Raw genomic sequence first — 115343 nt, 5'->3', positions numbered from 1 at the left:
ACAGGCAAAGTAATCGTCAAATAACATGCCAGGTCAACTCGACGGAAGCTATTTTGAAATGAACTTTAAATATGAAAAGAATTTATTATCATGTTACAAATTCAACTCAAAACTATTGAAATAAAAAGAAGTTCCAAAAGGGGAACTTCTTTTACTTAATTTCGATATCTGCAGAATGAATATGATGTACTTTCCCCTCATGATCCTCCAGAAGTAATACACCATCCTCTGTGATTCCTTTTGCTAACCCCGTAATTGTCTCTCTCATCGTTCGAGCGGTAATTTCTTTCCCGATGCTCACAGCGTAACTTTCCCAAAGAATTTTAATGACAGAGAAACCATTTTGTAAATATTCTTCATATAATTTTTCTAGTTGTAAATAGATTTGTTGCATAAGTTCTGCACGAACAATCGGCTTACCTGATTCAATCGCTAATGAAGTAGCAATGTGCTGAATTTCTTCATCAAAATGTTCTTGCTTTTGATTCGCATTAATACCGATGCCCATAATGACAGCATTAATTTTATCAGGATCCGCTTGCATTTCTGTTAATATACCTACAGCCTTTTTACCTTGAATTAAAATATCATTTGGCCATTTTATTCCTACGTTTACACCTGTACATTTTTCAATTGCCTGTGCAACACTAACAGCCGCTAACAAAGTAAGTTGCGGTGCATGATGAACTGGGATTGACGGGCGTAAAATAATACTCATCCAAATCCCTGTTCCTTTTGGTGAATGCCATTTTCTGCTTAAACGACCTCTTCCCGCTGTTTGTTCTTCTGCTACAACGACAGTTCCTTCTTCTGCACCTTCATAAGCAAGTTTTGCTGCAATGTGCTGCGTTGATTCAACAGTTTCTTCAAAATACACTGTTCTACCAATCCGCTTCGTTTGTAGCCCTAACTGAATTTCATTAGCAGTCACTTTGTCTGGCTTACTTGCAATTCGGTAACCTAATCGGCGCACAGCTTCAAGTTCATATCCCTCACTCCGCAGATCCTCCATATGTTTCCACACAGCAGTTCTTGAACAACCAAGTTTATCACTAATTGTTTGGCCGGATACAAACTCGCCATCCGCTTCAGAAAAAACTTGCAATAACTGCTTTCTTATAGTAGATTGCATCCTTGCAGCCACTCCCTTATACGCTCTTTCTCATTAACTACGTTTCCTTGTACGATTGCTTCTTCGATTTTCTGAAGCATTTCAGCAACCCACGGACCAGGCTTTTTGTTTGCCCAGTTTAATAAATCATTACCAGTCACATTCATTTCTTGACGTTCCTGGATTGGCAATGCATGAAACATTAATTGTACTCGTTCAACAGATGTAGGGTCATAGCTTTCAATCATCGCTTCATATACTCTCTCTGCCATTTCAGCGATATGAATTCCCGTTTTATAAAGAAGGACTGTATCCCAATCCTTCTCCTTTCTAGTACGAATTGCCAATAAAACTGCAACAATATCTTTTATTTTTTTATTCGAAAACTTCCATTGACGTAAAAAGACAGATGGATGTTCTTCTCCGATACAATATAAGAAAAATGCCCACGCCTCAATATCCGTTTCGAAAGAATCCCATTTATACTGCGTAGCTTTTAACAGTCTCTCTTCTGACATTTGTAAATATGGCAAATGAGAAAATAGCTTCGTCTCTACTAATTCTTTGAGACCTTTCACACAATAGGTACCAGTTAACAGTTTCTCAAACTCTACTGTAATACGCTCAATTGCTATATGTTCTAGCAAATGCCCATGCGTTTCAATCGCTTGCTTCGTTTTCATTTCTAATGAAAAACCTAACGTGCTTACAAACCGAATACCACGCATCATTCGCAGGGCATCTTCTTGAAAACGATCCGCAGCATTTCCAACTGTCACAATTTCTCTCTGTTGAATGGCTTCCTGTCCAGCAAATAAATCAACCATTTTGCCTTCTTCTGTCATAGCAATTGCATTCATCGTGAAATCACGACGTTTTAAATCCTCTTCTAATGAACGAACAAATTGAACACTACTAGGTCTTCGAAAATCTTCATATTCGCTTTCTGTTCGAAAAGTAGTTACCTCATAAGGCTCACCATTTTCTACAACAATTACAGTTCCATGCTCAAGACCAACAGGAACATTTCTTGGAAATATAGCCATCACTTCTTCTGGTAGAGCAGATGTCGCAATATCAATATCTCCAATCGGCCTATCGATAATAAGATCTCGTACGCTCCCACCAACAAAGTAAGCCTCATGTCCTTGTTGCTTTAATGTCTCAATAATAGAACTAGCTTTTTTAAATCTTTCCATTTTTGTCATCCCTTAGTACGTCATAGTAAATCGTTTCATATTGTGAAACAATTTTTTCTGAGCGAAATTGCTCATAAACACTTTCTCTTGCTCGTTCTCCCATATTACGGTGAAGTTCCTCGTCCTTTAATAGCTGAATAGCTTGATTTGCCACTCCTGTTGTATCGCCAACTTCACATAAATATCCTGTTTCCCCGTGTTGAATAACCTCTGGAATACCTCCAACCCGCGTTCCGATACAAGGTACACCACACGCCATTGCTTCTAATAAAACAAGACCAAAACTTTCCTTCTCTGATAGAAGCAACATTAAATCACTCATCGCAAGTAGTTCTGCAACATTATCTTGCTTCCCTAGGAATAAAACGCGATCTTCAATATGTAAATTCTTCACTATCTGTAAAATCGTACAGAATTCTGGTCCGTCTCCAACAAGAAGCAACTTCGCATCTACTTCTTTAACAATTTTAGCAAATGCCTGAACAACATCCTGCACACGTTTCACTTTACGGAAATTCGAAATATGAATAAGTACTTTTTCACTCTCACTTATACCGTATTCTTTCTTTAATTGAGACATATTACGCTTGAAATATACACGTTCGTCTATAAAGTTATATACCGTTTGAATTTCTTTACTTGGTTTTACAAGCTCATGTGTTTCGTTAATTAATGAATGCGAGACAGCAGTGACAACATCCGATTGCTCAATACCAAAACGAATTAAATTATTTAACGAAGGGTCGGAACCTAACACAGTAATATCTGTTCCATGTAAGGTTGTAACAATTTTAATACGCTCTCCGATCATTTGTTTTGCTAAATATGCACAAATTGCATGTGGTATTGCGTAATGCACATGTAAAATGTCTAAGTTTTCTCTTTGTGCAACCTCGGCCATTTTACTTGCTAACGCTAAATCGTATGGTGGATATTGAAATACAGAGTATTGATTTACCGTCACTTCATGAAAATAAATGTTTGGATATACTTTATTTAACCGGAATGGTAAACCCGATGTAATAAAGTGAATTTCATGCCCACGTTCCGCCAATTGCTTTCCTAATTCTGTTCCAACAACTCCAGAACCACCTACAGAAGGATAACATGTAATACCTATTTTTAATTTCATTTACATCCCCCTAATAAATCAGCATGTAATAAAACCGGTTTCTTACTCATAAATCCCTCGGCATACAAGACTCCAACTTCTTTTCCAAACATCTTCTCACGAGCGATTACAGTTTCAACGTAACCTTCTGTTAACGGTGTCTTAACACCATCGCTCCCTGTTGAAAACTGACTTTCATACGCTTCTAATGCTTCCACCTTTATAGAGAGGTACTCACTTATATCTATACAAAAATTCGATTTATGAAAACCATTAATCATATAATTATAAAAAGACTCCACACGATGTGGTGAAAGTTCCGGCATATATTTACGGATTCCTGCTGAAAAAATAGCCTCTTCCACAAGCTTTGCACAATTTGCATGATCTGGATGGCGATCTTCATAGTACGGTGCAAAAACTAGTTTTGGTTTATATGTACGGATCACCTTGACAATTTCACGTATATACTCTTCTTTCATATACAAACCACGGTCTGGCATCGCTAAATTCAGCCTCGTTTTTACTCCCATTATACGAGCTGCAACCTTCGCTTCTTCTTTTCTCAACTCTATCGTTCCATTTGAAGAAAGATCAGCTTCTGTTAAATCACAAATACCTACTTCATACCCTTGCTTTGTATATTTAGCGATGGTACCAGCCATGCCGATTTCAACATCATCGGCATGAGCACCAAACGCTAATATATGTAATCCACTCATAATTGTTCCCCTCATTTTCTTAACTTACGATAATCTAAATCTCCTCGCTCTAATGCGTGCATTAACATTTCAGCACTTGCCATATTCGTTGCAAGTGGAATCGCATATACATCACATAAACGAAGCAATGCATTCACATCCGGTTCATGCGGCTGTGCTGTTAATGGATCGCGGAAGAAAATCACCATATCTAAATCGTTCTTTGCAATCATTGCACCAATTTCTTGATCTCCACCAAGAGGGCCAGATTGATATCTTGTTACAACTAATCCAGTCGCTTCCATAATACGAAGCCCTGTCGTTCCTGTTGCAAATAATTCATGTTGTTCAAAAATTGGTTTATATGCGTATGCAAACGAAACCATATCATTTTTCTTTTTGTCATGTGCGATTAAGGCAATTTTCATCCGTTGTCTCCCCTTTAGTCGATAATATTTTCTAAACCGTACACAAGATGATCAAGGTTCATTACTGTCTCAATTGATAGTTTTACACCTGACATAAATGATGCACGATTGAATGAATCATGACGAACTGTTAACATTTGTCCATCTCCACCGAACATTACTTCTTGGTGTGCAATAAGCCCTGGCAAACGTACACTATGAATGTGAATACCGTCTACATTTGCACCACGTGCACCTGCTAGTTGCTCTACTTCTTTTGGATGACCTTGCTGCTTTGATTCACGATTTTGACGAATTAACTCTACCGTTTTTACAGCTGTACCAGATGGTGCGTCTAATTTTTGATCATGATGTAATTCAATTACCTCAACATCTTGGAAATATTTCGCTGCCATTTGTGAGAATTTCATCATAAGAACTGCACCAATTGCAAAGTTTGGAGCAATAATTGTTCCTACTGCTTTTTCTTTTGCATTCTCTGTTAAACGTGCCAATTCTTCTTCTGTAAATCCAGTTGTACCAATAACCGAACGAAGTCCACGCTCAACTGCAAGTGTAACGTGTTGTTTCCCCACTTCTGGTGTTGTTAAATCTAACAACACATCTGCTTCTACTTCATCTAAACAAGTATGTAAATCAGCGTAAATCGGTGCATGTAATGCTGGCATGCCAGGTAAATCAGAAATCTTCTCACCACCATGCTTATAATCCACTGCTGCTACTAAATTAAAATGTTCCGTTCTTTCCATAAGAAGAACTGCTTCATGTCCCATACGTCCTCTTGGTCCGGCGATAATTACTTTAATTTCTTTCATTATTCTTTCTCTCCCTCATCAATACGTGTCCAGCGATCTTTATCACGTGTATTAAATTTATTCATTACAATGTTATGTGCTGTCTCTAAATCAATATTTAAACTATTTGCCATACAAATCATAACAAATAATACATCTCCAAGCTCTTCTTCAATACTTCTTTCTTTTTCAGTTGTTTTCTTCGGTTTCTCACCATAATAATGATTTACCTCTCTTGCAAGCTCTCCCATTTCTTCCGTTAAACGAGCCATCATTGCAAGCGGACTGAAATAACCTTCTTTAAACTGACCAATATATGCATCTACTTCTTTCTGCATATCTTTCATCGTTTTTGCTTCCATACTATTCACCTCTAATCCTTCCTCTTTCATGTTAGCCAATTCATCGCGATTTGACAAATATTATTCCCCGCCAAACACCTATTTGCGACCCATTTTTGGATAGACTATAATAAAGTGAAACTTCTTTTGCGTTTTTTTGCAAAAGATTAGTTGAACTAATCGGGTTCCTACGGCTGGTTCTCCTTTCTTCAGAGCTTTATCTCCTACCAGCCGTTGGTACGGGGTAAAGTGAAACTTCTTTTGCGCTTTTTGCAAAAGATTAGTTGAACTAATCGGGTTCCTACGGCTGGTTCTTTGCTTCATCTCCTACCAGCCGTTAGAGCGGGATAAAGTGAAACCTTCTTTTGTGCTTTTCGCAAAAGATCAGCCCACACCAATCAAATTCTTACTATTTTCACTAGCAACTAGAAATTACTTATTATTATGTTTTACTGTTTCAGCGGAGCAATGCAATCATTACATAATTAGGGGGATTTCTATATGACATCAAAATTGAAGATGCGAAATATTATTTTTATTTTAATCGGTTCCGCTATATTTTCTTTCGGTATTGTCAATATCAATATTGAAAACCACCTTGCAGAGGGTGGGTTTACTGGTATTACACTATTATTGTATTTTTTATTTAAGTTTGATCCTTCCTACTCAAACTTAATTTTAAATATCCCTATATTTTTTATTGGTTGGAGGTTACTTGGCAGAACGACATTTTTATATACATTAATTGGCACCTTTAGCGTATCTTTATTTCTATGGATTTTCCAGCGTTACGAAGTACTCAACTTACATTTAAACTTGCAAAATGATATGACACTCGCAGCTTTATTCGCCGGGGCATTTATCGGTATCGGCCTTGGAATAATATTTAAATATGGCGGGACTACTGGCGGTGTAGATATTATCGCACGACTAGCTCACAAATATGTTGGCTGGAGTATGGGGAAAACAATGTTTATGTTTGATGCTGTCGTTATCGTAGTCTCTATTCTTACCTATTTATCATACCGCGAGGGCATGTATACGCTAGTTGCTGTTTTTATCGGTGCTAAAGTCATTGATTTTATGCAAGAAGGAGCTTATGCTGCCAAAGGAGCGACTATTATCTCAGAGAAAAACGATGAAATTGCTGCCAAAATTTTATCTGAAATGGAGCGCGGAGCAACCTTTTTAAAAGCTGTTGGATCGTATACAAAAGTGGAACGTAACGTATTGTATTGCGTTGTTGCTAAAAATGAAATCGTGAAATTAAAGAATATCATTACTTCTGTAGATCCTCATGCTTTTGTCGCTGTAAGTGATGTACATGATGTAGTTGGTGAAGGATTTACGTTAGATGAAAATAAAAACCCTTTACATAATTAAATGTAACTAGAAAAGCGCCTTAGCTTTTCTAGTTTTTTATTACAAGTCTTTTAAGCTTCTCAAAATCCTCATGAATAAGCTCCAATAAACTCCGATTATAAAAAATGGAAGCTGGATGAAAAGTCGGAAAAACATGATATTCTTTCTCTGACCATGTAAACTCTGCACTTTGCATATCCTTTAATTTTTGAATGGGCTGTTTTAATAATTGCCCGTGTACATCTGTGATTTTTTTATTTTTTCCTGTTAAACGTTGAAGACCGATATTTCCAAGCGTGACGATAAGCTTCGGATGTATTTTCTCTAATTCATAATCTAACAAAGGCGCATGGGCAACTATTTCTCCCTGATTTGGCGTTCTATTATACTTTTTTTGTATGATTTCACCATTTCTTTCTTTTTTCTCTCGCCATTTATAAGGTCTACTTCGAACAGCGCTCGTAATATATACTTCTTCCCTTGTAACATCAATACGCTCTAAAAAATCCATTAATTGTTTTCCCGCCCTCCCGCTAAACGGAATCCCATTATGAATTTCTGTTTCACCAGGCGCTTCTCCTAACAACATAAATTTGGGATTTTCAGGACCTTGTCCACTTAAAAAACCTTCTAGTTGATAAGGAGCACTGCGCTCTTGCACTTGTTTTACTAAATGGTCTGGATATTTCATTTCCCCCCACCGCCTTTCCGCATTACTTCTATTATTTCTATTTGCAATACATTATATAATTCAATCCATACAACAAAAAAAGACTATCAAAATTGATAGTCTTTAGTCGTCGCTACGCTGCATACCAGTATACATTAATACGAGACGTAATAATTCAAATACCGCTACAGCTGCAGCTGCTACATATGTTAATGCTGCCGCATTTAATACTTTACGAGCTTGCCCATATTCATCTGTTGATACAATACCTAACGCTTCAATTTGTTGCATTGCGCGCTTTGACGCATCAAACTCAACTGGCAATGTAACGAGCTGGAACACAACACCTGCTGCCATTAAAATGATACCTAATAACAACAAACCAGACATTTGTGCAAATATACCGATTAGGACGAAAATCCAAGACATATTCGAACCAAAGTTTGCAACTGGCACTAACGAATGACGAACGCGCATAAATTTATAATCTTTTGCATCTTGAATTGCGTGTCCTACTTCGTGTGCTGCAACTGCTGTACCAGCAACTGAATGTCCATAATAGTTATCTGTTGATAATCGAACCGTCTTAGCGGTTGGATCATAATGGTCTGATAAATGACCTGGTGTTTCTTCTACAGCTACGTTGTATAATCCATTTTCATCTAAAATTTTTCGAGCCACTTCCGCTCCTGTCATACCTGATGTTGAATAAACTTGTGAATACTTGCTATAGGCACTACGTACTCTTGACTGTGCATACAACGGTATGATCATTATGATCGCGAAGTAAATTAAATAAAACATCATGAACCTCCATTGAAGTTTTAATTATAGTACTTCTCATTCTATTTTCTTCTGCCACTATTGTCAATGAATAAACCTTACAATCCATATCTTTATTTATTGCATTATCTATTTTTAGAATGTACATTACTTTTTCTTTTTTCTCTCTCTCCTTTATACTTTCTCCATCCAACATAAGTTAATGTGAAGAAAATAAGTCCCCCAGTAATTGTCATAAACCAAATGAGAGAGGGTGCAATTTCATCTTTTTTTACTGTGTGAAATATCTTTTGCAAATCCCCTTTAATAATCCCTAATTGCATTTGGCCGCCTTTCGTTTTTAACATAACGTTACGAAATTCATCTAAATAAGATAAATGAACATTTACACGCTGAACCTCGTTTTCTGGCAAAGCAATCATTAAGCTTGGATAAATAATATTGAATTCATTTAAAAACGTATTTAACGTTTGTTGAAACTGCCCAGCATCTTCTTTTTCCATCGCTTTTTCCATTTGAGAAAAGGCATCCATTACTTTCCTTTCTCTTTCCATCCAAAGTGGTTGATATTTCGATACTTGTGCATCAACAGCAAGTTGTAATGCCAGCACATTATCAATTTTAGCTTGCTTACCTAAACCTTCTTCAGAGAGCGATTGTTGCGCCTTATCGTAAGCTAAAGAAATAACTCTAACTTGATCTGGTGTTACTTCCTGCTTCTTTTCATTCCCCTTTATTAAAAATTGCTCCGAGAAATGTTGTAATACTTGTACCGCTTTTTCATCTTCATTACGCTTCACTAACTGTAACGAGTCGTCTAACAACCCTGTTAGCTCATTCCACTCTTCAGCATATATACGTAACGGAAACATTATAATTAGAAATGCTATCAATCCAATTAATGTTCTCTTCATCCCGGTCCCCCCTATAACTACTAGTACAAAATATGTTAATTTGGACAAGAATAGAACAGAACTAGACCGAAAAATATATTATCATTTTACAAAGAAAAAAATTCTCTTTAAGCAGAGAATTTTTTCTGTGACATCCTTTTCTTTTTTACGAAATATCGATATAAACTGTAACAAAGTATACTACCACCTAAAATGAATAATAAAATAGCACACGCAGCATGCATAAAGAACTCTTCTGGTAACATTAATATAATTGGATCTTTTTCAGGATCAAAAACCCAATAATCATTACTAAATAAAAGTTTATGGAATAATACAAAACTCTTTTCAAAATTAATAGCAATTGGTAACATAAGCGCTATCGGAAAAATGATTGTTAAAATCGATCCGTGCAGTAAAAACTTTTCATTTTTCTTTTTTAATAAATAAATTCCGCCTATCACTGCAATCATAATTGTCGCATACATCACATATTGAATCTTTACTAAAATATTTTTAACATCTACAAAATGAATACGGCCATTTGTGGACATATCTAATGTTGGCAAATGTAATGCTCCGTCATAAAACGGGGATAAATATGTAATAAGCACATCGTAATTTCTTTTAATTTCATCCTTCGTCATATCCGCTAAATCAGGAATATTTAAAAAATCAATTTCAAAATAATACAGCCATTTTCCATAGACAACTGCCGTTGTTGCGAGTGCAAAAATAGAAAATGCTATGCTATATGAAACAACTAAAGTAATCAATCGATCCAATATTTTTGTACCACTCTTATTTTTCTCCATGTTCTCCCCCTAAATGTTCTAACCATCATAAAGAAAATTGTTTCCTTTGCTCACGTAAGCAACAATAATATGTAATACATAGTACAGCAATACTTAACCAAAACGTAAAATAACCAATTTCCTCTACAAACAAATGCATAATTCCATATCGCGGCATTTGCCAAAATAAATAATCAATTGCATCGTTATGCAACGTCCACACAGCTGCTACTATAAAATGCCATTTTTTTATACGATAGAATGGAGCATATAAAAATCCTTGTACTGCCATCGCAAAGTGCGAAAGCATTAACATGTAGCCCATAAGGCCAATAGGCCCTTTTACGTAAATCATAATCCCGTTTACAACAACAGCCCAAATACCATATTTTATTAAAGTTACAATCGCTAACGCTTCTATTAATCCCCAGTTTCTCTTTGCCAAAAAAGCAATTAAAACAAAGACAAAAAAGAGACTCGCCATAGGACTATCTGGTACAAACGGCCAAAATATAGGTGACGTTTCTTTCAATTGATTTCCGTACCATATAAATCCGTAAATTGTACCTAATATGTTAACAATTAATAAAAATAATAATACCGAGCGTTGTCTTAACATTGCATACAAGTACACCAATCCGTATGTCCAACACCTTTCAAGCAAAGTAATTCATTCATTAAATCCTACTCTATTATAACAAACTTCATCCAACTAAATAGAAAAGCTGACTACAAATTTTGTAGTCAGCTTTTTATTATTTTTTATTATACTTTGCAACGAATTCCGAAAGCTTCTTCAGTTCCTCATCCGTACCTTTAAATACACCTTTAGGCATTGAACCTTTTCCCTCTTTCGCAATTTTAGCAATTTCTTCTGGCTTTAAAGTTAAGTTTTGCAGTGCCGGTGCTGCTGCCCCGCCCTGTAAATTGTCACCATGACATGTTAAACAAGTATTTTTTTGCATTAATTTATAGCCATCATCATTTTTATCAACTGGCGCTGTTTTTACAATTGCTCCTTGTTTTTTTGCAGCTTCCCAGTCGTGGTGTGCTACAGATTCCCAAGTTAAAAAAATAATCGATGCAATTGCTAAAAGCATAAATCCAGTTGCCACAGGACGCTTCAATGGACGTCTTTCTGGACCTCGATCAAGAAATGGAGCTAACAGTAATGCTCCAAACGCAATCCCTGGCATAATAAATGCTCCAATTACAGTAAATGAACCGGAAGCATAAGAATACTTTAATAACTGATACAAGAATAAGAAATACCAATCTGGAAGTGGTATATATCCAGCATCAGTTGGGTCCGCCATTCTCTCAAGCGGCGACGGATGCGCCACTGTTAAACATAAATAACCGATTAAAAAAACTGCACCAACCATCCATTCTTTTAACAAGAAGTTCGGCCAAAATGCTTCTGTTTTCCCTGGGTATTCAGAATAGTCTTTTGGAATATTTGGTTTCCGAGCTACTGGTACCCGAGAATCTCCTACAAACTTCATCCCTTTGCCGCGATGCATAATCTCCCTCCTTTTGTTCTTTCCCCTTTAATTTAGCAATCTCTTATAGTGGACCGGAAATACCTTGTTTGCGAATCATGATGAAGTGGAAGGCCATTAAACCTAGAAGTGCTGCTGGTAAGAAGAAGACGTGAATAGCAAAGAAGCGAGTTAATGTTTGAGCGCCAACAATTTCGGAATGACCAGCGAGTAATGTTTTAATATAAGGACCAATGAGCGGTGTTTGCTCTGCAATTTGAATCCCTACTTTTGTAGCAAATAAAGCTTTCATATCCCACGGCAATAAATATCCGGTAAAACCAAGACCTAACATAACAAAGAAAATAAGAACACCAACAATCCAGTTTAACTCACGGGGCTTTTTATACGCACCTTGGAAGAAAACTCTGAGTGTATGTAAAAACATCATTACAATTACGAGACTAGCACCCCAGTGGTGCATACCACGAACAATTTGCCCATAAGCAACTTCATTTTGTAAATAGTAAACTGATTCCCAAGCATTTTTAATATCAGGCACATAATACATCGTCAAAAACATTCCAGATAAAATTTGAATTACAGTAACGAAAAAGGTAAGTCCTCCAAAGCAATAGACGAATGCAGAGAAGTGATGTGCCGGGTTTACATGTTCAGGTACTTCATGATCAGCGATATCACGCCATATTGGTGTAATATCCAATCTTTCATCCACCCAATCATAAATTTTATTTAACATCTACTTTGCACCCCCTCTTGGCTTCGCTTTTCCTAGATACAGCGTTCCATCTTTCACTTTAGACTCGTACACATCAAGCGGAGCAAGGGGTGGCGTACCTTTAATGTTAATCCCATCTTTTGTATAACGCCCCCCGTGACATGGGCAAAAGAATTGATTCGGATGTGCTTTGTCCGAATTCCAGTTAACTGTACATCCTAAATGTTTACATACTGGAGAGAACGCAACAATGTCTCCGCTTTCATCTTTATGAACCCAAGCCGATTTTGGTTCTTCAGACTTGTACCAACCATCAACCTGCTTCACTTTAAAATCGAAACGCTTCGGCTCTGTTGTAATATCCTTTACTTGCGCAACAGCAACCATATCTGTTCCCGCTTCTTTTCTTAACACCGGATCAAGCGCAAATCGCGTCATCGGCATTAAAATACCGGCAGCCATAAAGCCTCCTACCCCTGTGAGTGTGTAATTTAAAAATTGTCTTCTTGACACGCGATGTTCTTTGTCGCTCACGAAAATTTCCCCCCTCTATCAGAAATTGTCCCCTCGTGATAAATTATATAAAAAATAAAAACTAGGACACTATCATGATATAATACGCTCATGCACAGGTCAATATCATACTACTCATAATAATAAGAACTTTCTGTTTATTGCGAGTTTCCCCATTTCTCTTCCAACATCACCATTATATTTTTTATATGCGCATGAATAACTTCTCTTTTTGCTTGATCACTAAATTGTTCTAACGCTAATGAAGGAAACCAAAATAAATCTCCCTGTAATTCTTGCATATCCTTTTTCCATGAAAAATCACTTGTAACATAAGCAATATGCTTAAAACCTTCACTTCGTAAATGATTTGTCCATTCTTGCAAACGACCTTTTTCATTCTTTTGACTTTCTACCAAATACGTAAACGCAGGCAGTAAAAGCACTCTTCCTTTATACTCTCTTTCCAATTCCGTGCTCAACAATTCGATAAATTCACCTTGTTCTACAACCATTTTCATTTCTTTTGCTGCCGAAATTGATAACAGCGGTATTACTCCTGTATCAACATACTCTCTTGCTTGCTCAAACTGTTCTACATCTTTTACAATCCACTTCAAATCCCTTCCCTCCTTCACTTACAAATGACAGAACTTTCACTTTATATATATTAAACCACACTAAAAGAGGTAAAAAAAGAAAAACTACCCAATATAGGTAGTTTTTCTTTATAAAAGTCTGAAATTTGTAAAAATTAATTAATCCAAATAAATTCTATAAAGTCTTTAACTCTGCCGTTAATCTATGAAACGCTTCCTTATCTTGCTTATCTAACGCTTCATCAATTTGTTTCAAAAGGCGTTCTCTCCTAAACGAAAATACACTTTCTTCCAAAAACCTTTCTGCAAGTAAACGATCTTTTTCATTTACTTCAATATGCTTTGGTAGATATGGGTTTTCTTCTAATACAGCTACATAATTCGCATTTTGAAACGATGATTTAAAGTTGAGTTGAATATAAATATCCTCATCTCGATTTAAACGAATATCATGAAACGATTTTTCAGCATCTGTTGTCATAACATTTTGTTTAAAAAAGTGAAACGGTGTGTCTTTCACACAATTCGCTGACATCACTAAGCCACGCGGACAATATTTTGCATGCTCTACGAAGTGGACTTTATGCATCAATTGGTCGTGACTCATTAAATAATTCAGAATCCATACACATTCACGCTGTTTCAGTTGGTAATTATTCAAAAACCATTTTACAAAATCCTTCTTCTCGTTTACAGAAACAGGGGTATTCATAGCAATTAAGTCCCTCCTCTGTCTTTCTCTTTTCTTTTTAGATTCAAGAAGCGGCATTCAGTTTCCTTCCAACTTATGAAAAATCCTCTAAATTATATAACAATTCTTCAATATGAATTTGTGTCGGGTCTAGTTGTAATAACTGGGTAAATACTTCTTTCGCCTCTTTTCGTTTTCCTTCTTCCAATAAGAAATAACCGTACTCTTCTAAGAAGTCTGGATGATTCTTAAAAGAAGTATATGCACTTTCATAGTGTTTTAATGCATCCGAATACATTTCTAATTGTTTTTTTGCATACGCAAGATCCCAAAGTAGTTGTGTATCTGGTTCTCCACTATCAATAGCACGCTCTACAATTGCAATTAACTCTTCGTACTTTTCTTGTTCTTTTAAGATATATGCATATTTTAATGTTGCACCTAAATGCCCTGGATCTAACTCAAGCGCTTTTTGAAGAACTTCCTCTGCTTCTACTATTTTCCCTAATTTCGCCGCAATGTTCGCTAACTCTACATAAAATGGAACTGAAAGCTCATCTACTTTAATTCCTTCATGAAGCGTTTCATAGCTTTCTTGAAGCATTCCTTCTTTTTCATAGCTTTTCGCTAAATACATGTACAGTGATGCGTACTCAGGGTCTAATTCTTTTAGTTCTTGCCAAGCACCAATTGCTCTCTGATATTCTTCACCTTGGTATAATGTAAAGGCATATCCAAATAATGAGTGAATATCTTTTTGTTCCTCTAGGCCTGCTTCATAATAAGAAATCGCTTCTTCCCAGTTTCCGATCGCGCTTAACGTTTCTGCGAGGCGAAGTGCGATCACAACACCACCCATTACTTTATGTTCCGCTAATAGCGATTCATAATAAGTAATTGCCTTTTGTTCTTCACCTTTACTACTATATAATTCTGCTAACCCAAACGTAATAACAGGTTCATCAGGCATCATTTCTTTCGCCTTTAATAGTTTTTGCTCTGCTACATCATCAAAACCTTGCATTTGGAATAAATCTGCAACAAGTAATAACGATTGAACATATAAATCGTCATTTTCTGGAATATCATGAAGCACTTCAATCGCTTCATCTTCTTTATCTAGATCAATATATAATTCTGCTAAAAATACAGTGAATTCACTTTCTTCTGGATACAGTAAACGTAAGTCTTCAGTAATTGCTAATGCCTCATCTGTAAATCCAAGCGTATGATAGTAACGAGCGATATCATACTTCTCTTCATCATTCGCAATTTTTAATTGTTCTTTTAATAATTGTAATCCTTTTTCCGCTTCACCATTTTCAATATATGAAACAGCTTGTTCAAACTTTTGCATAAACGTCTCCTTTAATTCTAAAAAATATTCTCTTCTGTTCATTTATCATAAGCAACTCACTGTTAGAACGCAACCTTTAGAATGAGCATACTTCTTCTTATACTTCTTCTTACAGAGTAGTTAATTGTTCAAAAGGTTCGGATATGACACCGATACCTTATCATCATCTTCTATTGTACCGCTTTCTTTTATGACCGTGCAAATAACTTCTCTCACTAATTATCAAGCCATACAAACCGTGGTTTACAGAATAACTTAATTAGCAGTCTTCAACCTTTATTTTGAATGCGATAAAAAAGGCTCCTATACTAGGAGCCTTCACAATCTCTTAAGAATATGTTTCTTCTTTCTGTACTTGCTCATTTACAAGCTCTTTCAGCAACTCTATAATTTCATCATTTTCTTCCTTCAAACCGACAGTAATACGAATACCATCATCGATACCAAATGCAGCACCAGAACGAACGATATATCCTTTTTTCATTAATCGTTCGAAAGCTTCATTACCCGGTATACCAAGTTTTAAGAAAATGAAATTTGTTTGAGATGGATAATAGAATACGTTATATTCTTTACAAAATGCATAATACTGATTTAAACCTTCAGCATTCTTTTGCACACAATCTTGTAAAAAGGCTTGATCTTCTAATGCAGCGAGTGCTACAGATTGGGCTACAGTTGATGTATTGAATGGTAACCTAGCTACTTCTAGCTGTCCGATTAACTTCGCATCCCCAATCGCATATCCGATACGAAAAGCAGCTAAACCATATGCTTTTGAAAACGTGCGTAAAACCATAAGATTTTCATACTTTTCAAGAAGTGGTAATGTTTGCGGATAGTCTTCTGCTTCCGCGTATTCATAATATGCTTCGTCCATAATAACGAGAGCCGACTTAGGAACTGATTCTAAAAATGAAAGTAATTTTTGTTTCTCAACATATGTACCTGTTGGATTATTCGGATTACAAATCCAGACAATTTTCGTTTTCTCATCTACTTGCTCTAGCATTGCATCTAAATCGTGAATACCATCTTTAAGTGATACTTCACGAACTTCTGCTCCTTCAATAACAGCATGGTGATGATATTGTGAAAACGTAGGATTCGCCATTACAACGTTTGTTCCTTCATGTAGTAACGCTCGGCTAATCATTTGAATGACTTCATCTAATCCACTACCAAATAGTAGTTGTTCTGCTTTTACACCTAAATGTTCCGCTACTTTTGTCCGAAGTTCAAAGGCATATCCATCTGGATAAAGGGCATATTGGCTCGCTAAAGAAGTTAATGCTTCTGTCACACGTGCTGAACAACCGAATGGATTTTCGTTGGATGCTAATTTCACAATTTTTGATAAACCATATTCTCTTTTTACTTCTTCAATGTTTTTCCCAGGCACATACACTCTCAAAGTTAACAATTGCTCTTTCACTCTCATTTTTCTTCCCCCAGTCATTTCATTCAATTTGATTACAATACGGTTATAGCCCCTTACTGTAATCTTTTGTCATAACCGTCACTATTACGAGAATACCTCTAAATGAGCACTTCACAGCACTTCGCTATCATTTTAAACCATATCTTTTTGAAATGCCTCTAACGCAATATGAACAGTCTCATCTGAAATAGATACGACATTCACTACCCCATATTCCTGCATAAGCACCATATGAACTGCTCCTGCATTTGCTTTCTTATCTTGTTTCATCAATTGAACGAGGCGCTCTACATTCAAATCCCTTGGCATTTTTGGATAGCCGTATTTCAAGAACCACTGCTTCATATCTTCATAAGCAAGATCAACCTTGTACACTTGCTCACTTAAAAATATGGCGAATAACATTCCAACCGCTACACCGTCACCGTGAGTAATATTTCCATACCCTAGCTCTTTTTCAAGAGCATGTCCTAACGTATGTCCAAAGTTCAAATGAGCACGTACACCCTTCTCTGTTTCATCTTGTGACACAACATTTGCCTTTACAGGAATCGCCTTCGTTAATATATGGATTAACTTCTCATCATGAAGATCCGCTAATGTTTGCACTTCTTCTTTTAACCAATGGTATAGCTCCACATCACCGATAAGAGCATGCTTTATCACCTCTGCATAACCTGAACGCCACTCTTTTTCAGGAAGAGACTGTAAAAACGGTGTATGATATACAACTGCTTCTGGCTGATGGAATGCACCAATCATATTTTTACCTAACGGATGGTTAATCGCTACTTTCCCACCCACAGCGCTATCGTGCGCTAATAAAGTTGTCGGAACCTGCACAAAGCGAATACCACGCATAAACGATGCAGCAACAAAACCAGCTAAATCTCCAATCATTCCGCCTCCAAGTGCAAGAATTAAAGAATTTCTATCTAATTTATTTTCAAGAGCCGACGTATGAGCCGCATAGAAATTTTCGAAAGACTTCTCTTTTTCGCCACTTGGTACAACAAACGAAAACACGTGCTGCTCTACTTGTAATGCATCGATAACTGTCTGTAAATGTAGTGATGCAACAGCTTCATCTGAAATGATCATTACGTTAGATACCGCTGGCTGCATATTTTGAACGATCGTTGTTAAGTTTGACAACGCTTCTTTACCAACATGTACATCATATTCTTTTGATTTCGTTTGAATATGTATGTTTCCCATTAAAATCCCCTCGCATATTCATTATGTTTCTCAATATTTTCACGAATTAGTTCCATACGATCTAATCCGAATTGTTCTATTAAAGCTGTCGCTAATTCCCAAGCCACAACCGCTTCTGCAACGACACTAGCTGCTGGCACTGCACAACTATCTGAACGTTCAATACTCGCTGTAAAAGGCTCTTTCGTATCAATATCTACACTTTGAAGAGGTTTATAAAGTGTAGGTATCGGTTTCATCACACCGCGCACAACAATTGGCATTCCAGTCGTCATACCGCCTTCTAGTCCACCTGCATTATTTGTTCTTCGTGTATATCCATGCTCCTCATCCCACAGAATTTCATCATGAACTTCACTTCCTGGTCTATGCGCTGCTTCAAAACCAATTCCAATCTCGACACCTTTAAAAGCATTAATACTCATAATTGCAGCTGCTAATTTCGCATCCAGTTTTCGATCATAATGCACGTAGCTACCTACTCCAATTGGCATCCCTTCCACAATTACTTCAACGATTCCACCAATTGAATCACCATTTGCTTTCGCATCATCAATCGCTTTCATCATTTGGTTACCAGCTTCTTCATCTAAGCAACGTACAGGAGATGCTTCTGTAATACTCTTTAATTCTTCAATTGAACTATACGTAATCTCCTTAGCTTGTACACCGCCAATTTCAATTACATGGCCCGCCACTTTAATACCAAGTTCTGCTAACACCTTTTTAGCAACCGCACCAGCAGCAACACGCACCGTCGTTTCGCGCGCTGACGAACGTTCCAGTACATTCCTCATATCTCTATGACCATATTTAATCGCACCATTTAAATCAGCATGCCCAGGCCTTGGTTTTGTCACTTTCCTTTTCATCTCTTTTTCTTCTTGCTCAGTTAAAGGCTCCGCCCCCATAATTTTTGTCCAGTGTGCAAAATCACGATTTTCAACAACAAGTGCAATAGGGGAACCTAATGTTTCTCCATGTCTAACACCACTTAAAATTTGCACTTGATCCGTTTCTATTTGCATGCGTCTACCGCGCCCATATCCCTTTTGCCTTCTAGCTAACTCTTCGTTTATATCATCTGCTACTAAAGACAATCCTGCCGGAACACCTTCTATAATCGTTGTAAGTTGTGGACCATGAGATTCACCAGCTGTAATATATCGCATACGTTATTCCTCTTTTCGTATATGTATTTATCTCACTATATTAACTTTTATCATTCTAAAAATATTAAAGAAATTATATCATAAATCGACCATTTTCTTATTCTATATTTCCGATAGGCCTAATTTAAATATCAACATATCATAACAGCTCAAACTTCGTAACTAACTGAAAATAAAAAAAGTGCAAGAAGAATACCCCTATTCTCCTTGCACTTTTTACTATTATCACAGTGATTAAAGCGTTTACAAATTATTTCAAAATAATTAGTAAATCCATTCATTCATTAATTTTGAGTAGTCAACTAATTCTTCTTCTTTAAAGAAAATAGCAATCTCGCGCTCTGCGCTTTCTAAAGAATCAGAACCATGGATAATGTTTTTCGCAACAGTTACACCGAAATCTCCACGAATTGTTCCAGGAGCTGCTTCATGTGGTCTTGTTTTCCCCATCATGTTACGCGCTGTATCTACTACACCTTCACCTTGCCATACCATTGCGAACACAGGTCCAGATGTAATAAAGTCTACTAACTCACCAAAGAAAGGTTTTTCCTTATGCTCAGCGTAGTGTTGTCCAGCAATTTCCGGAGTGACTTGCATTAATTTTGCACCAACTAATTGAAAGCCTTTTTTCTCAAAACGAGCTACAATTTCCCCAATGAAGGCACGTTGTACACCGTCTGGTTTTACCATTAGAAATGTTTTTTCCATAAAAAATCTCTCCACTTCTGAATTATGTATGTAATTGTATATCCCCACACACATATTATCACCCTTATCACAATTGTGCAATAGTTTTGAAATAGAGAGATTATTTTATTTTTTAGAATAAACATTAAAATTTTCGTTTTCCAATATACTTTGCAACATTTTGTAATGCGTACTTTGCTTTTCCACGTGGGAGTGGTTTTATTATTTCTAAAGCTTTATGTAAATAACGTTCACTAAATGCAAATGCTTGATCAATTGCTGTACTATTTTTTACAGCATCAATAATTTCTTGTATTTCACTTGCTGTTGAATTTTCATGTACAGATGTGATTTTCTGACGAAGTACGGGATCTTCCATCGCATATAGAGCAGGAAGTGTAATATTCCCTTGTAGTAAATCTCCGCCAGCAGGTTTTCCAAGTTTCTCTTCTGTAGAAACGAAGTCTAAAATGTCATCAATAATTTGATAAGACATTCCTACAAAATACCCATACCAAAATAGACGATTTACCGTATCACGATTAGCACCAGCAGCAATCGCTCCCAATTGACAACTCGCGGCAATTAATAATGCTGTTTTTCGCTTTATTCTTCTTAAATACGTTCTTAAATTTTGGTTATAATTGTATTTATCTTTAATTTGTTCAATTTCACCTTTACAGACTTCTAAAATAGTATGTGATAACGCTTGATGCGCCTCTGGAATTTCGATATTTGTTATACATTCAAGAGACTTAGCGAACAGATAGTCCCCTGTATACATCGCAATACGATCTCCCCATTTCGCATTCACAGTCGCACTGCCGCGTCGTAAAAATGCAGCATCAATAACATCATCGTGAACAAGAGAAGCCATATGAATAAGTTCTAACGCAACAGCAACATGCTTAATCGCATCTAACTTATAATCTCCAAATTTCCCTGCAAGCAACACAAATACAGGACGAATTCGTTTCCCACCAGCTTCAATAAGCTGTAATGCTGCCTCTTCTACTAATGGCTGTTCAGAAGCGACTGTCTTTTTTAATTCTTTTTCTATCACATTAATATCCGATCGTAAAAAAGAGTACATAAGTTGTAACTTCATATTGTTCACCTTAACCTAAAACTTCTTTTTTCTATTTTGATTCTGGTTTAATACCTAAATGCATCGCTGCTACCCCAAAAGTAAATGGTTTCACTTGCACACGTTCAAGTCCAGCTTGCTCAAACATTTGAGCCAATTCTTTCATCCCTGGGAACGTACTAGCAGATTCTTGAAGCCATGAATACTCTTTATAACTTTTCGCAAACATCTTTCCAAATAACGGCATGATATATTTAAAGTATAAAATATACCCTTGTCGAAAACCAATCATTGTTGGTTGAGATGTTTCTAAACAGATTACTTTTCCACCTGGTTTTACTACACGCGTCATTTCTTTTAATACGTGCATATAATCCGGTACGTTACGTAAACCAAACCCAATCGTCACATAATCAAACGTATTATCTTCAAACGGAAGTTCCATTGCATTCCCATGTAGAAGTTCTACTTGTTTTAATTGTAACGCCTCTACCTTTTGCTTACCGACAGATAACATATTTTCACTGAAGTCTAAGCCAACAACCTTTCCTTGTTCACCTACGGCTCCAGCTAGCGCAATTGTCCAATCTGCGGTTCCACAGCATACATCAAGCGCTTGACTGCCTGGTTGTACATCCATAATTCGCATCGTTTCTTTACGCCACGCTTTATGTCTTTGAAAACTAATTACAGAATTCATCACATCGTATTTATCAGAAATCTTTTCAAATACGTCATGTACTCTTTCTTCTTTTGATTGTTGCATGCTCGTACCTTCTTCCAATGTAAAATTGCTTATGTCTTCTATTTATTCCTTAACACAGAATTTATTTCATTTATGTCTGTGTGATTTTCTAAAAAATTTTTTTCTTTCTTTCTCAATTCCTTCATCCAACCATTAATCACTACTTCTGCTTTATCCCCTAAAGCATCTTGCATAGCTTGAAAAACAGGTGAATGTTGCTTATCAGCATACAATTGAATTTCTTTTTGAAGGCGATTTCCACCTAATACGTATGTGATAAATGGCTTCCAATGTGATAAATGAAAATGATCACATGTTTTTTGAAGGAGCGCAGACTCAATCGTTACTACGCTTTTCATTATGTCATCCGTCGTTTCATGCGCTTTTTGGTATAACATAATTTTGTGTTCATTTATCTCTTTAATTCCTTCAGCAAGTGCACGAATTAAAACAATATCACGATTCATAGACAATAAATAATAATATAGTCCACTATAGTAATCGCCTGCAAGTACTGTTAATTGACGACATTTATGGAATTCAATCTCTTCCTCGCCTGCTTTATTTGATACCCTTTCATGCGTATCAAGCGCAATTTGTACAAGCATAATTGTTACTACGTAATGCTCAATTTGTTCTATATGTAAGTTTGCACTCTTTAAAGCACCATATAACAATGCTATCTTTTCTTCATCAATAAATGGTTCTTCAATATAGTTTATAAAGTAAGGATGGCGTAATTTCTCCATCAATTTTTCTTTTATACCCGCATACCCTCCGTAGATGTCACACACAAAAAATCACCCTTGTTTTCTAATTCATAAAACTTATTATAACACATACACTCTATTTTCTATAACCAAAACTTGGCTACACCTGCCATTCATGTAAGCAATCTTTCTAATCTCACTCTGTCTAGTTAAAACTATATCATTTATTTACTAAAAAAAAAAAGAAAAGCAGTTTCCCGCTTTTCTTTACTTCGTTTTAATAAACGATAAAATTTCACTGCGCGCTGCAGCATCATTTTCAAGCACACCACGCACTGCTGTCGTTACTGTTTTCGCACCTGGTTTTTTTACACCACGCATCGTCATACACATATGTTCTGCTTCTACTACTACCATTACACCATGAGGCTCTAGTACTTCCATAATAGAGTTCGCTACTGTTGATGTAATACGTTCTTGCAGTTGTGGGCGACGTGCAATTGTATCTACGGTACGAGCTAATTTACTTAACCCTGTCACCTTTCCACCTTGCGGAATATATGCAACGTGAGCAACTCCATAGAATGGAACTAAATGATGCTCACACATCGAATAAAATGGTATATCTTTTACTAGTACAAGCTCTTCGTGATCTTCTCCGAATACTTTATGCAAATGCTCTTTCGGATCTTCATGCATACCTGAGAACACTTCTGCGTACATTTTTGCAACACGCTTTGGTGTATCAAGTACTCCCTCACGATTTGGGTCATCCCCAATCGCCTCTAAAATAAGGCGTACTGCATGTTCAATTTGTTCTAAATTAACTTTTGCCATCCGCTAGCCCTCCCGAAAACCTAAAAGTGATACGAACACATTCTAGCATATTTATGTTTTTAAAAGCAAAAAGAAGAGTTCCCAAAAAGGAAACTCTTCTTCCCTGTTAATATGTAAGGATTATTTAACCGCATCTTTTAACGCTTTACCAGGTTTGAATGCAGGTACTTTACTTGCAGCGATTTCAATCTCCTCACCTGTTTGTGGGTTACGACCTTTACGAGCCGCACGCTCACGAACTTCGAAGTTACCGAATCCGATCAGTTGTACTTTATCACCTTGTTTTAAAGCTTCTAAGATAGAATCAAAAACAGCGTCTACTGCTTTTGTTGCGTCCTTTTTAGAAAGGGAACTTGCTTCTGCAACAGCATTGATTAAATCTGTCTTGTTCATGCCATTCACCTCCTCCCAAAGATAAGACTGTATAATGATCATAAAATGAGTCTTACTTTCATTTGTAGGCAATTTTTGCAAATTCTATACTACAAAGATGTAGATAAATCATTATCAACGCCTATATTATACGATTCTCCTTTATAATTCAATATTTTTAAGGAAATTGTTACTCTGAAAATGTGAAAATCTGATGAAACTTGACAATTTACAACAATGTATTAGATAATGACTGTTTATTTTTCTATTTTATAATCAAAAAAACAAAAAATCCCTCTACAGTGAGAGGGATTTTTTCTTATAGTATAATCGCAATTAATCCGCCAGATCCTTCATTAATAATTCTTTCTAGCGTTTCTTTTAATTTATATCTAGCATTTTCTGGCATTAAAGATAATTTCGCCTGAATTCCTTCTCGAACAATCGAGCTAAGTGAACGTCCAAATATATCAGAATTCCAAATTGATAACGGGTCATCTTCAAAATCTTGCATTAAATAACGAACTAATTCTTCACTTTGCTTTTCAGTACCAATAATCGGCTCAAACGTTGACTCTACATCTACTTTAATCATATGAATAGATGGCGCTACCGCTTTTAACTTCACACCAAACCTTGAACCGTGACGAATAATTTCTGGCTCATCTAAGCTCATATCCGCTAATGCAGGCGCTGCTACACCATATCCTGTTTGCTTAACCATACGCAGTGCATCCGCCACTTGATCGTACTCTATTTTCGCATGAGATAAATCGAGCATAAGCTTTAATAAATGATCTTTCCCTCGAATTTCTACTCCTACTACTTCTTTTAAAATCTGATCATATAATTCATCTGGCGCATATAAATCAATCTCCGCCACACCTTGCCCCATATCAATGCCAGCTAGGCTCGCTCGATCAATAAATTCATATTGACTAAACTGCCAAACAACGCGATCCACATCACGAAGACGTTTTATATCCTTCACAGTTTCTTGAACTGCTTCTTGATAACTTTGACGCAACCAATGCCCTTCATTTAGCACCATTACCCAGCTCGGAAGGTTCACATTCACTTCTAATACAGGGAATTCAAATAGCGCTTCACGAAGTACATTATATACATCTGTTTCTCTTAAACTCTCCACACTCATTGCAATAACCGGGATATCATATTCTTCTGATAAACTTTGGCGTAATTGCTCTGTATCTGGATGATACGGCTGTACCGTATTAATTATCATAATGAAAGGTTTTCCTACTTCTTTCAACTCATTTACAACGCGTTCTTCTGCCTCTATATAATCTCTTCTTGGAATTTCACCAATTGTTCCATCTGTTGTAATTACAACACCAATTGTTGAATGTTCTTGAATTACTTTACGCGTGCCGATTTCTGCAGCTTCATGGAATGGAATAGGTTCTTCATACCAAGGGGTATTAATCATGCGTGGGCCATTCTCATCTTCATAGCCCTTCGCTCCAGGAACCGTATATCCAACACAATCTACTAATCGAATATTCACTTCAAGTCCTTCATCTACTTCGATAGAAACCGCTTGGTTTGGAACAAACTTCGGTTCCGTCGTCATAATTGTACGACCAGCAGCACTTTGAGGCAATTCATCCTGCGCTCTTTGACGGTCAGACTCATTCTCAATGTTTGGAATAACTACAAGTTCCATAAATTTTTTAATGAATGTTGATTTCCCTGTTCGAACAGCTCCTACAACTCCAAAATAAATATCACCGCCTGTTCGTTCTGCAATATCTTTAAAAATATCTACCTTTTCCAAGTGATTCCCTCCCTCAAAATTTTTGGGAATAATTCCGCGTTTATAGTCAACTAATACCTTCTCTAACGTTGCCTATAATATCTGATATAATATAATGGTATTCTAGAAGTTCGGACAATATATCATATAATTTTGTCCAATTTCATATGACTATTAAAAAATATCTTTTGTTTGCATCGTAAGTTGTATAACATAAAAAACCTTTCTTCTAGAACTTATTCACTAAAAGAAAGGTTCATGACTTATCATTTTAAAAAAATTGGTTCTCCATCCTTTACTGTGTACGGTAAAGAATAAGCTGGTACAAACGGGGAACCTTTCGAAAGTATATTTCGAATATCTTCTCCCTCCGTAAACTGCCCTTCATTTTTTTTCAAAGCGTCATATAAGTCGATTCTATAATCAACAAAAACTTCTCCTTTTTCATTAATTACAAAAGGAAGTCCTTTACCAGAATATGGGCTTGTCACTTGTGGCACATCTTTATATCCTAGTTTTTTGAAATCCAATTCATATACACCATCTGAAATTACTTTTTTAAAAGGTGGATATTGATGTTCATCACGATATATCCTAAGCTTTAAAGATAGTTCCTGAATTTGTTCAGCCATCCTAACATCAATTAACTTTACTGTTGGATTTGTTTCAACGTCTATTAATACGTATTGATATACTCCTCCACTTTCATACGCATTCCCTGGCGCTTCTTGTATGTAACGCGGGGCAATCTGTTGAAAATCGATCGGATACTTTTGATAAATAGGTGTACTCATATCCCTCGTCTTAATTGGCAATATCCCATCATTTTGCTCCTTAAATGTCACAACAGCTTTTTGAACAACCTGTAGCTGATCTTCATAAGGAACCGCATTTTGCTTCATATTTTCTTTCGGATACAGACACCCCGTTAAAAGGCTCATACAACAAAATATTAAAATAATATGTAATTTTTTCACTAGCATCACCTTTTCATACTAATCTAATTTGCTCTGTATGTAGTATTTTCGAGACCATTCCATTTACTGCTGTACAGGTCCACTAAATACAACAAGAAAAATAACAATTCCTGACACAATCATAAGGGTGTACGCTACTAACGCTGTAATCCCTTTCAAAAATTTATTCTTTATTTTATGTCTACTTAATAAAATAAAACTTACTGCAAAAAACATAAATCCAATTGCCCCTAAAGCTAACCACATTTTCATAAGCCCTTCTGACATATACACACCCCTTTTTATTAATCTATTTTTATACTATTTTAACAAATTAAAATCTTTAAACAAATACAAAAAGAACATTTTACTACAAATTGCGAATATATAACTTTAATCAATAGGTTTTCCAGCATTTCTCACCAATCTAAGCAAAAATAAAACCGAAGCGATTGTATCTCTCGCTTCGGTTGACCAAATATGCCCAAAAACAGCTCTATTCCCATTCTTTCATGGCTATCATATGCAATCTACAAACTCTTTGTTTCTCATAATTTATTTTTTAAACATTTTGCTTAACGAGCCAAAATCTGTTGGCATATTATTATTAATAATCGCTTTTACAATTTGATCCTCTTGCTCTTTCGGCACTTCACGTCCCGCCATAAGAGCCACTTGATGAATTAATTGACGAAGTACAGTTTCATCACGTAAATTCGCATTTTGCACAGATGATGCTAATTTAAAAATATCCTCTTTATTTACTTTCGCTTCCTTCTCAATATTATTAAAAATGTTATTATCCATTCTTTTCACCCTCTCCTCAAGTTACTCTTCATCCTATGCAAAAATGAAAAAATGGTGAAAAGACCCAAAAAATAAAAAAAGCGACAGAAGTACAAATGTACTTCTGTCGCTTTTCTTTACAGTAAATCAGGTATAGCTTCCACTTCATGTTTTCGAACACGTCCCATCAATGAGCCTACCGCATCTTTTACGTTATTCCCATTGAACAGCACGTCATATAAAGCAGCTGTAATCGGCATTTCAACTTCCATTTTCTCTGCCAATTCATGAGCAGCTTTCGTTGTTCTTACACCTTCCACAACCATACCCATGCTTTCTAACACTTCTTCTAAAGAGTGTCCTTTTCCAAGCATATTTCCAGCGCGCCAATTTCGGCTATGAACACTTGTACAAGTTACAATTAAGTCTCCCATACCAGTTAGACCAGCAAACGTTAACGGATTCCCGCCCATTTTTCTTCCTAAACGAGCAATCTCTGTTAAACCACGTGTCATCAATGCCGCCTTTGCATTATCACCTAATCCAAGACCATCAGTTATACCAGCAGCTAATGCGATAATATTTTTTAACGCACCACCAAGTTCAACTCCAACGATATCTGGATTTGTGTATACACGGAAATAACTATTCATAAATAAATCTTGTACTTCCTCAGCCGCTTCCATACGCTTTGCTGCAGACGTAACTGTTGTCGCTTGTCGTAAACCGACTTCTTCAGCATGACTCGGTCCAGACAGTACAACAACATCTTTAATTAAGTGCTCTGGAATTTCTTCCTCAATCACTTCCGAAATACGTTTTGACGTACCAGGTTCAATTCCTTTGCTCGCATGAATCCAAGTAATTGGTTCAGTAACAATTTCTTTCATCTCTTGTAATACATCTCTGTACGCTTTCGTTGGTACTACTAACAGTACTGTATTTACATCTACTAATGCTTCTTCTAAAGAAGAGTAGGCTACGATCGTGCTTGGCAATGTAATGCCTGGGAGATATCGACTATTCTCATGTTTCGTATTAATTTCATCCATAAGTTCTGGGCGATTTCCCCAAATACGTACATCATGTCCATTGTCAGCTAATACCATCGCTAACGCTGTTCCCCAGCTACCTGCTCCTACTACTGTGATTTTTGTCATAAAATCACATCCTCTCCATTAGTCTCTTGCTCTAGCGATAATGTGAATCGGCGTTCCTACGAAGCCAAATGATTCACGTAAGCGATTCTTTAAGAAACGCTCATATGAGAAGTGCAATAATTCTGGATCGTTTACAAACACAACAAATGTCGGTGGTTTTACCGCAACTTGTGTTGCATAGAAAATTTTCAGACGGCTACCATTATGAGTTGGCGTCGGATTCATCGCTACCGCATCCATAATTACATCGTTTAATACGTTCGTTTGAATACGGATACTATGACTTTCATTTACCTCATCGATAACCGGTATTAATGTTTGTGTACGTTTTCTTGTTTTTGCAGATAAGAAAACAATTGGTGCGTATTCTAAGAATTGGAAATGAGCACGGATATTTTCTTCAAATGCTTTCATTGTTTTTTCGTCTTTTTTCACTGCATCCCATTTATTTACAACGATAACAACAGCTCGCCCTGAATCATGAGCATATCCAGCGATTTTTTTATCTTGCTCAATAATTCCTTCTTCACCATCTAAAACGACTAAAACAACGTCAGAACGTTCAATCGCTCTTAGCGCACGAAGTACACTATATTTTTCTGTACTTTCATACACTTTTCCTTTTTTACGCATACCAGCTGTATCAATAATTACATAATCTTTTCCATCTTTACTATATGGTGTATCGACAGCATCACGAGTTGTTCCTGCTACATTACTAACAATTACACGCTCTTGACCAAGAAGAGCATTTACAAGTGATGATTTTCCTACGTTTGGACGTCCAATTAAAGAGAAACGAATTGTGTCTTCATCATATCCATCTTCTTCAATCTTTGGAAAATGTTGTGCAGCTTCGTCTAGTAAGTCACCTAACCCTAATCCGTGTGTACCTGAAATTGGGAATGGTTCGCCAAATCCTAATGCATAAAAGTCATAAATGTCACTGCGCATTTCCGGATTGTCCACTTTATTTACTGCAAGTACAACCGGTTTATTTGAACGATATAAAATTTTTGCAACTTCTTCATCAGCTGCTGTTACACCGTCACGACCGTTTGTCATAAAAATGATAACATCCGCTTCATCAATTGCTACTTCAGCTTGTTGACGAATTTGTGTCAAAAACGGCTCGTCTCCAATATCAATTCCGCCCGTATCAATAATGTTAAATTCATGATTTAACCATTCTCCAGCGCTATAAATACGATCGCGCGTTACACCTGGAATATCTTCTACGATTGAAACTCTTTCTCCAACAATTCTATTGAAAATAGTAGATTTCCCTACGTTCGGGCGACCTACTATCGCTATTACTGGTTTCGGCATATACTTTCATCCTTTCAACTTGCTTCTGTTTATTATGTAAAAAACCCTTCTTTGTGCAAGAAGGGATTTGCATTCCAGAATATTTCTCAACGTATCAAAACACCTCACATTATAACACACGTTGCTAATGTTTCACAATAATATATACATTCTCTTGTAAGCGATGTGCAATACCATCTAAAATTGCCTCTAAATTATTTGCAACAAATTCTAGTTCCTCTGTCGATTCGCAAACGAATAAAGGAGCACCACCTGCAAATTTTTCTGGAGTCGTTGTTATAACTGCCAGAATAACACTTTCTAACATCATCTCTTATCTCCCCTTCCTTTCGGGGCTTCCGATGACATATGGACAGCACTTTCTAACGTTGGTACATTTCCTATGACACCTATCGCTTTCTCTGCATCTTGATCTTGCGGCAGGACAAAAATCCCAACCCTGCCATCTTCTAAATCACGCTTTGCTAACGGTACAAGCGCTGGTGTACCAGAATCTCTATAAATCCCTAACGCTACTGAAACATCGTGTAAAATAGCTTGTCGTTGCCCTAAATTTGAGATTGTAACCATCGCATCAATTGATTTCGGCTTTAAAATAAAACCCATACCATATTTCATAATTTCTTCTTGTCTTGCTGGCAATCCAATATTCATAATGTAAATATTATCAATATATAGCCCCGCTCCTTCAAACCGAAGCGGAACATGCTCGATATCAACAAGATCATGTAACCTTCTGCCAGACATTAATTTTTTCGCAATAAAAAATGCGATGATCGCCATAATTACTCCAGCAATCCACGAACGAAACCCTATATATGCAAACGTCGTCACAAACGACGTTAACATTGCCAAATAGTTGCGACTTTCAAAAACTAATGCAATTCCTTCAATGTATGTATTTCCACGCGGTACGAGCTCATACCCATCTAATTGTTGAAGCGTATTTCTTTCCATATTACGTACATCACGAAATTGTGTCGCTGCTAATGTAAGAAATGTAATGGCAGAAAAATCTTTTTTCAAAATAGACGGGATTGCAATCGCTCCTAAAGCAGCTGCAATTAACCCCATTGCAATATGAATAATTTTCCCATGTAGCCTCGTCGGATATTGCCGCGTATCTGTCCGAAGCATTAGCACCCTTGTAACTGTCCCCGCTATTACGCCGCATAAAATGGCTGGTGTATATTCAGTCATGTATTACCCTCGCCTTTCTTTTACGTGTTTTTCTCTTAAACCGTTCCATGTATACTGATGCTTTTGCAATCCAAAACAATATTGCCATGAATAATGTAGAAATGGCGACGATATCAAAAAATGCTAAACTACCGTAATCATATGGAAAATTCAATTTCCTAAAAATAAATGTCACTAGCAGCTCTCCTTGTAACATCCCTACATATAGAGAACATAATCGTAATATGCGATCTCCATGCAATAACACCGATGCATACACAAGAGCACTACTTAGCAGAAACACTCTATCCACCACAATCCAAATCGGATCATATATTTCTAACAGATGAAAACTTGTATATAACATTGCAATAATAAGCGCCGAAAGTAAGCTATATAATTTTTTCCAGACAGAATATAGCGTGATCCCTATAAAAGAAATAATACAAAGTAAAAGAGCATTTACTGATACCACGAATGAGGCGATCGTTACATGTAACGGAGAGCAAATTATAAAAATCAGTATACAAGCGCCTAACTTCCACCGAATAAGGTCCTTTTTCATAAAAAAGGTTACAATGATCCACCCTATCCAAGCTACAAAATAAAAAGTACTTCCATCCATCAACTTCACCTCCTATGTTTTCCATTATGGGAACTTTTTATGAAAGTTAATCCACTTTATTTACGCATAGTTTTTTCTTATAACAGCAACACTTTTAACAAGGAGGTGTTATTCATTATGGGTAAAGATCGCCAAGAACGAAAACTACGAGAATCACGCCGCGTTGAATCCGATCGTGATCAATCACTACAATATCCAGGTGCAACTGGACTTGATACACCAGAACAGGCTCGAAAACAAAACCAGCACTAATTAATGCAAAAAGACGGTTTCGATATTGTACGAAACCGTCTTTTACATAATCAGTTTAATGTTTTCTATTTATATTGAAATAATATTTTGCACACTATATCCTCCCATTACTTCTTTTTATCTTCACCTATTCCTATTAAAAATTAAGTTCTCTCCAGTAATTCGACAACACACCATCTACATTTTTCAACCCTTTTTCAATTGCAATTTTTACGAAATGATATTTTTATATAATACTAATTCCTTTCTCCACTTTATATTACGAAAAAGAATAGAACAAAAAAAATCAACCGAACGGTTGATTTTTTATCTCCTACTATAATGCGCAGTATCAATACCACGCTGCATTAACCAATGATACGTTTCACCCTTTACAACAAGAGGTACAGATTGCAACTCTTCTATCGTTTTCGCACCAAGAGCTGTCATTATAAATTTCAAATCTGTATGTAGGAGCTCAATTTCATCCACTAACTTCTCGATACCATCTTGCATTAAAATACGTAAAAAGTAACCAGCAAACGCAGTTGTATTCGCCCCTAATGCGATCGCTTTCGCTACGTCAAGCGCTGTTTGTATGCCCCCAGATGCAATAAAAGAGAGGTTATTATTTGTAGAGGTTGCTTCAATAATCGAGGTTGCTGTTTGTATGCCCCAGTTATTAAAATAAGAAAGCATTCGCTGTCTTCTTTCATTTTCAACAGCAGCAAAATTCGTACCACCTTGCCCACCAATATCAATTGCTGTTACACCTACGTTCGCTAACTGCTGCACTGTTTCCTTACTCATCCCAAATCCAACTTCTTTTACAATGATAGGAACTTTACTATTTAAAACAATTTTCTCAATGCGCTGAAGTACTCCAGTAAAATCACGGTCTCCTTCTGGCATCGTTAACTCTTGTATGACATTTAAATGAATTTGCAATGCATTCGCTTCAATCATATCAACGGCACGCTCTGCCTGTTCGATAGTTGCCTCACTACCTAAATTAGCAAAGAAAATACCATTTGGATTTACCTTTCTGATCACCTTATAAGAAGCAGCTTCACTTTCATCTTTTAACGCCGCCATTTGCGAACCTACAGCCATAGCAAGGTTATGATGTTTCGCTACATATGCTAATTGCTCATTAATATGTAACGTTTTCTCTCCTCCACCACCAGTCATCGCATTGATAAAAATCGGCGAACTTAGTGAAAGTTCGCCGATTTTTGTTTCACATGTTATTGTGTCATAATTTGAATTTGGCAAGCTTTGATGCACAAAATCAATATCATGAAAGCCATGCGTACGAGACTGACCAGTAGAAAGAGCGTATTCAATATGATCTAATTTACGTTTTGCCCTTACCACTTGTACCCCTCATTATTTCTTTAATTTTTTCAGTTGTTCACCAATAATATCACTTAATTGGAAAGTAGCAGAATCAGCATTTGGCTCATACTGACTATAATCTTCAGTTACATTATTTTCCTCAAGCGCTTCTTTTATACTTAAAGAAATACGTTTCTCTGCTACGTGAACTTCAAGTACTTTCACTTTTACTTCTTGTCCCATTTCCAATACTTCATTCGGATTTTTCACGTGACGATTTGCAATTTGAGATACGTGTACAAGTCCTTCAACGCCCGGTAAAATCTCAACGAATGCACCAAATGTAACAAGGCGTTTTACTACTCCCTCACGAATATCTCCAGCTTTTATTTCGCCAGCAACGTTTTCCCAAGGTCCTGGTTGAGCTGCTTTAATTGATAAAGAAATACGTTGTGTATCAGCATCAACAGATAACACCTTTACCTTAACCTTTTGACCTTGCTCTAACACTTCAGAAGGTTGCTCTACACGTTCGTGTGAAATTTGTGAAATGTGAACTAAACCGTCCACTCCACCAACATTAACGAATGCGCCAAAGTCAGTTAATCGTTGTACTGTTCCTTCAACAACGTCCCCTTCTTTTAATGAAGAAATTGCTTCTTTTTTCTTAGAATCTAGTTCTAATTCTACTACCGCTTTATGCGAAAGGATTACACGATTTTTTTCACGGTCTAATTCAACAATTTTCACAGCTAATGTTTTACCTTTATAGTCAGTAAAGTCTTCTACATAATGTACTTCTACAAGTGAAGCTGGAATAAAACCGCGAACACCAAGGTCCACAACTAATCCGCCATTCACAATATCTTTTACAGTAACATCAAATACATGACCAGAAGTAAATTTCTCTTGTAGTTCTACCCATGCTTTTTCTGCATCAACAGCACGTTTAGATAAGACAAGATCATCTTCTTCTAATTTAATAATTTTCAACTCTAGTGTTTGATCTAATTCTACAACATCGCTTGCTTTTTCAATATGAACGTTAGCTAATTCACTAATTGGAATTACGCCATCTGTTTTGTATCCAACATTTACAAGCACTTGTTTCTCTTCAACCTTCGTTACACAACCTGTAACAACGTCACCAACTTGTAATTCTTTTGAATCCATAACTTCTTCATTCATTTTCTCTACCATGGAAATACCTCCCTACAGAATTGACAAAGCATTTTTTATGTATATACGAAATGAAAACAAAGTTTTCATTTGCATGTTTAAGAATTTCTCATCACATACTCTTTTTCAATAACATTCACAAGAAAATATATTAAACCTATATAAATAGTATACAGCAAAACCAGCTTGAAAAAAGTATGTTTTGAAATATAATAGCGAATATATTCTGACAGTTTTATTCCTCTTTAACTAACTTCTTACAAATCAGCTCATTTGTCAAGGAAAGAGACTCACAATTCACGTATCCTTTACATTTCTATTTAAACAAAAAAAGAAAGAGGATTATCCCCTTTCTTTATTTCGCAAACACTCCAGAAACAATGCTCATAATTTTTTGGACAACTTCTTCAATTGATAAAGAAGTCGTATCTAATTCCAATGCATCATCAGCCTTTTTTAGTGGAGAAACTTCGCGTTCTGAATCTAATTTATCACGCTGAGCAATTTCTTCTTTTAGCTGCTCTAAATTAGAATCGAAACCTTTATTTAAATTTTCTAAATGCCTTCTTTCCGCTCTTTCTTCAACAGAAGCAAGCATAAAGATTTTCACTTCAGCATCCGGTAATACATGTGTACCAATATCACGGCCGTCCATTACAACGCCGCCTTTTTTCGCTAACTCTTGCTGACGACGTACCATTTCTTCACGAACAAGGCGATGTTTCGCTACAATAGATACTCGATTCGTCACATCAGGTGTACGAATTACTTCAGAAACATCTTGTCCATTTAAAAATACAAGCTGTGTATTTTCTCCTTGCTGAAACTCAATATTTACATTCTTTACAACTTCCATTAACTGCTCTTCATTTTCAATGTCTACTTTTTGTTCAAGGGCTGCATATGTAAGCGTACGGTACATTGCACCTGTATCAATATAAACATAAGAAAGTTCCTTCGCAACAACTTTTGCCACTGTACTTTTCCCTGCAGCTGCTGGACCATCTATAGCAATTGAAATTCGTTTATCCATTGTAACACCTCATTTTTTCACTTATAAAACAAAACGAAAAGCAGGTGTTCACCCTGCTTCTTCTCATTTGCTTCGCGTCATTAAATCCTCAATTATTGTAGCATAATCCTTCATAGAAGAAAATGAAAACTACCGATTCACCTGCAAGATTTCCACTTTGTTTTTTACCATAACACCCTCATAATAAACAATTTTAGATAAATATTTCACTGATGACTTATGTATAAATAACAATTGTACAACAGAAAGACAAATGAATTGTATTATCAATATACGAATAAAAATTCTCTCCATCTTTTTCAACGTAATTTCTCCCTCCTATACTATATTTGCACATTTCGTTTCGTAATTTTATACATCGTACATATAGCAGTTAATTTTATTGTCATTTTCGAGGCATACTTTTATACATTTCCATTGTCGAATTTACTCAAAACATGTTATGTTCTAAATGTATTTTTTTACTTGAAAGGGGTATAAGCATTGAAAAGAATCCTAGTTTTACACACAGGTGGAACAATTGCAATGGAGGAAGATAAAGAAACTGGGGTCGTACAACCAGGTAAAAAAAATCCTCTTTTAAAATTCATTCCTGATTTAGAAGGCGATGTTGATTTAATCGTTGAAGATGTGTTCCATCTACCATCTCCTCATATGACACCGAGCGAAATGTTACAATTACAAGTCATCATTGATGAAAGAGTAAAACAAGACAACATTCATGGCGTAGTTATTACGCATGGTACGGATACATTAGAAGAAACAGCTTATTTCTTAGATTTAACAGTACAAGCAACTATTCCGATCGTAGTGACAGGTGCAATGCGCTCTAGCAATGAGTTAGGTGCTGATGGTCTATATAACTTCTTATCAGCTGTAAAAGTTGCTAGTTGTGATGAAGCTGCAGAAAAAGGTGTTTTAGTCGTATTAAACGACGAAATTCATTGCGCTACAAATGTAACGAAAACACATACAAGTAATGTCGCAACATTCCAAAGTCCACAATACGGACCAATTGGAATGGTAACAAAACGCGGCGTTGTCTTCCATCACGCTTTAGTACATCGCGAATCATATACGATAAATAAAGTGTCTAAAAATGTAGTTGTTCTAAAAGCATATGCTGGCATGGATGATACATTATTAGCAGCAATCGAAAATCTTCCTGTAGACGGCATTGTTATCGAAGCTCTTGGACAAGGTAATCTCCCTCCAAGAACACTGCCTAGCCTAGAAAGATTATTAAATAAAGGTATTCCTGTCGTATTAGTTTCTCGCTGTTTCAACGGTATCGTTCAAGACGTATATTCGTATGAAGGTGGCGGTAAACACTTAAAAGATATGGGCATTGTATTCACATACGGCTTAAATGCACAAAAAGCACGCATTAAATTACTTGTTGCATTAGAGAATACAAATTCTCATGAATCCATTCAAAATATGTTTATGCACGAATAAAAAGGAGCTGTCGAGATTTTCCCGACAGCTCCTTTTTATTTTTCTCTTGATGCAATGGTTTGCGCAATCGCATCTCCATGAAATCTACCGTTCTCGATAAATATTTCATTTGCATTATTTCCAGCAGCAATGACACCTGCAATGAAAATATTTTCAGCATTCGTTTCCATTCTATCCTCTGTATAAATTGGACGTCCTGTTTCTTCATCAATCTGAACACCCATCTTCGTTAAGAAGCTATGATCAGGATGATAACCAGTCATCGCAAATACAAAATCGTTTTTGATTGTAAAAGCTTCACCATCAACTGTAAACGTTAATGTATGCTCAGTAATCTCTTTCACATGAGCTCCAAAATGCATTTGAATTGTACCGTTTCGTACTAACGCCTCAAATTCCGGCAAAATCCAAGGCTTTATGCTTGGTGAATACTCACTTCCACGATACAGTACCGTTACACGTGCACCAGATTTAACAAGTTCTAACGCGGCATCTACACTCGAGTTTTTCCCACCTATAACTACTACATCTCGATCAAAATAAGGATGCCCCTCTTTAAAATAGTGAGCTACTTTCTTCAATTCCTCACCTGGAACATTCATATAATTTGGATTATCATAATATCCAGTTGCTACAACAATATATTTCCCTATATACATTTCCTTACTTCCGTCACGCTTTGTCGTCTCAACCTGAAAAACTTCTCCATCTTTTTGAACTTTCTCCACTCGCTCAAAAGCATTTACACGTACAGATTTACGTTTTACTACTTCACGATAATACGCAAGCGCTTGATTTCGAAATGGCTTACGATTTTCTGTAATAAAAGCTACATCACCAATTTCTAATTTTTCACTAGAAGAGAAAAATGTTTGATGAGTTGGATAATTATAAATGGCATTTACAATGTTTCCTTTTTCAATTACTAACGGATTTATCCCTACCTTTTGCAACGAAATTGCAGCCGCTAATCCGCACGGACCGCCTCCGATTATAATAACTGTTTCTTTCTGCATACTCGTCCACTCCTAGTCTTCTACCAATGCACTATTTATAAAAACAAGAAAAAACCTACTTACAGCAGTAGGCACCTATCTTTATTGTATTCATTTTTCATATATTTGTCATCTAAACGAAACGTACATCCGATAGACATCTGCTAAAAACTGCTGAAATTTAATACCTTGTTTCCCTAATACATTCTCAGGATCAATCTTTCTAGCTGGATCAAGCGTTTTATGTGACACGATATCTTTTTTCGGATTTAAGCCAAAGTTTTGGCATAAATACGCATGATACCATGTAAAACGATTATACGCTTCCCAAAAGTTAACATCACCACCATAACAAAGTTCCACTCCAATGGCCGCCTTATTCGCGTCATAGCCATATAAGTCATTATCCGTCGGCACACCATATCGAACATGATACGCAACTTCATTTATAGGAATAATCTCCAATATTGTTTTATCATCTATAAATGTATGTGCCGAAGCTTTCGGTTGTAATTCATTAAAGTAATCTCGATTGCCTATCGCATTGCTTCCAGGATTCCCCGTATCATGGCTTACGATAAATCTCACTTTAGTCAGAGGAATCCCCGGTCGTGAACTTCCATATCCAATATAATTGCGCTCTATAGGAAACATCGCCATTGCTACCAACTCCCGCTCTAGAAGATTACCTTACTTCCTTATATATGTATTCGGTAGCAATGTCCTTATCGCATATTTCTTACGCGAAGAGAAAATCGAAAATATTTGAAGTGAACACCATAAACAACAAGATACTTACAGCCACTCCATAAAAACCGTAAAACCAAACACAATCTTCTTTCGTATCTAAACCGAAAAATTTATTTACCGATTGTAATAATGTGCCACGCTTGCTTTGTTTGTTTCGTAATACTTCCACTCGCTCTACAACATCTGCTGGCATCATAAATCTTTGGTCTACTGTCATTTTCATCATTTATCTCTCCTTAAAATCATTTCCGTTTTGTTTATCTAAGGAGAGTATAGCACGTTTGTTCGCATAGAACAAGCGTTCTTTTTTATTTTTATTTTATTTTTCAGCAAGCCAAGTAAAAATTGAGATTACAACGGCAATAATCGGCCCTACTACAACCACACCAAATATCAGAAACAGTAGCCCTTCCCCGAACATCCGAACGGTACTTATTTTGCGAGCTTTCATCGTTCTTGCGAGTTCTCCCTCTAACCTATTAACCTTTTCTTCTAATTGTTCTACTCGTTCCAGCATTTCATTCTCCATATACAACACCTCATTTAATACTTCAACAAAAAAACGTGATTCCCTCGAAAGGAAATCACGTTTTCTCAAGATATAATATTTTATACCCAACCTCTGAAGCGGCTTGCTTCAGCCATTTTACGAACACCAACCATGTACGCCGCTAAGCGCATGTTCACTTTACGAACTTGTGCTGTTTCATAAATAGAATCAAATGATCTTACCATTACTTTTTCTAAACGTTGTTCTACTTCTTCTTCAGTCCAGTAGTAACCTTGGTTATTTTGTACCCACTCAAAGTAAGATACTGTTACACCACCAGCACTTGCTAACACGTCTGGAACAAGTAAAATTCCGCGATCCGTTAAAATTTTAGTCGCTTCTAATGTTGTTGGACCATTTGCTGCTTCAACAACGATTTTCGCTTTAATATCATTAGCATTTTCTTCTGTAATTTGGTTCTCAATTGCAGCTGGAACTAAAATATCGCAATCAAGTTCTAACAATTCTTTGTTTGAAATTGTATTGTTAAATAGCTTTGTTACTGTACCGAAGCTATCACGACGGTCTAATAAATAATCAATATCTAATCCATTTGGATCATGTAACGCGCCGTAAGCATCTGAGATTGCAATAACTTTCGCACCTGCATCATGCATAAATTTAGCTAAGAAGCTACCAGCATTACCGAATCCTTGAACAACAACGCGTGCACCCTTAATATCAATGCCACGTTTTTTCGCAGCTTCGCGAATACAAATTGTTACACCTTTCGCTGTTGCTGTTTCACGTCCATGTGATCCACCTAATACAAGCGGTTTACCTGTAATAAATCCTGGTGAATTAAATTCATCAATACGGCTATACTCATCCATCATCCATGCCATAATTTGAGAGTTTGTGAATACATCTGGAGCTGGAATATCTTTCGTCGGTCCTACGATTTGGCTAATTGCTCGTACATAACCGCGACTTAATCTTTCTAACTCACGGAATGACATTTCACGTGGATCACAAATAATTCCACCCTTACCTCCACCATATGGCAAATCAACAATACCACATTTTAAACTCATCCAGATTGAAAGTGCTTTCACTTCATTTTCTGTTACATTCGGATGGAAGCGAATCCCACCTTTCGTTGGACCAACAGCATCATTATGTTGTGCACGATATCCTGTAAATATTTTAACAGTCCCGTCATCCATACGAACTGGTATTTTCACTGTCATCATACGAATTGGTTCTTTTAATAATTCATATACTTCGTTTGGATAACCCAATTTTTCTAACGCTTCACTAATAACAATTTGTGTTGAATTCAATAGTTCAAAATGTTGTTCCCTTTGTTGTTGTGTTTTTGTTTGAGTTCCCTTTTCGGCTACCATAGTAAGTAAACCCCCTGTAATTTCACTTGTTTAGTAAACCTTCATTGCCTAGTATACACCCTTAAATTTGGAATGCAATAGAAAACGCTAACAAATATATACAAACTATTTTCTATTGCAAGCGTTTTCACTATTATTATAGTCCTTTTATTACTTTTAGAAAAGTAAAATACTTAAATATTTAAATATTTTTTATTTCCATCAACCACACTCCCATAAAACTGCATATTTTATTTTCAAAAAGTATGTTCGAGTATTTACAATCATCCCTTCCCTTCTCCAAATAAAAACAAAACCTCAGCTATGTTGTATTAGCTGAGGTTTTGTTTTTTCACAAAGTAATTGTGTATTTGCTCTATCGCGTTAACATCCATTAATTCTTTACCGTACTCCATGATGCGATAAATGGTTGCTGTAGACGGATTACCGTATTCCGCTAAAATAGCTATAAAATCCGCCTTTAACAATTGAATTTGTTCCTCTTCTTCCACCCAAAGATAGAAGCGCTCATCCCACGTATATAGCTTTCCGCCAGTTACACCAAGGTTATATAAGCGATTCGACAGGTTAATTACGTCATCTAGCGTAGCAAACTCATATAATATATGCTCACTTTCATCTAGAGTCACTTGCATTTCAATAAACTCGTCACGGAACTCATCATCTGTATCCATTTCTTGATTTTCTTTCGTTACAATTACAACCATCCCTTGTGCTTGTAGAGAAAACACTTCAACTGCAATCGGACCATCTGCTTCAAACCCTAATTCCTTATTTGCTTCTTGCATCATATCACGAAATAATTGCTGTACTTTCGGTGCATTTCTCCATAAATCTTCTTTCGTTAATCCTCGTTCAGATAAATCATCAAATGTTAGAAAAATTTTTATCTTATTGTAATTTAATCGTTCCAGCCTCATCTCATACCCTCCCTACGTAACCAATGCATCTAATTTTTATTATATGAAATAGAAAATAGATGGTTCTTTTCGAACAACTATTCCGACATTTTTAACCATCCATCCCATTCTTCTTTCGTATCACCAATTAAGATTGTTTCAATGTCCAACTGGTTTAGAACGCCTAGCTTTCCGATAAATCCAACAGAAAGAGATTCCCTTTTTTCTTGTAATAAATTTATAAAGTTCATCGTCTTTTTCATTTCTTGTTCGTCAGCAAAAGATATAAATACATATTTCGGCTGTATTTCCTCTACCGCTGATAACATACCATCTTCAGCTAAGCTTGTCCTAATATATATCGCCTCATATCCTTTTAAGCGTAAATAAGTTGAAAAAATAAATCCTTTCAATGCATCCTTTTCTAACACAATAACTTTGTGTAAAGAGGAAAACATTGAGGCATTGTGATACACCATCCCTAGACGCGTTTGTAAAAATGATAGTGCATATTGAAATTGCACCATTGAAATCTCATTATTATTTTTTGACGTTAATAATTTGTCTGTCACTCGAAGAACAATACTGGCAACAACCTTCTCTGTTGAATATATACTAAAAGCTTCGTTTAATAATGCAGCAATTGTAATTTCATCAAATTTTAACAAAGCTTGTAGCAAATCGTCCACTAAAACAACTTCTTTATCGAAATGTATCTCTTTTTGAACTGTACTCTGCAAACGATTTTCTTCTAATAATTGAACTGCTTGTCCAATCATCATACCGGAAGAAACTTTTTCCATTAACCATTTTAAAATTTGAATATGCTCTTCTGTATATAAACGATGCCCAGCTTGATTCCGCTTTGGGGCAATAATTTGATATCGTCTTTCCCATGCACGAAGCGTACTCGGCTGAACTCCAATTATATTCGAAACGGCTTTTATATTGTATTTCCCATTAAGAGTTGGCATCATTTCCCTCCGCACAATGTAATGATGTGTGTTTGAGCAGGTGCTCGGAAACGAAGTGGTATCAATGTTGTTCCATACCCATTACTAACAAAGAGAATCGTATTTAAATGGTTATATACGCCACCTTTTAAATATTTTTTAGATGGGAATAATCGGATTTGCCCTCCATGCGTATGTCCACTTAAGACAAGTGAAATCTGTTCATTTCCAGACATTTTTTTTATTATATCAGGGTTGTGACTAACTAGGATACGAAAACCATCTTCTTTACAATCCGCCAATGCCAAATCTAGACGATCACGGTGCAATCCAACATCATCTATACCGAGCAAACAAATTTTCTCGCCTAATTCAGACTCAAATACCACTCTTGTATTATCTAAAACTTTTACGTTATTTTCTAATAATAACGCATCTAATTCATGATATTCTATCTCATAATCATTGTTTCCCCACACAAAATATACAGGAGCTATCTCTCTTAACTTTTGAATATTCGCAGAGATTTTTGATAAAGAGACACCTTTCTCTGCTAAATCTCCTCCGATAATTACGAGATCTACTTTTCCTTTTACTTGTTCAATTAACAAATTCGAAATGACTCTTCTATGAATATCAGAAATAAAAAACACATTTACTTTTTGAAAACTTTTCGGAAATTCTTTAAATACTAAAGTATGTTCCAACACCGTATTACGCATCGCTTCTTTATACATCACAAGAAGCAATAAAATCCCCATGCCTATGAGAGTACTGAATAATATAATCCATATCATATTTTTGACTCCCCTCCTCATAAAGATAATCCTAGGCTTTTATAACAAACTGTGATCGCTTAACTCACTAGCTTTCTTGCTTTGTGGACTTATCTTTTATCGGAATTTTTAATTCTTGACCTGCACTCACTTCATCGTCTTGCAAGTTATTATACTTTTTAATTACTTCAATTCCATTTCCATCTGAAAAATATTGCTTCGCTATACTTTCTAAAGTTTCTCCCTCTTTCACAGTATGCGTTATTACTTTTTCAGAATGTTTCTGCGACTCAGATTTAGCTGAATCAAAGAAGATTACTTCAAACGCACTTTTTCCGGCATTATTACTATCACCCTTCACCTGAATATATTTATCCGTGTACCACAAAATACTAATCGGCAGCAGAATGAATAGAAATGTTAAAACCCGGACGAAAATGTGATTTATTTTAAACTTTTGTTTTTTTTCTTTATTTCTATGAATTTCACTACGCGGCGGTAAACTTTCTTTTTCTTCCACTCGCTCAACTTCTAATTCCTCTTCAAAATCAGGAATTCGTTTCCTCATGTTGTTCACCACCACCTTCCATTTATTTTCTTAATTGGAGTCCCATTATAAAATCAACAAGAAAGTGTGCAAAGATTGTTATAAACAAATTTCCTGTCCATTCAAATACATAACCAAAGACAAAACTAATGAAACAGACGAAACAAAACAAAAATGGCTTTGTTATATAACGAATATGTAACACTGCAAATACGAAGCTCGCAATTACAATTCCAAAATGAGTCTGTACTACACCTCTAAATAAAAATTCTTCTGCAAAACCAATTAAGAACGTAATAACGAGTAAGTGTAGAACGGACATTCCTCGAAACATCTTATCGTTAATACCACCATCATCAAACCAAGACTCCGGAAACACTCGCATTGCAACATAATCTAATAACACAATACCAATCGCTAACAAACCACCTATAATAAGTATAGATACTGGTTCCCATTTCCATAAATTAAAGACTTCTTTTACATCTTGAAATAATATATATGCCAGTAAACAGCCAATACCGATAATAATTAACTGTGTTATATATAGATTCAGCCTTATTTCCTGCGGACTCATATCTTCAACATTATGCCTTTGAATGTTCATCATTCCTCCATCTTTTCTAGGCCGAAAAGCTTTTGTAACTCTGTTTCCCAATTATAGTCGAAATCCGATTGTTGCGCTCGTCTTTTTTTATAATCTTCTTTTGTAATACCGCAATAATCGCAGCAATTAATTAACTCTTGCTCTTTCCTATAACCGAACTGTTGCAGCACATATTCACGTCTACATCCTTTAACTTGTATCCATGACTTCATATTTTCTAGCTCACTATATTTATTACGCAACCTTATTTCTACTTCAGCTATTAATCGGTTCATAATTTCATCTGACAAACCTTCTAATAATAATCTTCGTTGTTGTATAATTCCAACCTGTTCGAGATGATAACGAACGAAACGCCAATATTGCTCATTAAATCTTGCTGCATTATAACAAATTTCTTCTACATCTTCTATTGGTAATTCTTTCGTTTGAAACATTCTTTCTTGTAGTAAAGAAAATAAAAATTGTATTTGTGACTTACTTGGCAATTCATCCTCAATGATTGAAATTGGTAAATCATGATCCAACGGACTACATAATAAAATAGCTATACTCGGTTCGCCATCTCTTCCAGCTCTTCCGATTTCTTGTAAGTAAGAAGCTATATTAGTTGGATAATGAAAATGAATAATATATCGCGTATTCGCCTTATTTACCCCCATGCCAAATGCACTTGTGCATATTACAAGTTGCAGTTGATCGTTCATAAACTGCTGTTGAATTAACATACGCTCTTCATGTTCCATACCACCATGATAAAAAGCTACACCAGTAACACCTTTTCCTCTCAAGTATTCCGTTAACCTTTCTGTCCACGCTCTACTTGAGCAATATACAATCCCCGGCCCTTGTAAATACATCACCTGCTCTAAAAGCGCCTCTTTCTTTTCTTCTATCGTCTCTACAAATTGCACATCCATTGCAATATTAGGACGGTCAATAGAGTATACATGTTCCGCGGCACCCTTTAAATTTAAACTATTTGCGATATCCTGCAGTACCCCTTTTGTCGCTGTGGCTGTCAATGCTAATACTGTAGGAGAACCAATATTTTCAATAACTATATTTAGTTTTTTATAGTCCGGTCTAAAATCATAACCCCATTGAGAAATACAATGAGCCTCATCAACAACAAATAATGAAATATGAATTTTCTTCAATTCCCTAATTAATAACTCCGACTGTAACATCTCTGGTGAAACAAAAATAAATTTATATGAAGATAATTTTTTCATCGCTTCTCTTTTTTCATTTAATGTCCGAAAACTATTAAATGCTATTACTCGGTTTTTCACAACATACTTTAATTGTGTTACTTGATCTTCCATTAAAGATAATAACGGTGATACAACAAGCACTGTTCCTTCTCGCATAAGCCCCGGAAACTGATAGCACATAGATTTCCCTCTTCCAGTCGGAAGCATTGCTATCACATCTTTTCCTTCTAATAAATCTGTAATAACTCCTTTTTGACCTGGACGAAATTCAGAATATCCAAACCACTTATATAAATATTCTTCAAGTTTCATTTACACCCTCCATCCGCGCTAATACAAGACGAACTTCAAAATAAGAGATCTCTTCTCCAACCGCTTGTTTCAAAACACGTAACTTCCGCGTTTGCAATGCTTCAATTACTTTTATTACTTTGTCTATCTTTTCTTTTTCCATAAACATTTCAATAGAAAAATCTTTTTCTCGCAAAGCAATTTCAACAAAATGATCTTCTATCGTTGCAACCTTTAAATTCCGAATCGTCGCTATTTCTTCTAAAGAACGTCCTTGTCTCCAAAAATTATATGTTTTTTTCGTCGATAAACTAAATAATTCAGCTCTTTCATTTGGATAAGATATAATTTCAGCTAATAGTGGAAATTCATTTTCTTTATCACGAACTTCTTGTATAAAGAAATGCATTGTACCCCAAAATAAAAAATACACCCTGAATATATCTTGTTTCGTAATTTCTGCTAATTGTTGCAATGTACAACCAATACGTTCATAACCCGTTAGTCGATATGTTACAATCGTCGCTTCTATCGTATTGCTCTTTTCTAAAAGATTATATACTTCCGTCCATAGTTTTCTCGCCAACTCACTTCTCTTATATGGTATTCCTGTTAGAAAACGTTTCACCCACATCATTATTTCTGTATCTTGCTGAATTGGGATAAACTTCGTATTATTCTGTTGTAAATTTGATATAGTTTGAATAATTAATGATAATCTTTTCCAAAATGTTTCACCTAATTCACCATAATGTAAACCATGCAAATGCGCCGGAAAAGCATAAACTTCCTCCCATTTATGTAACTGCATTTTACCCGTAGGTGTTAACACATATGTATTTTCATGTATTTCTTGAATAAAATTCGCTTGCAACAACTTTGCAACTTCACCATCATAGTCATTTCTATTCAATGATTTGTATATTCCGAACAAAAAAGAAATTCGGAACATATTTCCATCTTGTAAAGTTTGCGAAGAACGTTTGCCCTTTAGTAAATAATAAATAGAAGAAACGGTTCTTTCACCATTCAATTGTTTTAAACAATGCAACAAAGTATATTGTATTTGCATGACCGCTTCCACCTTCCAATCTTAACTTCATTCTTTTCAGTACAATTACACTATCTACTTTCGCTCATTAAACTTATCATATGAGAACTATATACTTGTATATATTCTATTGTATCAAACGAAATCATATTTACGTATTTTGAAAATCTTATGACATAATTCAAAAATAAGTTGACACTCTAATTGATAAGCATTATCATTATAATTTTATGTTGAAAAGTTTTACAAACCGTTTTACAATAAGGTTATAATTTTTATGGCGAGCTTTTCACATACATATTATCAGGAGGGAAAAAAGATGGCAAAATATACAATCGTTGATAAAGATACTTGTATTGCATGTGGTGCTTGTGGCGCTGCTGCACCAGACATTTATGACTATGATGATGAAGGTATTGCATTTGTAACATTAGATGATAACCAAGGTATCGTTGAAATTCCAGATGTATTAATTGAAGATATGATGGATGCATTCGAAGGCTGTCCAACTGACTCAATTAAAGTTGCTGACGAATCATTCGACGGAGACGCTTTAAAATTCGAATAGTCTTTTATTAACTTCAAAAAATGCCCCTCATATTGATGAGGGGCATTTTTTGTATCTAAATTTTATTTTTCTTAATAAAAAACCATTAGTAGTTTCACACTACTAATGGTTTTAATATATATTATGCATTTTTCATTTTTGCAAACACCCATACTTTCAGGCGTGAGAATAATGCTACAAATACAATTGTTACAACAATCCCTTTAATTAAATTAAATGGTAAGATTGCCGTTACAACCGTTGTTCTTATAGCTTCGCTAGACATAGCCGGTGAATTTAAAAACCAAGTGTAAGCCGGGAATATGATGATGTAGTTTAATACACTCATAATAAGTGCCATTGTAATTGTCCCTAGCATTAATCCTGTAGTTAAACTCTTCACAGTACGATACTTTCTAAATAAGAAAGCTGCTGGTCCAATAAATAAGCATCCTGCAATAAAGTTTGCAATCTCTCCAACTGGTACTCCCGTTAAACTTCCTTGAATCCCGTAATGTAAAATGTTCTTTATCGCCTCTACAATCACTCCTGCTACTGGTCCAAAGATAATTGCTGCAATTAGAGCTGGTACATCACTAAAATCAATTTTCAAAAATGGCGGAAGCCCTGGGAACGGAAAATCTAACATCATTAGTAAATATGCAATACTACTTAGCATCGCTACACTCACCATCTGCACTACACTGTTTTTTTGTTTCATTTTTCTCTCTCCTTTTCCATCGATCATCTCATGGAAAGTGGAAAGGTTCTGCTATGCCTATTTTTTCATAGAACGAAAAAACCCTTTGTGTTTTACACAAAGGGAGAATTTAAGGCACATCAAACAGACGTTCAAATCCATATCTTTTTTGAACGCTTGAACCTCCATCTTCTCCCATCCAGACTATACTGTCGGCTTTGGAATCACACCAAATCCTGCCTTAACGGCTCGCGGGCTTAGAACAAAATCATAAATAGTTCATCACCGCCGGTCGGGATTTTCACCCTGCCCCGAAGATAGACCGATATTCTATTTTCCCCTTCATTATACAACAACCTCATAACATTGTGAACTAAAAAATTGTAACTTATTTAAAATTAGTTATTTATTTTTCGTAACAAAAAATAAATTGCGAGATATTTTACAATACAATCCATATTTTTTATTATTCGGCATTTCTCTTTTGAATTACCTAGTCATATATAATTAAAAGTGATAAGATATTGAATTGTTAAGATAAGAACATTTTCTGAGTTATGGAGGAAATGTCATGAAAAAAGACAAGAGACATTCTATTCGAGAAGCAATGAAAAAAAACTTAAGAAAAGAATACTTTTACTTAAAAAAAGAATTACTTTTCTACTGCCCAATTGATTTAGGCACATTCTCAAACGAGACATACTATGCTACTTTCGATGAAGATGGCATCAGTATTTATCAGTATGATAAAAAAACAGAAAGTAAATTAAAATTGTGTGAGCGTCATCCGTGGAAGAGTTGGAATAAAGTGAAGATTGATCACTATTTGACAACTTCTCAATTTATTTTTCAGGGTGAGCGAAATTGGATCTTATCTCTTTTTCAAAAAGGAAAAGAAGCTCAAAAAATTATTGAAGAGCATACATCTTTACAAACAGAAGTTGTTTCCCGCTCTTTCTTAAAAAAACTTCCTGGTTTTCGTTCTAATACACCACTGAATAAATACATCGGTAGTATTTGTTACACTGCACTTATTGCATTTTTATTAAAATGGATGATTCCATTTCAAGCACCACAAATCGCCCTGTATTCTATCTCGATTGGTTGTATGCTTCTTGGCCTACTTTGTTTGACAATCGGTTTAATTGAACCGACTATCGTACTGTTTCGAACAAAAGAGAAAACAAGAACAAAAGTTTTTTACTTATATAGCTATTTAGCTATTTCTGGATTTATATGTGTCTTTATTTTTTGGTAAAAGAAGCCGTCCCAAAATAAATTTTGGGACGGTTTTCTTTTAGATATAGATGCTCTAATTCACTCAATAGTTCTAGCAAAAGCGCCCATATAATTTCATTTACATTGAACCTTATTTAAGAAGAACATAAATTTGTTCAAAGTTTAATTTTTGAGATGTTTCCTTCACTTAACATATAATTGTTGATTAGGATAAATTAGCTCTTGCTGCAATCCATTTTTTTCTTTAATTTCCTTAAGTGTCATACTAAATTTCCGTGCAATACTAACTAAAGTATCCCCTTTTTGTACGACATATAATGATGAAGAAACAACTTCATTTCTTTGTTCATTTAAAACAAGCAATGGGTTCATCGCATTCTTTTTCGCCATCGTCCATCTTCCTTGATGAAGTTCTAGATGTAAGTGTGCACCTCGCGATTCTCCCGTGTTCCCTACTTCTCCAATTTTTTCTCCTTTGGAAATATAATCTCCCTGCCCCACATATCTCTTATTTAAATGTGCATATACAGCCTCATATTCTCCGTGTTTAATAAATACAACATTTCCATAACTACTTGAATAATAAGACTTCGTTACCCTACCATCTTGAATAGCTGCCACAGGCGTTCCAATCGGCGCAGCTACATCAATACCATAATGTTTTCCATGCCTTGTCCCAAAATAATCACTTATCTGACCTTCAACAGGCCATGTCCATCGATTTTCTTCTGCATAAACATGTAATTGAGATACAAACAGTATACTCAATAACATGACGCCGCATTTTAAAACTTTCATATACATCCTCCGTTTTCTAATTACCACCATACCTTCTCTATTTTGGTATATTACAGAAAAAAGTATACAAAAAAAAGAAAGTGAATTACTCCACTTCCTTCTCTTTCTTATCACGAAAAACTAATGCACTACGGTTATACTCCACATCTTTCACTTGTAATCGGGCATTTATTACTCGAGCTATCGCAAACAAATAATCAGATAATCTATTTACATACTTTAAGACAACTTCATTTATTTTCACTTCTTTTTGCAATGATACTATAGAGCGTTCTGCTCTCCTTACAACAGTACGTGCAATATGAATAGTAGCCGCCGCCTCGCTACCACCTGGCAAAATAAAGCGTTCTAATGGCGGGGCTTCTTCTATATATAAATCAATCTTTCTTTCTAAACTTTCAACCATCTCAATTGTCACTTTATAAGGAATTTTTTGTTCCACTATTGCCAAGTCTCCTCCGCAATCAAATAGTTCATGTTGAATATTTTCGAGCTCATTGTAAATATCTCTAAAAGCCCCGCCTTGAACCTTAGTCATTGCATATCCAATATGAGAATTTGCCTCGTCTATTGTTCCATACGCTTCCACACGGATATCATCTTTATCAACCCTGCCACCTATTACACTTGTCGTTCCTTTATCTCCTGTTTTTGTATATAATTTCATTTCTTCACAGCCCCTCTCTTGTTATTCTTGATTCGATCAAGATAGAAAAAAGTTCTACCATTCTTTATTTAATTGAGTTTACAAAAAAATAAAAAACAGCAGAACTTTATTCATTATCAACTTTAAAAACACATATCTAAATTATACGATTCGGTAAATATACAGAGAATGTAGTTCCTTCTCCAACAACACTTGATACAGCAATTTTACCGTCATGGCCTTGAACAATATTTTTCGCAATCGCAAGCCCAAGTCCTGTTCCACCCTTTTTCCCACGTGTTCTTGCTTTATCAGCTTTATAGAAACGATCAAATAAAAATGGAATATCCTCTTCTGGAATGCCTGCACCCGAATCTTGTACTTCAAAAATGAGGCCATTATTTTTCGTATCAATTACAAGCGTTACATGTCCACCCGCATTCGTATGACGAATTGCGTTATCAATCAAGTTCGTCAACACTTGTTCCATCCGATCTGCATCAAACGCATATTCTTCAATCTGATTCCGGAAATCAACTGTTAGTTCAACTTCTTTATCCTTTGCAATTCCTTGGAATTTACGACCAATTTTTTCCACAAATGGATGTATGTCCACTTCACCAATATGTAACTCTACGTGACCGCTTTCCATACGAGCTAAATCTAACAATTCATTTACAAGTTTACCTAAACGAACGGATTCATCATAAATGATTTGAACAAACTCATCTATTTCCTCTTTCGTTTGCACAATATCATCTAAAATCGCTTCACTATACCCTTGCAGCATGACCATCGGTGTACGAAGTTCATGTGATACATTCGCAATAAAGTCTTGACGCATTTTCTCAAGACGACGTTCTTCCGTCATATCTCGCAGTACCGCTACAGCCCCACGAATTTTCGTTTGATTGTAAAGTGGTGTCATAAGAACTACATAGTTCCCTTTTTGTAAATTAATTTCAACAACTTGTTGTTGCTCGCTTTCTACAACGAGATGGAATAGTTCCACAAGTTCAGAAGGTAATTTTTTACTTAACTCTATCTCTTTTTCTTCTTGCCAAACTTGTAAGAAATGTTCAGCCGGTGGATTAATAACTACGACTTCACCTTCTTGATTTAACGTAATAACTCCATCTGCCATACTACTCAAAATACTGGCTAACTGTTCTTTTTCTTGCTGCAAAGCATTCATATTAAACTTCAACTGTTTACCCATTTGATTTAAGGCCGTTGCCAGCTCACCAATTTCGTCCTGAGATACCATAGGAGCCTTTGCATCAAATTTCCCACGTGACACTTCAAAAGCAACCTCACGCATTTTACGAAGCGGTGCTGTAATCCGAGTAGATAAGAAGAACGCAAAGAAAGTTGTTAATATAATCGCAATCCCAGCGGCTAAGAAAATGAAATCAGTCGTTCTCTCCATATCTTTTATTGGCACTTGTAAAGATTCATATACGAACACTGCGCTTTGATTTTTTGATTGCACTGGTTTCCCAACGATCACAATATCATTTTCAGTGCTTTTATTCTTTCTACTATCAGAAGCTTTTCTAATGTTGTTCTTAATTTCTTTTTTGTCCGTAAAAACAGCGGCTAATTCTTTATCTTCTTTTAAATTATCCATTGTAAGGGTGACTAACCCTTCTTGTTTCGGTGAAGAAGAGATTTCCTTGCCATCTTCTACAATAATAATCCTTGAAAGTGGATCAGAGAATTTGTACGCGATGTTCTCAATCGTTTTTACATCGGCACCTTCTTCAATTAATTCCGTAACACTTGTTGCGACTTTTTGAAGTCTATTTTCACTCATATCAACATAATACGTTCTAAAAAATTGTGAAAGTAAAATCGCAACAAATCCAAGAACAAACGAAACGAGAAGTAATATGGTCATCCATAACTTCCCTACTACACTTCTCCAAAGCATCAGTCGTTCACAACCTCAAATTTGTAACCTACACCCCAAACAGTAACAATCATTTTCGCTGCATCTGGTGATTTTTTGCTTAACTTCTCACGTAAACGCTTTACATGTGTATCAACTGTACGTAAATCTCCGAAGAATTCATATTGCCATACTTCTTTTAACAGCTGCTCACGATCGAATACTTTATCAGGAGCTTTCGCTAAAAATAATAGTAACTCATATTCTTTCGGCGTTAAGTTTACTTCATTGCCATCTGCAGTAACACGGTGTGCATCGTTATCAATTGTTAAGTGAGGGAATACAGTAACATCTTTTGTCGTTGTATCTTGTGTAAAGAATGTTGTTGGTACAGCACGACGTAATACCGCTTTCACACGTAGCACGACCTCACGTGGACTAAACGGCTTTACAATATAATCATCTGTTCCAACTTCAAATCCTTGTACTCTATTTACTTCTTCACCTTTTGCTGTCAGCATAATAATTGGTGTCGCTTTCTTCTCACGAACCCCTTTACATACTTCAATGCCATCTTTACCAGGCATCATAAGATCTAATAAGATTAAATCGTAATCATTTTGCAACGCCATTTCTAAAGCTGTATCACCATTATCTGCTTCTTCAATCGTATATTGTTCTCTTTCTAAGTACATTTTCAATAAACGACGAATACGATCCTCATCATCTACAATTAAAATTCTTGATTCATTTTCCATCTCTACCCGCTGCGTACTCTCACCTCAGCGGTTCACACCTACCCTTCTTTAACTATTATGTTGCGCTATTCTCGTTTATTTAAGCAATCTTCTAAATGTTTCACTTCCCATATTATGCTTCACAAGAATAATAAATTTTGTTCAATTTTTTTCCAAAACTATGTATTTTTTTTGAACTGTATATAATGTCCTCGACATCATTTTACAAAATCAACCGCTACTTTGTCATGTTTTTCTCAAAAAAGAAGAAAAGTTGACAAAAATAAAATAGGAAAGTGACATGCACTCTCCTATTTTATTTCTCTATGCATATGAATGTAAACCGGCAATAATTAAGTTTACTACAATAAAGTTAAACATAATGATTGCAAAACCAATTACTGCAAGCCAAGCTGATTTCTCTCCATGCCACCCTTTAGATAATCGTAAATGTAGTACTGCAGCATAAAAGAGCCACGTTATAAGTGCCCAAACCTCTTTCGGATCCCAGCCCCAAAAGCGCGTCCACGCTATTTGAGCCCAAATCATCGCAAAAATTAATGCTCCTAATGTGAAAACTGGGAATCCAATTGCAATAGATCGATATCCGATTTCATCTAGTAGATCACTATTCGTATTCTTTACTAACGGCTGAAGTGCCGCCGATACTCGCTTCCGTAAAACGAGTCTTAATACAATATACAGTAATGTCCCAACTAACACTGACCAAATAACAGTATTTAATTTTTTTGCATTTACAATTGCTGGAACTTCAACTGCCGGTTCTAATTTATTTTCTGTCAGTAACTTCCCTTCATGCGGTCCAACTAAAGCCGGAAGATTGTACTTCATTTCCAGTTGTTGTTCATTTTTATCAATCCATTGAAACTTCGCTTCATATTTCATACTAGAAAATACCGTTGTTACTCCAATAAATCCAACTGTACAAACAAGTGTAAATACTACCGTCTCTAGCCAAAATGTACGTTTACTTCTCGTCGATTGATCTACATTTTTCAATAAATACATAACGCCTGTAATAAAACTAATCGCTAAAATGGCTTGTCCTGCTGCTGCAGTCGTCACGTGAATATGTAACCAATTACTTTTTAAAGATGGAATAAGCGGAGATATTTCCCTCGGAAACATACTTGCATAGGCAATTAATAAAAGCGCAACTGGTAATGCAAATAGTCCGATTATGCTTACACGGTACATAAAATACATGACAATAAATGCTCCTACAAGCATCATGCCGAAAAATGTACCGAATTCAAAAAAGTTACTAACTGGCGCATGCCCTGATGCAATCCACCTTGTAACAAAATATACTGTTTGTGCTATAAACCCTAAAATTGTAATCGTTATTCCTACATTTGCCCATTTATGACCCTTTTCTTTAATGGCTCCCCCAAAAAATAGAGTCGCAATTAAATATAAAATAAATGCGGTAAAGAGAAAGTTACTACTTATTTGCACCATATCGTTTCCCCACCTTAACTAATTTTTTTATCGATTACTTTATCATTTGGCTGTGGAATTGCTGTACCTTCTATTACTCTTTCAATATCTTTCTTTAAACCGAACCAATTTTTATTTGTATGCCCTGCAATCCACCATTCATCATTAACACGTTGTATCCAAATACGGCGATGATTCCAATACATACCTTGAATGACACCAACCATAAATATAAATCCTCCAATGCCGAGAATCCAAAGCGTTAAATCTTTTCTTACAGTAAGTGCTGTTGCATTTTGCATTTCAACACCTGCAAACGACATTTTATATTTGTTGTTTCCATCTGGTTCTATATTTTGCTGAATACCAACAAAACTCACTTCACCATCTGGTGTTTCAGGTGTAAACATTTTAAATACAAATGCAGGATTGTTTGGTAATTTCGTTTTTGTATTTGGTTTTCCATTCTCATCAAAATAAAAATCAGGAAAATAACTTAATAGTTCCAGAGAATAACCAGTTCCTAAATCATATTTTTCCTTAGGATTCGTTAAATCTACTTTAATCGGTCCCCACTTTTGATTATTTTCTTTATTTTGCAAGTTAAAGGACATACTTTTAAATTCACTTTCTTTATAATCCACTTGATACACTGCAAATTGATCAAATTTCAATGGTTCATTCACTCGAATTTCCGCTTCTTTTACTTTTTCTAATTTCGGTTTTTGTCCTGCTATATTTTCTCCTACTGCTTTATATAATACGGCATTCGTTTGGAAGTTTTTCGCAATCATTTTATCGCCTACACGATCAATCGCTTCATCAAAAACTTCCTTGTCCTTACTTTTATCATAAACTTCTTTTATAAATTTCTCGTTTTTTAAGTAGTATTGTCCATCCGTCCCTGGTATCTCTTTCGTTTCACCGTCACGTAACCAAAGTGCTTCGTCTACGTACATACTCGGTAAAAAACGAAGCATCGCACCGAATAAAAAGATAATAAGGCCGATATGATTTACATATGGACCCCAACGCGAGAAGCGTCCCTTTTCTGCTAAAACGTTTCCGTCTTCCACTTTCACGTTATAGTTTCTTTTCTTTAAATTCTTTTGCACTCTTTCCAGATCACCTTCTTGCGGTGTACCAGTCCCATATAATCTCTGTCTCTTTAAAAAGCTAGGATGTCTTTTTACGCCTTGCTTTTTTAAAGCTTTATAAAGTGGAATAACACGGTCTAAACTACATATCACAAGTGAAATACCGATAGAAGCAATCAAAATCATATACCACCATGAACCGTATAAATTATTAAACCCTAATTGATAGTATAATTGTCCTAAAAATCCGTATTCTTGTTTATAATATTCAGCTGGTGCAATCCCTGGAGTTATGTACATTTCTTGCGGAAAAATAGTTCCTATCGCTGATGCAGCTAAAGTTATTACGATTAGCCATACACCCACTTTTACAGAAGAGAAAAAGCTCCAAATTTTATCGATTATCGTTTTTGTCTGCGTGAGAGATCTCCGTGCACTCCCCTCATAGCGCATATCCAATAGTTTTGTATTTTCATTGCTTTCAAATGGTTTCCCGCAAGCTTCACAAAAAACGGTTCCTATCGGATTAACATGTCCACATTCACATTTAATTTCTTTCAACACTCTCACCGCCCCTGTATCTATATGTACTATTGTATATTCTAACCTCAAGTTACCGCAATACTCAGAATTTTTAAACCAGAGGCACTATAGACACGCACCCCTTATGTAAAGGCTTTCTTTATTACGGAGTAATTTTCTTTAAATACCCTTCTAACTGTTCTTTCGTTTGTTCACCTATAATTTGCTCCACTACTTTTCCATCTTTATCAATCAAAAAGCTTGTCGGTAATGGACCTACTCCATATGTTCCTATAATCTTTTGTCCTTTATCAATGGCAACTGGGAATTTCAAACCATATTGGTTCACAAAGTTCTTGACTGCAATATCCGTTTCATCTGCATCTAACGCTATGATTTCAACGCCTTTTTCTTTATACTTTGGATATAATTCATTCATATAAGGCATTTCTTTTTCACAAGGTTTACACCACGTGCCCCAAAAGTTTAAAAATACACCTTTTCCCTTTAAATCTTTTAGTTCAATTTTCTTCCCTTCTAAATCCGTCACAACAAAGTTAGGTGCTTCTTTTCCGATTTGCATTTTCTCTTTATTAGCAAAGAATCCTTGATAAAGGGTAAATCCTACAGCACCACATAAAATGAGTAGAATAATAACGCGAAATAATAAGCGATTTTTCTTCATATTACTTCTCCTCTCCTCGATAAATGTTATGTATTATCTTCTGTAAATGTTGTATTGAATAAATCACCAGCAGAGCACTCCACTGGTGAATTTTTAACTCTATAGCTTATCTTGGCTTTGTAGAAGCAAGCGCGCGTAATTGTTTCACCTCATGTGGTGTCAATTCTCTCGCATCACCAGGTCGCAGGCTTCCTACTTCTAAGAAAGCATAACGTTCACGTTTTAATTTCACTACTTTACAGTCTAACGCTTCAAACATACGACGTACTTGACGATTACGTCCTTCATGAATTGTTAATTGTACAATAGCCATCTCTTTACGCTTGTCCCAAGAAATAATTTTCACACGTGCTGGTGCTGTTTTACCGTCTTCTAACGTAACACCGCGTTCTAACATGCGAATTTTCTCACCTGTTAATGGCCCTTTTATTTTTGCAACATATGTTTTTTCAACTTTATATCTAGGATGCATTAATACGTTTGCGAAGTCCCCATCGTTTGTCATTAATAATACGCCAGACGTATCATAATCTAAGCGTCCGATTGGGAATAAACGTTGTGTAATTTCCGGGAAAAAGTCCGTTACAACACTTCTTCCTTTATCGTCTGATACACTTGAAATTACGCCAGTTGGTTTATATAGTAAAAAATAAACAGGTTCTTCTTTTTCAAGAGGGATGTTATTTACTTCTACTTTATCTTGAGGAGTTACTTTTGTCCCTAACTCTTTCACTATTTTTCCATTAACTTTCACTTTTCCTTGCTGAATTAATTCCTCAGCCTTTCTTCTCGATGCAATACCTGCTTGCGCAATCACTTTTTGTAATCGTTCCATTTCTTTTTTTCACCTCGAATTTATCTTACCTTACATTAGAAAGACTTGGCAACCGCATACGCTTTACGGCTATTCGCTTCATCTTACTTAAACAACATAGCGATGATAATAAACATATAAAGGTCAAATCATGTTTTTACCCTTTATTATTGTCCATATTTTTCATATTTCTCACAATAAAAGTTCATCATTTTGTCAAAAATATCACATAAAAAAACCACTATTAAGCTACACCTTAATAGTGGTCGTATACGTATTATAAGCGAAATAGCGTAAAAAATGAATAGTATTACTGAAACAATAAAGAAACGAACACAATTGAGCATATAATCCCGATTAAATCTGCAAAAAGTCCTACTTTTAGTGCATCACCCATTTTTCTAATCCCGACCGCTCCAAAATATACAGTTAAAATATAGAAAGTCGTATCTGTGCTCCCCTGCATCGTAGAAGCCAATCTCCCAATAAACGAATCTGGCCCATATGTGGCAATTAAATCGGTCGTAATACTTAAACCAGCAGAGCCTGAAATAGGGCGTATAAGTGCTAGTGGAACAATTTCTGCTGGAACATGGATCAAATCTAACATTGGCTTCATTACCGATATCATTGCATCTAACGCACCTGAAGACCGGAATATAGAAATAGACACAAGCATTCCAACCATAAACGGTAAGATGGAAATTGCAATTTGAATCCCTTCTTTTCCTCCCTCAACGAACGATTCATACGTCGGTACTTTCTTTATTGTGCCATATAAAAGGATAAAACCAATTACACAAGGAATTACCCATAAGGAAATTGTATTTACAATACTCATTTTTTCCGCCCCTTTCTACTCCTTCTTCGGTAAAAATAGCGGTCAATCCAAATTGCTCCAATCATAGAAAGTACTTGTGCAATAAATGTTACCCCAACAATTTCAGTAGGATTCGCTGATTCATACGTCATTCGAATGGAAATGACTGTCGTAGGAATTAATGTAATGGCTGATGTATTTAATGCTAGAAACGTCACCATAGAACGGCTCGCCGAATCCTTTCCTCCATTTAACTCTTTCAGTTGTTCCATCGCTTTAATACCAAGAGGGGTTGCTGCATTACCTAGACCAAAAAAGTTCGCCATCATATTTGATAGAATAAATCCCATGGACGGATGATCCTTTGGTATTTCTGGAAACAACCTTTTTACTATCGGCATAAAAAGCGTAACTAATTTTTTTAACAATCCGGCTTCCTCTGCAATTTTCATTAAACCGAGCCAAAATACTAAAACACTAATAAGTCCTATACAAATCGTTACCGCATCTTTTGCTCCGTCAAATACAGCTTTATTCACTTCTTCCATCGTGCCATTTATCATGGCGTATACAATCCCAATGACAGCCATCGCTACCCATACGAGATTAACCATCGTTCCCAACACCTATCATGTAAGAAAAAATTTCTTTCACATTATTCCAGTAAAGTCCCGTTGTAGCTACTAACTTCCGTTTACTATAAAATAAATTCCGTTCTCCAACTTTTTCATTACCAACATAAATGTCTGTCTTCCCAACCTTTACTCCATCCGTAAGTTTTATACTTTTATGGAGTTCAACTTTTAATACTACGTTCTTTTTTTCTTCTTCAGTTAACGGTACCGAAAAACTATTTTTCGTATAAACATGGTTGGCATACTTCTTTTCATTTATTTCAGCAATTGCTCCTTGTCCTAAAACTTTCGTTTGTTTGAAACGTTCAAAACCTTTATCAAACAAATTCATATGATCATCCCAATCACTAGAGGCACTCAAAGTTACGACAATTAAATCTAGTCCATCTTTTGATGCCGTTGTCACAAGCGTTCGCCCAGCTTTCTTCGTAAAGCCTGTTTTTCCTCCTGTTGCAAATTCATAATAAGACGTTACCAACTTATGTTTATTTTTCCACGGGTAATCCCAAGAATCTGATTTATATGTTTTGGTTCCAAAGATTTTCTTAAATGTCTCGTTTCCCATTGCATATTTCGTTAATAATGCCATATCGTAAGCCGACGAATAATGTGATCCATCTCCATCTAAGCCATGAGGGTTTGAGAAGTGCGTATCTTTCATTCCAATTTCTTTCGCTTTTTGATTCATTAAATATACGAATCCATCTATACTCCCACCCACACTTTCAGCAATTACTTGCGCTGCGTCATTACCAGATCTAAGCATGAGTCCGTATACTAAATCTTCTAACTTCACTTTTTGTCCAGGCTTTAAATAGATTGCCGATCCTTCCACCCTCACCGCTTCATTACTAACTGATACCATTTCTTTCATCTTCCCTGATTCAGCAGCTAATAAAGCGGTCATAATTTTTGTTATACTAGCAATTTTTTGAGGCTCATGTTCTGCTTTTCCGTATAATACACGACCAGACTGTTGCTCCATTAATACAGCATTTCGAGCACTGACATTGCTGTTCATCTTTGCATATGTAGGAATCGGCATAACGCTTGCATACATCATAAGAAGCGTAATGATTACACAAATTCGTCTCATATTTCCCCCCACGTCCTTTTGGCACTTTTTGTACAAGTGTATGCTTGGCCTTTTAAAATATGAACGAAATCTTCCTTCTACTTCCATTAAAAAAGACGCAGAGAATTTGCGTCTAATATGGTGTCCATTCAATTTGTTTCGCAGTTTCAAACCTTTTTTCTACATCAGGCCAATTTACAACATTCCACCAGTTTTTAATATATTCATCTTTTCGATTTTGGTATTGTAAATAATACGCATGTTCCCAGACATCTAGTACAAGGAGCGGTATCGTATCCCATTGTGTAAATAATTGATGAAGTGTACTTTGCAAAATTTCTAACCTTCCAGACCGGGGTACCCAAACGAGAATTGCCCAGCCTGAACCTTCTACTTTAGAGGCCGCTTCTGTAAAATGTTTTTGGAAACGTAAAAAGCTCCCAAAATCTTGTTCAATTTGTTGTGAAAAAGCTCCTCTTGGACTTCCACCACCGTCTTTTTTCATGTTATTCCAAAATATCGTGTGTAAGTAATGACCTGATCCATGAAAAGCCGCTTCCCTTTCCCAATGCTTAATTAAATCAAATTTATTTGTTTTTCTCGCTTCTTCCATCATCTTCTCTGCTTTATTTAACCCTTCCACGTAACTCCGATGATGTTTATCATGATGTAACATCATAATTTCTTTAGAAATATACGGTTCTAATGCATTATACGGATAAGGTAATGGCGGGAGTGTATGTCCTCCAATCGGGACAGCTCGTTCACTATCCCCTCTTTCATATAATTCATATTCCTCTTCTTCTTGCATAAATACTTCCTGCAAGTGATGCTGAATATGTTCTACATCATCGCTTATTTCATACATAAACTCTGCATCTGTTTCATACTCATGCTCTTTCATACGCTCTAATAACGTCTGAATTTTATAGGCAAGCATATGGACATCATACACTTCCATTGCGCGGCTATCTAATACGTGAAGAACACTTTCACACCAATTTTCTACTTCATGAAAGTAATCTGTAAATACACCTTGCTGATTCATGTTGCACCTCCCTAATGCTATCCACTTAACTATATTCAATGAAAATCCCTTATATAACTGTACAAAAGGAAAAGAAGCTAAGTAACCTTAGCTTCTTTTCCTCAATCAATATTTGTGTAACATCTTTGTCTGATAATCCGTCTCATAATATTCTAGTTCTTCACGCATCAATTGAAATTTACCTTCTAAACTCTTCATCACTTGCTCCAAAGATGCAGGTGGTGTTTGTTGAAAAACGATAGAATTTTTCCCTGTATATGCAGACCGACTATTTTCATACCAATGATCACTCTTCGGTGAAAAAAACTCTGCAATTACTTGATGGTAAATCTTATATAAAATTTTTTCAGCTGCTGTTTTTCGAAATGGCTGGCTATTCAACAAAACAAAACATGCATCCTGTCCTTCTTCGCAAAAAACGAGAAGTCGTCTCATTGATGCTAATACCCCTTTATAATATTGCTCATTCCCTGCTGGTGTTTCCTCTAATAAAGAAGGTAACGTATGATAATTTACATAATTGGTTATCAAATTAATAGCATCTTCTAAAAATATAGAAACTTGTTCTGTTTGATTTTCAACCATCAAATTAGACATTTTTCTCTCTCCTTTGCCATTTCACGCTATTTCTACTCTTTTATTTTTATGTAATTCAGCCAATATTTCTTGTACTTTCGACACCGTTCCCTCATCAAAATATTGTTGAAATTCTTCCATATTATTTAAATACAAACGTTTTTGCGCACGAAGCTCCTTATCTTTCACTAAACAACATATCGCTACAATATCACGCAAATATATGTTTTGTTCTTCTACTTTATACACTGGATTTCCTTCAAAAGGAGTAATTTCTTGTAAAACTTCTTCAAAATATCGAACGTATAAAACCGAAAAAGTTTTCTCTTTACCATTTAATATATATGTCACTTCAGATCTGTTAAAAAAATCTTCTGATGTATTAGGTTTCGCTTTTTCTAACTCATATCCTACGTAACCTTTTATAATCATATACTCCCCTCCCCCTCTTTCATCTTATTCTAACTTAATTTTCTGATAAACAAAATATTCTTTTAAATATACCTATATAAAAAATAGCTCGCCTATACAGGAATTTACCTTTTTATTTTTCTGGAAGTTTGTCATAATAATATTATTGTCTCAGTTTTCTTATACAAGGAGAGTTGTATTTATGTCGTTTTCATGGAAACGTTTCTTACAAATCGGGAAAATTGTCTTCCCATTTGTTGTATTAACAATTGTATTCTTTCAAGCAAAAAAAGAATTAGCGGGCATTTCTTTTTTAGAAGCGATTGATACAATTAAAAACATTCCAACTGGAGGAGTCTTTTTAGCAATTACACTTGGTGCATTCGCTGTATCAACAATGTTCTTTTATGACTATGTTATGCTTCGTTACTTAAAAGCTGATATCCCTGTCCAAAAGATTTTCCGTATCTCGTGGATTGCTAATACTTTAAATGGATTTATCGGGTTTGGTGGTCTTGTTGGAGCCGGCGTACGCACAATGCTTTATCGTCCATATATAAAAGAAAATGGAAAACTTATTAAAAGTATCGCTTGGATGACAACTGCCTTTATTAATGGATTAGCCATTCTTTCATTTCTTGGTCTCATCGGAATATTAGACACGAGATTTATTTTGCATGAAAAACCATGGCTATGGCCTGTTCTTATCTTCTTCGCTCTTTTCGTCCCTATATATATCGGATTTTCTAAATTAAAAAATAGAAAAGCGACGCAAACAGAGGAACAAGAAGAAGAGGAGAAAAACCCAACTGTTTTATACTCATTAGTTTCATTAGTCGAATGGGTATCTGCTGGTATTGTTATGTACGTCATATTACTATTATTTGGCATTGAAATCGAATTCCAAAAGTTTTTAGGCGTATATGTTATTGCTGCTTTAGCTGGTGTCGTTAGTCTTGTTCCTGGTGGCCTTGGATCATTTGATCTTGTCTTCTTAACTGGGCTTGGGCAATACGGCATCGATACAGGTGTTTTACTCCCTGCTATGTTATTATATCGTCTCGTCTATTACATCTTGCCCTTCTGCCTTGGTCTCATTTTTGCAGCTTTTGAAATGACAGGAGTAGCCATTAAAAAGTTTGAAGATAAACCTTTTATTGCGCCTGCATTAGAGACAACTGGTGTTATATGGACTTTGCAGCGTGACTTTCTAGGAAAGTTAGGTTCTTGGGCATCTGCTGCTTTAACAGTATTTGCTGGCTTAATGGTTATTTTATCAACCATTCTACCGACAAGTATAAATCGGGCACACGCCTTACATATTCTAGCTCCAAAACATCTTATTCAATTTTCTTTTAGCTTATCGCTAACATTCGGTATTCTCCTCCTCATTCTTTCGCGGGGGATATATTACGGAACAAAACGTTCTTATTATATGACGATTGTTTCTTTAATTGGAGCGGCTATTTTTAACACACTAAAAGGAATTGATGTTGAAGAAACTTTTATTTTATTAATCGTACTCGCTGTATTGTATATGCTTCGTAAAAGGTTTGTACGTGAGAAAATGGAAGTCTCACTTTCCGATATCGTAAAAGTTTTTATATTCCTACTTGTAACGTTATATTTATATAAAAACTTAGGTATTTTATTTGCAGGTGCAAAAGAAGCTTTCAAACCTGATTTTGTCGTTCGTAATATTACACAAGTGAAACGAAGTGCATTAGCAGCTGCCTTTTTTGTTCCTACTTTTTTACTAATTGGTTCACTCATTGCAAATCGTTATCGAAATGAATTTCCCGGGCAACCAGCTAATGATAAAAGATTACAAAACTTCTTAGATGAACATGGTGGAAATGTACTTAGTCATTTAGGTTTTTTAGGAGATAAACAGTTCTTTTTCAGTAGTGATGGAAAAGCACTCATTCTCTTCTCAATAACTGGAAAACGACTTATTGTACTAGGTGATCCAATTGGGGACCCTTCCTCCTATCGTACTGTATTGCAAGAGTTTTTAGCTGAGGCTGATCGATTTGGATACATTTGTGTATTCTATCAAATTGAAAGTAAATGGATGAGTTTATACCACGATTTTGGTTATAACTTCTTTAAGCTTGGTGAAGAAGCTGTTGTTGATTTAAATACCTTTACAATAACAGGAAAGAAACGCGCTGGCATGCGAGCTACTTTCAACCGTTTTGAAAGAGAAGGCTATACATTCTCTATTCATGAGCCACCTTTCTCCGACGAATTATATGAAGAGTTAAGAAAAGTTTCAGATGCATGGCTTGGTGGAAAAAAAGAGAAAGGTTTTTCACTCGGATACTTCGATCGTGAATATATTAGTCGCGCTCCTATCGCAACATTATCTGATGCGGATGGAAAAATTATTGCATTCACAACATTCATGCCTGTATATCAAAACGGATCATTATCTGTCGATTTAATGCGATATTATCCAGATGCGCCTAGCGGCATTATGGACGCAATTTTCATCCACTTATTCCAGTGGGCAAAAGAAAATGAATACCACTCCTTTAATATCGGTATGGCACCACTTTCAAATGTTGGTTTATCCACACAGTCTTTCTGGTCTGAACGAGTGGCTGCTGCAATCTTTAATAACGTTCGTTATACGTATAGTTTCAGCGGATTACGACATTTTAAAGAAAAATATAAACCAGCATGGAGCGGTAAATATTTAGCATTTAGGAAGAATCATTCTTTACCAATTACAATGCTCTCTGTAACAAAATTAATAGGAAAAAGAAAAAACAGCTAAAATCTTAGCTGTTTTTTCTTTTTTGAACTTGTACAATAAATTCTTTTTCATACTTCTTACCATTTATATAGAAATTCCCCCACATTTTATACGTGCCTTCGGCAGGAAATGTAATTCGGTATTGTAATTGTTCATCCGTATCTACAGGCATAGCGTATAAAAAATTCTCCTTCGTTTCATCCACGATATAGAGTGACTCTACTTCTCCTCTCTCTGAATGCAATTTCAATTTTTCACCCTTTTTCGCTTGAAACTGAAATGTTAACGTAACTGGTTCATTCGGATGTAATGCGCCAAATAAAAGAGAAACTTCATACTCTCCTATTTTTTTTGTAAGTACACTGTCGATTGGAAATTTCACTTTTTTCTTATTGTTCTCCTCTTTCGTTCTACCAAAATTCTTCCTAGCGAATGACTCTACGGACTTATTTTTGTCTTCGTATAAAAATATTGTATATTCTTCGTCTTTCGCTATTTTGGAAGATAACTTATATGACCCGTTCCCTGCAAATGTGGGTTTAATTTGTTGTATGTTTTTTAACTGTCCATCTACAATCACTGCCCGCATTTGATCATTTACACCACGAATTTCATTATTCTTGTTGTTTAACAACTGAAATACAATATCTACTTTCTCATTTCCCTTTCCATTTGAAACACCCCACTTTACTTCCTGAACATCTCCTACAGTCTCTTCGTTTTCTTGATATTTTTTTATGTAAAATCCTCCTGCCACAATAAGTACTAACGCAATAAGCCCGATGACAAGATTTTTCAAAACATCACCTACCATTTTTATTGTCTCTATTCATACAAAACTTCTTAAGATATATATTCTAGATTATGATTTATGAAATCCTCCTATTTTGCACATATTACAAATAATAAAAAGATTTTAATTGAAAGGATTCGTAGTGTATAATGCAAATGATATTGATTTCTATCAATACATTATAAGGAGGACTTTTTTATGAGTGTACATATCGAAGCAAAACAAGGTGAAATCGCTGAATCTATTCTATTACCTGGTGATCCATTACGTGCAAAATATATCGCTGAAACATTTCTAGAGGACGTTACTTGCTATAATAATGTGCGTGGTATGTTAGGTTTCACTGGAACTTATAAAGGAAAACGTGTATCTGTTCAAGGTACAGGTATGGGTGTTCCTTCTATTTCTATTTATGTAAACGAATTAATCCAAAGCTACGGAGTTAAAAATTTAATTCGCGTTGGAACTTGCGGTGCAATTCAAAAAGATGTAAAAGTTCGTGATGTTATTATCGCAATGACGGCTTGTACTGATTCTAATATGAACCGTTTAACATTCCCAGGATTTGATTTTGCACCAGCTGCAAACTTTGACCTTTTAAAGAAAGCTTATGATGCTGGAACTGAAAAAGGATTACACGTTCGTGTCGGTAACGTTTTAACAGCAGATGTGTTTTATCGTGAAAGCATGGACATGGTTAAAAAACTTGGAGATTACGGTGTATTAGCAGTAGAAATGGAAACAACTGCTCTTTACACATTAGCAGCGAAATACGGTGTAAATGCATTATCTGTATTAACAGTTAGCGATCACATCTTCACTGGCGAAGAAACAACATCTGAAGAGCGTCAAACTACATTTAACGAAATGATTGAAATCGCTTTAGATGCAGCAATTCAACAATAATACACTAAAGAACTTGTCATACGTCTGGCGAGTTCTTTTTATGTGACTTTTTATAAATAACTACTTTATAAAGAGACAGATTTCTCCCCTCTACTTTCTTGTAACGTTTGTTATAATAAAGTGAAACTTTAATCAGTGGAGGTTTTTTCCATCCCCCACTGATTATTAGTTGAACCAATCGGATTTTACGGGCAATTGATTTCCCACTTAACTCCCTTGTATTCGCCGAATTTTGAAGTGGGAGTCTTATTGCCCGTTAAAGCGGGATAAAGAAATCATTTACAGTATTTCTCATAAGAGGTGACGTAGTGAAAAACAGAAGTATCGTCTTTAAACTATTTTTATTAACATCCACTTTATTTACAATCATATTCCTACTTTTTTTCCTAGGACAATCTCTATTTTTAGAGAAATTTTATATTAATAAGAAAGTAAAAACAGTCCAAACTGCTTTTGAAAAATTCGTAGATAATTATGATAAAAGTGATAAAAGTTATGAGCAGGTTAGAAAACTAAAACAAGAATTTCATGATAAAACAAATGCCGATATGCAGTTTTTGGACTCTAACGGTATTATTAAAAGTGATAACAATTACTATATCGATGTATTTAATCCCAACAATAATAAACAGTATTCCATTCCACTCAATAATCTTTTAACACCAGAAGAATATAATAAATTCGAAAATTTAGGTTTAAAAAAAGATGTAATAATCAATGTTGATGGAGTTGTACAAGAGAATAATATAATCACACCACAAAAATTAGGAACGAATTATAATCAATGGCAGAACGAACATTTCTATTCGGATTTTCAGTCAATTAATGGTAACCCTTCTAAGAACAGACTTGCAAGCCGATACAAATCTACAACTCGAATCGTCTTTACAGGTGTTATAACTAAGTTACAGCTCCCATCCAAAGCTGAGGTTCGTCTTGCAAATGATATTGAAACATTACAAGCCGTTCAATATTTTGCAGATATGATTAGAGAGGGAACTTCTAACTCGAACCAATTAAGTACTTTCATATTAGATGGCGGAGAAAATATAAAAAATAGTATCTTTGTAAAACCGATTATAGAAAATGGAAGGATTACAGAATACGCTTTTGCGATAGCATCTTTGCAGCCTGTTAATGAAGCGATGCTCGTTTTAAAAGATTATTATGTCTATGCCTTAATCATCGTGTTTCTCGTAATTATTTTGTTATCCTTCTACTACTCAAAAATCATTGTTAAGCCATTAATTAAAATAAATCGTGTTACAAAAAAAATGGCTAATTTTGATTTCAGCGAGAAATTACCTGTTACAGCTGACGATGAAATTGGCGGGCTTTCTGGCAGTATCAATACATTATCTGTAAATTTAAAAGATCGAATCGATCGATTAAATGTTGCTAATACAAAGTTACAACAAGATATTGAACGTGAACGTCAATTAGAAAAAACAAGAAAAGAATTCATTTCTGGCGTATCACACGAATTAAAAACACCGCTAAGTGTAATTAGAAGTTTTGCAGAAGGAATTAAAGATGGTGTTAGTAAGGATACTTCGTATTATACTGATGTTATTTTAGAAGAAACAGAAAATATGAACAGGCTGATTGTTGAAATGTTAGAATTAGCAAAGTTGGAATCTGGTACTTACAAACTAGATATGACGACGTTCTCAATCGGTGAATTAACGCAACAAGTCTACACAAAATTATTATTTAGCATGGAAGAAAAACATTTACAAGTGAACATCGATGCAGACCCTTCTATACTTGTTAAAGCAAATCGCAGTCGCATTGAGCAAGTAGTTGTGAACTTACTAAGTAATGCAATCCGTTATACGCCAGAGGGAGAAAAAATACAAGTCTCCATTATAGAAGCAGAAGATACCGTAAAAGTCGAAATCGAGAATACAGGAAACCCTATCCCTGAAGAAAGTCTTGAAAAAATTTGGGATCGCTTCTATCGTCTAGATGCATCACGTAGCCGTCACACTGGAGGTACCGGTCTCGGATTATCTATTGTAAAAAACATTTTAGACCTCCATCATGCCGAGTATGGTGTGTATAATACGACTAACAGTGTTGTATTCTATTTCAATTTACAAAAAGTAAAAGAAGTCAAATAATTTGTCTTAATTTCACTAGGAGTTCACATGAAATTCACACTCTCCCTTTATAGTAAGAAACAAGTTAATCCTTTCCTTTACACATATAAAAGAGGAGAGTGCGTGAAATGAAACAAGCAGGACAACCTATTCAAAATGAAAAACAATTAGAAACTATCAAAAATATACTTTTACAATCTTCGAAACGTGATGGCTTATTATTCGTATTAGCTGTAAATTCTGGCTTAAAAGTAAGTGAAATCTTACAATTAAAAGTTAGTGATGTAATCGATGAAAATGAAAATGTTCGCCATTCCATTTTATTTTACAATGAAAAAGTGAAGAAACATAAATGGTTTGCTGTAAATGAAGACTTACAGCACGCAATCGAAGACTACATGAAAGAACGTAAAACTTGGAAACGTAATGAACCATTGTTAAAATCTCAAAAAGGAACAAAATCTATTACGAGACAACATGCATGGTACATTTTAAACAAAGCCGCAAAAGAAGTTGGATTAGAAGGGATTAGCTCACATACACTTCGAAAAACTTGGGGTTATTGTGCATACAAATCAGGTGTTGATATTGCGTTTTTACAACACTTCTTTGATCACAGTACTCCATCAAAAACTTTAAAGTATATCGGTATTGCTTAATAACTCTTATACATAAAAAAGGTTACCATTTTAAAATTTGGTAACCTTTTTTATATTTCGTATTCTCTTTTCTTGTCTCTCCTATACTGTAGTGGTACTCTAATAATAAGGGGGAGAAATTATGAACACACTTACAATTGAATTACCAAAAGAAACGGCTGAAAAACTTGATTTATTAAAACAAGCTTATGAAAAGAAAACAGGTGCTTCTATCTCTGAGAGCACTCTCGTTCAAACACTTATCTCAAAAGAATTTATCCAAGCGATAACTCCTTTTGATTTACAACAATTCGTCAATGGAAAAGAACAGCATTAATTGCTGTTCTTTTTTTATCTCTATTTAAAATATATAAAGTTTTTTATATATTTTTAGAAAAACCATTGACAATGATAATGATAACCATTATCATTTATTGTGAAGCCAACAATTGATGAATCAACCAAACGCTCAGTAACATTGTTACCCCTCTTTTTCATATAGAAAGGCACTGTACATTCCCCCTGTTTGTACAGTGCCTTTCTTGTTTATTATCATTCAAAAAAATTTAATTGCTCCGGCTTCGGCTCACCATATGTAATGTTCATCATTTTCATAAGCTGTTTCGCATTATCTGCTGCATCCCCACCTGAATTGTTGTTAAACAGTACGTATATATCCTTTGTTTTCTTTTTTAATTGCTCTAGTCGTTCAACCCATTCTTCCAGTTCTTTATTGTTGTAGCGATATAAACAGCGAACCGCTCTCCAATTTTCCCCTTTATCAAGCCAACCATGAACATTTCGACCGTGAAAACGTATTAATGCCATGTCTGAATTCGTAACCTCTAACACGAGTGGCACAGAACCTATCCCAGCCTGTGGTTCATCACAAATTGTATGAATCCATTTCTCCTGTTCTAGAAACTGTAACGTCTTATCTCTCATTTCTGGATAAAACCATGTTTGATTTCGAAATTCTATTGCACATGGTAAACCTTCCATTTTTTCTTTCGTATATCGAAGAAAATCTACATTTTTCTTTTTGCAATCAAACCATGGTGGATATTGAAATAAAATTGTTTTTAATTTATCAGCTTCTATTAAAGGAAGAATAGACTGTTTATACACATCAAACATCTCATCGAACGTAGAAAAAGGAATTTCACCTTTCATATGTCCTGTCATTCCTTGATACGCTTTTACGACAAAAGAAAAATCTTTCGACGTTTCCATTGCCCATTTTATATAATTTCGTGCAGGTTGCATTGCGTAAAATGAACTATCCACTTCCACAATAGGAAAATACTCGCTATATGTTCGTAATTTATTTCTATTTTCATAGGGATTTATGTATAAAGAATCATGATCTCCCCATCCTGTCACTCCAATAAACAGCACATATACCCCTCCCTTTTAACTTCATCTTCAATTCACTTTCCAAACACTTTGCATCATGTAGCCTTTTCTTTAAGAGTATCCTTATAAAAATATGATATACTATATGGAAGAATTTTTAAAATGAGGGGTTATTTATTTATGCTTCCAAACGATGCTACTGTATCTCATGAAAAACGAATTGAAGAACTAGAAAATAAAGTACGTTTTTATGAAGAACTTGTGAATCAATTACCACATCATTTCACATACAAAAATCCACATATTGGTTTACGAATAAAGAAAACTAGAACGACTCATTCCATTCAAGAAATACCAAAAGAGAATAAAGAGGCTCATTTTCAACTTACTTGTGATTCATTATTTTTATTTGAACAACTTGAAAAACACTTTGTACATATTTTTGATGCCTTTTCACATCATGTAACCTTTATCGATAGTAAAGGGAATATTACTTTATGTAATCAAGTTGCTGCAGATGATTTCGGTATAATACGAAATGATATTATCGGAAAACCGATTCAACAATTACTAAACTTGCCGGAAGAAAAAATTAAAGCAATTGAAACATTAAAAACGGGAACAGAAATATATAATGAAGAAGTTTTAGACAAAAACTATGGCATTATAAATAACCGAATTATTCGCGATTATAACGGGGAGATTTTTAGAGTTATTAGTGTCTTTCATTATTTAAATACAGAACGTGATGCAGAGAAGTTTTCGTTAGCAGGGCGAATCGCAGCTGGAATTGCACACGAAGTACGAAATCCCCTTACAACAGTACGAGGATACTTACAATTTTTACAAGAAAGCGTTTCTCCATCAAATAAAGAGTTATTTAAAAACTTGCTTATCCCTGAATTAGATCGTGCAAATAATATTATTACAAAATTTTTAGCCATTTCAAAAACACGGGAATTTACAAGAGAACCGTTTCCCATCAATACATTTTTACGTGACTATATTCAACAGTTACTAGCTAGTGAAGTTTCCTTGCATAATATTTCAATTGATTATAACTTCTCTAATGAATTAGATGATATTTTAGTCAATATTGATCGACATGAACTTGTTCAAGTGTTTTTAAATCTATTTCAAAATGCCGTCGATGCTCAAGGCGACAAACCTCTTTCTATTCAAATTACTAGTTATCGCCTTAATAACTTCATTCGGATTACTTTCACAGATAATGGAATTGGTATTCCTCCAGCTATTCAAGAATATATCTTTGATCCATTCTTCTCAACGAAGGATTCGGGAACAGGACTAGGCTTGTCAGTAACAAAAAAAATCATCCAAAATCATAACGGCACATTAAAAATGACTAGTAATGAAGATGGTACAACTTTCACTATTTCAATTCCAATCTTACCTAAAACAACCCTTGAAAAATTAAATCAATGTAAATAAAGGACTATCCACGAACTACATGCCAATTGTTAAACACTCCCAACAATTAGCATGTAGTTTTTTATGTTGCACTTTTCTTTTTTACATTATATAAACCTTTCTCTATATCTTACTTATTTCTTTCTAGGTGGGCCAATTTCTTATTTTTTTAGAAATGGTAGTTTGTCCATCACGAATTTAGTATAAATTTCATTTTAATATATAGTAATGACTAATGATTCTATGAAAGAAAAGAATGAAAAGATGAACAATAAAAATAAAGGAAAAGTATTTTATGGTAATGATTGTTGCAAATTAAAAGCATGTAGCCATATTAACATCCCTAAGTCAGAACTTACAGAAAGACTTCTTCAAGCTCTTAGTCAAGCTATTCTAGTTCAATATAGATCTGGTTGCCTAGGCGGAGGAACTACGGGGGCTACTGGTGCTCAAGGACCTCAAGGACCTGCGGGCGATACAACTGCGACACTATCTGTCTTCCGAATTTACTAACCACAATTTCCGATAATATTTTGGTAGGACTAAGCACATTTATAATTAATAGATGTGATTTTGATTGTCTATTAAATCTCTCTTTTAATAAAAAGGAGCACTTGTTTGGGAGGATAAGTGCTCCTTCTTTACGTTTCTTTACCTCAAATTTACTCTATCTTAATCCTCATTTTGTATGATAAATAGTGAAGTCAAAGATATGAAAGAGGGATGAAAATGAGAGTTATGTCACTAATACGCATTTGGATTGCTCTTATGGTATGCATTATTTTATGTGTAGGATTTTTTTTAACTCTAAAATATTCCACTATTTCAAAAGCAGATAGAAAAACTGTTCCATACAAAATTTTGTATACGAAACAAAGCAACATCCCTTATTCTAATGCAACAAAAAATGAAAAGAAAGTTATAACGGGAATGCTTATTACGAAAGCTTCTAGTTCCGAAGCATTACTTCAAATTGCTGAAACGATTAAAGATCAGTATACAAATAAAAAAATCGATGAAATTACACTTTCTATCCACAATAAAAATAATGGTAATTACGAAGAAGAATTACCTTACGAACCTATTAGTAAAGGAAAAATAATTGTCACATACGATTCTCAATCCTTTGGCAATACGAACATTATACTTAACGAGTAGTAACTAGTACGGAGAAGGGATAATTTCAATCGTTTAAAATTTCATTTTGTTTTTCATACAAAAAAGAGGCGAATTTCATTATTCGCCTCTTTCTTTTACCAAAATGAAGGAATCCATTCTTTCACTTTATCAATCCACTCTTGTTGCTCTTTTTTTCTTTGTTGTTCCTCTTCTTTCCTTCTCTTCTCTTCTTCTTTTCTTCGTTTTTCCTCTTCTATTGTAGTCAATTGTTTTTTATAATCAGCCTCAGATATGAGCGATAACTGAAATGCTTTTTGAGCTGGATTTGCGTTCGCTTTTTTCATAATATCCCGGAACATTGTCGTCGTAATTTGACTACCACCCGGAACATAATGATCGCTATCTGTTTTATCATATCCTACCCAAATCGCACCTACCAAATCTGGTGTGTATCCAACAAACCATGAATCCTTTGCGCCGGTGCTTGGGCCATTTACAATTTGAGTAGTTCCTGTCTTACCAGCCGTATCAACATTATTAACTTTCGCCTTTTCGCCCGTTCCCTTTTCGACAACGCCTTTTAATAAATATGTCATCTTTTGAGAAATTTTCTCGCTTGTCACTCGTGTCTCTTTCTTATACCACTTTCCAATCGTTTCACCTTCCGCATTTTGTATCTCTCTAATCGCATGAGCTTCCACTTGAACACCATCATTTGCAAATGTACTATACGCTTGAGCCATTACAAATGGGGATGTTCCTACATGCATACCGCCTAAAGCGATTGGATACGTACGATCTTCTGGCGCTAATGGAATACCAAATCGCTCTAAAGATTTCAACCCTTTATCTAATCCAATCTGTTCCAATAGCCAAACAGCCGAAACATTGTACGACTTTGCCACAGCTTCATACATTGTCACATCACCGTGAAAAGTATGATCGCTATTTTGTGGTTTATATTCTTTAATATTAAATGGTTCATCTTTCAATATATCGTATACTTCATACCCTTGCTCTAACGCGGGTACATATACAGCTAAAGGCTTTAACGTTGAGCCAGGTTGTCTTTTTAATTGGGTTGCATGATTAAACTGTAAAAACTGGTACGGTCCTCTCCCTCCAACTAAAGCTGGTACACCACCTGTTTTTGGATTCATAAGAACTACACCCGTTTGCATCAGTTGGTCTGAGCCATTATCTTTGAAATAACTATCATTATTCACAACGTCTTCTACAGCCTGTTGTTTTTTCGGGTCAAGCTCTGTATAAATACGATAACCACCCGCTAAAATTTCATTTTGTGTCAATTCGTACTTGTCCATTGCTTCTCTAACAATATAGTCTACATATTGAGAATATTTTCCCTTGTATTTATCATCCACACCACGTTTTAATAAAAGACCGCTCTCTTTTTCTTTATTATACTGTTCGTCAGAAATATACCCTTGCTCTTTCATTAAGCTTAATACGACATTACGTCTTTCAATTGACTTGTTAAAGTTTTTATAAGGTGAATATGCAGATGGTGCTTTAATCAAGCCTGCAATCGTTGCAGCTTCTGAAATTGATAAATCTTTTACATCTTTATCAAAATAAGATTTTGCTGCCCTTTTTATACCCCAAGCACCTTCCCCAAAATAAATTTGATTCATATACATTTCAACAATTTCATCTTTTGTATAAGTACGTTCTATTTTTTTTGTTAAAAAGTATTCCTTTATTTTACGAGAAAATGTACGATCTTGTGTCAGAAATACATTCTTCGCAAGCTGCTGTGTAATTGTACTTCCCCCAGCTACAACTTCTCCTGCTGTAATATTTTTAAAAACCGCACTTATAATTCCACTATAATAAATACCATGATGGTTAAAAAATTCCTTATCTTCTACTGCAACAATTGCCTGAACCATAATATCAGGAATATCTTTTCTTTTAACGCCTTCTGTTTTCGAAGAAGCTAATTTAGTTGCGACCTCATTATTTGCATCATAAATTAAAGTCGGTTGTGGAACAGCTTGTTTTAGTTCAGATATGTCTTGAATGGAAATTATTATATTTACAGCAATAAATAGAGTAACGAATACACTTCCCAATACAATTAATGAATTACGAAGTTTCTTCCTCTTATTGAACCACTCAAGCATTTTTTTTAAATGAGTGTTCTTCAATTTCATTCGTTCACTTCCTTCATTTATTTACACTCTTCTTTTTAAAAGGAAGAATATACCGCCTTTTAAATTTATTATAATAACGTAGTCATTCCTATAGTGTAAAGCTTTTCTTTTACATTCATACTTTTTGCAAGAAAAGGACATTCTACAAGTAAGATATTCACTATTGGATATTAATATTATTAATAGAACAACGAGAGTTATGTTAAGTTTTTGTAAACTTTTCGATAAAATGTTTTAAAAAACGACAGTTTTTTGTTAGAATTGATTAGCCAATATATTTTACATATATTACTTTTGTGGGGGTAACAATAATGGTCTTTAAATCAAAAAAAGATAAATTTTCTGAAATGTTAATGAATGTTTCCGAAAATTTAAAAGAAGGCGCGCAGTTTTTCGTGGAGTATAAAATTAAAAATGCTAGCGATTTAAAAGAGTTTTCTATGCGCATGAAAGAGTATGAGTCAAAAGGTGACTCATTTATTCACGAAATCATTATGGAGTTAAACAAAGCGTTTATCACTCCGATTGAGCGTGAGGACATCCTACAACTTGCAATGAGTATGGATGATGTATTAGACGGATTAGATCACAGTGCTGGTCTGTTCGAAATGTATTCTATTACAGAAGCTGATGAATACATGATTAAATTCGTAGAAGCAATTAATCAATGTGCGATTGAGATTGCAAACTCTGTTGAATTAATGTCTAACAAAAAATTAGTCGACATTCGTACAAATGCGATTAAGATTAAGGATTATGAATCACAGTGTGATGATATTCGCCGTCATGCGATTAAGCACTTATTCTCTCGTGAAAAAGATCCGATTAAGATTATTCAATTTAAAGAGATTTACGAAGAGCTTGAAGAAGTAGCTGATAGCTGTCAAAGCGTTGCAAACGTATTAGAAACAATTATTATGAAGAACGCGTAAGGAGTTTGATCATGGATACACTCTTGATACTGACCGTTTTAGTAGTCATTTGCGCTTTAGCTTTTGACTTTATCAATGGATTTCACGATACAGCAAACGCTATTGCAACGGCTGTTTCAACGAAAGCTCTAAAGCCTAGACATGCCATTATTATGGCGGCTATTATGAACTTTTTAGGCGCAATGACATTTACAGGTGTAGCAAAAACGATTACAAAAGATATCGTTGATCCATTCGCCTTACAAAATGGTTCTCTTGTAATTTTAGCTGCTTTGCTTGCGGCAATAGCTTGGAACTTAATTACTTGGTACTACGGTATTCCAAGTAGTTCTTCGCATGCAATTATCGGCGCAATCGCAGGTGCTGCAATTGCGGCCGCTGGGATTAGCTCGCTAAATCTTAAAGGATTCATTAAAATTATTGAAGCTTTAATCATTTCACCGATTATCGCTTTTGTTATTGGTTATATCGTATACAGTATTTTTAAAGTAGTATTTAAAAACTTTAACTTAACGAAAACGAATAAGAACTTCCGTATATTCCAGATTTTCACTGCAGCATTACAAGCCTACACACACGGTACGAATGATGCACAAAAAGCAATGGGGATCATTACGATGGCACTTATGGCTAATAACTATCATACTTCTAGCGATATCCCGTTCTGGGTACAATTATCTTGTGCTGTCGCAATGGGGCTTGGTACTTCTGTCGGTGGATGGAAAATTATTAAAACTGTCGGTGGACAAATTATGAAAATTCGTCCTGTAAATGGTGTAGCTGCCGATTTATCATCATCACTTGTTATTTTCGGTGCAACATTCATTCACTTACCGGTTAGTACGACGCACGTTATCTCTTCTTCTATTTTAGGGGTTGGTGCTTCTCACCGTGTGAAAGGGGTAAAATGGGGAACTGCAAAACGTATGTTAATTACATGGGTTATTACACTTCCTATTTCAGCTTCTTTAGCTGCTCTGTTTTACTACCTATTACATTTTGTTTTCTAATCAAAAGTCGTCTTCCTTATTTTTCTAGGAAGACGACTTTTTTGTGAACAAGCCTATTTCTCATTAAAAAGCGTGTATAATAATTGGTGGATAAGTTATTTAGAGGAGTTGGCAATTTTGGAATACATCATGTTACTTTTCATCGGACTAATCGCCGGAACAGTCGGCAGCCTAGTTGGGCTTGGAGGCGGAATTATTATTGTTCCGTTATTAATTGGATTACACAGTTTATCACCACAACTTGCAGTAGGGACTTCCATGGTAACAGTCGTTTTCACAGGACTATCTTCCACCCTTACTTACATGAAGCATAAGCGAGTAGATTATAAAAGTGGACTTATTTTATTTATCGGAAGCGGCCCTGGTGGTATTATCGGATCATGGGCAAATAAATTTTTAAACCAAGACACATTTTCTTTATACTTTGGGATTTTCCTTATATTCGTCTCAATTCTACTTATGCTTCGAGACAAATTAAAACCTCTTTCCCTCTCAAATACGTCTGTAATTAAGCGTTCTTTTACAGATAATGATGGAAATACTGTACACTACCAATTCCCACCGTTTCTTGCTATCTTTATCGCCTTTATAGTTGGGTTTATATCTGGATTATTTGGAATTGGTGGCGGTGCCTTACTTGTTCCAGCAATGATGCTTCTTTTTGCATTCCCAGCACATATTGCAGTAGCAACTTCAATGTTCATCGTATTTCTATCAGCAATTGTAAGTTCTGCAACTCACATCTCACTTGAAAATGTCAGCTGGATTTATGCATTAATCCTGATTCCGGGTGCATGGATTGGCGGAAAAATCGGGGCTTACATTAATACAAAACTAAGTGGTAACGCCGTAATTAATTTATTACGTATTACGTTGATTATTCTTGGAACTAGATTAATCATTATTTCCCTTTTATAACGTATTCTTTTTAGAATGCGTTTTTCTTATACACATGAATATAAAAATCCTCCGAGGAGAACAAATAAAATTAAACAAACACATAATAACATATAATTTGAAATATGTACTTTCTTCAAGTTGACCACTCCTATAACTGCGACTGTTATCTTTATGATAGCGAAAAAATAGTTCACTTGCAGTTACAGAGTGCTAACAATGCAAAATCAATTATTACAAATTTTATCCTTATATTTCATTTCTTTGTATATTCTATCGATTTAATAAAAAAAGATGTCATATTGACATCTTTTTTAATGAAGAAGTGACCACCCCATGAAGTCTTCATGTACTTGGCACGCCCTCTTATCGTTTCGATCATATAATTCAGCATAGCTATCTGTTTCTTCATCATAAGCCATCGTATAAATAATTTGGCCGTCTACTTCAACGGATAAAACGACTCCACCTTTCATCTCTTCTACATGAATGATAGCATTCGCCGGAATTCTCATATCCGTCATTCTCATCGCATCTAACAATATACTAAACCCCCTACAGCGTATTCATTGCTAGTACTATTACACACTAAATAGTATACTACTGTAATAGCATACATTTCGTCAATGAAATTGCTGTTGAAATAGCATATTGTCTATATACATATACGCTAAAATAGAAGAAATAGAAACATATTAATGGGGGGCTAACATTGATTCTACACAAAGGAGATGTACTATTCCGTCAAGGCGAGGACGGTCCTTTATACTTTATAAAAACAGGCTTATTAAAAGTAGTTCGGCTAGAAGAAGACGGAACACCATTTTTATTCAACATTATCGTTCCAGGTGAAACGATACCTCATCATTCTTTAATTTCACCGAAAGAATATCACGGTACAGCTATCGCTTTAATAAAAACAGAAGTGGAACCGATCACTAGTAGTGAATGGTACGAGAGACTTCAAGCAAATCCCGAATCGTATGCTAACATCGCTATGCAATTGCAATCTAAATTAAGAATGATGCAACAACGAATTGATCAATTGACAACCGTCTCTCCGAAAGAACGTCTTCATCGTTTACAAGAATGGTTCACCCTATATTTAGGTGACATTCCTATATATGAAATATTAACACAAACCGAAATTGGTCAACTGATAGGTATACGCCGTGAAACAGTAAACCGTTTATTACGAGAACAAATAAAAAACGAGGTAAAATAAATACCTCGTTTTTTTGCTTATTGTAAGCTTGTTGCTGGGCCGAAAAATTCATAATGAATATGCTCTTGTTTCACACCTAAATCAGTTAGTGCAGCATTTATATGCTTCATAAATGCTACTGGACCACAGAAATAAAACTCTGCTTCAGTTGTCGGAATAATAGTTTTTAACCATTCACTTTCAATGAAACCTTCTTTATCAAAGTTCTTCATTTCTAAATCTTTTTCAGTCGGTGCAGAATAACAAGTATATGCTTTAACTTGTTCATATTCATTTTCTACTGCCTTAACGTCTTCTTTCATTGCATGTGTATTACTATTTATTGCTGCATGAACAAAATATACATTACGTTTTGAATCTTGCTCAATTAACGTATTTAACATACTCATCATCGGTGTAATCCCTACTCCACCACTAATTAGTACAACTGGTAATGTTGAATCCATATTTAACACGAAATCTCCCGCTGGTGCACTTACTGGTAAAACATCTCCTTCTTTTACATGTTCATGTAAGTAATTAGACACTTTACCGTCTGGTGTATCTACACCTTTTTCTTTTTTTACACTAATACGATAATATTCTTTCCCAGGAGCATCGGATAAACTATATTGACGATTATGTGTATATGTCTCACCTTCAATATTGATTTGAACCGTTACATATTGACCTGGGATGAATGAAGAAACTTTCCCTCCATCTTCAGGTTTCAAATAAAATGACGTAATAACATCGCTTTCCTTCACTTTTTTAACAATCACAAAGTTGCGGAAGTCTTTCCATCCACCTTCTTTATGTGCAGCTTCTTCATACATCTCTGCTTCAATGCTAATGAATGCATCAGCAATGACACCATATGCTTCTCCCCATGCATTTAAAACTTCATCAGGTGCACCTGCGACCTCTTTAATGGCACGTAGTAAACATGTACCTACAATCGGGTAATGCTCTGCTTTAATACCTAAACTTCTATGCTTATGACCAATTTGTTTTACAACTGGAATAATAGCTTCTAAATTATCAATGTACGTTGCAGCTGCATAAACAGCATTCGCTAACGCTTGTTGTTGTCTTCCCTTTTTCTGATTTGTATGGTTGAAAATATTCAATAACTCCGGATGTTCCGAAAATAAAATTTCGTAAAATCTCGTTGTAATTTCAACGCCTTTTTCTTGTAATAATGGTACTGTTGACTTTACGATTTCAATTGTTTTTGCACTTAACATTGTATCCCACTCCTCTATTTCCTTAACTGTTTTTAGTTTAACTGAATCTTATAATGCAGATTGTGATTTTAATCACTATTAACACGGTGTTTTTGTGAATAATATATGAACATTGTATTTACAAAAGAAAATAAGCTAACTAGAATTCTAGCTAGCTTATTATTTTGTTTGTATAGCTTGTTCAATTACTTTTATATCTTTCCCATCGCCAAACTCCGTATATCCCCAGATATTCGTTTCACCTCTATATTTATTTACGATAATATCCAAGTCATGATATACACGGTGGGCATACACTACATACTCAATATTTTGAAGTTCCACACCTTTTTTTACAATTTCATAGCTTCTATTTACATCGCGTTTTATTTTTTCATTCTTTATTTCCATGTGTATATTTTTTAAAGATTGTTCTTGCTGTTGAAACCATTGCTTAAATTGATTCCAATCCCCGTCTGTATAATTCTCTGCTTTACCGTAATTTAAGAAATTATTATAGCTTTCATGTGTCATTCGAATAAAATTTAGCACTTTTGTCTCTTCTTGCACATCTTCTATTTGAGCTATTGTATTTACCTCAGCAGGCTTATTCGCATAATGTAACAGCACTTTCATAAGACTATAGCTTGCAATGATCATCACGATAATAATCCCGAATACACTTAACAATTTCTTCATATACAGAACTCCTTCTCTACTAAAAATATTACAATGTATGACTATACTTGTAACTTTCTCTCGTAGAAATATAATTCCTGTATAAATTCTTCCTATCATTTCGACAATATTTTTCTATACATTTCTCGTTGGCAAATGTTCTTGTAAAACAATATATCCTTCATAAGCTGTGTAACCGAGTATAGCCATTAATCCGATATAACAAGCAAATACTGTCCATTTCGTTTTCGCATCCACTTTATAATAGTTTTCTTGTTGTTCCTTTTCTGTTTTCCATTCATTTAATTTTCTTTCTGACGCTTCAAATGCTTCCCTTATGTGAATTGTATACTCATCTTTTTCATCTTCATATGGAACATAATCTAACGGTTCGAACTTCGGTAAAAGATACTCTAACACTTCCATTTTTTGAAGTTCACCTATTTGTAACTCTTTTTCCCGTTCTCTTTGTCTTAATGCATTCATCTCATGATGCATCACGTATATAGTCCGATGTACAGCACCCGTTTCTTTTAATTCCTCTTCAAGCCTAGTAACATATTCTTTCATCCCATCAATTTTATGCCCTAATTCCTTAATCGGCTCATCTCTCTTTATTACTCTATATAACTCCATACAACCGATAATAACAATAAATCCTCCCAAAATACTTTTAAAGTAAATTGAATAGCCAAGTAATAAAATAAGGCCTGCTCCCCAAATTTTAGTACTGACAACTGAAATAATTCGCCCACCATCTAGCGGCGAAACGGGAATTAAATTAAAGAAATTAATCATACTTCCAAGCAAAATAACAAGCGCCCAAAATGGCTCTTTCGTCATTATATAAAGCGGTATCGCTGGTAAAAATGACAGAAGTCCGAAAAACGGACCCATATAGGCAATGTAAGCTTCATCTTTCGCATTTTTCGGCATCTCTTTCATTCCAATAAGGGCCCCCATAAATGGAATAAAGATTGCTGGCGATGTTGGGATCCCCTTTCTTTTCGCAGCCCATAAATGGCCCATTTCATGAACAAACAACAAATAAATGAGCGCCACTCCAAATTTCCAACCATATAGAACTGCGTATGCGCCAAGCGATAGAAACATACTAAATACCGTTGAAAACTTTGCTAATTTAAAAATTGCAAATACCCACTTTAACTTAGACAGTAAAAATAGACCTATCGCAACAATAATTCCCCATAATCCTTTTTTATTATTTTTCATATTCCTCTCCTTTATCTCTCATTAATGAATCATATCATTCATCAAAGCTTGTTCTTTTCTCTATTATGACATATTTTTTTCTATTGTTAGAAATAATGTTTATATAATCCATTTTCAGCCAAAAATATAAATAAAAGGAGGTGTACACAAATGAATTTACAATCTCTTATAATAGGTGCTCTATCGTTTTTAGCTTCAACTCTTATTTTTTATACCGTTAGTTACGTATTATTATTAGATTTGTTGCCCAATCACGTATTTATTGCCCTTGTCATCCTTTCCGCTCTTATGATTTCTTTTCTTATTACACGAAAATCAATGAATGAGCCATCTACAAAAGCAAAGTAATAGAGAGGGGTGCTTTCCCCTCTCTATTATCATTTCCTAGGAAAGGTCATATAGATTTGACGAGTTTACATTCATTCCAATCCGTAAGGGCTAATTAAAGTCTCACTTTATCTTTGAAAATTCATTTTTTCACCATAATCTTTAACAATCTGAATTATATTTTGAAACACACCTATTTTTTCTTTTTCACTGTTTAATATTTTCAAATCATAATTTTCGTAATATGTTTCTAATGATTTTAATTGTGATTCTGAAGCGCTTTTTATCGGAACAGTAGCATGTAATTCATATTGCTTATACCCTTCCTTTACTTTTTCACCTAAAATCATTTCACTCTCTTTTGCTCCAATTAATTTTTGAACTTTTTCTGGAAAATTGAGTTGCAAATAATATTCTTGCTCCTTCACTAACTTATTGTATAGTGATTGTGAAATCGTATACCGTACCGTATAATTCACGTTTTGATCGCCTGTTTTAATATGAAACGCGGTAATCTGCAAATCTTTTTTTGTTACTTCCGTTAAAGGGCTTACCTGCATCTCATCTTCTTTTTGTTCTGAGACATTTGGAAATATATCCAAAAGCTTTTCCGTATCTTTTTCATTCAACATATACATAGCTTTCTTATATTGCACCCATCCTCGTCTATCTTCTCCCCTTAACCATGCATAATAAGTTTCTTTTTTCCCATCTCTACTAATTTGTATTTCATATTCAGGTTCACCGAAGCTTCCTGTTATTTCTTGTTTCTCAGCTTTATTCAAAATGTCTATTACTAACTTCGCTTCTGATTCCTGCAACTTTTTCTCTTTATGTTTTTTTTGTATAACGGTTACCCCTATTGTTTCTTTCACTTCATTCACCGTCTCTTCTACTTTTTTTGTTTCTTTTTTCGGCTCAACTTGACCACAAGCTGCTAGTAACATAACAAACAACAACACCAATACATATTTCCCTTTCAAATTAATCCTCCTCTTACGATAAGAAATCCTTATAATCTTCATACACAAAACAAAAACGTGACATCCTATTAAATACGCTATACTAATCATTGAAAGGAGGTCTTTATCATGTCCATTAATTTTCATGATGAAAATAATAAGTACACATATGCAACAAGAAACGCTCATATTTCTTGGGCTGAAATGGTAAAAAACATTACAGAAATACAAAACAAGCAAATAATTGATATCGGCTGTGGTGGTGGGATTTATACGAAAGAACTCGCTCTTATGGGAGCCAAAAATGTTGTGGGACTTGATTTTTCAAAAGAAATATTACAAGCTGCAAAAGAAAATTGTAACAACTTTTCAAACATTTCATTCATCCACGGTGATGCACATAATATCCCATACCCTAATGAAACATTCGACATAGTTATTTCGCGTGCAGTTATTCATCATTTACAAGACATTCCTACATTTTTACGTGAAGCTTCTCGTATATTAAATAAAAACGGTTTACTTATTTTACAAGATCGAACAATTGAAGATTGTACAATTCCAGGAAGTCCCGAACACATTCGCGGATATTTTTTCTCTCTATTTCCAAAACTTATTGAAATAGAGTCAAAAAGACGTCCAAAAACCAACACTATACAGACAGAATTACAAAAACATTCTCTTCATGTACTTCCCGCACAAACACAATGGGAAATACGAAAAATACATGATTCTGTAGAAGCATTATTGCAAGATTTATCTCCTCGAACAGGTCGATCTATTCTATATGAGTTAACAGATGATGAACTTTCTCAACTTCTACAACATATACAGACCGCATTACAAAACGTCTCTCCTATTATTGAAAGAGATCGATGGACAATTTGGAGCGCCATGAAGTTGTAAGGAAGGAAGCCTCACAAAATAATGTGAGGCTTCCTTTCTTTCATAATCTAATTTTGCAACACTCTTGATATCCTCCACTTCTGGCCTGTGCACTTCCACACTTCGGACATACTAAATATCTAGACTGATTTGTCAACAAACTACCTTTTTGAAAGAGTAAAACTTCTGCTTGTTTAAACGAACGCGAATAATATAACCACATAAAACCAATTATAGCAATAATGCCAAATAATACTCCCATCGCAAGCATTTCAGTCACCTCTTTTGGTTTGTTCTTTCCAGCAAGTGGATTGTTGTATTATTCTCTATAAATTCAAACAATCCCTTCTTCACTCCTATAAATATCAATTTTCTCTATAAAATTTACAATTCTCCGCAAATTTTCACTACCATTTTACAATTCATCATTTCCTTTACAACAACGAATATCACTTTCGATATTTCCGTATATAAATATATCTTTCAAAAAACATATTGACTTTCTAAAAAAAACATGCAACAATACTGTCAGAATACTTGAATAAAAATTCATTGACGAGAACGAGTACGTTATAGAACTGTTCCCCAGAGAGTTGGCGATTTGCTGAAAGCCAACGTTCAGCGCGTAACCGAAAATCATCTCCGAGAAGTAGAACCGAATGTTACAGTAAGTTCTTACCGGCCGTCCCCCGTTACAAGGAACACGTATCATGTTGTACGTTGCAAAGCCGTATACATATAGATTTATTTCTACATGTGTAAATTAGGGTGGTATCGCGGGTAAATATAACTCGTCCCTTTCTTTAGGGACGAGTTTTTTGTGTTCTTACAAATGAATAAAAAAGGAGGAAAAACAATGAACACTGTATCAAAAAAACATATTTTTTTCACGGGTCTTATGCTATTTTCTTTATTTTTTGGGGCAGGTAATTTAATTTTCCCTCCCATGCTTGGCCAAAATGCAGGTGAAAACTTTTGGCCAGCAATGATTGGATTTTTACTAACAGGAGTTGGCTTACCACTACTAACTGTTATCGCAATTTCTCTATCTGGAAATGGAATGCAGCAACTTGCAAGTCATGTTCATCCATTATTCGGAATTTTCTTTACAGTAATTGTATACATTGCTATCGGTCCATCTATGGGCATCCCACGTGTTGCAAATGTCGCTTATGAAATGGGGGTTAGTTCTTTCTTACCAGAAACAATCCGCTCTAGCAGCCTAGTGCTATTTGTATATACAATCATCTTCTTTACTATCGTATTTTGGCTGAGTTTGAATCCATCTAAACTTGTTGATCGTATTGGAAATGTATTAACACCTATTTTATTACTCTCTATTTTCTTATTGTTTGTTAAAAGTGTATTTACACCACTTGGGCAATCAGGACCAGCAATGCAAGAGTATCAAACTTCTCCAATCTTCAAAGGCTTTATGGAAGGCTACTTAACAATGGACACTATTTCAGCACTTGCATTCGGAATTATCGTTGTAAATGCAATTCGCTCTAAAGGTGTGAATGATCGTAAGTCCATTGCCATCGCCACAGCAAAAGCAGGGCTTATTGCCGCTACAGGGCTCGTACTTGTATACGGTGCACTCGGCTGGCTTGGGGCAACTAGCGTCTCGCTCGGATATGCAAAAAATGGCGGACAGCTACTTACTGTTATCGTACAACAATTATTCGGTCCATACGGTTTGCTCCTATTATCTCTTATCGTTACACTCGCTTGTTTAACGACATGCGTTGGACTCGTATCTGCGTGCAGCCAATATTTTTCAACATTATTGACTACATTTTCATACAAAACGTTCGCGAGTATCATTTGCGCATTAGGATTACTAGTTGCCAACTTAGGTTTAACGAAAATTATCGCAATCTCTGTTCCAATTCTACTTGTTGTGTATCCAATTGCGATTGTACTCGTACTACTATCATTACTTCATAAATACTTCGGTGGATATCGCTCTGTTTATGTAGGTGCTTTAATTGGAGCAGCTGTAGTGAGCGTATTTGATGGATTAAAACAAGGTGGTATTTCAGTTTCATTTATCACACCATATTTTGAATTTATCCCTTTATATAATGAAGGAATCGGCTGGCTAATACCAGCATTAGTAGGAGCTCTTATTGGTCTTGCAATGGCTAAGTTAAGCGGTACGAAAAAAGTTCCATTAGTAACCGAATCTCACGAAGTAAAAGCCTCCTAAAAAAAACTCCCAAAAGGGAGTTTTTTTACATTTGATACGCAGTATGATTAAAACTGCTTATTTTATAAGCCTTCGTATAATATTCAATATTCGTATCAACTGTTTCTACCTTGACAACATCATAGTGCTCTTCTTGCTTTACTAAAAATAAATAGTATTCCTCTGTAGCCTCAATAATCGCAATTTTATCTGTTTCAACATTATATTGTTCACAAAGCGCTTGTAATGCGTTCACATAATCCCCTAATTTTTTAGACTTATCCATTCCGAATATAGTTTGAACTAACATATACATTCTCCCCTTTATATGTACTGTTAACACCCCAATGATAACGCTTACATTATTTATCGTCAATAAAAACATTCAATAGTTTTAACGCCAAATCTATATTGTATCGAGCCAATAATCAGCGAGGAATTCCCCGCCAATTAAAGTTTCACTTTATCCCGCATTAACTGCCCGTAAAAGCCCGATTGGTGAGGGCTGATAATCAGTGGGGGAGGAACAACCTCCCCACTGATTAAAGTTTCACTTTATCACTTCGTTAATTGATGCCTAAATGCATAAATAACCGCCTGAGTACGGTCACTTACATTCAATTTATTTAATATATTACTCACATGTGTCTTTACCGTTTTCAGTGCAATAAATAACTCGTCCGCAATCTCTTGATTACTTTTTCCCTCTGCGATTAATAACAAAATCTCAAACTCTCTTTCCGTTAAATCATCATGCAAAGGTTGCTCTTTCTTTTGACGCATACGGGACATCATTTTCCCGGTAACTTTCGGCTCTAATACTGTTTCTCCATCATAAGTAGCTCGTACAGCATCAGCAATATCACTTGCTCTTGATGTTTTTAATAAGTAACTGGTCGCCCCAGCCTCAATAACAGGATACAATTTTTCGTCATCTAAAAAGCTTGTTACAACTACAATTTTTGCTTCTGGCCATTCTTGAATAATAGCACGTGTTGCTTCGACACCATCCATCTCATCCATAACAAGGTCCATTAAAATAATATCCGGCCTTAATTGCAATGCTAATTCTGATCCTTTTCTTCCATTCTCAGCTTCCCCTACTACTTCAATATCTGGCTGTGTCGATAAATATGCCGATACACCCATACGAACCATTTCATGATCATCGACAAGCAATACTTTTATCATACTTCTCCCCCTCTCTCAATCATAATCGGTACTTTTACTTCTATTTGTGTACCTTTGGCCGGGAAACTAAGTACCTTAAGTGTCCCACCAATTTCATGAACACGCTCTTGCATCGATCTTAGGCCATATGAACCAGCCTTATTAACCCCTACTTCAAACCCAACGCCGTCATCAATGATTTTTAAAATCGCATATTGATCAATTTTTCGAAGGCGCACTTCTGTTTTCTTTGCCTTCGCGTGTCGCAACGTGTTTGATAGCGCTTCTTGCACAATACGGAATAAATGATCTTCTACACCTTTTTTTAATTCTATTGGCTCAATAAGCCATTCAATTTTCATATGTTGTTTTCGCGATAATTCCGTTAATAATTCCTCTATACCTTCTGTCAGTTTCTTACCTTCCAATTGTACAGGACGTAAATGAAGGAGCAATGCTCTCATTTCTGATTGAGCATTTACAACCATATTTTCAACAAGTTGCAATTGTTTTTTTGTCACATCTGGAAATTCAGTTATTTGTTCATTAATCGCTGACATCATCATCGACATTGCGAAAAGCTGCTGACTTACTGAATCATGCAACTCCCTTGCTAAACGATGCCTTTCTTGAGAAATCGCTTCTTGTCTCATCTCTTCATTCCAATGAGCTCGTTCATTCGTTACTTTTTGAAAGAGTCCAGCTTGCTCCTCTAATCGACGAGCCAGAACGATTACTTTTCGTTCCACTTCATGAAATTCATCATCTGCAGTAAACGAAACATCGCTCGGAAAATTCCCTCGCTCTACTTCAAATAGAAAAGTATTTAATCCTTGTATACGCTGCTCTATATAATAACCGATTGCATATCCTACAATTCCCCCGATAAGTAAACTTGTAGTCATAATAAACAAGCCAATTGGAACAGAAGCGATGGATTCCTTCCATAATAAATCATACACTTGTTGCTCGCTTTTCCATACATATACAATTGTACAAATGAGTGCGATACTAACAGAGGACAACATAGAATAACGAATATACATCCACGAAATATTTTTTTGTTTCTTCATTATACTTTCCTCACTTCCGTGTCGCCTACGACAAGCGAAGAAATAATTTTAATACGTCGAGGAGCCTCTTTATACTGCTCTGTTCTAAATGTAACATTGCGGTTAAACCCTGTCTCTTCATGACCTGGCAAGAGCACACGTCCGACAATAACAGAATGATTTAAAGAAAGTTCAATATCATACGGCACATATAAACGAATATTACCAACGACACCCCGAATAACAATTACCGTTTCCCCTTCTGGAATCATAGCAGTTGTTAAATCTATTTCCACATCACAAGCACCATATTGAACATTAATATCCTCAAGTTCATAAATATGATCCATCATTCGCACATTGCCTACAAACATATTTTTCAAATATGTTTCTGTACGATATATTTGCTTCTCTTCGTCTATAATCCCTTTTTCTTTAATTTCAACCTTCATTGCTTTTTGCTGATGCCCTTGTTGAATCAATTGATAACCAATTAAAGCTAAACAAGCAAATACGACAAGAACAAATGCTGCTGATGAAAATAAGAAAAATAAAAATACGATACCACCAACAAATAAAAATACATTTCCCCGTACATAACGATTCTTTTTACGATAATGCCTTCCAAACATAAGCATAATAAATGCAAAAATGAGACCACCTGGTTCAAAATGTCCAAGTATCATATCAAGAAAAAGACCGAATCCAAATATGATGAGGAGCATCCCCATTAATTGTGTCTTTGAAAAATGTTTCTTCATTTCAGCTCCCCCCTTCTTGTCACATATACATAGAAGAAAAGGCATTGCTTTCCAACACCTTTTCTCCTATCACTATATCATAAGCCTGTTTTATAATATACTACTATTATTTTGTTAACTCTTTCGTTAACGATACATCATTCTTTTCTTTCATTTCACGCTCAAGTTTTGCAATTTTCATATCAAATGTATCACGCTCATGCTCTTCATTCATACGAGTTTCTAAGTCACGAATGTGATCTTCAATTTCTTCAAATCGTAAGAACGGATTATTTTCATCCATTTTATGCATCGCAGTATTCATACGACGATTTGCATGTGCCATATTTTCACGTGCCATTAGTTCCATACGCTTTGCGTGCATTTCTTTTAATTTATTTTTCATTTCAGAAAGACGACGCTCTAACTCATCAATTTGCTCTACAACACCTGCATACATTTCTTCTAATCGAGTTACTTGACCTTCATAATAAGCTACCTCTTCTAACGCACGTTCGTGCAATTGCAATTCGCCTGCTTCTTGAGCAATGATAGCTTGCTTTGATCTTTTATTAACGAAATAACGTGCTTGCTCAAGCTCACGAGCAAAGTTAGATTTTAATGTTTTATGACGCTCAATTAACTTCTCAATTTTTGTTATTTCACGCTCACTATCACGTAAATATTGGTTTAACATCGCAATTGGATTTTTTCTTTCCTTCTCATCTAACACGTTATGAAAATCAGCTAAAATTGCATCGCGTACACGTCCGAATAAAGATTGTTTCATTATAAATCTTCCTCTCTTCTACTTTTTTTATAATTTGATTTATTGTTTTAGTTTTTCATTAATTTGTTCCACTCATCTTCAAAGTTGCTATATGGTTTAGAACTTTCTGGAGCAGATTCAACAACTACATCTTTTTCTTTTTTCCACTCACGGTATCCGTAGTATAAAACCACTAAAGCAGCGATACCGATTAATGCTGGCGAATGAGAAAGTGCAATGGATAAACCGATTAAACCAACAATCCCCCAAGCTAACTTTCCAAAAAATGATTTAGCTCGCACAAATGATTTATAGCTCCAATATACAACTCCTGCTCCGATTGCAAATCCTACAATACCAGCAAGACTACCAAGAGCAATTAAAGCCAAAATACCGGCTGCGATAAACGCTAGAAATTGTTTCATCTTGTGCTTGCCTCCCTTCGATTTGATACTCTTATCTTAACTATTTTTTCATCTTTCCATAACGAGCTTAAGAACCGTTTTTAACTCAGACTTAAGACCGAGTCATATTCAGCCCTTTACGCAAAAAAACGTGCAGAGTCTATCCTCTGCACGTTTTTTAATTACTAACATTCATATTAAATTAAGCTGTTTTATGATACTCTTTTTTCTCAGCTACTTTCGAAAACCTTGGAAACCCAATTAAAATAGAAGCAATCCCACATACTCCAACTAAGATTGGATAAAATGCATATGGCAACAATTCAACCGGAGATAACGCTGCAAATCCTGCTGCCGTTAACATTTGGGCACCGTACGGAATTAATCCTTGCACACAACATGAGAAAAGATCTAATACACTCGCTGATTTACGAGGGTCTATTTCATATTGATCTGCAATATTTTTTGCAAGCGGGCCTGTAAAGATAATTGAAATCGTATTATTCGCTGTACACATATTCGTCATACTCACTAAACCAGCAATACCAAATTCCGCTCCTTTTTTCGAACGAATATTACGTGTTAATACATTCATTAAATATTGAATACCACCATTATATTGGATTAATTCAACCATACCGCCAATTAATATAGCAAGTAATACTAACTCCATCATACCGCCCATTCCAGTCGTTACACTTTTAAAGAAACTTTCTAACGTGTAACTTCCATCTATAAGACCGATAACACCAGATAGTACAGTTCCACCAGTTAATACAATAAGTACATTCCAGCCAAGTAGCGCTGTAATAAGTACTCCTGCGTACGGTAAAATCTTTATCCAATCAAAGTTATGTGCTTTAATGTGCGTGTCACTTCCTGAAGTAACTATTACTAATAGTACAATTGTAATAATAGCCGCTGGTAACACAATTAAAAAGTTCGTTTTAAACTTATCTTTCATTTCTGTTCCTTGTGAACGAACAGCTGCAATTGTTGTATCTGAAATAAATGATAAATTATCACCAAACATCGCTCCGCCAACAACAGTAGCCATTGCAAGCGCAATTGAGATATCAGTTTGACCACTAATACCTACAGCAATCGGCGCTAATGCTGCAATTGTTCCCATTGAAGTTCCCATCGCTAATGAAATAAATGCACCAATAACAAAGATTCCAGCTACGATAAATCCTGGCGGTAAAATAGTTAACGCTAAATTAACAGTTGAGTCTACTCCGCCCATTCCTTTAGCAGTTTCAGAAAATGCACCTGCAAGCACAAAAATTAATACCATAATCATAATATCCGGATTTCCTGCTCCTTTAGCGAACCGCTCTACTTTCACATTAAAACTTTCTTTACGATTCATCACTAAAGCGACTCCTACAGCAATTGAAATCGCTACAAGTATCGGCAATTTATAGAAATCACCTGTAATAATTCCAGAACCAATAAATAGCGCCAAAAATATCCCAAGTGGTAATAAAGCTAAACCATTTTCTCTCGTTTCTTTCAAAGTACCATCTCTCCCTAGTTTCAACCTTTTTCTAATGAATAACAAAAGACCTCTTCCGATGAGAAGAGGTCTTATACATCTATAAGAAACACTCTTCTCATCTTTCAAGCACACGCTTGCTGGATTTGGCACAGCACTCTGAAATCGAGTCCGCTGCCGAGGCATCGTAGGGCCAGTCCCTCCGCCTCTCTTTATAAGAAGGTTTCATATTTATTTTTTAATAATAATTTCTTCCCTAACTTTACTCGCTTACAAAACAAAAGTCAATTATTTTTTGTATAGATTTTTTTGGTAATTATACAAAAATTTGAATACAACAATCATTTCAACTTTTCTATTTCTTCTTTCAATATTGAAATCCAATAAAATTTACTATTATTTATTGTTGCTAATATCCATTTCGTAGTACACCAAGCCAACTCATACTCTTCCTTCGTGACATCGCCACTTTTATAAGCATACTCTAGCTCCTCTTCATCTAATACATACACCTTACCGCTAGGTAATAATACTACATCTAAATATAAATCATCAAAATACGGTAAACCACGATCGTCTATTTTATATTCTTTCGCCACATCTATATAATATTGCACTAATTTTTTCTGATCATCTAACATAGCGGTAATCGCAAAGTTTTTCCCGTCTATGAAATATTGAATCCACGTATACTGATCCGCTGCAATACAAAGTTCTTCACCATCATATTCTTTACAACTAGGCTCTCTCACCTTTTTTATATCCAGTATTCCGAGCATTCCCTCTTCCACTTGCTTAACCGTATAACTCTTTTCTATTAGTCTCTTCCACGAAGAACCGTCACCATATTTTCGTTTCATTATGTCTGCTCCTCTTCTATATACAGAAAAGCTCCCACATATTATGTGAGAGCTTGTTCATATTATAATTAAGCCGCTTGACCCTTTTCAGAAATCTCTTTTAAATAAGCTTGTCCTTTTTCAGCGTCATATTGACCTTCCCACTTAGACATAACTACAGCTGCTAAAGAGTTTCCTACAACGTTAACTGCTGTACGAGCCATATCTAAAATACGGTCAATACCAGCAATGAACGCTAAGCCTTCAGGTGGAATACCTACTGTACCAAGTGTCGCTAATAATACAACGAATGATACGCCCGGTACACCTGCGATACCTTTTGATGTAACCATTAATACAAGCAATAATGTAATTTGTTGTGTAATAGATAAATCAATACCGTACATTTGCGCTAAGAAAATAGCCGCAATTGCTTGATATAAAGTTGATCCATCTAAGTTAAATGAATAACCTGTCGGAATAACGAAAGATGTAATTGCTTTCGGACAACCGAATTTCTCCATTTTCTCCATGATTTTTGGTAAAACTGTTTCTGAGCTTGCTGTAGAATACGCTAAGATCAGCTCGTCTTTTAAAATCTTAAAGAATTGGAAAATGTTGATTCCAAATATTTTCGCTGTAAGTCCTAAGACAACTACGACGAAGAAGATCATTGCCCCATATACGACAATTAGTAATTTCCCTAATGGAATTAATGAAGCAAGACCAAATGTAGAAACTGTAACACCAATTAGTGCAAACACACCAAATGGTGCAAATTTCATAACTTGGTTTGTTACGTAAAACATTGCGTCAGCTACACCTTGGAAAAATTGAAGAACTGGTCTTCCTCTTTCACCAATTGCTGCTACACCTAAACCAAATAGTACAGAGAAGAAGATAATAGCAAGCATATCTCCGTCAGCCAATGACTTCATAATGTTCGTTGGAACAATATTTACAAACGTATCTGCAAATGAATGACTTTGTACTTGCTCTGTCGTATGTGTATATTTCGAAATATCTGTCTTTGTTAACTGCTCCATATTTACGCCTTTTCCTGGTTGGAAAATATTCGCTATTAATAGACCAACAATAATTGCAATTGTTGTAATAATTTCAAAGTAAAGAATTGTTTTTCCGCCTAGTCGACCTAGTTTTTTAACATCGCCAACACCAGCAACCCCAACAACAATACTTGCTACAACAATCGGTACAACGATCATTTTAATTAATCGGATGAAAATATCACCAATTGGTTGTAAGTACTTCACAACAGCTGGATTATCAAAGAAAATCGCCCCAACCGCAATACCAAGCGCAAGCCCTATTAATATTTGCCATGCAAGTCCTATTCTTTTCATATTTGTTGTAACCCCCTCTTCGATGTGTCACTCTATCTCTCATTCTATCTCTATAAAACTAAGAAATTAAGAGTATTACATATTATTCGACAATTCACTACATTTTGTCCCTGTTAAAAATCATAAATCAAAAATTTAAATCTGACAACAAAATAACTTTGCCCGAACACAAATAATTTTCTTGACAAAAAGCAGACCCATGTCAGAAAACCTAACATGAGAACGATTCCTCACTAGTGTTTTATTAGCTTTCCAAGTAATATTTCACCTCATAAAAACGATTACTTTCCTTCTTCATTTTACAGATTAATTCCAAAATATACCTTTGTTACACATATGAATAAAATGTATGTACTATGACAATTACAGTTGAAAAATGATAAATTCCGACAAAACTTAGCAATTTTATAAAGTTTTCTTTACATTATGATTACAACGATAGACACTCTTCTTCTTATGATATATAACATTCATAGAGAAAGGAGTCAGACAACTATGAAAAAGAAATTTGCAGCGTTTAGTGTTTTAGCAGCAGGAACGATTTTTGCTTCCCCGTTACTTTCACCCGTATACGCTGAAACAAATCAAGATAAATTATCTAACATTCAATCTGAATTAGAAGGCAAACAAAGTGACTTACAAAATAAATCAGTCGAGAAAGAACAAATAGAAAAAGAAATTCAAGAATTACAGAAGAAAATTGATGAATTAACTACTTCTATTAATAAAAACGAAGCTGAATTAAACGATACAAAAAAAGAAATTAGCAAAACTCAACAAGTAATTGCTGACAAAAAGAAACATATAGAACAATTACAAACAAACATAGATACACGTCAGGAAGTTATTAAACAACGATTACAATCTATGCAAGAAAAACCTCGTACAAATATCATTACAGAGGTACTAACAAATTCTTCAAATATTGCCGATCTTGTTGATAATATGTACTCCGTAAGTTTAATATTAAACAACGATACAGATATTGTAAAAAAACAAACATCTGATCAAAATGCTGTAACTACAGAAAAAGAGGCTGTTGAGAAAAAAGAACAACAACTGAAAGAATCTGAGCAAAAACTAGAACAAAAACAGCAAGAATTACAAAATAACCAACAACAGCAACAAACTCTTATTAACGATCTACATACGAAAGTAGCAAAAGTAGATTCAGAGATTGAAGGATTAGAAGAATCCAAAGGCATTTTAGAAAATCAACGTCAAGCTGTGCAAAAAGCAATTGAAGAAGAAAAACGGGCCGAAGAAGCTCGTAAAGCGGAAGAAGCCCGCCAGGCAGAAGAGGCCCGCAAACAACAAGCTACTAAATCTGCTCAAGCAACTCAAGCAGCTCCAACACCACATGATACAAACATCGGTGGCTTTATCAAACCAGCAGCTGGATCAAAAACTTCCGGATTTGGTGTACGTTCTTTAGATAACCATAAAGGAATTGACATCGCTGCTTCGGGAACGGTTCCAATTATCGCCGCTGCAGATGGCGTTGTTATTCGTTCAGAATTATCATCTAGTTACGGAAACGTAGTGTATTTATCTCACCGTATAAACGGAAAAACATATACGACAGTATATGCTCATATGAATAGCCGTTCTGTATCGAATGGACAAACTGTAAAACAAGGCGATCAGCTTGGATTTATGGGGAACACGGGCCAATCATACGGACAACATTTACACTTCGAACTTCATCTTGGAGAATGGAATGTCGGCAAGACAAACGCAGTTGACCCATCTCCTTATATCGGATTATAAAAAAACTCGGTGCCTACCGAGGTTTTTTATTTACACTTCACACAATATAGGCATTCTACATAGACTATAACTAAATGCCTATAGTTTACGGGGTGATCAATATGAATACGCAATTACAACAAAAAATAGAAGAAGCTAGAGAGACGTATATTGGCCGGATATTTACATTTGGCGGCTCAGTATTATTTTTAATCGGTTCATTCCTTGCAGTCACTACAGCCTATAAAGCATATAATCGTTTATTACACTCATCAACATCCACATAAAAAAAGACGGGAGATCCCCGCCTTTTTTTATGCAAACATTTTAAATACACCTATCGCATTTAAAAATACAATTATTACAGTTACCGGAATAACATAACGAAGTAAGAAGAACCAAATGTTAAATAACGTTTTCCCCTTCGTTTCCGTCACTTCTAATTCTTTCATCAATAACTCTTTACTCATTTTATTTGGTACAAATAATGAAATAGCTAGTACTCCTAACGGTAGCAATACGTTACTTACCGAAAAGTCAACTAAATCAAAGAATGTTTTCCCGAATATTTTCACGTCACTCATAATCCCAAATGATAAAGCTGATGGAATACCGACTGCAAAAATAAGAATACCGATTAATAATGATGCTGACGGACGCTTCTTCTCATTACCTTTCGCAACAGATGCTACTACAATTTCAAGCATTGAAATTGCTGATGTTAAAGTCGCAAAGAAGAATAAAATTAAAAACATAATAAAGAAAAATTGACCAAATGGTATTTTTGCAAATACTGCTGGAAGGACGATAAACAGTAATCCTGGTCCTTCAGTTGGTTTTACTCCTAATGCGAAAATCGCTGGGAAAATTGCTAATCCTGCAAGTACTGTAACAAAAACAGTTAAACTCACAATAGATGTTGCTGATTTCGCTAAATGTTCCTCTTTCTTTAAATACGAACTATACGTGACCATTACTGAGGCACCTACTGTTAGTGAGAAGAAAGATTGTCCCATCGCGTATAAAATCGTATCTGCTGTAAGCTTTGAAAAATCTGGCTTTAAGAAGAACTCTACTCCAGCAAAAGCACCATCGAGTGTTAACGCACGAACAATAATCGCAATAAATAAAATAAATAATAGCGGCATCATGTACTTACTTGCCTTTTCTATACCTTTCTCTACCCCTTTACTTACGACAAAAATTGTACAAAGCATAAAGATAAATTGTGCTCCAATCGCACTTAACGGATTTGAAATCGTTTCACCGAACAATTGTCCATAATCAGCTGCTCTATTCCAGAAACTTCCTGTCACACTATAATATAAATAAAGTAAAATCCATCCACCTACAACACTATAAAAAGATAGTACACTAAAACAAGTAACAACTCCCATACGACCAATCCAAGGATATACTTTGCTATTTGGCACTAGTACTTTATAAGCTGTAACCGCCTCTTTTTGCGTGCTACGTCCAATAACAAACTCCGCTATTAAAAGAGGCATACCTATAAATAAAGTTAATAGTAAAAATACAAGGAAGAATGCGCCTCCCCCGCCATTACCTGCAACATATGGAAATTTCCATATCGCACCAAGACCTACTGCGGCTCCGGCTGCTGCGAGTACAAAGCCTATTTTCGACGTCCATTGCTGTGTTTCTTTCATCATAAATTCTCCTTTTCTGAATATTTAAACTTTTGTTAATTATACACTTTCATTTCATACTCGCACACCTCCTTTAGAAAATAAAAAAGTCCCCTACACGCAAATATGCATGTAGAGGACGATATATGTAATATAAATACCGTGGTACCACCTCAATTGGATTGATAAATCCCACTTGTTCAAGTACAGGAATAATTCCGATACTCTATCCTTTTAACGGCGGAACCCGGGTTACCTACTACAATGTTCAACATACCTCTCGCAAGCCCATTCTGTATATTTTATCGTACCGGGCTCCCACCTAACCCCAGCTCTCTGAACGCATCAAATATACGTACTCTTCTTGCTCATCGATTTTATCTATTGAAGTTACTTGTGATTATAAATTATATTTTTATATTTGTAAAGCTCACTTTATCTTTTATTATTTTAAAACCTTTTCCTCTAATTCTCGTAAAAAACTTTCTCTTTTCCCCTCGTTTTGCACATATACTGATTTCAACACTTCTTGGAGCAATATATTTCGCTCTCTCTTTTCTAACTGTAAATCTTTTAACTTCACCCTTACTTCATATAAAAAATCTAAATACAATTCATATGTCTCATCATATTTATTTGCAATCTCATCTCGAATTTTTTTTGCGAGCTTAGGGCTCGCTCCCCCAGTAGAAACTGCTATATTAAGTAAACCACGATGAATTGCTGCCGGAAAATGAACATTACCACTTTCCGGATTTGTAATAACATTTACTAATTGATTCTCGGCGGCATCTTCAGCAACTTGTTCATTTAATATTGAATCACTACTCGCTGCAACAACTAAAAAAGCACTTTTAATATCACTTTTTTCATATTCTCTTTGATACCAACGAATTTTCTTTTCTTCCACAAGTTTTACTAAATTCGCATCTAATTCTGGACTTATCACAACTATATCCGCACCCTGTTTGAGTAAAGGAATAATTTTAAATCCTGCAACTTTTCCCCCGCCAATAACAACAACGCGTTTCTCATTAACTCGCACTGTAAGTGGATACATTCTGATCTCCTTTCAATAACTCCGTCGTTTTCTGAATTAACATATCTTGAAACGCTTCATTCTTCCCTAAATATGGACTGATTTTTATCTCTTCCAATTCATATTGGCGCACTTCTTTCTCAATATGTTTCATAAGTAAACCTGTAAATAACAAGTAAGGCAGTACAACGATGTTCTTTTCTTTTCGTTCTACAACTTCCTTTAACTTCTTCTCAAATTTTGGCTCTGCAGCCGCTAAATAACAAACTTCTACTTTTTTAACCTTCTCTTTTGTTTGAAATAAAGAAGCAATCCAGTTTATATCTCTTAATACTTCAGGATCACTACTCCCTCTTGCAACGAGAAGTAACGTCACTTCATTTTTATCTTCCTGTTCGATGCCACTTCCGCTATACACCGATTTAACAAGTGTTTCTGATACACCAAACGGATTACCATAAGTCACTTTAACATTTGGATATTGATTCTTGAGCTTTACCAATTCAAACGGAATATCTTTCTTCACATGACCTGCCGCTAATAAAAAAACAGGGATAGCAATAATCTCTGTGGCCCCACGCTTCACACATGTACGAAAACCATCTTCAATAGAAGGATTCGCTAACTCTAAAAAACAAACTTCTTGAATAGTCGCTTCTATACGGCTCATACACGATGTAATAAATTGAATCGCCTCTTCTTTCGCTGTCTTCAAACGACTTCCATGACATATATATAGAACGGCTTTCATTTTACAACACTCCACTTACTTGATAAGCATTTTCTGTCTGCTTCTCAAACCAATGAATTTTTTCTCTAAAACGGACAACTTCTCCAATTACAATCATGCTCGGATTTTGAATTTGCTCTTTTTTCGCAACATCTACAATTGTCCCTAACGTTCCAACAACTGTGCGTTGCATAGACGTCGTCCCCTGCTCAATAATAGCAGCTGGCGTACTTTTATCTTTTCCATGCTTCATAAGTTGCTCACATATGTAGGGCAAATTACTAACCCCCATATATACCGCTAAAGTCTCTACACCTTTCGCTAAACTTTCCCATTTCACTTCTTCTTCAGCACCTTCTTTCCTATGCCCAGTCACAATAGCAAAACTTGCACTTGCATCACGGTGCGTCACTGGAATGCCCGCATAAGCAGGAGCAGCTATTCCAGCTGAAATACCAGGAATGATTTCAAATGGTACACCTTGCTTTGCTAATGCTTCAGCTTCTTCTCCCCCTCTACCAAACACAAATGGATCGCCGCCCTTAAGCCTCGTTACAACTTTTCCTTTTTTCGCATACTTAATAAGAAACGTGTTAATTGTCTCTTGCTTCATCGTGTGATAATTCGGGAGTTTTCCGCAATAAATTAAATCCGCGTCAGGCTTTGCGTGTGAAAGCAGCTCTTTATTCACAAGTCGGTCGTATAAAATAACATCTGCCTTCTCAATACATTTCAACCCTTTAACAGTAATTAAATCTGGATCGCCAGGACCCGCTCCAACAATATAAACCTTTCCCATCATCTCTCCTCATTTCTTCTATTAAAATGAAACTTCCATTCGTATATAAGAATGGAAGTTTTTATTTTTTCGTATTACTGATCTCTACTCATGGATAACAAATGCCGCACCTTTTCGAATCTTCTTTTTTTCAAACAAAGAAATCTCTTTTACCTCTGGCAACGGTAAAAAATGCTTTTCAAGCTCAATCTCCGCAAGCTTAAATGCCTGTTCTTCACTTTGAGCAACAACAACAATCGGAACAATACTATTTACTAACACAGCTTCAAATCGATATAAATCCATATCGTCCCTCCTAAGACGCTATTACTTCTTCTAACACGTTATTTAACGCTATTTGTAATGTATCTACACCAACACGACCTACAAAATCATAAAATGTTTCAGCTGGTAATTTATTCTCTTTGAAATAACTTATAAATGATGCGAGTACATCAGGTAGATCCTCGCCATCTATTTTTCCTTTTAACTTTTGATTGTAGGCACCGCCATCTAATAATGTTCCACCTACGTATATTTCAAACGCTTCAACAATGCCTTTTTCCTTCGTTTTCATTTTCACACCTTGTAACCCAATGTCAGCAATTTGACGTTGACCACATGAATTCGGGCAGCCTACCATATGAATTCGAACTGGAACATCGAGTGCAATTTGTGTATCTAAGTATTCTGCAATTTTTCGTAATCTTTCTTTCGTTTCTACTAGTGCAAGATTACAATATTCAATACCGGTACATGAAACCGCATGACCAATAAATGATTTCGGGCTAGCAGATATCGCTTCAAACAGCGGTTCACTAAGTAATCCTTTTACATTTTCCGGAGGAACGTTCGGAATAATGAAGTTTTGCGAGTTACATGTACGAATTTGTCCATTTCCATATTGCTTTGCGATTCTTGCAATCTCAAACATTTCTTCTGCATGTAAACGACCTACCGGTACATTAAAACCTACATATTTTAATCCCTCTTGTTTTTGGTCTTGAACACCATAAAAATAGCCTGCATTCCATCCTTTGAGTGCACTTTCCCCTTTACTTTGTAAAGGCCCTGTATACTCTATTAGTTTCTCTTTAAATTTCTCTGCTCCCCAGTCCGCAACAAGAAATTTCAACCGAGCTAAATGACGTTTTTCACGATATCCAAAATCACGGAATATAGTAGCAATCGCAATCGCCACCGCCTTCACTTCTTCTGGTAAAACGAATACATCTAATTCATCAGCTAAATACGGACGGGCTGATAATCCTCCACCTACTTTTATATGAAAACCAACTTTTTTCTCACCATCTATTTCTTTCGTAGCAGGTGTAAATGCAACACAGTTAATCTCTGCGTTTGCTGAGTTATAAATATTAGAACTAATAGACATTTTAAATTTACGTGGTAAATTAGAAAACTCTTCATTGTGCTGGAAGTAATCGTATACTTCTTTTACAATATGCGTTGTATCAAATAATTCATTTGCATCAATGCCAGCAAGCGGATTACCTGTAATATTACGCGTTATATCACCACAAGCCCCCGCTGAAGATAACCCAACTCTTGCTAATCTATTAAAAATATCTGGAATTTGCTGAATTTCTAACCAGTGAAACTGAATCGCTTGTCTCGTCGTAATATCTATTACATCACGTCCATAATCTTCAGCGATAGAAGCAAGCACTTCTGCCTGTGCATTTGTAATAATCCCTGACGGAATATTTACCCGCATCATAAAATAACCAGCTTCTTTTGGACGTTGTAAATACAATCCTGCCCATTTAAAGGCATCCCACTCTTCTTTCGGAATAGATTCGAATCCATTTTCCGCATAGTAAGGAATATCATTAAAAATTTCTAAGCCATCTTTTTCTAATTTATTTTTCTCCGTCTGATTTAATTTTTCATTGTTAGCCCATACTTTTTCATAACTCATTGTTTATCCCCCTATATAAAACTACGCTCTTGTAAATACTTCACGATTTGTTCCGCACATTCTGCAATAGAATATTTGTGCGTTTCTACAATTAATTCCGCTTGTGCTGGCTCTTCATAAGGCGAATCAATACCTGTGAAATCCTTAATGTCACCTTTTCTTGCCTTTTTATAAAGCCCTTTCGGATCTCGTTTCTCACACTCTTCAATCGGACACTTCACAAAAATTTCAATAAATTCATCTGCCGCTAATAAATCTCTTACTTGTTTACGGTCTACTCGAAATGGTGAAATAAATGCTGTAAGGACAACTGTTCCTTGATCTACAAATAACTTTGCCACTTCGCCAATACGTCTTATATTTTCCATGCGATCACTTTCAGAAAATCCTAAGTCTTTATTTAAACCGTGACGAATGTTATCCCCATCCAGCACATAATTTCCAATATTCTTTTCAAACAGTTTACGAGCGACCGCATTCGCTACTGTAGATTTACCCGAAGCTGATAAACCAGTAAACCAAATTACAAAACTGTGATGTCCATTCTTCGCTCTTCTCTCATCTTTTGAAACCGACGCTGTATGCCAAGTAATATTCGTATCCATCTCGTTCTCTCCCTATTCTGTTACTACTGCTTTTTTCAATCCTTTAATTAGTACTTCCACTACTTCTTTACGACTAAATGTACTCGGCGGAATCTCACCGTTTCTTAATAATTCTCTTACTTTTGTACCCGATAAAATAACATGATCTTCTTTTCCGTGCGGACATGTTTTCGTTGAAGCCATCGCTTCACATTTCGTGCAGTAAAAACTATGTTCAAAGAATAGTGGTGTAATTCCTAACTCTTCTATCGTAAAATTCGTGAAAATTTCTTGCGCTTCGTATGTTCCGTAATAATCTCCTACTCCAGCATGATCACGCCCTACAATAAAGTGGGTACATCCAAAATTCTTTCTTACTAACGCATGAAATATCGCTTCCCTTGGTCCTGCGTAACGCATTGCAGCAGGAAATACACTTAAAAAGACACGATTTTTCGGATAATAGTTTTGAAGGAGTACTTCATAGCTTTCCATTCTTACATCAGCAGGAATATCATCCGATTTCGTTTCTCCAACGAGTGGATTTAAAAAGAGACCATCTACAATTTCAAGAGCAGACTTTTGGATATACTCATGGGCACGATGTACCGGGTTTCTCGTTTGAAACCCGACCACTGTTTTCCACCCACGTTTTTTAAATTCTTCCCTCGTTTCAATTGGGTCTAAATGATAAGAAGGAAATTGATTATTTTCAAAGCGTTTTGTTAGAATAATAGTTCCTCCAACGTAAACGTTTGGTCGTTCATATAATTTTTCCACTCCTGGATGAGCCCCATCCGTTGTTTTATATACAAGTAACGCTTCTTTTTCTTTATCTGGTACAAAAATATCTTCTATTTGAATGACACCATATATATTTCCATTGTTGACAAGCTTTACTTCCTCTCCAACTTTCAGGCTTTCTGCAACTTTTTCTGTTACAGGTAATGTAATTGGTATACTCCACACACTACCATTTGCTAAACGAAGCGTTTCTACGACTGAATCATAATCTTCCTTCCCTAAAAAACCAGTAAGGGGGCTATATCCACCTGTCGCCAATAGTTCTAAATCACTTAACGCAATATTGTCTAACTTAATTTCTTTTTCAATTTGTGATACGTCATATGCCTCATCTATACGGTTTACTAATTCGTTTACTATGCTCATTTTTCTATATCCTCTCTTAGCTTTATTTCAAGATTCATCTTATTGGTAATGAAGACCACATTCAGTTTTCACTTTTCCAGCCCATCTACCATCTCTTGAATCGCCACCATCCCCAACAGGTAACGTACATTTCTCACACCCAATACTTGGATAACCAATATCATGCAACGGGTTATACGGCAAGCTATGTTTGTATACATATCGCCAAACTTCTTTCCACGTCCAATGAATGAGTGGACAAACTTTAATAGATTGAAAACGATGATCTTGATTTATAAACTTTGTATGCTTACGTGTTTCTGATTGTTCCCTTCTTAAGCCTGATATCCATGCTTTTTCCACTACTAATGATTTTTCTAAAGGTAAAATTTTTCTAATCTTACAACAAAGATTCGGATTGCTCTCCCACAGTTTTTCACCATGCAACTTCGTCTGTTCATCAAGTGTAAGTTCTGGCTGTTTTTCTATAATATTCAATGAAGGAAATCTTTCCCGCACTTTCCGAATTAATTCATACGTTTCTTGAAAATGAACATTTGTATCCAAAAATACGACTTTAGCATATGGATTTACTTGGTTTATAAGGTGCAGCAATACCATACCTTCCACCCCAAAGCTACATGCGTAGACAATTTCATCTTTATACTCTCCATAAGCCCACTTTAATACTGATAGCGCGCCTTTTGTTTCGTCTTCTTCCGAAAATGAAACAACATTTTCTTCCCACGTTTCATACGTCAACATGTTTTTTCCCCCTGTAAAAGCAAAAAGACGGTTTTAACCTAATAAAAATAGGTTAAAACCGCCTCTAGTTTTTCTAGTCAGCGCTTTTCACTTTAAACGTACTTTTTCACTTTTCTCTAACTGAATTACTTTTCCATCTTGCACAACAATTGTAATTGAACCATATTTCATATCAGCAAGCATCGCTTCAATCTTCTCGGATACTTCATCAAAATGTTCCCGTACACTCACGCAAACAGCCCCCCTTTTTATTCATAAAAAAAATCTTTCCCATTTCGAAAAGACTGTTCGGTAATATATTTTACCTTATCTTTCAAAATGGATCCCATTTTGCTGGATTTAGCACCTTGCTTTCTATAAGCAGGTTGCCGAGCTTCTTCGGGCCAGTTCCCTCCGCTTCTCTTGATAAGCTTTGTATTTGTATTTTATCACAATTCTGATTTTTTTCAATCCTAGTTTTCCGATATATTTTAATTATTTTATTTTATAAAAAAGGAATTGCCCATACGAACAACTCCTTTTCCTATTTAGACAAGCTCTTTAATACGTATGCGATCGTTCCCAATAATATTTTCATATGTTTCACGTTCCACAACTACTTGCGATGTTCCGCCTTTTGCAAAGACAACGGCTGGTCTTCGAATCCGATTGTAATTATTCGCCATCGAGTACCCGTATGCTCCTGTACAGGAAACTGCTAGTAAATCAGAAGCAGCGACTTTCGGTAAATGAATATCCCAAATCAACATGTCTCCACTCTCACAGCATTTCCCGGCAATCGAAACGAGTTCCTCATTCTCATCATTCCCTCGATTCGCTAACATCGCTTCATAACGCGCGCTATATAAAGCTGGTCTTAAATTATCTGTCATTCCACCATCGACTGATACATATTTCCGAATACCAGGAATATCTTTCACAGATCCAACTGTATAAAGTGTTGTCCCAGCATCACCTACAATGCTACGGCCTGGTTCAACCCATATTTCTGGCAATGGATATTCACATACAGTAAATTGTTCTCTCACTGCACTTGTTACAGCTCGCACATATGTCTCAAGAGTTAATGGTGTATCTGACTCTGTGTAACGTATTCCAAATCCTCCGCCTACATTTAACACTTTTACTACATAGTTTGTTTGCTCTCTCACTTCTTCTAAAAATTGGCGAAGAACTTCAATCGCTCGAACAAAACCAGCTGTTTCAAATATTTGTGATCCAATATGTGAATGGATCCCTAGCACATTATAATTTGATTTTTGTAAAGCAAATCCAATTGCCTGCATCGCTTGACCGTTTGAAACGCCAAATCCAAATTTCGAATCATCTTGACCTGTTGTAATATATTCATGTGTGTGCGCCTCTACTCCAGGCGTTACACGAATTAATATGTTCACAAATTTCCCATGTTGCATCGCTAAATCGTGTAAAACTTCTAATTCAAAGAAGTTATCTACGACAAAACAACCGATATTCGCCTGAAGAGCCATCACTATTTCTTCTTCTGTTTTATTATTTCCATGAAAATGAATACGTGATGCCGGAAATCCTGCTTGGAGCGCAGTATATAATTCTCCCCCAGAAACAACGTCTAATGACATACTCTCTTCACGAGCTACTCGGCACATCTCCATGCACAAGAACGCCTTGCTTGCATATGCTACTTGATAAGAGAAACCACTTTCTTTAAAAGCACGATGAAATGCTCGACATTTTCCTCGGATAGACTCTTCATCGTATACATAAAGTGGTGTTCCGTATTGCTTTGCTAGCTGCGTCGTATCGCACCCTCCAATTTCTAAGTGTCCTTGCCCATTAATTCGGCTTGTGCCGTGTAAATACATTTAAATTCCTCCCTTATTTCCTCTAAAACTCATAACCCCAATCTTCTATTCATTGCAGCACGCTTTTAGATAGACAAAAAACGCGCGGAACAATGTTCACACGCGTTTCTTATTAGGAAAAATATATATTGAAAAAATAAACGAGTTGTTATCTCCTCAAAATAAGAAACCGCATCAACATCTCCAAATAGCTCTCCATAAAATAAATCTTATGACAGTACTACATTTATTCAATGCAGTCCCAATATATGAATAAGATGGTTATTCTTATATTTCGGCAATAGTCCCTTTCAACCTATGATCACAGATTCCATTAAATCTCCCATAGCTTACTCTTTCCTATCGCGGCCTCTACCTTTGAGAGTAGATGAGGTAAGTCTATTTAATTTTCAAACATCTAATTGTTGCTATTAACAATACCAAAGGACCATTTTATTTGTCAAACAATTTTTTATATTGTTTTTTTGCAGTTTAATTTCGTATCGTCTGGTAAGCGCTTTACTAATACCTTTGTTACTTCCCATTCGCCTTCTTCGTTATTAAATGTAATCGTTACCTTCTCAAATGGTGGAGCAATTTTCCCAGCAACACGTTCATACTTTGTCACTTCAATACTTGCTTGAAATAAATATGTACCGCTATACACTTTTTTTAAACTAATAATTTTAGGACATTGATAAGGTTTCAAACTTCCATATTGTTTTTCAATTGCTTTATTTATTTTTGGAAATAAAACAGAATAAAGTGCATCTTCCATAAGAGGTGCATCATATTGGGCTACCGACACACTCGGTGAAGTAAAAAGTATAACACTACTGCATGCTATAAAATATAATAATTTTCGCATTATAACCTCCGTATTATCACGCGATTCTTTCTGCGTACGATAATTATCATACATAGAAATTCTGTTTTATTGTCTCCCATCACTCTTTTTCTACTCGATTATTATAAAAAAGCCCACAACCTTCTTTTATTTTCGTATAATGATACTCATAGTATAATAATCATAATAACAAAGGACTGTTCGTATATATAAAATGAGTCTTTAAGCAAACTGACTCACAAGAACTGTCATGCTTTTTAGGAGAGGAGTATATTATGCTACAACATCTGTTTCCAAAACTGCGATTTGCACTCGTTGCAGTCGTTTTACTATGGATTAAAACATATATTGTGTACAAGCTAGCATTTGATATCAAAATTGATAATTTCTTTGAAGAATTCATGCTTTTTATCAATCCACTAGCTGCGTTACTTTTATTTTTCGGCTTAGCTTTACTTGCATCTAAGCACCGAAACCGAATTATAATTGGAATCAGTTTTATACTGTCATTTATTTTATTTGGAAACGCAATGTTTTATGGGTTCTATAACGATTTCGTTACTTTCCCGGTTTTATTCCAAACAAACAATATGGCTGATTTAGGGACAAGTATAAAAGAACTCTTTACGTACAAAACATTACTTTTATTTGCAGATGCAATTATTTTAATGTTTATTTCGCGTAAATTCCCATCATTTGGCGACAAAGCACCACTTTCCCGCTCAGAGAAGCGAACTTTCTTTAGCGGTGTAACAGCTTTATTAGCACTACAAATTGTTGTATCAGTTATTTATAAACCACAAATGTTCTCACGCTCATTTGACCGTCAAACTGTCGTGAAGAATTTAGGTTTATACACATATCATCTATTTGATATTACGCTTCAATCCAAGTCTTCAGCTGAGCGTGTATTTGCAAGTGGGGATGGGTTTTCTGAAATTAAAAACTATACAGACTCAAAAGACAAACAAGTTGATAAAAACTTATTTGGAGCTGCAAAAGGTAAAAATGTAATTTTAATTTCAATGGAATCTACACAAAGCTTTGTTATTAATAAAAAAATAAATGGAAAAGAAATTACACCATTTTTAAATGAATTTATTAAGGATAGTTTCTATTTCGATAACTTCTATCATCAAACTGGACAAGGTAAAACTTCTGATGCTGAATTTATCGTTGAAAACTCACTTTATCCGCTAGATCGTGGTTCTGTATTCTTTACTCATGCAACAAATGAATACACAGCGACACCAGAACAATTAAAGAAATACGGATATTCTTCTGCCGTCTTCCATTCAAATGATAAAACGTTTTGGAATCGGGATGTAATGTATCCTGCGCTTGGATATGATCGTTACTTTAATTTAAATGATTACGCAGGAACGGAGCAAATGTCTGTCGGTTGGGGATTAAAAGATAAAGAGTTCTTTGAACAATCTATTCCAAAGTTAAAATCTTTACCGCAACCGTTCTATACAAAATTTATTACATTAACAAATCATTTTCCGTTTCTTCTAAATCCGGAAGATCAATATGTTGATGAATTCAACTCGGAAAGTGGTGTTGTAAACCGCTACTTCCCAACTGTTCGTTACACAGATGAAGCTCTTAAATTATTTATTAAACAATTAAAAGAAGAAGGATTGTATGATAATTCCGTTATTGTCATCTATGGTGATCATTACGGTATTTCCGAAAACCATAACGCAGCTATGGCACAGTTCCTAGGAAAAGATACTATTACACCATTCGATTCTATGCAATTACAACGAGTCCCTCTTATTATTCATGTACCTGGCCAAGAAGGAAAAGTTGTTTCTAAAGTATCCGGTCAAATTGATATTAAGCCAACGCTCCTTCATTTACTTGGTATTAAAACAAATAAATCCGTTGAATTTGGAACTGACTTATTTATTAAAGAGAAAGACCCGCTTATGGTAATGCGTGATGGTAGCTTTGTTTCTGAAGAGTATGTTTATACAAAAAATATGTGTTACAAAAGAAGTACGGGTGAAGAAGCTGACATGACGCTATGTCAGCCGTATATTGAAAAAGCAAAAACAGAATTAAAACTCTCCGACAAATTAATTTATGGAGATTTATTACGCTTCGATCCTAATAATCGATATAAAACTGGAACGATGACAACGAAATTTGAATAGTAAAGGAAGCAACTTTATACAAGTTGCTTCCTCTTTGTATTTGCACTTAATTTTCAAACCATCCTTCTATGAAATCTTTCACAAATTGGTAATTTCTTTCGTATGAGGAATAAATTTATGGTATGATAAAATAAGTAAACTTTCATACACTAATTAAGAATTTATTACAGAAAGCAAGGGATCAGATTTTGTATAGAGCAGCTATTCCAAACTTATTTACGCTCGGAAATTTATATAGCGGATTTTTATCAATCGGCTATGCATCTTTAGGATATTATAAATCAGCTGCTATTTTAGTACTTATCGGGATGATGTTAGATAGTCTTGATGGTCGTGTTGCTCGTTTATTACGTGTTGATTCACAAATGGGAAAAGAGCTCGACTCGCTTGCAGATGTCGTAACATTTGGTGCAGCACCAGCTGTTTTAATGTATTACACATCTTTCTCAAACTACGGAATCATCGGATTATACATAGCGGGATTATTCCCTCTTTTCGGAGCATATCGTTTAGCACGATTTAATGTAACACCATCTTCTACTTCAATGAAATATTTCACTGGAGTACCGATTACAGCAGCGGGAGGGCTTGTTGCTTTCTTAACGTTATTTTCACATACCATTCCAAAAATCGTTCTTATTACTGTATTTGTAACGTTCGCATTTTTAATGGTGAGCCGCATTCGTATCCCAAGTTTAAAAGATGTACCAATTCCACGATATAGCATCATTATTACACTATTTTTAGTTGGAATCATTATTACAATGTATCAAACAGGATTTGGCAACTTTTCTGTTTTCTTATTCATTGCCATTCCACTATATATTTTGTACATGTTATCTCAATTCATTAGACAAAGACCGTCTAAAAAAACAAATAAAGAAAAATAAGAAAACCTTCCGAGTCCGGAAGGTTTCTTTTTATTTTGTGACTAATACCTTTTCATTTACAGGTGTTACTGGCTCTTCGCCGTTTAATACAGCTAAAATATTTCTAACAGCCATTTCAGCCATCGCATCACGAGTTTCAAATGTTGCATTTCCTACGTGTGGAGCAAGTACTACATTCTTTAATTCTTTTAGCTCTTCTGTAATTTTCGGTTCAAATTCAAACACGTCAAGAGCTGCTCCTTCAATTTCATTCGTTTTTAATGCATGAGCAAGTGCTGCTTCATTCATAATTGGCCCACGTGAAGCATTTACAATATACGCTGTTTTCTTCATCATTTTAAACTGCTCTTCATCAATCATATGATGTAATTTTGGATTATAAGCACAGTTAATTGTAATAAAGTCTGCTGTTTGTAATAATTCTTCCAACATCACATACGTTGCCCCCAGCTCACTTTCAGCTTCAAGCTTACGATTTGGCCCTGTATATAAAACATCCATTCCAAATGCTTTCGCACGTTTTGCAACAGCCTTCCCGATTTCTCCAAGACCTATAATTCCGATTGTCTTACCATGAACTTCTCGTCCTAAGAAAAATAACGGTGCCCATCCGTTAAATCCAGTCGTACGACATAACGTATCCCCTTCAGGAATTCTACGCGCCGCTGCTAAAAGAAGTGCAAATGTTAATTCTGCAGTCGCTTCCGTTGATACTTTCGGTGTATTCGTAACTGCAATTCCTTTTTCGCCCGCATACGTGTAATCAATATTGTCGTAACCAGCACCATAGTTTGCAACAATCTTTAAATGAGGGGCTGCATCAATAACTTCTTTTGGCACCTTTGTCGAAAGTAAACTTAACAATGCATCTTTATCTTTTACACGCTCTGTTAATTCATCTATAGAAATTAACTCCTCTTTATCGTACATTTCTACATCATGATCTTTTAATAGTTCTAATCCAATTTCCGGAATTTTTCCCGCTACTAATATTTTTGCCACTACTAACACCTCTTCTATAGAAAATAAGATATCTCTTATATTTCATTGTAAGAAATCCACATATAAAAACCAAGGAATTTGATTATAGTTTTAAAAATCGACACTTTTCCATGAAAAAAGAGGAGATGCAACTCTCCCCTTTTCTTACGCTTTTTCCTGCGATTCTTTTCCAAGCTTCACATCAATCGTTCCTTCTGCAACCGTATCGCTAATTTGCTCCTCAATAACCGATTGAGATTCAGCATTCGTTTCAGAAGTATAAGCTTGTTGCTGTGCACCTTGTACATTTTGTTTATTTTGTTGTTTCGCCATTTCTTACCCTCCTTTTCATTCTTTCTTATTTTGAACAAAAAGGACGGTTTTCATCAAAAAATTGCGTTTCATTTTGAATTTGTTACTTCTTCTTCAAGCGACCTCATTACTCTTGCTCGCTTCGTAAATGTTGCAACCTGATTAACACCGTGAGCTAGTAATGTTTGTACATTTTCTTGTACATAATTCCCTAAATCATTTGGATAATGGGCATCCGAAGAAATCGTAATTGGAACACCATACTTAGCTAATACTTGTAAATATAGTGGACTTGGGCACATTTCACGAACAGGATAACGATAGTATAATCCTGCATTTATTTCTGTTGCCGTATTCGTTTCTACTAACGCACAGGCAATTTCCTCATAATAAGAAAGCTGTTCATTCTCATCCAATCGATAATTAAATACCTTTATATTATCAAGATGAGCGATAATATCAAATAACTCGGTACGAATCGCACTCTCAACTGTTTTAAAAAACATATCATATAATGCGCGTAGGTCATGCTTCTCAAAATATTCTTTCGTATCTGGATTATCAAATCCCCAGCCATTTAGAAAATGAACGGAACCAATTATATAATCAAAGTCTCCTAGCGCTAATAATTCTTTTAACTCTCCTTCACAACCAATAAAATAATCCGCTTCAATTCCAAGTTTAAGTGTGACACCTCTTTTACTCCATCGTTCTTTCGCCTCTTCAATGACCTTTGTAAAATCATACAGTGAAACTACCCTTACTTGATCTAACCATTCCTTCTGTATACGACCGAGCTTAGAATCACTAATATCTACATATTTTTCATAATATCCTTTCGCTTCATGAAAACGATATAAATGATCAACAATCCCAACTTCTGTTATACCTTTTCGCACAGCTTCTTCTAAATAGAGGTCCATCCATTCTGTTGTAAATGGCCCTTCCTTCACACGCTTTTGCAAACGCTCTTGTGTTTTCATAAGCCAATCAATAGAATGCCTTTCTTGAAGCGGTTCATAACGTTCCAGCGCTTCATTTATTTTAGCAAGCCATCCTATTGAATACGGTCCTTCTTCTAAGTGAAGATGATAATCTACTTTCATATACATTCCCCCTTATAATGTATCTATTTCCCTTCTATCCCCAACTCTCGAAAGCTTTCCATTTCGTTCTTTCACCTCCCGCATGACATCTTCCAATGTAATATTTTTTTCAGCTAATAAAACGAAACAATGATAAAATACATCAACCATTTCTTTCACTACTTCTTCTTTATCATTATTTTTACATGCGATAATTACTTCAGCACACTCTTCACCAATTTTCTTTAAAATTTTATCTTCTCCTTTTGAAAATAAATAATTTGTATACGATTCAGGAAGTGGGCTTTCCTTTCGTTCTTCAATTGTTTGATACAGCAACTTAAAGGCATTTTCCATATGTATCCCCCTATATAATTTGATAGTGAAAACATGTCTTCTCTCCCGTATGACAAGCAGGTCCTACTTGTTTCACATTCACAACAATTGAATCTTGATCACAATCTAAATATAAAGATTGCACATATTGAAGATTCCCTGATGTTTCCCCCTTATTCCATAACGACTGCCTCGAACGAGAATAAAACCATGTTCTTTTCGTCTCTAACGTTTTTTCATATGCTTCTTCATTCATATAAGCTAGCATTAAAACTTCTTTCGTACCTTCTTCGATGACAATTGCTGGTATTAATCCTTTTGAAAAATTAGGTTTCATAACCGCACCTCAACATTTGCATCTCTTAATTTTCGCTTTACACTCTGCACTGTCGCCTCACCATAATGAAAGATGGATGCCGCTAACGCTGCATCAACTGTTGTCTTTTGAAAAACTTCTATAATGTGATCCGTATGACCACAGCCCCCTGATGCGATGACTGGAATGGAAACACTTTTTGAAATTTCTTCTGTTAAACGAAGGTCATATCCGCTTTTCGTTCCATCTGCATCCATACTCGTTAACAAAATTTCACCTGCCCCAAGTTTAACAACACGCTTCGCCCATTCTATGGCATCCATTCCTGTGTCAACTCTTCCGCCGTTGACGTATACGTTCCATTTACCTTCTGCTACTTTTCTAGCATCAATTGCCACGACAATACATTGTGATCCAAAGTGTTCTGCCCCTTCTTCTATAAGCTTCGGGTTTCGCACTGCCGCTGAGTTTATTGAAACTTTGTCTGCTCCAGCTCTTAGTAAATTGTACATATCTTTCACACTTGAAATCCCCCCGCCAACCGTAAGAGGAATAAATACTTTAGCTGCTGTTTTTTCTACAACATCTATAATCGTTTTTCTTCCTTCATGAGTCGCTGTAATATCTAAAAATACGATTTCATCTGCCCCTGCCTCGTTATATGCTTCAGCTATTTCAACCGGATTACCGACATCTTGTAATCCTATAAAATTTACACCCTTTACGACTCGCCCTTCTTTCACATCTAGACATGGAATGATTCGTTTCGCTAACATAACTTCGTTACCTGTAACACTTCTTCTAAATCAATCGTTTTCTCGTAAAGCGCCTTTCCAATTATGACACCATATATATTCATATCATTTAACTTTTTCACATCTTGAATAGATGCCACTCCTCCAGAGGCGATGAGACGAATGCCCACACTTTTTTGAAGTATCGCTAATTGTTCAAAATTTGGACCTGCAAGC

Annotated in this window: 129 protein-coding genes, 4 riboswitches and 2 other annotated features (2 of these 135 cut by a window edge); of the genes, 25 read left to right on the top strand and 104 right to left on the bottom strand. The window is 35.4% G+C overall.

Features of this window, described 5'->3' with window-relative positions:
• A protein-coding gene (locus NST27_RS07725) for a cupredoxin domain-containing protein (RefSeq protein WP_000062393.1) crosses the window boundary here: on the top strand, nucleotides 1–24 show its 3' portion. 366 nt of this gene lie to the left of the window's left edge; 24 of the gene's 390 nt are visible here — the last part of the coding sequence; its start codon lies off the left edge, out of view; the stop codon is at nucleotides 22–24.
• Nucleotides 25–151: 127 nt separating this feature from the next.
• Here NST27_RS07725 and NST27_RS07720 read toward each other — a convergent pair whose 3' ends face one another.
• From NST27_RS07720 to NST27_RS07690, 7 genes are read right to left on the bottom strand one after another with little or no spacing between them, the layout of a single operon-like run.
• Nucleotides 152–1132, bottom strand: coding sequence for a biotin--[acetyl-CoA-carboxylase] ligase (locus NST27_RS07720; RefSeq protein WP_001192063.1), 981 nt, complete (start codon nucleotides 1130–1132; stop codon nucleotides 152–154).
• Nucleotides 1117–2310: a CCA tRNA nucleotidyltransferase gene (locus NST27_RS07715; protein ID WP_000439316.1), complete on the bottom strand. Its 1194-nt coding sequence runs from the start codon at nucleotides 2308–2310 to the stop codon at nucleotides 1117–1119. The genes NST27_RS07720 and NST27_RS07715 overlap by 16 nt, the downstream gene beginning before the upstream one ends.
• Nucleotides 2297–3442, bottom strand: a complete 1146-nt coding sequence (bshA, locus tag NST27_RS07710; RefSeq protein WP_000768305.1) for an N-acetyl-alpha-D-glucosaminyl L-malate synthase BshA — start codon at nucleotides 3440–3442, stop codon at nucleotides 2297–2299. Before bshA ends, NST27_RS07715 begins: the two co-directional genes overlap by 14 nt.
• Complete coding sequence (gene bshB1, locus NST27_RS07705) at nucleotides 3439–4143, bottom strand: bacillithiol biosynthesis deacetylase BshB1 (RefSeq protein WP_000015675.1); 705 nt, start codon at nucleotides 4141–4143, stop codon at nucleotides 3439–3441. Before bshB1 ends, bshA begins: the two co-directional genes overlap by 4 nt.
• A gap of 11 nt (nucleotides 4144–4154) precedes the next feature.
• Nucleotides 4155–4550, bottom strand: coding sequence for a methylglyoxal synthase (gene mgsA, locus NST27_RS07700; protein ID WP_000684765.1), 396 nt, complete (start codon nucleotides 4548–4550; stop codon nucleotides 4155–4157).
• A gap of 14 nt (nucleotides 4551–4564) precedes the next feature.
• Nucleotides 4565–5365, bottom strand: a complete 801-nt coding sequence (gene dapB / locus NST27_RS07695) for a dihydrodipicolinate reductase (RefSeq protein WP_000658809.1) — start codon at nucleotides 5363–5365, stop codon at nucleotides 4565–4567.
• Complete coding sequence (locus tag NST27_RS07690; RefSeq protein WP_002108639.1) at nucleotides 5365–5706, bottom strand: nucleotide pyrophosphohydrolase; 342 nt, start codon at nucleotides 5704–5706, stop codon at nucleotides 5365–5367. Before NST27_RS07690 ends, dapB begins: the two co-directional genes overlap by 1 nt.
• 480 nt (nucleotides 5707–6186) lie before the next feature.
• Here NST27_RS07690 and NST27_RS07685 point away from each other — a divergent pair, with 480 nt between their 5' ends.
• Nucleotides 6187–7068 (top strand): YitT family protein, encoded by an 882-nt coding sequence (locus NST27_RS07685; RefSeq protein WP_000202121.1) that lies wholly within the window; start codon nucleotides 6187–6189, stop codon nucleotides 7066–7068.
• Nucleotides 7069–7096: 28 nt separating this feature from the next.
• Here the strand turns inward: NST27_RS07685 and NST27_RS07680 are convergent, their stop codons facing one another.
• The 29 genes from NST27_RS07680 to NST27_RS07540 form a co-directional block, all read right to left on the bottom strand.
• Nucleotides 7097–7738 (bottom strand): uracil-DNA glycosylase, encoded by a 642-nt coding sequence (locus tag NST27_RS07680; protein WP_000876871.1) that lies wholly within the window; start codon nucleotides 7736–7738, stop codon nucleotides 7097–7099.
• A gap of 102 nt (nucleotides 7739–7840) precedes the next feature.
• Nucleotides 7841–8524: a zinc metallopeptidase gene (locus NST27_RS07675; RefSeq protein ID WP_058839490.1), complete on the bottom strand. Its 684-nt coding sequence runs from the start codon at nucleotides 8522–8524 to the stop codon at nucleotides 7841–7843.
• Nucleotides 8525–8625: 101 nt separating this feature from the next.
• Nucleotides 8626–9414, bottom strand: coding sequence for a sporulation protein YpjB (gene ypjB / locus NST27_RS07670; RefSeq protein ID WP_000831583.1), 789 nt, complete (start codon nucleotides 9412–9414; stop codon nucleotides 8626–8628).
• A gap of 107 nt (nucleotides 9415–9521) precedes the next feature.
• On the bottom strand, nucleotides 9522–10208 hold the full coding sequence (gene lit / locus NST27_RS07665) for a lipoprotein intramolecular transacylase Lit (protein WP_000414377.1): 687 nt from the start codon (nucleotides 10206–10208) through the stop codon (nucleotides 9522–9524).
• Between the two features lie 25 nt (nucleotides 10209–10233).
• Nucleotides 10234–10824, bottom strand: a complete 591-nt coding sequence (locus NST27_RS07660) for a DUF1405 domain-containing protein (RefSeq protein WP_025967075.1) — start codon at nucleotides 10822–10824, stop codon at nucleotides 10234–10236.
• 118 nt (nucleotides 10825–10942) lie between these two features.
• The gene (gene qcrC / locus NST27_RS07655) at nucleotides 10943–11710 is read right to left on the bottom strand and encodes a menaquinol-cytochrome c reductase cytochrome b/c subunit (RefSeq protein WP_000554603.1); all 768 of its coding nucleotides are present in this window, start codon (nucleotides 11708–11710) and stop codon (nucleotides 10943–10945) included.
• A gap of 43 nt (nucleotides 11711–11753) precedes the next feature.
• Nucleotides 11754–12428: a menaquinol-cytochrome c reductase cytochrome b subunit gene (gene qcrB, locus NST27_RS07650; RefSeq protein ID WP_000932700.1), complete on the bottom strand. Its 675-nt coding sequence runs from the start codon at nucleotides 12426–12428 to the stop codon at nucleotides 11754–11756.
• Nucleotides 12429–12941 carry a menaquinol-cytochrome c reductase iron-sulfur subunit gene (gene qcrA, locus NST27_RS07645; protein ID WP_001280593.1) on the bottom strand — a complete coding sequence of 171 codons (513 nt, stop codon included), beginning with the start codon at nucleotides 12939–12941 and terminating at the stop codon, nucleotides 12429–12431.
• Nucleotides 12942–13078: 137 nt separating this feature from the next.
• On the bottom strand, nucleotides 13079–13540 hold the full coding sequence (locus NST27_RS07640; RefSeq protein ID WP_000871315.1) for a YpiF family protein: 462 nt from the start codon (nucleotides 13538–13540) through the stop codon (nucleotides 13079–13081).
• Between the two features lie 154 nt (nucleotides 13541–13694).
• A complete protein-coding gene (locus NST27_RS07635) occupies nucleotides 13695–14231 on the bottom strand; it encodes a ReoY family proteolytic degradation factor (RefSeq protein ID WP_001095925.1) in 537 nt (178 codons plus the stop codon).
• A gap of 73 nt (nucleotides 14232–14304) precedes the next feature.
• Nucleotides 14305–15567 (bottom strand): tetratricopeptide repeat protein, encoded by a 1263-nt coding sequence (locus NST27_RS07630; protein ID WP_001168671.1) that lies wholly within the window; start codon nucleotides 15565–15567, stop codon nucleotides 14305–14307.
• A 328-nt stretch (nucleotides 15568–15895) separates the two neighbouring features.
• The gene (gene hisC / locus NST27_RS07625) at nucleotides 15896–17008 is read right to left on the bottom strand and encodes a histidinol-phosphate transaminase (protein WP_001264045.1); all 1113 of its coding nucleotides are present in this window, start codon (nucleotides 17006–17008) and stop codon (nucleotides 15896–15898) included.
• A 132-nt stretch (nucleotides 17009–17140) separates the two neighbouring features.
• On the bottom strand, nucleotides 17141–18226 hold the full coding sequence (gene aroB, locus NST27_RS07620) for a 3-dehydroquinate synthase (RefSeq protein WP_000526813.1): 1086 nt from the start codon (nucleotides 18224–18226) through the stop codon (nucleotides 17141–17143).
• Entirely contained in the window at nucleotides 18226–19398 is a 1173-nt protein-coding gene (aroC, locus tag NST27_RS07615) for a chorismate synthase (protein WP_001269386.1), read from the bottom strand. The genes aroB and aroC overlap by 1 nt, the downstream gene beginning before the upstream one ends.
• 264 nt (nucleotides 19399–19662) lie before the next feature.
• The gene (gene ndk / locus NST27_RS07610; RefSeq protein WP_000415883.1) at nucleotides 19663–20109 is read right to left on the bottom strand and encodes a nucleoside-diphosphate kinase; all 447 of its coding nucleotides are present in this window, start codon (nucleotides 20107–20109) and stop codon (nucleotides 19663–19665) included.
• A gap of 124 nt (nucleotides 20110–20233) precedes the next feature.
• Entirely contained in the window at nucleotides 20234–21196 is a 963-nt protein-coding gene (gene hepT, locus NST27_RS07605; protein ID WP_000776086.1) for a heptaprenyl diphosphate synthase component II, read from the bottom strand.
• Nucleotides 21197–21227: 31 nt separating this feature from the next.
• Entirely contained in the window at nucleotides 21228–21941 is a 714-nt protein-coding gene (gene menG, locus NST27_RS07600) for a 2-heptaprenyl-1,4-naphthoquinone methyltransferase (protein WP_001187674.1), read from the bottom strand.
• 38 nt (nucleotides 21942–21979) lie between these two features.
• Nucleotides 21980–22714, bottom strand: coding sequence for a heptaprenyl diphosphate synthase component 1 (locus NST27_RS07595; protein WP_000332852.1), 735 nt, complete (start codon nucleotides 22712–22714; stop codon nucleotides 21980–21982).
• A 183-nt stretch (nucleotides 22715–22897) separates the two neighbouring features.
• Nucleotides 22898–23467: a GTP cyclohydrolase I FolE gene (gene folE, locus NST27_RS07590; RefSeq protein ID WP_001151482.1), complete on the bottom strand. Its 570-nt coding sequence runs from the start codon at nucleotides 23465–23467 to the stop codon at nucleotides 22898–22900.
• Nucleotides 23468–23587: 120 nt separating this feature from the next.
• On the bottom strand, nucleotides 23588–23860 hold the full coding sequence (locus tag NST27_RS07585) for an HU family DNA-binding protein (RefSeq protein ID WP_001043860.1): 273 nt from the start codon (nucleotides 23858–23860) through the stop codon (nucleotides 23588–23590).
• Nucleotides 23861–24158: 298 nt separating this feature from the next.
• Nucleotides 24159–25637, bottom strand: a complete 1479-nt coding sequence (gene spoIVA / locus NST27_RS07580; RefSeq protein WP_000416519.1) for a stage IV sporulation protein A — start codon at nucleotides 25635–25637, stop codon at nucleotides 24159–24161.
• A 245-nt stretch (nucleotides 25638–25882) separates the two neighbouring features.
• On the bottom strand, nucleotides 25883–26593 hold the full coding sequence (locus NST27_RS07575; RefSeq protein ID WP_000733111.1) for a hypothetical protein: 711 nt from the start codon (nucleotides 26591–26593) through the stop codon (nucleotides 25883–25885).
• Nucleotides 26594–26656: 63 nt separating this feature from the next.
• Nucleotides 26657–26860 carry a DUF2768 domain-containing protein gene (locus NST27_RS07570; protein WP_001289004.1) on the bottom strand — a complete coding sequence of 68 codons (204 nt, stop codon included), beginning with the start codon at nucleotides 26858–26860 and terminating at the stop codon, nucleotides 26657–26659.
• A 267-nt stretch (nucleotides 26861–27127) separates the two neighbouring features.
• The gene (locus tag NST27_RS07565) at nucleotides 27128–27379 is read right to left on the bottom strand and encodes a stage VI sporulation protein F (protein WP_000369754.1); all 252 of its coding nucleotides are present in this window, start codon (nucleotides 27377–27379) and stop codon (nucleotides 27128–27130) included.
• A gap of 116 nt (nucleotides 27380–27495) precedes the next feature.
• On the bottom strand, nucleotides 27496–28518 hold the full coding sequence (locus NST27_RS07560) for an NAD(P)H-dependent glycerol-3-phosphate dehydrogenase (RefSeq protein WP_000161763.1): 1023 nt from the start codon (nucleotides 28516–28518) through the stop codon (nucleotides 27496–27498).
• A gap of 18 nt (nucleotides 28519–28536) precedes the next feature.
• Nucleotides 28537–29847 carry a ribosome biogenesis GTPase Der gene (der, locus tag NST27_RS07555; RefSeq protein WP_001125893.1) on the bottom strand — a complete coding sequence of 437 codons (1311 nt, stop codon included), beginning with the start codon at nucleotides 29845–29847 and terminating at the stop codon, nucleotides 28537–28539.
• Between the two features lie 124 nt (nucleotides 29848–29971).
• Nucleotides 29972–30157: a capping complex subunit for YIEGIA gene (locus tag NST27_RS07550; RefSeq protein WP_000979059.1), complete on the bottom strand. Its 186-nt coding sequence runs from the start codon at nucleotides 30155–30157 to the stop codon at nucleotides 29972–29974.
• Nucleotides 30154–31047: a YIEGIA family protein gene (locus NST27_RS07545; RefSeq protein WP_000141601.1), complete on the bottom strand. Its 894-nt coding sequence runs from the start codon at nucleotides 31045–31047 to the stop codon at nucleotides 30154–30156. Before NST27_RS07545 ends, NST27_RS07550 begins: the two co-directional genes overlap by 4 nt.
• A complete protein-coding gene (locus NST27_RS07540) occupies nucleotides 31040–31651 on the bottom strand; it encodes a YphA family membrane protein (protein ID WP_000349095.1) in 612 nt (203 codons plus the stop codon). Before NST27_RS07540 ends, NST27_RS07545 begins: the two co-directional genes overlap by 8 nt.
• A gap of 117 nt (nucleotides 31652–31768) precedes the next feature.
• On the opposite strand from NST27_RS07540, the gene NST27_RS07535 reads away from it, so the two are divergent.
• On the top strand, nucleotides 31769–31903 hold the full coding sequence (locus NST27_RS07535; RefSeq protein ID WP_000513900.1) for a YpzI family protein: 135 nt from the start codon (nucleotides 31769–31771) through the stop codon (nucleotides 31901–31903).
• Between the two features lie 306 nt (nucleotides 31904–32209).
• Here the strand turns inward: NST27_RS07535 and NST27_RS07530 are convergent, their stop codons facing one another.
• The 4 genes from NST27_RS07530 to NST27_RS07515 form a co-directional block, all read right to left on the bottom strand.
• On the bottom strand, nucleotides 32210–33259 hold the full coding sequence (locus tag NST27_RS07530; protein ID WP_000251037.1) for a type 2 isopentenyl-diphosphate Delta-isomerase: 1050 nt from the start codon (nucleotides 33257–33259) through the stop codon (nucleotides 32210–32212).
• A 12-nt stretch (nucleotides 33260–33271) separates the two neighbouring features.
• Nucleotides 33272–34420 (bottom strand): 30S ribosomal protein S1, encoded by a 1149-nt coding sequence (gene rpsA, locus NST27_RS07525; RefSeq protein WP_000229548.1) that lies wholly within the window; start codon nucleotides 34418–34420, stop codon nucleotides 33272–33274.
• Nucleotides 34421–34754: 334 nt separating this feature from the next.
• Entirely contained in the window at nucleotides 34755–35432 is a 678-nt protein-coding gene (cmk, locus tag NST27_RS07520; protein ID WP_000361252.1) for a (d)CMP kinase, read from the bottom strand.
• 129 nt (nucleotides 35433–35561) lie between these two features.
• Nucleotides 35562–35735, bottom strand: a complete 174-nt coding sequence (locus NST27_RS07515; protein ID WP_000738057.1) for a YpfB family protein — start codon at nucleotides 35733–35735, stop codon at nucleotides 35562–35564.
• Between the two features lie 180 nt (nucleotides 35736–35915).
• Between NST27_RS07515 and ansA the strand changes: the two genes are divergently transcribed.
• Nucleotides 35916–36890, top strand: coding sequence for an asparaginase (gene ansA / locus NST27_RS07510; RefSeq protein ID WP_000822026.1), 975 nt, complete (start codon nucleotides 35916–35918; stop codon nucleotides 36888–36890).
• Between the two features lie 35 nt (nucleotides 36891–36925).
• Here the strand turns inward: ansA and NST27_RS07505 are convergent, their stop codons facing one another.
• The 12 genes from NST27_RS07505 to NST27_RS07450 all read right to left on the bottom strand — a co-directional run bounded on the left by NST27_RS07505 (nucleotide 36926) and on the right by NST27_RS07450 (nucleotide 46893).
• Nucleotides 36926–37906, bottom strand: a complete 981-nt coding sequence (locus NST27_RS07505; RefSeq protein WP_001168510.1) for a YpdA family putative bacillithiol disulfide reductase — start codon at nucleotides 37904–37906, stop codon at nucleotides 36926–36928.
• Nucleotides 37907–38014: 108 nt separating this feature from the next.
• Nucleotides 38015–38545, bottom strand: a complete 531-nt coding sequence (locus NST27_RS07500; RefSeq protein WP_001240655.1) for a peptidoglycan recognition protein family protein — start codon at nucleotides 38543–38545, stop codon at nucleotides 38015–38017.
• Between the two features lie 79 nt (nucleotides 38546–38624).
• Nucleotides 38625–38861, bottom strand: coding sequence for a DUF3961 domain-containing protein (locus NST27_RS07495; RefSeq protein ID WP_001983018.1), 237 nt, complete (start codon nucleotides 38859–38861; stop codon nucleotides 38625–38627).
• Between the two features lie 93 nt (nucleotides 38862–38954).
• The gene (locus NST27_RS07490) at nucleotides 38955–39164 is read right to left on the bottom strand and encodes a hypothetical protein (protein WP_000426768.1); all 210 of its coding nucleotides are present in this window, start codon (nucleotides 39162–39164) and stop codon (nucleotides 38955–38957) included.
• Nucleotides 39165–39244: 80 nt separating this feature from the next.
• Entirely contained in the window at nucleotides 39245–40531 is a 1287-nt protein-coding gene (gene gudB, locus NST27_RS07485) for an NAD-specific glutamate dehydrogenase (protein ID WP_000225173.1), read from the bottom strand.
• 311 nt (nucleotides 40532–40842) lie between these two features.
• Nucleotides 40843–41451, bottom strand: a complete 609-nt coding sequence (locus NST27_RS07480; RefSeq protein ID WP_001235402.1) for a genetic competence negative regulator — start codon at nucleotides 41449–41451, stop codon at nucleotides 40843–40845.
• Between the two features lie 77 nt (nucleotides 41452–41528).
• Nucleotides 41529–42404, bottom strand: coding sequence for a MerR family transcriptional regulator (locus NST27_RS07475; protein WP_001142650.1), 876 nt, complete (start codon nucleotides 42402–42404; stop codon nucleotides 41529–41531).
• Nucleotides 42404–43180, bottom strand: a complete 777-nt coding sequence (locus tag NST27_RS07470) for a metallophosphoesterase (RefSeq protein ID WP_000637796.1) — start codon at nucleotides 43178–43180, stop codon at nucleotides 42404–42406. Before NST27_RS07470 ends, NST27_RS07475 begins: the two co-directional genes overlap by 1 nt.
• A gap of 67 nt (nucleotides 43181–43247) precedes the next feature.
• A complete protein-coding gene (locus NST27_RS07465) occupies nucleotides 43248–43727 on the bottom strand; it encodes a LysM peptidoglycan-binding domain-containing protein (protein WP_001231550.1) in 480 nt (159 codons plus the stop codon).
• 22 nt (nucleotides 43728–43749) lie between these two features.
• Nucleotides 43750–44313 carry a CPBP family intramembrane glutamic endopeptidase gene (locus NST27_RS07460; protein ID WP_001025780.1) on the bottom strand — a complete coding sequence of 188 codons (564 nt, stop codon included), beginning with the start codon at nucleotides 44311–44313 and terminating at the stop codon, nucleotides 43750–43752.
• A complete protein-coding gene (gene recQ, locus NST27_RS07455; protein WP_047385805.1) occupies nucleotides 44313–45842 on the bottom strand; it encodes an ATP-dependent DNA helicase RecQ in 1530 nt (509 codons plus the stop codon). The genes NST27_RS07460 and recQ overlap by 1 nt, the downstream gene beginning before the upstream one ends.
• Nucleotides 45832–46893, bottom strand: a complete 1062-nt coding sequence (locus tag NST27_RS07450) for a helix-turn-helix domain-containing protein (RefSeq protein ID WP_001167012.1) — start codon at nucleotides 46891–46893, stop codon at nucleotides 45832–45834. Before NST27_RS07450 ends, recQ begins: the two co-directional genes overlap by 11 nt.
• A gap of 298 nt (nucleotides 46894–47191) precedes the next feature.
• Here NST27_RS07450 and NST27_RS07445 point away from each other — a divergent pair, with 298 nt between their 5' ends.
• On the top strand, nucleotides 47192–47440 hold the full coding sequence (locus NST27_RS07445) for a ferredoxin (RefSeq protein WP_001151993.1): 249 nt from the start codon (nucleotides 47192–47194) through the stop codon (nucleotides 47438–47440).
• A 121-nt stretch (nucleotides 47441–47561) separates the two neighbouring features.
• Here NST27_RS07445 and NST27_RS07440 read toward each other — a convergent pair whose 3' ends face one another.
• The gene (locus tag NST27_RS07440; RefSeq protein WP_000810856.1) at nucleotides 47562–48140 is read right to left on the bottom strand and encodes an ECF transporter S component; all 579 of its coding nucleotides are present in this window, start codon (nucleotides 48138–48140) and stop codon (nucleotides 47562–47564) included.
• 162 nt (nucleotides 48141–48302) lie between these two features.
• A riboswitch (FMN riboswitch) is annotated at nucleotides 48303–48442 on the bottom strand.
• A gap of 248 nt (nucleotides 48443–48690) precedes the next feature.
• Here NST27_RS07440 and NST27_RS07435 point away from each other — a divergent pair.
• Entirely contained in the window at nucleotides 48691–49377 is a 687-nt protein-coding gene (locus tag NST27_RS07435; protein WP_000710837.1) for a hypothetical protein, read from the top strand.
• Nucleotides 49378–49541: 164 nt separating this feature from the next.
• On the opposite strand, the gene NST27_RS07430 is transcribed toward NST27_RS07435, so the two are convergent.
• The 14 genes from NST27_RS07430 to NST27_RS07365 form a co-directional block, all read right to left on the bottom strand.
• Nucleotides 49542–50156, bottom strand: coding sequence for a peptidoglycan DD-metalloendopeptidase family protein (locus tag NST27_RS07430; protein WP_000866120.1), 615 nt, complete (start codon nucleotides 50154–50156; stop codon nucleotides 49542–49544).
• An 85-nt stretch (nucleotides 50157–50241) separates the two neighbouring features.
• Nucleotides 50242–50823, bottom strand: coding sequence for a cob(I)yrinic acid a,c-diamide adenosyltransferase (locus tag NST27_RS07425; protein ID WP_000781277.1), 582 nt, complete (start codon nucleotides 50821–50823; stop codon nucleotides 50242–50244).
• Nucleotides 50824–50959: 136 nt separating this feature from the next.
• On the bottom strand, nucleotides 50960–52735 hold the full coding sequence (gene resE / locus NST27_RS07420; RefSeq protein WP_000964696.1) for a sensor histidine kinase ResE: 1776 nt from the start codon (nucleotides 52733–52735) through the stop codon (nucleotides 50960–50962).
• Complete coding sequence (gene resD, locus NST27_RS07415; RefSeq protein ID WP_000426861.1) at nucleotides 52735–53451, bottom strand: DNA-binding response regulator ResD; 717 nt, start codon at nucleotides 53449–53451, stop codon at nucleotides 52735–52737. Before resD ends, resE begins: the two co-directional genes overlap by 1 nt.
• 303 nt (nucleotides 53452–53754) lie before the next feature.
• The gene (gene resC, locus NST27_RS07410) at nucleotides 53755–54912 is read right to left on the bottom strand and encodes a cytochrome c biogenesis protein ResC (RefSeq protein ID WP_000250081.1); all 1158 of its coding nucleotides are present in this window, start codon (nucleotides 54910–54912) and stop codon (nucleotides 53755–53757) included.
• Between the two features lie 14 nt (nucleotides 54913–54926).
• Nucleotides 54927–56552: a cytochrome c biogenesis protein ResB gene (resB, locus tag NST27_RS07405; protein WP_000910547.1), complete on the bottom strand. Its 1626-nt coding sequence runs from the start codon at nucleotides 56550–56552 to the stop codon at nucleotides 54927–54929.
• A 121-nt stretch (nucleotides 56553–56673) separates the two neighbouring features.
• Nucleotides 56674–57195: a thiol-disulfide oxidoreductase ResA gene (resA, locus tag NST27_RS07400; RefSeq protein ID WP_000742194.1), complete on the bottom strand. Its 522-nt coding sequence runs from the start codon at nucleotides 57193–57195 to the stop codon at nucleotides 56674–56676.
• Nucleotides 57196–57301: 106 nt separating this feature from the next.
• Nucleotides 57302–58030, bottom strand: a complete 729-nt coding sequence (gene rluB / locus NST27_RS07395; protein WP_000440556.1) for a 23S rRNA pseudouridine(2605) synthase RluB — start codon at nucleotides 58028–58030, stop codon at nucleotides 57302–57304.
• A 289-nt stretch (nucleotides 58031–58319) separates the two neighbouring features.
• Nucleotides 58320–58850 (bottom strand): spore maturation protein SpmB, encoded by a 531-nt coding sequence (gene spmB, locus NST27_RS07390; protein WP_000029514.1) that lies wholly within the window; start codon nucleotides 58848–58850, stop codon nucleotides 58320–58322.
• Nucleotides 58847–59443: a spore maturation protein SpmA gene (gene spmA / locus NST27_RS07385; protein ID WP_000247811.1), complete on the bottom strand. Its 597-nt coding sequence runs from the start codon at nucleotides 59441–59443 to the stop codon at nucleotides 58847–58849. The genes spmB and spmA overlap by 4 nt, the downstream gene beginning before the upstream one ends.
• Nucleotides 59436–60560, bottom strand: coding sequence for a D-alanyl-D-alanine carboxypeptidase family protein (locus NST27_RS07380; protein WP_001252636.1), 1125 nt, complete (start codon nucleotides 60558–60560; stop codon nucleotides 59436–59438). Before NST27_RS07380 ends, spmA begins: the two co-directional genes overlap by 8 nt.
• Before the next feature lie 112 nt (nucleotides 60561–60672).
• Nucleotides 60673–61587, bottom strand: coding sequence for a superoxide dismutase (locus NST27_RS07375; protein ID WP_001075739.1), 915 nt, complete (start codon nucleotides 61585–61587; stop codon nucleotides 60673–60675).
• A 105-nt stretch (nucleotides 61588–61692) separates the two neighbouring features.
• Nucleotides 61693–62184 (bottom strand): YpuI family protein, encoded by a 492-nt coding sequence (locus NST27_RS07370; RefSeq protein ID WP_000067556.1) that lies wholly within the window; start codon nucleotides 62182–62184, stop codon nucleotides 61693–61695.
• 21 nt (nucleotides 62185–62205) lie between these two features.
• On the bottom strand, nucleotides 62206–62595 hold the full coding sequence (locus NST27_RS07365) for a hypothetical protein (protein ID WP_000584363.1): 390 nt from the start codon (nucleotides 62593–62595) through the stop codon (nucleotides 62206–62208).
• 181 nt (nucleotides 62596–62776) lie between these two features.
• Here NST27_RS07365 and mprF point away from each other — a divergent pair, with 181 nt between their 5' ends.
• Nucleotides 62777–65356: a bifunctional lysylphosphatidylglycerol flippase/synthetase MprF gene (gene mprF, locus NST27_RS07360; RefSeq protein WP_000010892.1), complete on the top strand. Its 2580-nt coding sequence runs from the start codon at nucleotides 62777–62779 to the stop codon at nucleotides 65354–65356.
• A gap of 4 nt (nucleotides 65357–65360) precedes the next feature.
• Here mprF and NST27_RS07355 read toward each other — a convergent pair whose 3' ends face one another.
• A complete protein-coding gene (locus NST27_RS07355; protein WP_000232614.1) occupies nucleotides 65361–66149 on the bottom strand; it encodes a hypothetical protein in 789 nt (262 codons plus the stop codon).
• Nucleotides 66150–66326: 177 nt separating this feature from the next.
• Here NST27_RS07355 and deoD point away from each other — a divergent pair, with 177 nt between their 5' ends.
• The 4 genes from deoD (at nucleotide 66327) to NST27_RS07335 (ending at nucleotide 70111) form a co-directional block, all read left to right on the top strand.
• Complete coding sequence (gene deoD, locus NST27_RS07350; protein WP_000110707.1) at nucleotides 66327–67034, top strand: purine-nucleoside phosphorylase; 708 nt, start codon at nucleotides 66327–66329, stop codon at nucleotides 67032–67034.
• Nucleotides 67035–67342: 308 nt separating this feature from the next.
• Nucleotides 67343–69157, top strand: coding sequence for a sensor histidine kinase (locus tag NST27_RS07345; protein WP_000797516.1), 1815 nt, complete (start codon nucleotides 67343–67345; stop codon nucleotides 69155–69157).
• A gap of 107 nt (nucleotides 69158–69264) precedes the next feature.
• A complete protein-coding gene (locus NST27_RS07340) occupies nucleotides 69265–69795 on the top strand; it encodes a tyrosine-type recombinase/integrase (protein WP_000806236.1) in 531 nt (176 codons plus the stop codon).
• A gap of 121 nt (nucleotides 69796–69916) precedes the next feature.
• Nucleotides 69917–70111, top strand: a complete 195-nt coding sequence (locus NST27_RS07335; RefSeq protein ID WP_001094860.1) for a DUF3924 domain-containing protein — start codon at nucleotides 69917–69919, stop codon at nucleotides 70109–70111.
• A gap of 215 nt (nucleotides 70112–70326) precedes the next feature.
• Here NST27_RS07335 and NST27_RS07330 read toward each other — a convergent pair whose 3' ends face one another.
• Nucleotides 70327–71172, bottom strand: coding sequence for a DUF72 domain-containing protein (locus NST27_RS07330; RefSeq protein WP_000897357.1), 846 nt, complete (start codon nucleotides 71170–71172; stop codon nucleotides 70327–70329).
• Nucleotides 71173–71310: 138 nt separating this feature from the next.
• On the opposite strand from NST27_RS07330, the gene NST27_RS07325 reads away from it, so the two are divergent.
• The 3 genes from NST27_RS07325 (at nucleotide 71311) to NST27_RS07315 (ending at nucleotide 73719) form a co-directional block, all read left to right on the top strand.
• Nucleotides 71311–72582: an ATP-binding protein gene (locus NST27_RS07325; RefSeq protein ID WP_000937238.1), complete on the top strand. Its 1272-nt coding sequence runs from the start codon at nucleotides 71311–71313 to the stop codon at nucleotides 72580–72582.
• A 222-nt stretch (nucleotides 72583–72804) separates the two neighbouring features.
• Entirely contained in the window at nucleotides 72805–73074 is a 270-nt protein-coding gene (locus NST27_RS07320) for a hypothetical protein (RefSeq protein ID WP_001986278.1), read from the top strand.
• A gap of 216 nt (nucleotides 73075–73290) precedes the next feature.
• On the top strand, nucleotides 73291–73719 hold the full coding sequence (locus NST27_RS07315; protein WP_001265578.1) for a hypothetical protein: 429 nt from the start codon (nucleotides 73291–73293) through the stop codon (nucleotides 73717–73719).
• Between the two features lie 95 nt (nucleotides 73720–73814).
• Here NST27_RS07315 and NST27_RS07310 read toward each other — a convergent pair whose 3' ends face one another.
• The gene (locus NST27_RS07310; protein WP_000769262.1) at nucleotides 73815–75857 is read right to left on the bottom strand and encodes a transglycosylase domain-containing protein; all 2043 of its coding nucleotides are present in this window, start codon (nucleotides 75855–75857) and stop codon (nucleotides 73815–73817) included.
• A 311-nt stretch (nucleotides 75858–76168) separates the two neighbouring features.
• Between NST27_RS07310 and NST27_RS07305 the strand changes: the two genes are divergently transcribed.
• The 3 genes from NST27_RS07305 to NST27_RS07295 all read left to right on the top strand — a co-directional run bounded on the left by NST27_RS07305 (nucleotide 76169) and on the right by NST27_RS07295 (nucleotide 78717).
• Nucleotides 76169–76789, top strand: coding sequence for a DUF47 domain-containing protein (locus NST27_RS07305; protein WP_000231447.1), 621 nt, complete (start codon nucleotides 76169–76171; stop codon nucleotides 76787–76789).
• Nucleotides 76790–76800: 11 nt separating this feature from the next.
• A complete protein-coding gene (locus NST27_RS07300) occupies nucleotides 76801–77799 on the top strand; it encodes an inorganic phosphate transporter (protein ID WP_000380270.1) in 999 nt (332 codons plus the stop codon).
• Between the two features lie 117 nt (nucleotides 77800–77916).
• On the top strand, nucleotides 77917–78717 hold the full coding sequence (locus NST27_RS07295; protein ID WP_047385798.1) for a sulfite exporter TauE/SafE family protein: 801 nt from the start codon (nucleotides 77917–77919) through the stop codon (nucleotides 78715–78717).
• A gap of 293 nt (nucleotides 78718–79010) precedes the next feature.
• Here the strand turns inward: NST27_RS07295 and NST27_RS07290 are convergent, their stop codons facing one another.
• Nucleotides 79011–79238 (bottom strand): hypothetical protein, encoded by a 228-nt coding sequence (locus NST27_RS07290; RefSeq protein WP_000883009.1) that lies wholly within the window; start codon nucleotides 79236–79238, stop codon nucleotides 79011–79013.
• A gap of 170 nt (nucleotides 79239–79408) precedes the next feature.
• On the opposite strand from NST27_RS07290, the gene NST27_RS07285 reads away from it, so the two are divergent.
• The gene (locus NST27_RS07285) at nucleotides 79409–79921 is read left to right on the top strand and encodes a Crp/Fnr family transcriptional regulator (protein ID WP_000600585.1); all 513 of its coding nucleotides are present in this window, start codon (nucleotides 79409–79411) and stop codon (nucleotides 79919–79921) included.
• Nucleotides 79922–79938: 17 nt separating this feature from the next.
• On the opposite strand, the gene hmpA is transcribed toward NST27_RS07285, so the two are convergent.
• The 3 genes from hmpA to NST27_RS07270 form a co-directional block, all read right to left on the bottom strand.
• On the bottom strand, nucleotides 79939–81147 hold the full coding sequence (gene hmpA, locus NST27_RS07280; RefSeq protein WP_000947320.1) for an NO-inducible flavohemoprotein: 1209 nt from the start codon (nucleotides 81145–81147) through the stop codon (nucleotides 79939–79941).
• Between the two features lie 159 nt (nucleotides 81148–81306).
• The gene (locus tag NST27_RS07275) at nucleotides 81307–81825 is read right to left on the bottom strand and encodes a hypothetical protein (protein WP_000735525.1); all 519 of its coding nucleotides are present in this window, start codon (nucleotides 81823–81825) and stop codon (nucleotides 81307–81309) included.
• Between the two features lie 114 nt (nucleotides 81826–81939).
• Nucleotides 81940–83037 (bottom strand): site-2 protease family protein, encoded by a 1098-nt coding sequence (locus NST27_RS07270; protein ID WP_000794488.1) that lies wholly within the window; start codon nucleotides 83035–83037, stop codon nucleotides 81940–81942.
• 150 nt (nucleotides 83038–83187) lie between these two features.
• Between NST27_RS07270 and NST27_RS07265 the strand changes: the two genes are divergently transcribed.
• Nucleotides 83188–83385, top strand: coding sequence for a hypothetical protein (locus NST27_RS07265; RefSeq protein WP_001053357.1), 198 nt, complete (start codon nucleotides 83188–83190; stop codon nucleotides 83383–83385).
• 107 nt (nucleotides 83386–83492) lie between these two features.
• On the opposite strand, the gene NST27_RS07260 is transcribed toward NST27_RS07265, so the two are convergent.
• Nucleotides 83493–84347 (bottom strand): hypothetical protein, encoded by an 855-nt coding sequence (locus NST27_RS07260; RefSeq protein WP_000677063.1) that lies wholly within the window; start codon nucleotides 84345–84347, stop codon nucleotides 83493–83495.
• A gap of 108 nt (nucleotides 84348–84455) precedes the next feature.
• Here NST27_RS07260 and NST27_RS07255 point away from each other — a divergent pair, with 108 nt between their 5' ends.
• Nucleotides 84456–85232: a class I SAM-dependent methyltransferase gene (locus NST27_RS07255; RefSeq protein ID WP_000026279.1), complete on the top strand. Its 777-nt coding sequence runs from the start codon at nucleotides 84456–84458 to the stop codon at nucleotides 85230–85232.
• Nucleotides 85233–85272: 40 nt separating this feature from the next.
• Here the strand turns inward: NST27_RS07255 and NST27_RS07250 are convergent, their stop codons facing one another.
• Nucleotides 85273–85482: a hypothetical protein gene (locus NST27_RS07250; RefSeq protein ID WP_000880630.1), complete on the bottom strand. Its 210-nt coding sequence runs from the start codon at nucleotides 85480–85482 to the stop codon at nucleotides 85273–85275.
• 272 nt (nucleotides 85483–85754) lie between these two features.
• Nucleotides 85755–86013, top strand: a binding site (T-box leader).
• A 54-nt stretch (nucleotides 86014–86067) separates the two neighbouring features.
• Here NST27_RS07250 and brnQ3 point away from each other — a divergent pair.
• Nucleotides 86068–87423 carry a branched-chain amino acid transport system II carrier protein BrnQ3 gene (gene brnQ3 / locus NST27_RS07245; protein ID WP_001099143.1) on the top strand — a complete coding sequence of 452 codons (1356 nt, stop codon included), beginning with the start codon at nucleotides 86068–86070 and terminating at the stop codon, nucleotides 87421–87423.
• Nucleotides 87424–87448: 25 nt separating this feature from the next.
• Here brnQ3 and NST27_RS07240 read toward each other — a convergent pair whose 3' ends face one another.
• The 9 genes from NST27_RS07240 to gltP form a co-directional block, all read right to left on the bottom strand.
• Nucleotides 87449–87787, bottom strand: a complete 339-nt coding sequence (locus NST27_RS07240; RefSeq protein WP_141444304.1) for a DUF3922 domain-containing protein — start codon at nucleotides 87785–87787, stop codon at nucleotides 87449–87451.
• 173 nt (nucleotides 87788–87960) lie between these two features.
• Entirely contained in the window at nucleotides 87961–88593 is a 633-nt protein-coding gene (locus NST27_RS07235; protein WP_000598707.1) for a response regulator, read from the bottom strand.
• Complete coding sequence (locus NST27_RS07230) at nucleotides 88590–89645, bottom strand: sensor histidine kinase (protein WP_000744326.1); 1056 nt, start codon at nucleotides 89643–89645, stop codon at nucleotides 88590–88592. Before NST27_RS07230 ends, NST27_RS07235 begins: the two co-directional genes overlap by 4 nt.
• Nucleotides 89645–90385, bottom strand: coding sequence for a cell wall-active antibiotics response protein LiaF (gene liaF / locus NST27_RS07225; protein WP_000716095.1), 741 nt, complete (start codon nucleotides 90383–90385; stop codon nucleotides 89645–89647). Before liaF ends, NST27_RS07230 begins: the two co-directional genes overlap by 1 nt.
• Nucleotides 90386–90491: 106 nt before the next feature.
• Nucleotides 90492–91154, bottom strand: coding sequence for a PspA/IM30 family protein (locus tag NST27_RS07220; protein WP_000814127.1), 663 nt, complete (start codon nucleotides 91152–91154; stop codon nucleotides 90492–90494).
• A 47-nt stretch (nucleotides 91155–91201) separates the two neighbouring features.
• Nucleotides 91202–91558 carry a lmo0954 family membrane protein gene (locus tag NST27_RS07215; protein WP_000808640.1) on the bottom strand — a complete coding sequence of 119 codons (357 nt, stop codon included), beginning with the start codon at nucleotides 91556–91558 and terminating at the stop codon, nucleotides 91202–91204.
• A gap of 181 nt (nucleotides 91559–91739) precedes the next feature.
• On the bottom strand, nucleotides 91740–93056 hold the full coding sequence (locus NST27_RS07210) for a Na+/H+ antiporter NhaC family protein (protein WP_000665464.1): 1317 nt from the start codon (nucleotides 93054–93056) through the stop codon (nucleotides 91740–91742).
• Nucleotides 93057–93150: 94 nt separating this feature from the next.
• Nucleotides 93151–93256, bottom strand: a riboswitch (SAM riboswitch).
• 120 nt (nucleotides 93257–93376) lie between these two features.
• Nucleotides 93377–93895, bottom strand: a complete 519-nt coding sequence (locus NST27_RS07205; RefSeq protein ID WP_000824663.1) for a DUF402 domain-containing protein — start codon at nucleotides 93893–93895, stop codon at nucleotides 93377–93379.
• A 68-nt stretch (nucleotides 93896–93963) separates the two neighbouring features.
• A complete protein-coding gene (gltP, locus tag NST27_RS07200) occupies nucleotides 93964–95238 on the bottom strand; it encodes a glutamate/aspartate:proton symporter GltP (protein WP_000821130.1) in 1275 nt (424 codons plus the stop codon).
• Nucleotides 95239–95733: 495 nt separating this feature from the next.
• On the opposite strand from gltP, the gene NST27_RS07195 reads away from it, so the two are divergent.
• Together NST27_RS07195 and NST27_RS07190 are read left to right on the top strand one after the other, a co-directional pair.
• Nucleotides 95734–97008 (top strand): murein hydrolase activator EnvC family protein, encoded by a 1275-nt coding sequence (locus tag NST27_RS07195; RefSeq protein ID WP_000726081.1) that lies wholly within the window; start codon nucleotides 95734–95736, stop codon nucleotides 97006–97008.
• A gap of 101 nt (nucleotides 97009–97109) precedes the next feature.
• On the top strand, nucleotides 97110–97274 hold the full coding sequence (locus tag NST27_RS07190) for a hypothetical protein (protein WP_001096002.1): 165 nt from the start codon (nucleotides 97110–97112) through the stop codon (nucleotides 97272–97274).
• 27 nt (nucleotides 97275–97301) lie between these two features.
• Here the strand turns inward: NST27_RS07190 and NST27_RS07185 are convergent, their stop codons facing one another.
• The 12 genes from NST27_RS07185 to NST27_RS07130 form a co-directional block, all read right to left on the bottom strand.
• Complete coding sequence (locus NST27_RS07185) at nucleotides 97302–98657, bottom strand: sodium-dependent transporter (RefSeq protein ID WP_000665441.1); 1356 nt, start codon at nucleotides 98655–98657, stop codon at nucleotides 97302–97304.
• 111 nt (nucleotides 98658–98768) lie between these two features.
• Nucleotides 98769–99017 (bottom strand) — a binding site (T-box leader).
• Nucleotides 99018–99081: 64 nt separating this feature from the next.
• Nucleotides 99082–99696 carry an NAD(P)-binding protein gene (locus NST27_RS07180; RefSeq protein WP_000283358.1) on the bottom strand — a complete coding sequence of 205 codons (615 nt, stop codon included), beginning with the start codon at nucleotides 99694–99696 and terminating at the stop codon, nucleotides 99082–99084.
• Nucleotides 99671–100426, bottom strand: a complete 756-nt coding sequence (locus NST27_RS07175) for a sirohydrochlorin chelatase (RefSeq protein WP_000648891.1) — start codon at nucleotides 100424–100426, stop codon at nucleotides 99671–99673. Before NST27_RS07175 ends, NST27_RS07180 begins: the two co-directional genes overlap by 26 nt.
• A 1-nt stretch (nucleotide 100427) precedes the next feature.
• Complete coding sequence (gene cobA, locus NST27_RS07170; RefSeq protein ID WP_000521255.1) at nucleotides 100428–101204, bottom strand: uroporphyrinogen-III C-methyltransferase; 777 nt, start codon at nucleotides 101202–101204, stop codon at nucleotides 100428–100430.
• Between the two features lie 84 nt (nucleotides 101205–101288).
• Nucleotides 101289–101489: a DUF3906 family protein gene (locus NST27_RS07165; protein ID WP_000366913.1), complete on the bottom strand. Its 201-nt coding sequence runs from the start codon at nucleotides 101487–101489 to the stop codon at nucleotides 101289–101291.
• 10 nt (nucleotides 101490–101499) lie between these two features.
• Nucleotides 101500–103122 (bottom strand): nitrite/sulfite reductase, encoded by a 1623-nt coding sequence (locus tag NST27_RS07160; protein WP_000119614.1) that lies wholly within the window; start codon nucleotides 103120–103122, stop codon nucleotides 101500–101502.
• A gap of 11 nt (nucleotides 103123–103133) precedes the next feature.
• Entirely contained in the window at nucleotides 103134–103727 is a 594-nt protein-coding gene (gene cysC / locus NST27_RS07155) for an adenylyl-sulfate kinase (protein WP_000380492.1), read from the bottom strand.
• Nucleotides 103728–103739: 12 nt separating this feature from the next.
• Nucleotides 103740–104876 carry a sulfate adenylyltransferase gene (gene sat, locus NST27_RS07150; RefSeq protein WP_000029484.1) on the bottom strand — a complete coding sequence of 379 codons (1137 nt, stop codon included), beginning with the start codon at nucleotides 104874–104876 and terminating at the stop codon, nucleotides 103740–103742.
• Nucleotides 104877–104915: 39 nt separating this feature from the next.
• Nucleotides 104916–105620: a phosphoadenylyl-sulfate reductase gene (locus tag NST27_RS07145; RefSeq protein ID WP_000959011.1), complete on the bottom strand. Its 705-nt coding sequence runs from the start codon at nucleotides 105618–105620 to the stop codon at nucleotides 104916–104918.
• 87 nt (nucleotides 105621–105707) lie between these two features.
• Nucleotides 105708–105851, bottom strand: coding sequence for a YezD family protein (locus NST27_RS07140; protein ID WP_000116158.1), 144 nt, complete (start codon nucleotides 105849–105851; stop codon nucleotides 105708–105710).
• A 72-nt stretch (nucleotides 105852–105923) separates the two neighbouring features.
• A riboswitch (SAM riboswitch) is annotated at nucleotides 105924–106032 on the bottom strand.
• A gap of 115 nt (nucleotides 106033–106147) precedes the next feature.
• The gene (gene lysA, locus NST27_RS07135) at nucleotides 106148–107464 is read right to left on the bottom strand and encodes a diaminopimelate decarboxylase (RefSeq protein WP_000280677.1); all 1317 of its coding nucleotides are present in this window, start codon (nucleotides 107462–107464) and stop codon (nucleotides 106148–106150) included.
• A gap of 180 nt (nucleotides 107465–107644) precedes the next feature.
• Nucleotides 107645–107826, bottom strand: a riboswitch (Lysine riboswitch).
• Between the two features lie 89 nt (nucleotides 107827–107915).
• Nucleotides 107916–108311 carry a DUF3888 domain-containing protein gene (locus tag NST27_RS07130; RefSeq protein ID WP_001228824.1) on the bottom strand — a complete coding sequence of 132 codons (396 nt, stop codon included), beginning with the start codon at nucleotides 108309–108311 and terminating at the stop codon, nucleotides 107916–107918.
• Nucleotides 108312–108565: 254 nt separating this feature from the next.
• On the opposite strand from NST27_RS07130, the gene NST27_RS07125 reads away from it, so the two are divergent.
• Together NST27_RS07125 and pssA are read left to right on the top strand one after the other, a co-directional pair.
• The gene (locus NST27_RS07125) at nucleotides 108566–110452 is read left to right on the top strand and encodes an LTA synthase family protein (RefSeq protein WP_047385792.1); all 1887 of its coding nucleotides are present in this window, start codon (nucleotides 108566–108568) and stop codon (nucleotides 110450–110452) included.
• A gap of 188 nt (nucleotides 110453–110640) precedes the next feature.
• Nucleotides 110641–111342, top strand: coding sequence for a CDP-diacylglycerol--serine O-phosphatidyltransferase (gene pssA / locus NST27_RS07120; protein WP_000285418.1), 702 nt, complete (start codon nucleotides 110641–110643; stop codon nucleotides 111340–111342).
• A 30-nt stretch (nucleotides 111343–111372) separates the two neighbouring features.
• On the opposite strand, the gene NST27_RS07115 is transcribed toward pssA, so the two are convergent.
• From NST27_RS07115 to hisA, 7 genes are all read right to left on the bottom strand, one after another.
• Nucleotides 111373–112344 carry an NAD(P)-dependent oxidoreductase gene (locus NST27_RS07115; RefSeq protein ID WP_001062834.1) on the bottom strand — a complete coding sequence of 324 codons (972 nt, stop codon included), beginning with the start codon at nucleotides 112342–112344 and terminating at the stop codon, nucleotides 111373–111375.
• Between the two features lie 144 nt (nucleotides 112345–112488).
• Entirely contained in the window at nucleotides 112489–112656 is a 168-nt protein-coding gene (locus NST27_RS07110; RefSeq protein WP_001118880.1) for a YozQ family protein, read from the bottom strand.
• Between the two features lie 68 nt (nucleotides 112657–112724).
• Complete coding sequence (locus tag NST27_RS07105) at nucleotides 112725–113741, bottom strand: histidinol phosphate phosphatase domain-containing protein (RefSeq protein WP_000861845.1); 1017 nt, start codon at nucleotides 113739–113741, stop codon at nucleotides 112725–112727.
• A gap of 12 nt (nucleotides 113742–113753) precedes the next feature.
• Nucleotides 113754–114077, bottom strand: a complete 324-nt coding sequence (gene hisE, locus NST27_RS07100) for a phosphoribosyl-ATP diphosphatase (protein WP_000426360.1) — start codon at nucleotides 114075–114077, stop codon at nucleotides 113754–113756.
• A gap of 10 nt (nucleotides 114078–114087) precedes the next feature.
• Nucleotides 114088–114393, bottom strand: a complete 306-nt coding sequence (gene hisI, locus NST27_RS07095) for a phosphoribosyl-AMP cyclohydrolase (RefSeq protein WP_000803961.1) — start codon at nucleotides 114391–114393, stop codon at nucleotides 114088–114090.
• Entirely contained in the window at nucleotides 114390–115148 is a 759-nt protein-coding gene (gene hisF / locus NST27_RS07090; protein ID WP_000880117.1) for an imidazoleglycerol phosphate synthase cyclase subunit, read from the bottom strand. The genes hisI and hisF overlap by 4 nt, the downstream gene beginning before the upstream one ends.
• On the bottom strand, nucleotides 115142–115343 hold the final stretch of the coding sequence (hisA, locus tag NST27_RS07085) for a 1-(5-phosphoribosyl)-5-[(5-phosphoribosylamino)methylideneamino]imidazole-4-carboxamide isomerase (RefSeq protein WP_000402298.1). Its footprint extends 518 nt past the window's final position; 202 of the gene's 720 nt are visible here — the last part of the coding sequence; its start codon lies beyond the right edge, outside the window; it ends in the stop codon at nucleotides 115142–115144. Before hisA ends, hisF begins: the two co-directional genes overlap by 7 nt.

Source organism: Bacillus sp. FSL W8-0770 (assembly GCF_038008705.1).
Taxonomy (GTDB): Bacteria; Bacillota; Bacilli; order Bacillales; family Bacillaceae_G; genus Bacillus_A; species Bacillus_A cereus.
The sequence above is the reverse complement of the archived record's forward strand: the minus strand, read 5'-3'. Positions and strand labels throughout refer to the sequence as shown.

Coding starts and splice junctions, on each gene's coding strand:
- NST27_RS07720 (WP_001192063.1), bottom strand. CDS start 1,132: ATGCAATCTACTATAAGAAAGCAGTTATTGCAAGTTTTTTCTGAAGCG.
- NST27_RS07715 (WP_000439316.1), bottom strand. CDS start 2,310: ATGGAAAGATTTAAAAAAGCTAGTTCTATTATTGAGACATTAAAGCAA.
- bshA (WP_000768305.1), bottom strand. CDS start 3,442: ATGAAATTAAAAATAGGTATTACATGTTATCCTTCTGTAGGTGGTTCT.
- bshB1 (WP_000015675.1), bottom strand. CDS start 4,143: ATGAGTGGATTACATATATTAGCGTTTGGTGCTCATGCCGATGATGTT.
- mgsA (WP_000684765.1), bottom strand. CDS start 4,550: ATGAAAATTGCCTTAATCGCACATGACAAAAAGAAAAATGATATGGTT.
- dapB (WP_000658809.1), bottom strand. CDS start 5,365: ATGAAAGAAATTAAAGTAATTATCGCCGGACCAAGAGGACGTATGGGA.
- NST27_RS07690 (WP_002108639.1), bottom strand. CDS start 5,706: ATGGAAGCAAAAACGATGAAAGATATGCAGAAAGAAGTAGATGCATAT.
- NST27_RS07685 (WP_000202121.1), top strand. CDS start 6,187: ATGACATCAAAATTGAAGATGCGAAATATTATTTTTATTTTAATCGGT.
- NST27_RS07680 (WP_000876871.1), bottom strand. CDS start 7,738: ATGAAATATCCAGACCATTTAGTAAAACAAGTGCAAGAGCGCAGTGCT.
- NST27_RS07675 (WP_058839490.1), bottom strand. CDS start 8,524: ATGATGTTTTATTTAATTTACTTCGCGATCATAATGATCATACCGTTG.
- ypjB (WP_000831583.1), bottom strand. CDS start 9,414: ATGAAGAGAACATTAATTGGATTGATAGCATTTCTAATTATAATGTTT.
- lit (WP_000414377.1), bottom strand. CDS start 10,208: ATGGAGAAAAATAAGAGTGGTACAAAAATATTGGATCGATTGATTACT.
- qcrC (WP_000554603.1), bottom strand. CDS start 11,710: ATGCATCGCGGCAAAGGGATGAAGTTTGTAGGAGATTCTCGGGTACCA.
- qcrB (WP_000932700.1), bottom strand. CDS start 12,428: ATGTTAAATAAAATTTATGATTGGGTGGATGAAAGATTGGATATTACA.
- NST27_RS07635 (WP_001095925.1), bottom strand. CDS start 14,231: ATGAATACCCCTGTTTCTGTAAACGAGAAGAAGGATTTTGTAAAATGG.
- NST27_RS07630 (WP_001168671.1), bottom strand. CDS start 15,567: ATGCAAAAGTTTGAACAAGCTGTTTCATATATTGAAAATGGTGAAGCG.
- hisC (WP_001264045.1), bottom strand. CDS start 17,008: ATGAGAGTGAAAGAGCAATTGTTAACTTTGAGAGTGTATGTGCCTGGG.
- aroB (WP_000526813.1), bottom strand. CDS start 18,226: ATGGGAAACATACATATTCAAACGAAATCAAAAGAATATGATGTACAT.
- aroC (WP_001269386.1), bottom strand. CDS start 19,398: ATGCGATATATTACAGCTGGTGAATCTCATGGTCCACAACTTACAACG.
- ndk (WP_000415883.1), bottom strand. CDS start 20,109: ATGGAAAAAACATTTCTAATGGTAAAACCAGACGGTGTACAACGTGCC.
- hepT (WP_000776086.1), bottom strand. CDS start 21,196: ATGAAGTTACAACTTATGTACTCTTTTTTACGATCGGATATTAATGTG.
- menG (WP_001187674.1), bottom strand. CDS start 21,941: ATGCAACAATCAAAAGAAGAAAGAGTACATGACGTATTTGAAAAGATT.
- folE (WP_001151482.1), bottom strand. CDS start 23,467: ATGGCAAAAGTTAATTTAGAACAAATTGAACATGCAGTACGCCTTATT.
- NST27_RS07585 (WP_001043860.1), bottom strand. CDS start 23,860: ATGAACAAGACAGATTTAATCAATGCTGTTGCAGAAGCAAGTTCCCTT.
- NST27_RS07570 (WP_001289004.1), bottom strand. CDS start 26,860: ATGTCAGAAGGGCTTATGAAAATGTGGTTAGCTTTAGGGGCAATTGGA.
- NST27_RS07565 (WP_000369754.1), bottom strand. CDS start 27,379: ATGGATAATAACATTTTTAATAATATTGAGAAGGAAGCGAAAGTAAAT.
- NST27_RS07560 (WP_000161763.1), bottom strand. CDS start 28,518: ATGACAAAAATCACAGTAGTAGGAGCAGGTAGCTGGGGAACAGCGTTA.
- der (WP_001125893.1), bottom strand. CDS start 29,847: ATGCCGAAACCAGTAATAGCGATAGTAGGTCGCCCGAACGTAGGGAAA.
- NST27_RS07550 (WP_000979059.1), bottom strand. CDS start 30,157: ATGATGTTAGAAAGTGTTATTCTGGCAGTTATAACAACGACTCCAGAA.
- NST27_RS07545 (WP_000141601.1), bottom strand. CDS start 31,047: ATGACTGAATATACACCAGCCATTTTATGCGGCGTAATAGCGGGGACA.
- NST27_RS07540 (WP_000349095.1), bottom strand. CDS start 31,651: ATGGATGGAAGTACTTTTTATTTTGTAGCTTGGATAGGGTGGATCATT.
- NST27_RS07535 (WP_000513900.1), top strand. CDS start 31,769: ATGGGTAAAGATCGCCAAGAACGAAAACTACGAGAATCACGCCGCGTT.
- rpsA (WP_000229548.1), bottom strand. CDS start 34,420: ATGGTAGAGAAAATGAATGAAGAAGTTATGGATTCAAAAGAATTACAA.
- cmk (WP_000361252.1), bottom strand. CDS start 35,432: ATGGATAAACGAATTTCAATTGCTATAGATGGTCCAGCAGCTGCAGGG.
- NST27_RS07505 (WP_001168510.1), bottom strand. CDS start 37,906: ATGCAGAAAGAAACAGTTATTATAATCGGAGGCGGTCCGTGCGGATTA.
- NST27_RS07500 (WP_001240655.1), bottom strand. CDS start 38,545: ATGGCGATGTTTCCTATAGAGCGCAATTATATTGGATATGGAAGTTCA.
- NST27_RS07495 (WP_001983018.1), bottom strand. CDS start 38,861: ATGATGAAAATGACAGTAGACCAAAGATTTATGATGCCAGCAGATGTT.
- NST27_RS07490 (WP_000426768.1), bottom strand. CDS start 39,164: ATGGAGAATGAAATGCTGGAACGAGTAGAACAATTAGAAGAAAAGGTT.
- gudB (WP_000225173.1), bottom strand. CDS start 40,531: ATGGTAGCCGAAAAGGGAACTCAAACAAAAACACAACAACAAAGGGAA.
- NST27_RS07480 (WP_001235402.1), bottom strand. CDS start 41,451: ATGAGGCTGGAACGATTAAATTACAATAAGATAAAAATTTTTCTAACA.
- NST27_RS07475 (WP_001142650.1), bottom strand. CDS start 42,404: ATGCCAACTCTTAATGGGAAATACAATATAAAAGCCGTTTCGAATATA.
- NST27_RS07470 (WP_000637796.1), bottom strand. CDS start 43,180: ATGATATGGATTATATTATTCAGTACTCTCATAGGCATGGGGATTTTA.
- NST27_RS07465 (WP_001231550.1), bottom strand. CDS start 43,727: ATGAGGAAACGAATTCCTGATTTTGAAGAGGAATTAGAAGTTGAGCGA.
- NST27_RS07460 (WP_001025780.1), bottom strand. CDS start 44,313: ATGAACATTCAAAGGCATAATGTTGAAGATATGAGTCCGCAGGAAATA.
- recQ (WP_047385805.1), bottom strand. CDS start 45,842: ATGAAACTTGAAGAATATTTATATAAGTGGTTTGGATATTCTGAATTT.
- NST27_RS07450 (WP_001167012.1), bottom strand. CDS start 46,893: ATGCAAATACAATATACTTTGTTGCATTGTTTAAAACAATTGAATGGT.
- NST27_RS07445 (WP_001151993.1), top strand. CDS start 47,192: ATGGCAAAATATACAATCGTTGATAAAGATACTTGTATTGCATGTGGT.
- NST27_RS07440 (WP_000810856.1), bottom strand. CDS start 48,140: ATGAAACAAAAAAACAGTGTAGTGCAGATGGTGAGTGTAGCGATGCTA.
- NST27_RS07435 (WP_000710837.1), top strand. CDS start 48,691: ATGAAAAAAGACAAGAGACATTCTATTCGAGAAGCAATGAAAAAAAAC.
- NST27_RS07430 (WP_000866120.1), bottom strand. CDS start 50,156: ATGAAAGTTTTAAAATGCGGCGTCATGTTATTGAGTATACTGTTTGTA.
- NST27_RS07425 (WP_000781277.1), bottom strand. CDS start 50,823: ATGAAATTATATACAAAAACAGGAGATAAAGGAACGACAAGTGTAATA.
- resE (WP_000964696.1), bottom strand. CDS start 52,735: ATGCTTTGGAGAAGTGTAGTAGGGAAGTTATGGATGACCATATTACTT.
- resD (WP_000426861.1), bottom strand. CDS start 53,451: ATGGAAAATGAATCAAGAATTTTAATTGTAGATGATGAGGATCGTATT.
- resC (WP_000250081.1), bottom strand. CDS start 54,912: ATGGTGCAAATAAGTAGTAACTTTCTCTTTACCGCATTTATTTTATAT.
- resA (WP_000742194.1), bottom strand. CDS start 57,195: ATGAAGAAAAATCGCTTATTATTTCGCGTTATTATTCTACTCATTTTA.
- rluB (WP_000440556.1), bottom strand. CDS start 58,030: ATGGAACGATTACAAAAAGTGATTGCGCAAGCAGGTATTGCATCGAGA.
- spmB (WP_000029514.1), bottom strand. CDS start 58,850: ATGAGTATTGTAAATACAATTTCCTTATGGGTAATTCCTTGTGTAATT.
- spmA (WP_000247811.1), bottom strand. CDS start 59,443: ATGGTTAATCTCGTATGGGTAGCGATGGCTGTCATTGGGATTGTATAC.
- NST27_RS07380 (WP_001252636.1), bottom strand. CDS start 60,560: ATGAGACGAATTTGTGTAATCATTACGCTTCTTATGATGTATGCAAGC.
- NST27_RS07375 (WP_001075739.1), bottom strand. CDS start 61,587: ATGAATCAGCAAGGTGTATTTACAGATTACTTTCATGAAGTAGAAAAT.
- NST27_RS07370 (WP_000067556.1), bottom strand. CDS start 62,184: ATGTCTAATTTGATGGTTGAAAATCAAACAGAACAAGTTTCTATATTT.
- NST27_RS07365 (WP_000584363.1), bottom strand. CDS start 62,595: ATGATTATAAAAGGTTACGTAGGATATGAGTTAGAAAAAGCGAAACCT.
- mprF (WP_000010892.1), top strand. CDS start 62,777: ATGTCGTTTTCATGGAAACGTTTCTTACAAATCGGGAAAATTGTCTTC.
- NST27_RS07355 (WP_000232614.1), bottom strand. CDS start 66,149: ATGGTAGGTGATGTTTTGAAAAATCTTGTCATCGGGCTTATTGCGTTA.
- deoD (WP_000110707.1), top strand. CDS start 66,327: ATGAGTGTACATATCGAAGCAAAACAAGGTGAAATCGCTGAATCTATT.
- NST27_RS07340 (WP_000806236.1), top strand. CDS start 69,265: ATGAAACAAGCAGGACAACCTATTCAAAATGAAAAACAATTAGAAACT.
- NST27_RS07335 (WP_001094860.1), top strand. CDS start 69,917: ATGAACACACTTACAATTGAATTACCAAAAGAAACGGCTGAAAAACTT.
- NST27_RS07325 (WP_000937238.1), top strand. CDS start 71,311: ATGCTTCCAAACGATGCTACTGTATCTCATGAAAAACGAATTGAAGAA.
- NST27_RS07320 (WP_001986278.1), top strand. CDS start 72,805: ATGAAAGAAAAGAATGAAAAGATGAACAATAAAAATAAAGGAAAAGTA.
- NST27_RS07315 (WP_001265578.1), top strand. CDS start 73,291: ATGAGAGTTATGTCACTAATACGCATTTGGATTGCTCTTATGGTATGC.
- NST27_RS07310 (WP_000769262.1), bottom strand. CDS start 75,857: ATGAAATTGAAGAACACTCATTTAAAAAAAATGCTTGAGTGGTTCAAT.
- NST27_RS07305 (WP_000231447.1), top strand. CDS start 76,169: ATGGTCTTTAAATCAAAAAAAGATAAATTTTCTGAAATGTTAATGAAT.
- NST27_RS07300 (WP_000380270.1), top strand. CDS start 76,801: ATGGATACACTCTTGATACTGACCGTTTTAGTAGTCATTTGCGCTTTA.
- hmpA (WP_000947320.1), bottom strand. CDS start 81,147: ATGTTAAGTGCAAAAACAATTGAAATCGTAAAGTCAACAGTACCATTA.
- NST27_RS07275 (WP_000735525.1), bottom strand. CDS start 81,825: ATGAAGAAATTGTTAAGTGTATTCGGGATTATTATCGTGATGATCATT.
- NST27_RS07270 (WP_000794488.1), bottom strand. CDS start 83,037: ATGAAAAATAATAAAAAAGGATTATGGGGAATTATTGTTGCGATAGGT.
- NST27_RS07265 (WP_001053357.1), top strand. CDS start 83,188: ATGAATTTACAATCTCTTATAATAGGTGCTCTATCGTTTTTAGCTTCA.
- NST27_RS07255 (WP_000026279.1), top strand. CDS start 84,456: ATGTCCATTAATTTTCATGATGAAAATAATAAGTACACATATGCAACA.
- NST27_RS07250 (WP_000880630.1), bottom strand. CDS start 85,482: ATGCTTGCGATGGGAGTATTATTTGGCATTATTGCTATAATTGGTTTT.
- brnQ3 (WP_001099143.1), top strand. CDS start 86,068: ATGAACACTGTATCAAAAAAACATATTTTTTTCACGGGTCTTATGCTA.
- NST27_RS07240 (WP_141444304.1), bottom strand. CDS start 87,787: ATGTTTTTATTGACGATAAATAATGTAAGCGTTATCATTGGGGTGTTA.
- NST27_RS07235 (WP_000598707.1), bottom strand. CDS start 88,593: ATGATAAAAGTATTGCTTGTCGATGATCATGAAATGGTTCGTATGGGT.
- NST27_RS07230 (WP_000744326.1), bottom strand. CDS start 89,645: ATGAAGAAACAAAAAAATATTTCGTGGATGTATATTCGTTATTCTATG.
- liaF (WP_000716095.1), bottom strand. CDS start 90,385: ATGAAGAAACATTTTTCAAAGACACAATTAATGGGGATGCTCCTCATC.
- NST27_RS07220 (WP_000814127.1), bottom strand. CDS start 91,154: ATGAAACAATCTTTATTCGGACGTGTACGCGATGCAATTTTAGCTGAT.
- NST27_RS07215 (WP_000808640.1), bottom strand. CDS start 91,558: ATGAAACAATTTCTAGCGTTTATCGCAGCCGGTATTTTGGCTTTAATT.
- NST27_RS07205 (WP_000824663.1), bottom strand. CDS start 93,895: ATGAAACGAAAATATGGTGACGGTTCTTCGTGGAAGAGACTAATAGAA.
- gltP (WP_000821130.1), bottom strand. CDS start 95,238: ATGAAAAGAATAGGACTTGCATGGCAAATATTAATAGGGCTTGCGCTT.
- NST27_RS07195 (WP_000726081.1), top strand. CDS start 95,734: ATGAAAAAGAAATTTGCAGCGTTTAGTGTTTTAGCAGCAGGAACGATT.
- NST27_RS07190 (WP_001096002.1), top strand. CDS start 97,110: ATGAATACGCAATTACAACAAAAAATAGAAGAAGCTAGAGAGACGTAT.
- NST27_RS07185 (WP_000665441.1), bottom strand. CDS start 98,657: ATGAAAGAAACACAGCAATGGACGTCGAAAATAGGCTTTGTACTCGCA.
- NST27_RS07180 (WP_000283358.1), bottom strand. CDS start 99,696: ATGTATCCACTTACAGTGCGAGTTAATGAGAAACGCGTTGTTGTTATT.
- NST27_RS07175 (WP_000648891.1), bottom strand. CDS start 100,426: ATGAAAGCCGTTCTATATATATGTCATGGAAGTCGTTTGAAGACAGCG.
- cobA (WP_000521255.1), bottom strand. CDS start 101,204: ATGGGAAAGGTTTATATTGTTGGAGCGGGTCCTGGCGATCCAGATTTA.
- NST27_RS07165 (WP_000366913.1), bottom strand. CDS start 101,489: ATGGATTTATATCGATTTGAAGCTGTGTTAGTAAATAGTATTGTTCCG.
- NST27_RS07160 (WP_000119614.1), bottom strand. CDS start 103,122: ATGAGTTATGAAAAAGTATGGGCTAACAATGAAAAATTAAATCAGACG.
- cysC (WP_000380492.1), bottom strand. CDS start 103,727: ATGGATACGAATATTACTTGGCATACAGCGTCGGTTTCAAAAGATGAG.
- sat (WP_000029484.1), bottom strand. CDS start 104,876: ATGAGCATAGTAAACGAATTAGTAAACCGTATAGATGAGGCATATGAC.
- NST27_RS07145 (WP_000959011.1), bottom strand. CDS start 105,620: ATGTTGACGTATGAAACGTGGGAAGAAAATGTTGTTTCATTTTCGGAA.
- lysA (WP_000280677.1), bottom strand. CDS start 107,464: ATGTATTTACACGGCACAAGCCGAATTAATGGGCAAGGACACTTAGAA.
- NST27_RS07130 (WP_001228824.1), bottom strand. CDS start 108,311: ATGCGAAAATTATTATATTTTATAGCATGCAGTAGTGTTATACTTTTT.
- NST27_RS07125 (WP_047385792.1), top strand. CDS start 108,566: ATGCTACAACATCTGTTTCCAAAACTGCGATTTGCACTCGTTGCAGTC.
- NST27_RS07110 (WP_001118880.1), bottom strand. CDS start 112,656: ATGGCGAAACAACAAAATAAACAAAATGTACAAGGTGCACAGCAACAA.
- NST27_RS07105 (WP_000861845.1), bottom strand. CDS start 113,741: ATGAAAGTAGATTATCATCTTCACTTAGAAGAAGGACCGTATTCAATA.
- hisE (WP_000426360.1), bottom strand. CDS start 114,077: ATGGAAAATGCCTTTAAGTTGCTGTATCAAACAATTGAAGAACGAAAG.
- hisI (WP_000803961.1), bottom strand. CDS start 114,393: ATGAAACCTAATTTTTCAAAAGGATTAATACCAGCAATTGTCATCGAA.
- hisF (WP_000880117.1), bottom strand. CDS start 115,148: ATGTTAGCGAAACGAATCATTCCATGTCTAGATGTGAAAGAAGGGCGA.